Origin of the sequence: Actinacidiphila yeochonensis CN732, from assembly GCF_000745345.1 — a bacterium.
GTDB classification, from domain to species: Bacteria; Actinomycetota; Actinomycetes; order Streptomycetales; family Streptomycetaceae; genus Actinacidiphila; species Actinacidiphila yeochonensis.
On sequence record NZ_JQNR01000005.1, the window covers coordinates 572,973 to 688,315 of the forward strand.

Below are 115,343 nucleotides of genomic sequence, written 5' to 3' on the forward strand. Positions count from 1 at the left end.
CCGCCTCCCTCAACGGCGGTGACAACGGCGACCAACTCACCTACGACATCCGCCCCAGCACCATCCAGATCGAACCCGGCCGCGCCGCCTTCATCGCCACCACACTGAAGCCCCGCAAGATCATCTGGTTCGGAACCAAGGAGCAACGCCCCTACACCGTCTCCGTCGTCCGCTCCGGCAACCCACCCCTCCCCGTCGACGGCACCTACATCCAACGCGGCTTCCTCCCCCGATGGCTCGCCACCTCCCTCGGCCTGATCACCGCCCTCGCCATCACCTTCGTCGCCTTCTGGATCGGCCACAAACCAACCGTCTCCAGCCACGCCGGCGAGAAGACCGTCGCCGCCGGCGCCGTCCTCACCCCCACACCCACCCCCACCGCACCCCTCCCCACACCACCCCCACCACCGCGGCGGCCACCACACCCCCCGTCCAACCGACCCAGACCCAGACGCCGAACTCCGGTGGGTCAGGCGGCGGCAAGGTCACCACGGCCCCGAAGCCCAAGCCGGAAACCGCCGCGACCGTCGTGAACCGCCTCGCCGCCAACGACCCGACGGGACGGCACATCTGCTACCGCGCCTTCGTCAAGGGCGAGGGCTGGCAGCCCCCGGTCTGCGACGGCACCATGGCCGGCGACAGCCAGAGCGAGCCGATCACGTCGATCAACATCTCCGCGTACGGCGTCAGCGGCATGGACGCCAACGCCTTCGTCCACAACCCCGACTCCACCAACGGGCAGGGCAAGTGGGAACCGACATGGGCGGGCATCAAGGCCGACGGTGTGGACAACTACATCGGCAGCACCGCGCCGGACGCCCCGACCATGTCCGCCTTCGCCGTCAACGTCGGCAGCGGGCAGGTCTGCCAGAACATCCGCCTGAACGGTGCCGACTGGGGCACCCAGGGATGCGCGGGTCCGCGAAGGGACTACACCTTCGGCGGCTCACTGGACAACTCCCGCTGGCTTGAGGCCGTTCAGCTCACGGTGCCGGCCGCCGCGCAGTGAGCCGGCCCGCGCTGAGGGCGGAGGTGGCGGCCTCCGGGAGCAGCCCGACCGAGGCTGCCGGAGACCAGGGGCCCGAACGGTCAGGCAGGTCCACCCCGACGGGCAACTCCCGCTGCCCCTACGCTTCCTGAACTACCCCCTCCAGGGCCCTAACGTGTCCGAGTGAGCCTTTGGACTTCCCTGGAACCCACGTCGGCCACGGTCGATCCCGGCAGCAGCACAACCGTGCGGCTCCGCGTCCGCAACACCGGCGACGTGGTGGACGAGTACCGCTTCGAACCGGTCGGCGACATCGCCCCCTGGACCACCGTGGAACCACAGAGCCTGCGGCTCTTTCCCGGCACCACCGGCACCGTAGCGCTGACATTCACACCCCCGCGCACCCCGGACGCCACCGCCGGACCCAACCCCTACGCCGTGCGCATCACCCCCACCGAGCACCCCGAGGCGACGACCGTCCCCGAGGGCAACCTCACCATCACCCCCTTCACCGAACTCCGCGCCGAACTCGTCCCCCCCATCGTCAAAGGCCGCCTGCGCGGACGCCCCCGCCTCGCCGTCGACAACCTCGGCAACACCAAACTCACCGCCTCCCTCAACGGCACCGACAACGGCGACCAACTCACCTACGACATCCGCCCCAGCACCATCCAGATCGAACCCGGCCGCGCCGCCTTCATCGCCACCACCCTCAAACCCCGCAAGATCATCTGGTTCGGAACCAAAGAACAACGCCCCTACACCCTCACCGTCAGCCGCTCCGGCAACCCACCCCTCCCCGTCGACGGCACCTACATCCAACGCGGCTTCCTCCCCCGATGGCTCGCCACCTTCCTCGGTGTCGTCGCCGCCTTCGTGCTCGCGTTCTTCGCCTTCTGGATGAGCCACAAACCGACGGTCGTCAGCGGCGCAGGCGAGAAGACGGCCGCGGCCGGCGCCGTCCTCACCCCCATACCCACCCCCACCGCACCCCTTCCCACGCCACCGCCCACCACCGCGGCGGCCACCACACCCCCCGCCCAGCCGACCCAGACGCCGAACTCCGGTGGCTCAGGCGGCTCCGGCGGCACCAAGGCCAGCACGGCCCGAAGCCCAAGCCGGAAACCGCCGCGACCGCCGTGAACCGCCTCGCCGCCAACGACCCGTCAGGGCGGCACGTCTGCTACCGCGCCTTCGTCAAGGGCGAGGGCTGGCAGCCCCCGGTCTGCGACGGCACCATGGCCGGCGACAGCCAGAGCGAGCCGCTCACAGCCCTCAACGTCGCCGCGTACGGCGTCAGCGGCACCCAGATCAACGTCCTCGTCCACGACCCCGGCTCCGCCGACGGCCAGGGCAAGTGGGAGCCGAACTGGACGCCCGTCACCGCCGACGGCAAGGACCTCTACTCCGGCAGCACCACGGCGGACGCCCCGGCCATGTCCGCCTTCGGCATCAACGTCGGCAGCGGGCAGACCTGCCAGAACATCCGCTTCACCGGTGAGGACTGGGGTACCCAGGGGTGCCAGGGATCACGGCCCACCTCCTGGAACTTCGGCGGCACCGGCGACAACGCCAAGACCCTTGAGGCGATCTGGATCACGGTGCCGGCCGCCGCCCAGTGACCCGGCCCGCACCAGGAGGGCGGCGGGAAGCAGCCGTGGCGGAGGGGCGCCCCGGGGCCCTTCCGTGGCCCTCTCCGTGGGGGCGGCCCGGCGAGGCTGCTCCCGGATCGGGCGTCCGAACGGTCAGCACGTCCATCTCGGCGGGCAACCGCCCCTGCCCCAACGCTTCCTGAACAAACCCTTGCCGGGGCCCTAACGTGTCCGAGTGAGCCTTTGGACTTCCCTGGAACCCACGTCGGCCACGGTCGATCCCGGCAGCAGCACGACCGTGCGGCTCCGCGTCCGCAACACCGGCGACGTGGTGGACGAGTACCGCTTCGAACCGGTCGGCGACGTCGCCCCCTGGACCACCGTGGAACCACAGAGCCTGCGGCTCTTCCCCGGCACCACCGGCACCGTAGCGCTGACATTCGCACCCCCGCGCACCCCGGACGCCACCGCCGGACCCAACCCCTACGCCGTACGCATCACCCCCACCGAGCACCCCGAGGCGACGACCGTCCCCGAGGGCAACCTCACCATCACCCCCTTCACCGAACTCCGCGCCGAACTCGTCCCCCCCATCGTCAAAGGCCGCCTCCGCGGACGCCCCCGCCTCGCCGTCGACAACCTCGGCAACACCAAACTCACCGCCTCCCTCAACGGCACCGACAACGGCGACCAACTCACCTACGACATCCGCCCCAGCACCATCCAGATCGAACCCGGCCGCGCCGCCTTCATCGCGACCACACTGAAGCCCCGCAAGATCATCTGGTTCGGAACCAAAGAACAACGCCCCTACACCCTCACCGTCAGCCGGTCCGGCAACCCACCCGTCCCCGTCGACGGCACCTACATCCAACGCGGCTTCCTCCCCCGATGGCTCGCCACCTCCCTCGGCCTGATCACCGCCCTCGCCATCACCTTCGTCGCCTTCTGGGTCGGCCACAAACCAACCGTCTCCAGCCACGCCGGCGAGAAGACCATCGCCGCCGGCGCCGTCCTCACCCCCGTACCCACCCCCACCGCACCCCTCCCCACGCCACCGCCCGTCACCGCACAGGCCACCGCGCCTCCGGCTCCGTCGACCCAGACGTCGAGCTCCGGTGGGTCGGGCGGCGGCAAGGCCACCACGGCCTCGAAGCCCAAGCCGGAAACCGCCGCGACCGCCGTGAAGCGCTTCGCCGCCAACGACCCGACGGGACGGCACATCTGCTACCGCGCCTTCGTCAGAGGCACGGGCTGGCAGCCCCCGGTCTGCGACGGCACCATGGCCGGCGACAGCCAGAGCGAGCCGATCACGTCGATCAACATCTCCGTGGAGGGTGTCAACGGCCTGAAGATCAACGCCTACGTCCACGACCCCACCTCGACCGACAACAAGGGTGTGTGGCAGCCGCAGGGCTGGACGAACTGGCACGTCGACGGCTTCGACCTCTACATGGGCAGCACGGAGGAGACCGCCCCGGACATGTCGGGCTTCGGCATCAGCATCGGCAACGGCGAGCAGATCTGCTCCAACGTCCGCTACAGCGGCGCGGACTGGGGCAGCTCCCCGTACTGCCAGGCGACGAAGTCCGAGTTCGCCTTCGGCGGCACGGTCGACAACGACAAGACCCTTGAGGCGGTCGAGTTCACGCTGCCGGTACCCGCCGCCCAGTGACCTGAGCCGTTCCGGCGGGGCGCCGTTGCTACCAGGCGCCCTCGCCCGGCACCAGACGCCCGGCCTTGCGGTACTCGCGCCGGGCGCCCTCCAGCAGGTCGGCGGTCGCCACCGGCTCGGCGCGGCCGGCCGCGAGGTAGGCGGCGGTCACCACGGCGCTGCGGATCGCCCCGCCCGCCAGCTCGAAGTCCGCCGCCACCGGCCCGGGGTCGATGCCGGCCGCGCGGGGCACGTGGGAGAGGCTGTGCCACCACAGGGCGAGGCGCTGCTCGACGTCGGGGAACGGGAAGTCGACGACCAGGTCCAGGCGCCGGGTGAACGCCTCGTCGATGTTGGCGCGCAGGTTGGTGGTGAGCAGGGCGATGCCGTCGAAGGACTCCAGGCGCTGGAGCAGGTAGGAGCTCTCCATGTTGGCGTACCGGTCGTGCGCGTCCTTCACCTCGGACCGCTTGCCGAAGACGGCGTCGGCCTCGTCGAAGAGGAGCACGGCGTCGGTCCGGTCGGCCTCGGTGAAGATCCGTTCGAGGTTCTTCTCGGTCTCGCCGACGTACTTGTCGACCACGGAGGACAGCTGGACCATGTAGAGGTCGAGCCCGAGTTCGGCGGCGACGACCTCCGCGGCCAGCGTCTTTCCGGTGCCCGACCCGCCCGCGAACAGCCCGAGCACGCCCCGGCCGCGACCGCCGCCCGCGCTGAGCCGCCAGTCGCCGAGCACCCGGTCGCGGTGCCGGGCGCGCAGCGCGAGTTCGCGCAGCTCGGTCAGCGGCCCGGCGGGCAGCACCAGGTCGTTCCAGTCGACGGCGGGCCGGATGCGGCGGGCGTGCTGTTCCAGGCCCGAGGCGGACTGCTGACGGGCGGCGAGGCGCAGGTGCGCGGGGGTGAGCGGGGTCCCGTCGAACGCGGCGAGGCCGCGGGCGGCACGGGCGGCACGGGCGATGTGGTCGTCGGCCAGGTGGTAGGGCAGGACGGTGGCGGCGAGGTCGAATCCGGGCTGCCCGCCGAGCGCGTCCGACCAGGCGTGGACCGCTCCGCCGGTGCGCGGGGGCGCCTCCAGGACGAGCGGGTCGTCGTCGCACCACTGGGGGTCGTACGGGCGCGGCCCGCAGATCAGCACCGGCACGTCGGTGGCGGACACCAGCTCGCGGACCAGCGCGCCCGGGTTGTCGGACAGGCCGATGACGACCGCGCTGCCGGTGAGGCGGGCCTCGCGCAGCAGGTCGGGGACGCGTTCGCGGGGGCCGGAGAAGCGCAGGGCCGGGATGCCGGCGGCGCTCAGCGCGGCGCGTATCGCGGCCAGGCCGTCGCCCTCGCGGCGCTCGCGTACGTAGACCGAGACCGGCGGGCCCGCGGTGATCCGGGCGGCCAGGCGGTCGGCGAAGCGGGCGGGTTCGCCGTCCGGGACCGGCTCGTACCCGTCCCGCGGCTCCCGTCCGTCGTGCGGCTCCGGGGCCGCGGGCAGCGGGTGGAGGTGCCCGGTGAGCGCCGCGTCCGGGGAGTCGTCGCCGAGGAGATGGGCCACCAGCCGGTCGGGGACGCGCAGCGAACGGCTCAGGAAGGGGCGTTCGGGCTCCTCCACGGACAGCAGCCCGAGCGCGCACAGCGGCGCCGAGGGGTGCAGCCTGGCCCGTGCGGCCGCCAGGTGGACGGGGATGCCGCACAGGTCGAAGGCGAGCGCCACGGTGGCCCGGCGCCGGCTGACGTCGTCGTTGAGGTAGCCGTACAGCGGCTCGAAGCCGCGGTCGACGTCGGGGGCGAGCGCGATGAGCAGGAGGACGGCGTCGAGGTCGGTCAGGCCGAGACGGGCGGCGAGGACGGACAGCCGGTCCGCGGGCTCGCCGGCCGGGTAGGGGAAGGTGAGCCGCACGGGCTCCACGGGGCGCAGCAGATGCCGTACGGCCTCGTCCGACAGGTACAGGCCGCGCAGGGGGTCGCCGGCCGTGGGGTCGCCGGCCGAGCGGTAGTCGACCAGCAGCGCCACCTGTTCCCGCAGGTCGGCGAGGCGGGCGAGGATCGGCTCGGCGACCGTGGGCCCGGCGGGGTCCACGGGGCCGGGGTCTTCGGGCGCGGCGGAGCCGGGGGCTTCGGGCGCGGCGGCCGTCGGGGCTTCGGGCTCGGCGGCCGGTTCGGAGTCATCGCGTCCGCGCGGCGCGGTCCGCGTGGTCACGTCGTCCGGCCCGAGGCGCGGTTGCGCCGTGCCGCCTCGCGCGCCTCCCGGGCCGCCGCCACGTGCCGGGGCCGGTGCGCGCGCTCCCGCGGCTCGGGCGGGGTGCCGTCCACGGTGCGGACCCGGACCGCGGCGCCCTCGGTGACGGGCGGCCCGGCGTCGTACTCGGGGTACGCCGGGAAGGGCGCGGTGATCACCAGGTCGAGCGACGGTTTCAGCTCCCCGCCGAGCGCGGACCAGATCTCCGCCAGGGAGCGGGCCTCGGTCTGGATGCCGGCCACCGACAGCGGCACGGTCATGCCCAGCGAGCCGAGCGAGCCCGGGAGTTCGCTGGGTGCGAGGAGTTCGCGGGGGATGAGCGTGGCCAGCACGGCGGACAGCAGCCGGTGTTCGTCCAGCGGCTGCTTCGTCCAGGCCGTCACCAGGTACGACAGCCGGAACCAGCGCGGCGGTTGGCGGCGCTTGACGACGACGTCACGCTCGTCGTACACGGGCATGTGGCCCCGCTGGCGCCGGTTGACGTCCTCGCGGATGTCGTACAGGTACGCGTTGACGGTGGGCGCGTTCCGGCGGGCGGCCCAGTCCCGGGTGGGGGCGTCGAAGGCGACGTCGATGCCCGAGCCGCTCAACGCCCCGCCGCTGAGCAGCTTCTTGAGGACCTCGTCCACTTCGTGGATCACCGTCGTGCTCCCACCCTGCCGTGCCCGGCCCGCGTGTCGTCTCTGCCCGCTGTCCGGCCCCCGTGGCCGCCCCGGGCGCCGTTGCTCACTCGCACGCTCCCCGCGTGCTCTTCGCGTCCGCCCTGGCCGTCACCCGGGTGCCGTGGTCGTCCGGTCACCCTGGCCCTTCCGGCCACCGTACCGATCCTGCCCGCCGGGCCGCCTGTCCCGGCGGGCAGGCCGGGAGGACGACGGGGCGCGGCATGCCCGGAGGGGCGGTCCCGGTTGCCCTTTCGGTCAGATGTAGCCTTCCCTCAGGGCCTGGGCAACGGCGTGCGCCCGGTTGCGGAGATGCAGTCGTGTGGTCAGGCCGTGCATGACGTTCTTGACCGTGCGTTCGGAGTAGGAGAGCTTGCTGGCGATCTCTCCGGTGTCGAACCCCTCGGCGACCAGCCGCAGCACGTCGATCTCACGCGGCGTCAGCCCCGCGGCCGGGGCGCCGGACCGCCCGGTGGCACCCCGGTGCAGCGTGCCCACCTGGTTGATGAGCCGGCCGAGCAGGTCAGCGGGCAGGTCGCCGTCGCCGCGGGCGGCGGCAAGGACGGCCTGCGCCAGCCGGGTCGCGGTGGCCTCGTGGCGCCACACGATGGCGCCGACGCCGCACTCGATCACGTCGAGCAGTTCGGCCTCCCGCAGAGCCCTCACGACGAGCACCGCCCGGGCGCCCTCGCTGCGCACCAGCCGGCGCAGCCGGGTCAGCGCGGCCTGGTCGAGCACGTCCTCGACGAGCACCGCCACCATGCCGGGGCCGGAGTCCGCCACCTCGCGGAGGTCGATCTCCGGGCACCGGCGCAGCTGGCTGTGCGCCCCCTCGCGCGAGATCGGGTCCTGGGCGTGCACCGCCACGCGAATCCGGTCCGCGGGGTCCGCCAGGCCGGAGTGTGTGCTGTGCGCTGCGCTGAACAAGCTTGTCCCCTATATCCACGTGCGTGCCACCTTGGTGCTGTCGGCGGCAGAACCGCACTCTCCACACTCGTGGGGCGGGTGGGATTCACACAATCGTGGAGTACCACGAGCAGAACCACGAGATCAGCGACGCCGAAGACCACGATGGAGACGGCGTTCGCGGTTCCCGTCGCGGGCAGGACGGCCGGAAATGAGCGCAGGACGACGCCGAACCCGAGCCACGTGAAGCATGTGACGCACGCGAAGCGTGCGAAACGCGTGACACGACACGAAGCACGCGAACCACAGGAATCCCATCAGCCGTACGACCCATCCGAGCGAGCCGAGCAAGGAGGCCGGGATGTCCGGACCGCACGCTGAACAGCCGCGCCGACACCGCGTCGCCGCCGACCTCTTCGCGGCCGGCGCCGTCGCCGCCCGCGCCGGCGCCGGCGGTCTGGCGCTGCTGCGCGGGGCCACCGGCACCGGCCGCACCACCGTCCTGGAGGCCGCCGCCGAGGCCGCGGCGGCGCAGGGCATGCGGGTGCTGCGCGCCCGCTGCTCGCCGCGCGACACCGCGGCGCCTTTCGCAGCGGTCCTTCAACTACTGGGCGCGGCACCGGAGTTAGAGCTTCCCGGGAAAGGCGGCGATGAGCGGGAGCGGGGCGCCCGGCTGTGGCAGGCGCTGCTCGCGTACGCCGAGGTGGCGCCGCTGTTCGTGGCCGTGGACGACGTGCACCTCGCGGACGCCCCCTCGTACCGGTGGCTCGTGGAGACCGCCCGGCACGTGGGCCGGCTCGCGCTGCCGGTACTGCTGGCCGTCACCGAACGCCGCCAGTACGACATCGACCCGCCCGTGCCGGGCTTCACCCACAGCCTCTCCCCCGCCCTGGTCCGCACCCATACCCTCGCCCCGCTCACGGCCGGGTCGGCCGCCGACCTGGCGCGCGCCCAGCATCCCGAGGCCACCGAGGCGTGGGTCGAGGCGTGCGTGCGGGCCGGCGCGGGCAGCCCGCTGCTGCTGCGCGCCCTCCTCGACGACCTCAGCGCCTCCGGCGCCTCCGCCGCCGTGCCCGAGACTTCCGCGGCGCTGTACCCGGGGGCGTATCCGGCGGCCGTCTCGTGGTGGCTGGACAGCGCCGGAGCCGGCACCTCGGAGGTGGCGCGGGCCCTCGCGGCCCTGGACGACGGGCCGGACCGGGACGGGCGGGAGGCCGCGGAGCGACCGGCCGCAGGTCAGGAGGCGGCCGGTCAGGAGGCCGCGGGTCAGGAGGCCGCCGGGTCCGGGCCGGGGCGGGCCGCCGAGGACCTCGGCCGGCTGCTCGCCGAGCTGGCGGGCGCCGACCCCGCCCGGGTGGCGGGCTGGCTCACCGCGATGACCGGCCTGGGCGTCCTGCGCGCCGACGGCGCCGGCCGGCCCCGCTACGCCCACCCGCTGCTGCGGGACGCGGTGCTCAGCGGCGTGCCCGCGGCCCGGCGCCGCGCCGCGCACGGGGCGGCCGCCACGGCGACGCTGCGCTGGGGCGCCCCGGCCGAGACGGTCGCCGGGCACCTGCTGCGGTCCGACCCGGTGGGCGCGTCATGGGCTCCGGGCGTGCTGCACGACGCCGCCACGCTGGCGCTGCGCGACGGACGGCCCGGCGACGCCGTCGCGTACCTGCGCCGGGCCCTGGACGAGCCGCTCTCCGACCAGCCGCGGCAGCGGCTGCTGACGGAGCTGGGCTCCCTGGAGTACGCGGGCGGCGAGTCCTCGGCCGCGATCCCCCGGCTCACCAAGGCGACGCAGCTGTCCGGCACGCCGCGAGACCGGGTCCGCGCGGCCGTGGCCCTGGGCACCGCGCTCGCCGGACGCGGCAGGACGCGCGCCGCCGTCGAGGTGCTGCGCACGGCGGACGGCCAGCTCGCCGACCACCCCGACCACCCCGGCCTGGCCGGCGCCCTGCAGGGTGCCACCGCCCTGCTGTCCGACCACGACCAGTCCGTCCGCCGGGAGGTCTACCGGCGGCTGTGCGACACCGAGCGGCGCTCGCCGGAGCTGGTCGGCGCGGCCGCCCGGGCGCTGCTCGTACGGCACGCGGCCACCGCCGGGCTGGTCTCGGCGGACCACGCGATGCGGAAGGTGCGCCTGCTGCTCGCCGAGCCGGCCGACCCGCTGACCGAGCCGTACCTGCTGGGCGCCGCGGCCGCCGTCGCCCAGTGGGCCGACGAACTCGACGAGGCCGAGCAGCTGGTGGACCGCGGCCTGGCCGGCCAGCTCCCCCACCTGCTGCACCCCGTGCACGTGGCGCTGCTCAACGTACGGGCCGACATCGCCGCCGCGCGCGGCGCGTACGGGCCGCCGCCGGCCGGGCCCGCCGTCCTCCCGTCCGCGGGGCCCACCAACGCGCACGCCCACGCGCTGACCGCGCTCGTGGAGACCGGCCGCACCGCCGAGGCGCGGCGGCTGGCGAACGCCGTCGACCTGCGGCAGGCGCCCGACTCCTGGGAGCGGAACCGGTTCCTGTACGCGCGGGGCCTGCACCGCGCCGCGGCGGGCGATCCGGCCGGGGCACTGCACGACTTCCTGGAGTGCGGCCGCCGGCAGACCGAACGCGAGGTGCTCAGCCCGGTCGTCACCCCGTGGCGCGCCTCCGCCGCCGAGCTGTGCCTGGCCCTGGGCAGCCCCCGGCAGGCGCTCACGCTGGCCGAGGAGGAGCTGCGCCTGGCCCGCGCGTGGGGCACGCCGCGCCCGGTGGGCCGCGCGCTGCGGGTGCTCGGGACGGTCACCGGCGGGCGGCGCGGCCTGGAGCTGGCCGAGGAGGCCGTGCGGGTGCTGCGGGGAGCGCCGGCCGCCGTCCAACCGGAGCTGGTGACCGCGCTGATCGCGCAGGGCCGCCAGCTGACCGCCGTCGGGGACCGCACGCGCGCCCGCAGGGGCCTGCGCGAGGCGGCCGAACGTGCCGAGCAGCTCGGCGCGGCGCGGCTGCTCGGCCTCGCGGAGCAGGCCCTGCGCGAGGGCGGCGCCCGCCGCGCCGCCACCGCCCACACGGGGGCGGACTCCCTCACCGACAGCGAGCGCCGTATCGCCCAGCTCGCCGCCGGGGGACGGACGAACACCGAGATCGCCGACCTCCTGCACCTGGCCCGGCGCACCGTGGAGACCCATCTCACCAGCACCTACCGGAAGTTGGGGATTCGCCGGCGCGGCGAGCTGACCGCGTCCCTGGGCGCCGACTGACCACGGATGCCGAGGGTCCCGGCGCCCGGCGAGGAGCCGGGTGCCAGAGAGCACGGGCTCTGGGTGCCGGGGCGCCGGGGGCCAGCACGCCCATGGAGCGCGAACTGCTGACGGTGACGTCGAACCACTCCTTGCCCTTGCCGCCCCGAAGAAGGACTCCGGCCGGCCGGCCAGTTCGTCGGCGATCCGGCCGACGGCCCCGTCCCCGTCCCCGTACCCGACGGCCCGCTCCAGGGCGTGCCGCACGAACTCGTGCCCGGTCAGCCCGTACACCGTCGACAGCCCGGCCGCCTCCAGCCCCATCAGGTACGGCGGCAGGACCAGCCCCGCCTCGGCGCGCTCCTCGCTGCCCGGCGCCCGGTCGGCGGCTCGCCTCTTCTCACTCCGCGCCGTCCGCAGCGCCGCGGCGGTGGCCGCGTTCCCCGCCCTCCCCAGAGTGCCGAGCACGCTGTTCCCCGCGGCCCCGGAGCCGGCGGGCTGCCCACCCGTACGCACCTGGGGCGTCCGCTGTTCGGCCTCGGTCCTGCCGTCGCCTGACGGCCGCTGGGTCCGCACGCCATCACCTTAGTGACGCCCACCCCGCCCTGAGCAGGACCGACGACCGCGGGAACCACTCGACGTCCCCGCTCCACCGATACGCCACCCTCCCGTACCGCCACCCGCCACCGCCTCCCCTCGCCGGCCCCGGACGGGGCGATGAGGGACACCGGCGGCGGGGGCGGGGGCTCAGCCGCGTGTGAAGAGGGCGTCGGGGGTGGCGATCCCGGCGACCACGTCGAAGTAGGTCGAGACGAGTTCCGGATCGGACTGGATGGCCCGCAGCATGGCGAGCCGCCTCGTGTGGGGGGCGGACAGCCGGGCGACGTTGAGGGTGGACCGGTAGCCCGGGGCGAGTGCCTCGTCCCTCGCGTCGGCGAAACGGGCCAGGCTCGCGTCGAGCTGTCCGGGGTCGCCGCCGAGCGTGCCCGCCACCTCGTCCACCAGGAGCTCCACCTGCCGGAACGCGTCGGTGATGCCGCGTGCCGTGATGGAGTCCTTGTGGTGGCCGGCATCGCCCACGAGGACCCAACCGGGCCCGGTCGGCTGCCGGAAGAAGTTCTGCTGGTCGCCGCTGCCCCGCAGCCGCTCCACCGGCTTGGTGCGTCGCAGCCGCTCGTACAGCGCCGGCGCGGTGACACGTATCTGCTCCTCGTAGGCGTGCTGCGCGTCGGTCCTGACCTCCTTGAAGCGCGACTGCGGGAAGTACGCCTGGACGATGGTGGCCTCGTCGTGGGTGGGCACCGCGGCCACCCACCCGCCGGGGCGCTCGTGCAGCTCCATGTCGACCGGAACGTCCTGCCAATACGTGTAGTACGCGCAGGTCAGCGGCGGGTCCTGGACGACGTACGGCGCTGCCGCCAGCTGCGCGACGGTGGAGCGCATGCCGTCCGCCCCGACCACCAGCCGCGCCCGTTCGGTGAAGCCCCGCTCACCGTGCCGGCCCTCGACTCCGATGACGCGGCCCGCCTCGTCACGCAGCAGGCCGGTGACCCGGCAGTGGTCACGGAACTCGACACCTGCCGCCACGGCCGCGTCCACCAGCAGCGCGTCCAGCACCCGGCGCCGCGGGGCGAACCTCGCCCGCTGTCCCGCCACACCCCGGGCACACCCCTCGATGTGGATGTCCGCGACCGTGTAGACCGTCCGCTCCACGGGCGGGCAGCCGGAGGCACGGAGCCGCTCCAGCACGCCCCAGCGTGCGAGTGCCGCGATCCCGGGCTGCTGGACCAGGTGCGTGGAGACGGTGTCGGAGCCGTACGCCGACCGTTCGAGCAGGAGCACCCGGTACCCCGCGCGGGCCAGCAGCATGGCGGTCGGGGCACCGGCGCAGCGCGCCCCCACCACGATGGCGTCGTACATGCGGATGCCTCATAACGAAGGTCGGCGAACCGTCCGTGGTTCGCGGAGACGAGGTGGACGACGGTCACGACGGTCACGACGGTCACGACGGGGACGACGGGGACGACGGGGACGACAGTCACGACGGGGAGGAGAGAGACGGCTCACGGTGCCGGCCGCCGCGTCCGCCGTCAGGGCCTGCCGCGACGCGCGAAGGAGCCCGCGGGCCTGGCGGCGGCGGCGAGCCGGCGGCGGTCGACCTTGCCGTTGGCCGTCAGGGGCAGTTGGTCCACGACCGACCAGAGGGCGGGGACCATGTAGGACGGCAGCTTCTCCGCCAGCCGGCCCCTCAGGTCCACGGGCGTGACCTCCGTCCCCGGCGTCAGCCGGACCGCGGCGATCAGCCGCTTGTCCATGCTGCCGCCGTCGGTGACCGTGACCAGCGACTCCTCGACCCCCTCCAGGGCGTTCAACGCGTCGCTGATGGCGTGCAGTTCGATCCGGAAGCCGCGCAACTTGACCTGGTCGTCCACCCGGCCCAGGAAGTGGAGACGGCCCGCTCCGTCGAGGCGTACCAGGTCGCCCGTACGGTAGAGCCGCTCGGGGACGTCCGGCGAGAAGCGGCCGAACCACCGGTCGGTCTCCTCCTGGTCCTTCGCGTAGCCCGAGGCGAGACCCGATCCGGAGGCGTAGAGCTCTCCGACGGCTCCGGGCACGAGCAGCCGGGCCCGCTTGTCCAGTACGTGAATCCGGTTTCCCGGTATGGGCTTTCCGATGGGAACGGGGCCGAGGACGTCGCCCGGGTCGCGAACCGCGTGCACCGTCGTGATGACGGTGTTCTCGGTCGGGCCGTAGCAGTTGGTGACCACGAGACCGGGGTTGTCCGACAGGACCCGTCTGACCTGCTCGTAGGGGGCCACGTCGCCACCGGTCAGGATGTGCCTCAGACCGCCCAGCGACTTCGGCGCGAACTCCTGCATGAGCCCGAAGAGACCCGCCGTGAGGAACACCGACGTCAGCTGCCGTTCCTCGATGAAGGCACCGATCTCGTTCGGAGCCACCAGCTCCGGCGGGCACACCTCCAGCGTCGCGCCCGCGAGGAGGCTTCCCCACAGCTCGATGGTGGAGGCGTCGAACGCCAGCGGCGCCATCCGAAGGAAGCGGTCCCCCGGGCCCAGCCCCAGGTACGCGCTCTCGTGGACCAGCCGGATCACTCCGCGGTGCGGAATCCTCACCCCCTTCGGCTCGCCCGAGGAACCCGAGGTGAAGGCGATGTACGCCAGGCGATCCGGATCGGGCCGGGCGGGCGGCACGACCTCCCCGTCCACCGCGCGCCCAGGGTGCCAGGGACCGACCAGAGGCACGCCGTGCACGGCCAGCCGGGGGGCGGCGTCCTCGCTCGCGACCGCGGCGGTGGGCGACGCCTTGGCGATGATCCTGGCGACGTGGGCGCGGGGTTGGGCCGGATCGACGCCGATGTACGTGGCGCCGGCCCACAGCGTGCCCAGCACCGCCACCGCCTCCGCCACCGACCGGGGCACGCAGACCAGTACGGCGTCGCCCTCCCGCACACCGGCGGCCCGCAGCAGCCGGGCCTGTCCGGCCGCGGCGACGGCCAGTTCCGCGTAGGTCAGGGCCGTTTCCGCGTCGCGCACGGCCTCCGCGCCGGGCCATCGGGCCGCGGCGATCCGGAAGAGCTCGTCCACGGACGAGTCCGGGAAGGCGTGGTCGGTGGCGTTGACGCTGTCGAGCATCCGCCGCGCCTCGGCGGAGAGGCACCGGACATCCGCGAGGGTCGCGCCTGCGCCGTCCGCTGCCGTCGCCGTAGCCGTGGCCGTCTCAGCCGCGGACGTGTCCGTCGCGGTTTTCGTCGCCGTGGCGGTTTTCGTGACGGTGGCCGTGGCCGTCGCCGCGACCGCTTCCGTGAGTTGCTCGACGGCGGCCGCGTAGGTCCTGGCGAACCGCTCCGCCTCGTCCTCGTCCCACAGGCTTCTCGCGTAGTCGACGTGGCCCGCGAAGGAGCGCCCGCAACCCTCCAGTTCCACGGCGACGTCGAAGCACGGTCGGCCGGCGCCGGCCTCGTCGCCGCGGCGCGCCCCGGGGCCGCCGTCGCGCGTTCCCCGGCCGGTCCGGTCGATCGCCTCGAAGAAGACCTGGACGAGCGGGTGGAACCGGTCCGACCGCTCGACGCCCAGCCGCGCCACGAGCTCGCCGAACGGGACGTCCCCGGCCCGCAGGCTCCACTCCAGCGACGCGTGCACGGACTCGGCGAACGCCCGCGGCGAGAGGTCGTCGTCGATGTCGACCCGGACCGGAACGGGGTTGCCCCGGTCGCCGACTCCGACGAGCAGGCTGCTCGCCCCGCTCAGCCGTCCCAGCGCGAGCCCGAAGGCGGCGAGGAGGAGCGACGTGGACGGCACGTCCGGCACTCGGGACCGATCGGACGCGGACGACGACGCGGCCTCGGCGGGCAGGTTGGCGGGCAGGTCGACGGGCAGTCGGCCGCGGCTCGCCTCAGGGCGGCACGGGGAGGGGCCGTCCGACGGTATCTCCAGAATCGTCGGTATCCCGGCCAGCCTCTCCGTCCATAAACCGAGGGCGACCGCCTCGGTGGACAGGTCGCGGCCGTCAGGCTCTCCTGCCCCCACCGCCTCCACCGCCTCCACCGTCTCTCCCGTCTCCCCCGGCGCGGGTGCCATTCAGGACTCGCCCCCGTCCCTCTGCCGGATGAGCAGCGCGGCCTGGCTCCGGATGGTGGGGGATCGCAGGACGTCGACGGCCTTCATGGTCAGTCCCGAGGACTTCGAGATCCGCTCGATGAGCGAGACCAGCACGAACGAGTCCCCGCCGGCGTCGAAGAAGCTGGTGTCGTCGTCGAACGTGTCGTAGCCGAGCGCGTCACGCCAGGCCGAACGCACGAGGCCGATGAGGTCGGACGGGTCCTGCGCCGCCCGCTCTTCGACGGGCGGGGAGCTTGTCTCTTCCATGATCACCTATCTCCAGGACGGTTGAGGTCTCGCTGCGGTCGGGGCGGTCGTGCTCAGCGAGGGGAGATGCGAGATGCCGAGAGGCTGAGAGGCTGAGGAGCCGCGGGCACGTGGAGGGGCGTGCTCAGGAAGTGCTCGCCGCACCGGACGCCACGGCGTCGAGGACGTCGCTCAGCTCCGCGAGCAGGGCGGCCTCCTCGCCCTCGGGCTTGAGGTAGAAGTGCCCGCCGGACAGGACGCTGAGCCGGAAGGCGCCACGGGTCGTCTCCGCCCAGCCGCGCATCTGCTCGGGGGTCAGTTCGGGGTCCTCGTCGCCGGCGAACGCGTGGACCGGGCAGTCGAGCTCCGGGCGCCGGCCACCGGAGTAGCCGCCGACCATGAAGTAGTCGGCGCGGACGGCGGGGAGCGCGATCTCCCGCATGACGGGGTCCTCGAAGGCGGCGGCCCGGCTCGCGTCCAGGCCGACGGCGTGGGCGATGATGTCCTCGTCCGTACCGAAGTCGAGACTGCGGCCGACCAGGGCCTGTGGCGGCAGGGTCGCGGACACGCACAGGGCGGCCGGCGGGCAGCCCTGCTCCTGGAGGCGCAGCGCCACCTCGTGGGCCACCGAGGCACCCATGCAGTGACCGAAGAGCACCAGGCTGCGGCGCTGTGCCAACTCGCCGAGCGCGCCGGCGATGTCCTCGGCGAGGGCTTCCATCCCGGACGGGAACGGGTCGTCGAACCGCTCCTCCCGACCCGGGTACCGGACCGCCATGACGCCGATGCCGGCCGGCAGCCCCGTGGGCCACCCGCGGTAGAAGCTCGCCGTGGCGCCCGCGTGCGGGAAGCAGATCAACGTGGTGCCGTGCTCGTCGTCGTCGCGGAAGCGGCGCAACCACCGCTCCTCCACCGCGCTCCTCATGCGATGAATCCCCTTTCAACCTGCGTTCAGCGGATGTCGTCACCGGCCCCGGCGACGAGGGCGTGCACCGGCCGCGCGTCAGGTGGCACCCGCGCGCCGGCAGGGAAGGCGGTCCGTTCGACCCCCACCGCTTCGATCCGACCTCTTCGATCCCACCGGTTCGGCCGACCTCTTCGATCCGACCGTCTCGATCGGCTGGCTGGCTGGGGCCGAGTCAGCCACCGCGGTGGCCGGCTCAGCTGTGGTAGCCGTCCAGACGGGACAGGGAGTAGAGCATCACCTCGTCGGTCCCGCCACCGATCGACCACACGGGGCTGTCCCGGAAGTAACGGGCCGTCCACATCTCCTCCATGTATCCCATCCCGCCATGGAGTTGGAGACACGTCGCGGATATCTCCCGGGCCAGCCGTCCCGCCTCCAGTTTCCCGATCGTCGCGAATCGGATGGCTTCCTCACCGCGGATGTACGCCTCCGCAGCCGCGTAGTTGTAGTGCCGCAGAATATCGAGCCGGGCACTCAGTTCGGCCAGCCTGAACTGGATGTACTGCTTGTCGATCAACGGCGACCCGAAGGCGCGGCGCGTCTTCAGGTAGTCCGCGGTCCGGGTCAGCGCCGTTTCCATGCCGCCGACCGCCGCGTAGGAGAGCGCGAGGCGCTCGTTCTGGAATTGGCTCATCTGCTGGTAGAAGCCGAGGCCGATCTCGCCGATGGTGTTGCTGACCGGGACCCGCACGTCGGTGAACGTCAGCTCGGCGGTGTCCGAGGAACGCATGCCGAGTTTGTCGAAGGTCCGATGGACCTCGAAGCCCGGCGTGCCGGCCGGCACGATGATCTGCGAGAAGCCGCCCGAGCCGGTGGCGTCGGAGGTGCGGGCCAGCAGGCAGACCCAGTCGGCCTGGGCGCCGTTGGTGATGTAGGTCTTCGAGCCGTTGATCACCCAGTCGTCGCCGTCGCGCACCGCGCGGGTGCGCAGGGCGGAGACGTCGGAGCCGGTGTCGGACTCGGTCACCGCGACCGAGCAGACCGCCTCGCCCTTCAGCGCCGGGACCAGGTACTCCTGCTTGAGCTCCTCGCTGCCGAACTGGTGCAGCGCCGGGGTCGCCATGTCCGTCTGAATGCCGATACCCAGCGCCACGCCGGCGGGTCCGACCCGGCCGAGCTCCTCGTGCAGGATCACGGTGAACAGGTGGTCCGCGCCCTGGCCGCCGTACTTCTCGTCGTATTCCACACCGAGCAGGCCGAGTTCCGCCAGCCGCGGGAAAAGCTCATGGGCGGGAAACATCCCTTTCGCTTCCCACTCGTCCCCGTACGGTCCGATTTCTTTCTCTGCGAAGTCCCGGACCAGCCGACGAAACGAATTGTGCTCAGCAGTGAAAGCCACCATGATCGCCACTATGCCGTCACGCTCCGTCGCTGTCAAGTGGTCCAATTCTCACCAGACTTGACCTTAGGGCGTAATTCGGGGCCGTTGCCACACGAGTTGATCTTGACGGCGTATTGGCCGGGGATGCCGCACCGTGAAGTTTCCCGGCGAAGGCCGTCGAAAGAGTCCACTGCGGACGAGTGGGGTTCGAGTTATACCGCGCATACGGTTGGGGCTTATGAGCGGGAAGTGTTCGAGGGTGCGAAGCACAGTTCCCCGTCTCGCAGCGCACCGGTCGACCTCCGGGCGAATTTCACCCGCCATTCCCTTGACGCGGTGCGCGTCACCAGCGACCGTGTTCCCCGACGTTCCCCGACGTTCCCCGACCGGCCCGGCGGCGACCACCGGACCGGCCCGGGAAGACGGGAAGGAGCGGTCAGCGCACCGCGTAGGCCTGGTTGGAGTAGGTCTGGATGCTGTTGCCCGCCGCGTCCGTGACCTTCGCGCTGAGCGAGACCTTCGCCTCGGCCGGGTTTTGGACGTCGGTCGACCAGGTGGAACCGATGTGGTTGACGTGCAGGCCGTGCCAGTTCTTGCCGTTGTCGGTGGAGTACCAGGCCTGCACGGTCTTCGCGCTGTCGGCCTTGTACGGCACCCCGACGTGCGGGTCGGCGCGGTCCATGAACAGGGTCACCGGCGTGATGCTCTTCGGCTTCGCGCGGCTCCGGCTGTCGAGGCCGCCGACCAGGAACCGGCTGAGCACGCCCTGGGCCACCTGCTGGGTCCGCGGATCGGCGTAGAAGTGGAACACCGCCCGGGTGGAGGGCGACAGCATGCCCGACGGGTAGACGACCCCCGGCCGGTAGCGGATGGCGTACGCGTCCAGCGTGTACCACGCGGCGCTGTTCGCGTACGCCGTGAAGTCGTTCGGGCTGCCGTCCCAGGAGTCCCCGATCAGGGTGTCCTGGGCGATCACCTTGCTGCCCTGGCTCAGCTTCACGGAGACTTTGGACCCGTACTCGTAGCCGGTGGTGTAGGGGTCCTGGAACATGTTGTTCACGTCGAAACGGACCTGGCGCTCGTAGACGTACGGCAGAACTCGCGCCGGTCCCCAGCCGGCCCGGTAGAAGGTCTGGGAGTACGTCTGGCTCGCGGCGAGGTCGTGGACACCGTGGAACGTTCCGTTGCTGCCCAACTGGCTGAACTCGTCGGAACGGATGTCCCACTTGCCCGCCACCAGGTGAGCCGTGGCGCCGTACGGGAAATCGGAACCCGAGTTGCTGACGCTGTCGAGTTGCAGCCGGGCCTGACAGGGCGACCCCTGCGGTACGAAGGACAGGTCCTGTTCCGCGCCGCCGTTCGGGCCGGTGTTGGACTGGACGTGCTCGGTGGCCATCAGTTTCGAGTGGAAAAGACCGCCCGGAGCGGTGGGGACGCCGACCTGGCCGCCGGTGACCGCGTAGGTATCCTCGGCGCCGCCACCCCATTCGGCCAGGTAGCCGAAGCGCAGCGACGACGAGGAGTTCGGGACGACGTAGCTGGTTCCTCCGTCGGTGCCCCCCTCGAAGTCGCTGGCCGGGTTGGCGGCGACACCGCCCACGCAGATGGCGTCCAGCAGCCTCTGCTCCCCGAGGCCCGTCGCGTCGAGCGACACTTTCAGCTGCACGCCCTTCCGGGCGTCGATGGTGACGGAGGTGGCGCCGGAGACCTTCACAACGGCGGCACCGATCGTGTCCGCGGTGCCGTTGGGCTCCCGGATGTCGGTGATGACGGCGTACTGCCCGGCGGCCAGCGGGACGGTCCCGCCGCTGTGCTGCAGACCGCTCATCGCCTTCTGGGTGCCCAGGTTCACGATCTGGACTTCCGAGCCCGACACCGCGGCACCGGCCCGGTCGATCGTGGTGACCTTGAGCGAGGCGCCGGCCGCCGCGGCGGACCCGGCGGTGATGGTGGCGGTGGCGACCAGCGAGGCCAGGACGACACCCGCCGCCAACGCCGTTCTGAGATGGGGACGCATGAATTTCCCCCCGGAAATTCGGCCGCAGTTCACGAATCGGCCAATCATAATGAGAACGTCAACTTCAGCTTATCAACGCCTACTTGCTCTTCATCGCCGTGCCGCCGCTGCCCGCGGTTCCCCCCTCAGGTCACGCCGTCGGGCGCGAGGGCACCTTCGCGGGACGGATGGTGGCAGAGTGACGACGCACCGAGATTCCGGTCGTTCAGGGCGACTTCACAAGGCCGCCCCCTGAACCAGGGCCTCGTCGGCTGCCCGACGGCCGTCCGGCAGACCGTCATTCCGCCAAGGGCGGCGTTTCCCATCGTGAACGTGTCGGTGGATCACCGCCGCTGAATGCCGGGCTCTCGCCGCCCACGCGCAAGCCGTCCCTGGGCCGGTCATCGCCCCGTTCTCCCACCGTCCACCGGGTATCGCGCCGGCCGACCGGCACGACACCGGGTTGCACAACCCCCTGTTGCACGAAACCGGTTTGCACGACACCGGGTTGTCGGTGGCCTCACTCCGCACGGCTGCCGCCACCCGCGGCGGCGACATCCGGGCGACTACCCGCACCGTGCTACCGGGCCCTGCGGCCAGGACGCTCACCACTCTGAAGCCGCGACCGGCAGGGTCCGCCCGGCAGCGAGGTGTGCTGGCGCGGGTCATCGCCAGGCGGCCGGAGAGCCTCGTCGTGGGCCTACGCGGCTCTTCCGGCCAGCGCCGCGAGGGCCCGTGCCACGGCGGCCAGCGGGGTACACCCTGCCGGGCGAGGCACGAGCGTCCCTGGCTCGGGTGCCGTCAACCACCCGACTCCGTCGTCGTCATGGTCACCGTGCCACCTCCAGCACCAGCTTGCCGCGGGTACGGCCGGCCTCTCCCAGCCGGTGCGCCTCGGCGACCTGTTCCAAGGGGAACGTCCGCTCGACCTCGACCCGGACCGCGCCGGAGTCGACCAGACCGGCCACCAGGGTCAGGGCGGTCGCGTCCGGCTCGACCAGCAGGTCGCTGGTCCGCACCCGCGCCTGCGCGCCGGCGGCGGCGAGAGCGTCGGAGACCCCGCTCGGGATGGAGACCACCAGGCCGCCGGGCCGGGTCACCGCCACCGACCGCACGTCGGTGCCGTCCTGGGCGCCGACCAGGTCGATGACGACGTCGACCTTGCCCGTGACGTCCTCGAACCGCTGCCGCGTGTAGTCGATGGTCTCGTCCGCGCCCAGCTCCTTCAGCCAGGGGTGCCGGGACTCGCTGGCGGTCGCGATCACCTCGGCGCCCAGGTGCTTGGCGAACTGCACCGCCAGGTGCCCGACGCCGCCGGCCGCGGCGTGCACCAGCACCCGCTGTCCTTGGGTGACGCCCGCGGTGTCGACCAGGGCCTGCCACGCGGTGAGCGCCGCGAGGGGCAGAGCCGCACTCTCGACGTGCCCGATCGAGGCCGGCTTGCGGGCGAACTGGCGCGAGGGCGCGGTGACGAACTCCGCGTAGCCGCCCGCCGGGCGCGGGAACCACGGCATGCCGTAGACCTCGTCGCCCGGTGCGAGCGTGGTGACGCCGAAGCCGACCTCCTCCACGACACCGGAGACGTCCCAGCCCAGGATGAGCGGCAACCTCTGAAGGGCGGCCATGCCGTGGCCCTCCCGCGTCTTCCAGTCCACCGGGTTGATCCCGGCCGCGTGCACACGCACCAGTACCTCGGTCGGCAGCGGCACCGGGCGCTCGACCTGTCCCGTGGTCAGCACCTCCGGCCCGCCGAACTCCTGGATCGTGACGGCGCGCATCGTCCGCTCGCTCATGTTCTCCCTCGCTCCACCCGCGTCGCGGGTTCGTCGGCCACCTGGGCCACCTCGGCCACCTCGGCCTCATCAGCCGGGATCTTCGACCCCGTCGCGATCCAGACTCGCTGAGACGCGGGGCCGTCGGAGAGTGGCCGGAGAGACAGCTGTCGTACCATTCCGGCCATGACGCATCGTGTAGCGGTTCTCGCCCTGGACCAGGTCATGCCGATGGACCTCGGCATGACGGCCCGCGTCCTCAACGAGGCCCTCGACCCGACCGGGGCACGGCTGTACACGGTGACGACCTGCTCCCTCGGTGGCCGGCAGGTGCGGACGAACGAGGGCTTCCGCATCGTCGTCGACGCCGACGAGTCGCTCCTGGAGACCGCCGACACCGTGGTGATCGCCACCCAGGAACCCGACGCGCACCTCCTGGCCACCGGCGAGCTGCCCGCCCAGGTGGCCGCGGCCCTCGCCCGGATCAGGCCCGGCACCCGCGTGGTCAGCCTGTGCACCTCAGCCTTCCTGCTCGCCGCCGCCGGCCTGCTCGACGGACTGCGCGCCACCACCCACTGGGCCCTGTGCGACGCCTTCGCCCGGCTGTTCCCCGAGGTCCAGGTCGATCCCGACGTGCTCTTCGTCGACAACGGACGCGTCCTGACCGGCGCCGGCGGCGCGGCCGGCATCGACCTGCTCCTCCACCTGGTCCGCCTGGACCACGGCTCGAACGTGGCCAACGCGGCGGCACGACGCTGCGTGGCGGCCCCCTGGCGCGAAGGCGGCCAGGCGCAGTTCATCGAGCACCCCGTACCGAAGGACACCGACCACTCCACCGCACCCACCCGGAAGTGGGCACTGGACCAGCTCGCCGAACCCCTCACCCTCCAGGACCTGGCCCGCCACGCCCACATGAGCGAACGCACCTTCACCCGGCGCTTCCGCGCCGAGGTCGGCACCAGCCCCCTTCAGTGGCTCCTGCAGAGCCGCCTGGACCACGCCCGCCGTCTCCTGGAGTCCAGCGACCTGACCGTCACCCGCATCGCCACGGCCACCGGCTTCACCGACCCCACCGTGCTCCGCAAGCACTTCCACACCCGCCTCGGCCTCTCCCCCCTGGCCTACCGCCGCACCCACCGCCCCCCGACCCCCACCGGAATCAGGCACACCGTCGTTCGAGACGTGAAGAGTCCCTCAGCGCTCTGACGGCAAGTCACCGAATGGTCAGGGCGGCCGGCTGCCGTTGTCGGACATCGTCGGCGGCACCAGAGCCCGGCCGAAGTCGGCCCGCGCCTGGTCCGTGATCGAGGGGGCGGGTCCGTGATCGAGGGCGCGGGTCCGTGATCGAGAGCCCGGGTCCGTCGGGACGGAGCCACTCACGCTGGGCGGACGACGACCCGCCCACGGGAAGCGGGGACCACCACACCTCTCAACTGGAAGGTCCTACCGCCACGCGCTGGGAGTCTCGGCGAATCGTTTCTTGTACGCCTTGACGAAATGGCTGCTGTCGGCGAAGTGCCAGCGCGCGGCGATCTCGGCCACGGTCAGGCGGGTCGAGATCAACTCCGCCCTGGCGCGTACGAGACGGCGTTCGCGCACGTATCCCATGACCGACGGCACGGTCCCCTGGCCGAATGCCCGGTAGAGGGTGCGGACCGACACGTTCAGGGCCGCCGCGATCCCCCGGGGGTTGAGGTCGTGGTCGGCGAGCAGCCGGGTCTCGATGTGGTCCATCGCCGCCCTGAGGAGCGCGGGGGCGAACTCCGCGTCGTCGATGACCTGGTCGTTCATCAGTCCTCTGAACAGCTCCAGGGTCGCGTTGCGGGTGGCCCCGGCCGCGGCGGCACCGAGTCTGTCCGCCAGTTCCGCCCAGAGACGCAGCTGGGCGAGCAGAAGAGCCGCGGCGGGCGAAGACTGTTCCGCGGTGACCGCCCGCGTGTTCACCGGGAACCGTATCTCGCTCGCGGGAAGGACCAGGGTGATCGCCCGCGTACCACCGGCGACCTCGAAGTCCCACGGGTCCTCGTTCCTCCGCACGCACAGCGTTCCGGCCGCCGCCGTGGCTCGCTGCCCGGCGGTGGCGAAGCGCCACTCACCGCTGAGCGTCACGCTCGTCACGACCCGGTCCTCCAGGTGCCCGCCCGGGCCGCCGGTGCTTCCCGCGACGGCATCGCTGTACTGGTCCTCAAGGAAGAAGTCGAGCAGGTTCTGCTTCCAGATGCGAGCGCGGTACGTCCCCTCGCTGTGCCGCGGCAGCCGCATGGGCGGCGGCGGCACCTGCTCGCCGCCCTGCCGGCGCCACTCCCCGAGCAGCACGCCGTCCCGGTTCTCGTTCGCGTACGGCACGGTGATGTCGACCACGGGTGTCGAGGGGTTCCCGATCCGCCAAGACGACGCGCTGGCTTCGGTGCTCATCCGGATCAAGGTACCCGGCCCCCGGGCCACCGCCCGCAGCCAGGCTCACTGTGCGGCCCGGCCGTGGGTGGCACGGAAGTACAACGCATGGGGCAGTCCGGTACAAGCCGTCGGCGTCCGGGTCCGGTGAGCATGGGCGGGCGGCTTCCGCCCTCCTCGGAGACGAGCGGATTTCGCCGGATCTTCGGGTCCTTGTTCCAGCTGCCTGGGCGTTGGTCCGCCGGTCCAGGTTCGTTCCCCTCACCGACTGGAGTTTCCGGTGTCCGAATCTGTGGTGACTCTCTTCGAGAGTCTCGTCGGCGCTGAGCCGCCGCACGACGCACCCGTCCTGTTCGACACGGCGTGCGTGATGGGCGGGAGCATCGCGGGGCTCCTCGCGGCACGGGTGCTCTCCGACCGCGCGCGTGAGGTCGTCATCGTCGAGCCCGACGACCTGTCGGCGGAGGCCGGGCCGCGGTCCGGGGTGCCCCAGGACCAGCAGGTGCACACGCTGCTGCCGGCCGGCCGGCTGTGGATCGAACGGTGGCTTCCCGGCGTCTCGCAGGAGGCCCAGGACCGGGGCGCGTCGCTCGTCGGACCCGACAAGCAGTTCGTCGGCTACGACGCCGTCCGGCAGGTGCGGGACGGCGTGGACCACCGCTTCCTCGCGATCGGGCGTCCTCTGCTGGAAACCCTCGTCCGGGACCGGGTCACCGCCCTGCCCAACGTCTCGGTCCTGCGGGCGCAGGCGACCAGGTTGCGATACGACGACGGCGCCGTCACCGGCGTGCGCTACGCCGAGACCGGGACAGGCGGTCAGGGAGAGCGGGCGGAGGGGGTCCTCGCGGCGGACTTCGTCGTGGACGCGATGGGACGCTCCAGCAGGCTGTCGACCTGGCTCAAGCAGGACGGTTACGACCAGCCCCGGCTCGAACGACTGGAAGCACCGGTCAACTACGCGACCGCCCTGTTCGAGCGCCCGGCGAAGTTCGCGGAGCTGGAAGCAGCGACCGTACTGCAACTGTTCACACCACAGTACCCGTCGGGCGGAGTCTCCGTCGCGGCGGCGACCGCGATCGAAGGGCAGCAGTGGCTCGTCATGCTGATGGGCTACGGCGACAACCGGCCCGGCAGGACGATCGACGACTTCCGCGCGAACTGCGCCCTGCTGCCTCCGATCTTCAGCGACATCACCAGCGGCGACGTCACTCGCGACGTGGTGCCGTACCACCAGGCCGAGAGCCGGCGTCGCCACTTCACCGAGGCCCGCCGCATGCCCGCGCGCCTGGTCAGCACGGGCGACGCCGTGGCGTCGTTCAACCCGGTCTACGGCCAGGGCATGAGTTCCGCCGCTCTGCACGCCTCCTGCCTGGCCTCCTACCTCGACAGCGGCGCTGACCTCGACGAGGCGGCCACGGAGTTCTTCCGTCTGCAGCAGGTGGTCGTCGACGCGGCCTGGGCCGTGTCCGCGGGAGGAGACGCTGCCCGCATCGACGCCGAGAACGGGACCGAGGTACCGGAGGACGTGCGGCAGCAGCGCCGCGCCATGGAGCAGATCGTCCGTGCCGCCCTGGTCGACGCGGACGTGTCAGGAGCGTTCAACAACGTTTCGTACATGCTGCGTCACCCCGGCACGCTGTTCGATCCGGTGATCCTGGAGAAGGCGGCAGCCGCTGTCGAAGGGGCCACGGCCGAGTGACCGGCACCGCGATCGGCCGGTACACCGGTCTGTCGGACCGGGCGGCGCACGACGACTCGGCGGGATGCCCACGGTAGCCGCCGTCGACACGGGTCTCGCGGATGGCCTCCGCTCCCTGGGCTCCCCCGTCGACGCCCTGCCCGGGCAGATCCCGGCGTGGCCTTGCGCTGCCCGTGTCCCTGCTGGAGGCCGGCCGTGCTCCGTACCGTCCACGTTCCCGACGCCCGCCACGCACCGCCCCTCCGCGAACCCGACCGCTGCGCCCGGCTCCCGCTCGACCTCCTCGCAGCCCACGGCTGACGGCCGAAGAGGTCCGACCGGCCGCGTTGTCGGCGGACATGCGCGGAGCGAGAACTCCCCCGGGATCGAACCTGAACAACCCGTAGATGATCCGAACCCCCGATCACCCGTGCCTCGCCGACGGCAGGTGCGGTGGGCAGACCAAGGAGAGGTGCGAACACGTGAGTGCCAGGGACGTCGTCGGTGAGACCGGGACGGGAGGGGGCGCCCCCGGAGGGCCGTCGGCCCCCGCGCCGGACAGGATCGAGGGGGGCGTCTCGGGGGAGCGGTTGGTGCTGTTCACCGACGCGGTGACGGCGATCTCCATCACCCTGCTGATCCTGCCCCTGGTGGACCTCGTCCCCGAGGCCGCGTCCGCCCACGAGGGCGCCGGCGAGGTGATCACCGGTCACCTCGCCCAGGTCTGGAGCTTTCTGCTCAGCTTCGCGGTCGTCGCGAACATCTGGCGGGAGCACCACCGGGCCTTCTCGACGGTCGACAAGATCACCCGTTCCCTGACGGTGTGGAACATGGGGTGGCTGCTGTCGGTCGTCGTGCTCCCGCTCCCGACGGAGATGATCGGTGCCTTCGGCGGCCGCGACCGGTTCGTGGCGGCGTTCTACTACGCGGTGCTCCTGGTCGGCATGGTGTGCCGACTGGCCATGTTGAAGATCATCAAGGGCAACCCGGTCATGGTCGAGGGGGATGAGGAAGAGACCCGCCGGTGGATCGCGCGCCTGTACACCGACAACTACATCAACGTCATCGCCACGGTCGTCGCGTTCGCCGTCGCCCTCGCCGTACCGGTGCTGCAGTACTGGAGCCTCCTGCTCCTGCTCCTGCCGGGGCTGGGGCGCTTCACGGGCCGGCGCAGTTCGGGCTGACCCCTGGAACGGCCGCCGCCCGAGGCACACAGTGCGGCCGGGCAGCACCCCACCTGCCCGGCCCCACCAAAGACCGGCTGTTCGACGTTGACGGGCGTGGGCGAGCCGGAGGCGGTTCAGCCGCCGGCGGCCAGGGCCCGCAGTCGGTCCGGCGTCTCGGGCAAGACGTCTCGCACGACGTGGCCCTCGGTAGCGGTGCCCCATCGCGAGAAGGCGACGCGGAACACCCCGAGGCCGGCCTCGGCGGCCAAGCCGGCCTCGATGTCGCCGGTGCCTCGCGGGGAATGTTGATCTGCCGGCTGGGAACTGCTCCGTTCGCCCTCCTCATGCCGCTCACGACAGCGGGAGCCGGACTGGTCTTCTTCGCCATCGGGTCGTTGGCCCCGATGGTCGGGGTCGTGGCCGGCAACGCCTTCCTCAACAGCTTCCGGCAGCGTTTCTGTCCGCCGAACATCCTCGGCCGCGCGGTGGCCACCACCATGTTCCTGAGCTACAGCACGATTCCCCTCGGTGCCCTGCTCGGCGGTTTCCCCAGAAGCGTCATCGGTACCCGCCCACGATGTGGATCACGGCGGTCCTGCTCGTGCTGTTCGGACTGATCCTGCTGGCTGGGCCCCTTCGGCGAGTCCGGGACTTCCCGACAGAGCCGCGGCCCGACCTCGTCCCGGCCTGATCACGGGCGGCTGCGGCCGGCACTTGCCGGCCGCAGCCGCCGAGAGCGAAGGTCGCCGGCAGCAGCCGCCCATACTGGCCGACGAGCCAGCCGCGCAGGTCTCTGTCAGCGCAGTGCCGTTTACTCGCACCATGTGAAAACCGGCCAAGCGCCCTTCCGCCCGCCGGCGATGGATCCATCACGCACGGCATCCAGGCCTGCGTCCTCCAGGGAAGATCCTTGGCCCGCCCGCCAGTCACCGGTCTGCACGCTCGTTGCCCGCCTGCCCACCGGTTGTCCACCGGCGGCGGTCATGGTGCCCCGAGGTGGCCGCCCCACCCTCGCGGAGGGATCTTGGAAAAAGCAGAAGCCCCAAGTCACGGGCTACATGACCTGGGGCTGGATGGAGCCGCCTTCGGGATTCGAACCCGAGACCTACGCATTACGAGACCGTGAGCGATCATGCTGTCCGGTGCCGTGTGGTGCCGCCTCGTGACGTTTCGCCTGATCAGAAGCGGTGCACCCGGTTGAGCTGTGCCACCCCGTGCTGCACCGTCCAAAGGCGTCCGGCCACCAGCTTTCCACCGGCGGGGCCGCTTGGCCGGCAACCTCTCGCCGTCCCACCGCTTCTGACGAGACCCCTGGCAGGGGCGGAGCCTGACATGAGGACGACTGTCCATTTCTCACAAGGAGCGACCGGGCGGCGCTTCACCACGAACGCCGCAGTCTCCATCCACGACGAGACCTCCGGGCCAAAACGATATCTCTCATGGTCGATAGATGGTATCGTTTCACTCACGAGAGTATCTGCGAAGGGACCGTCCACATGGCCAGAACCGTCATCGACCTCGATGAAGACATGGTCACCGAGGCCATGCGCATCTTCGGGACTAAAACGAAGGCCAAAGCCGTCCGCCTCGCCATGGAAGACGCCGTCAAGCGACACCTGCGACAGGAGTTCTTCGACGCCATGGATGCCGGCGAGCTCGACTTCAGCGAGATCGTCGAGAGCACCGGCCCCCGCAACGCCGACGGCTCCCTCAAGCACGACGGTGACCACAACGGGGGCCAGGCCGCCTGATGCAAGACCGCTACCTGATCGACAAGTCCGCCCTCGCCCGCTGGACGAAACCGAGCGTCAAACAGGTGCTCAAGCCCCTGCACGAGCGTTACCTCCTCGCGGTATGCCAGCCCACCGAGTTCGAGATGATCCACTCCGCACGGGACAGCTCAGAAGCAACACGGATCAGCACCTGGCTCCATGCCTTCGACTACCTCCGCACCGACGAGGACACCTTCACCCGCGCTCTCGAGATCCAGCGCCATGCCCTCAACGCAGGCTTCCACCGCGCTCTGTCCCTCCCCGACCTGCTGATCGCCGCCACAGCGGAACTGAACCGGCGAACGGTCCTCCACTACGACGGAGACTTCGACATGATCGCCTGCCTCACCGGCCAACCCACCGAATGGGTCGTCCCGCCCGGCAGCGCCGACCGATGAGAATGCCGCCTTTCCCCCACCTCCGATGAGATGTCTGACGCGGTGTACTGGCGTGGACCAGTTGGGCTGTGGCCGAACAACGCGCGGCCCGACGCGCATGGCCATCCCTGCTCGGGAAGCGGCTACCGAACATGACTCCATCCACTCCGCTTAAGTTCCAGACCAGAGGGTCGCGATCATCTGCCAGCCTCGCTTTACTGCCCCCGCACCCGCGCAGCGCGCTCCTTGAGTTCTGCCTCCCGCAGCAGCTCCTCCTGCTGAGCCCGACCCGCTGTGGCGACGGAGGCGAGGGCGGGAACGCGTGTTGAGAGGGTGATGAAGTAGTCGATGAGGTGCTGATGTCTGGCGGAGTCTTCACCCCACCAGGAGTCGACCCAAGCGACGTTGGCCGCGATGCGAGCGGGGGGTACGCCGTGGTCGAGGAGCAGCGGGCCGAGGCGCTCCAGGGTCTCGTTGCGCTGTCCCACGAGGGTTTCGAGGAGGTTGTCGGGAGTAACGGCGCAGTCGTGGAGCAGACGCTCCGCCAAGTCGCGGTCTGAACCGACAAGCTGGATGAGTGGACTATGGCCGATGCGCGGGAGGCCGGCGCAGCGGACGGAAAGCCGGTAACGGTGCGCCTGTGGAAGGCGGTCCAGGTGGAGATCGCAGCCGTGGGGTTCAGGGGCAACGAAATACCCGCGGTTGGCCATTTCGCCGAGCCGTTCAGTGTACCACGCTTCGAGCAGATCAGGATCATGGTCGGCTAGATGACCGAGCAACTGCCCTACACGCCAGTGGTCGTGCTGGGACAGGTCCTCGGGGCGGAGGTGCTGCACAGCGTCGCGCCAAGCAGAGCGCCAGATTTCCGGCAGTGAGGGGCCGTGGGGTTGGCCAACGGCGAAGGTGACCGCCGCGCTGCTGGCGATTGTGGGAATCGGATGGAGCAGTAGACGGTGCAGCACCTCGTTCGGCTTGTCCTGGATGAATAGCGAGTCGAGCAGCCAGGCGTCCTCCGTGCGCATCGCCCCGATCACGAACTCGGCAGCCTCGTCATCTTCACCTCGTCCGAGGACGGTCGAGATGACGCCAGGCCTGAAGCGGGGATCATCCAGTGCAGCGGTGAGGACATCTGCCGACAACGTGCCGGGCGAGGTGGTGAGCCATCGGGTCAATGCGGCGCGAAGCATGAGTGGGCTACCAGCTGCGGTGGCGGCTGCGTGCCAGGAAGCGGGATCGGCGAGGTGAGGCACCATTCGGTCGGATACCCAGACGCCGCCCCCGTGGTCGCCGGCAAGCTCGGATTGGTCAACCAGTGCGTCGAATCTCACGACTCCGTCGAGCGGTCCGAGCGCAGCGATCTTCTGTGCGAGGGCTTCCACTGCGTGGGCCCGGCCTTGTGCGGCTTCATCGCGGGTATCCATGTGGCCCCAACGACTCCAGCCGGTGAAAGACTCCAAGTCAGGGTCGACGTCCAGCTCCCGGAGCCTGCGACCCCTGTCGCCGCCGCGGGCGTATGCAGCGTTGAGCATGCGCCGGGCACGGAGGGCCAGCCCAGGAAAGGTCTGGAGCAGGGGATGCAGTGCGGCCAGGATGCGAGCTCCTCCCTCCGCTCCCTGGCCCTTCTGCGCCTCGCTCGGTTCACCGTTGTGCGGCACGAACCCTTCTCCGAGTCGCACCCATGAGCCCGCCAAGTCCAATAGTGGAACCACCGCAGCCGGGGCGCTGCTCAGGTCATCCTGCCCTTCGGTATCTGCGAGAACGGGCACAACCTCCTCCCACAAGGAGATGAGTCGCGCCAGGTTTTCGGCGCTTTCGACACCCTGGGCGAGGGTGACCGTGTTCAGATCACCCGGGTCAGTCCAGTTCCCCGATGTTTCAATGGCGAAGACACTCGCCAGCACCTCGGTGGCCACGGCCCAGTGCGACGGGGCGCGGTGAGTACGCAGCCACTCCAGCACTGGCCGCAGCAAGAGCCCTCGAATCTCGAACGCGGTTCCGAAATCCGGGTCTATGGCATTGGCCACATCGCTGAGCACGCGCAGCGGGTGCTGAGGGGTGGAATGGCGCGGACGGTTGTCTCCCACTGCGAGGTCGAGCAGGCCCGTCACCGCCTCGGGCAGCAGATACTGAGCGGCCGACTGCGCAAGTTGACGGGCAGCGGCATCGCTCTGCGGATCGACGGTGATCCCATACATCTGCTCGGTCTCGCGCGGGCTGGCGAGGACCGTACGGGCCTGGGCGACAGCGAACTGAGCGGCTACCCGGTCCAGCCGGGCATATTCGGACACTACAGCGAAGGTTCCGGTGCCCCATTCGGTTGGCGTGGGCAGCATTCGGACCCAGGTATCGGCGGTCATCCGAGCGTCAGAGGAGGCCGAGACCCGGGCGGCGGACATCACGGCGGAGGCGAGGTCACGGTCCCGGTCTGGAAAGGCGTCGCAGAGGGTGGACCACGGCCTGCCTGCCGGCCGTGTGAAGAACCACCGGGCAATCAGCGGTGCGCGCAGTGCAGGTTGCAGGTGCCAGACACCGTTGACAGTCTCAACGAGGCCATTGCGCGCGAGGCGCTCCATGAGGCCGGACATGCTGGCCGGCGGCTCGCCGACAAGAGGCGCGAGCGCGTACAGCGTCTCGCTGGAAGCCCCTCCCAGTGCCGCTACACAGGCCAGAGCATCGACGGCCGTCTCGGACTCGGTAATACGGCGGAGGTGTCGTTCTACGTTCGCCAGGTGCGCTGCGCCGCTGGCCACCTGACTGCCCTCGCCTTTGGCGAACATCTCACACAAGGTGAGGGCCCAGCCCGGCCGTCCGGCCGCCTGGTCGAGGACAACCATCCGGGCCCGGTGACCGGTGACGCCCAGTGAGGTGACCAGTGTGTTCATGTCGGATCGCTCCAACAGGTCAACGTCGACGCGGACAGCTTTGGGAAGGGCCGCTGTTACCTCGTCTGCCCTGTCAGGCCAGGTAGTCGCGACGATGGCGAAGGCATGCTCCGCCCCGTGACGCGCCCGCCGCAGCACGCGCATCTCATCGAGGCGAATGTGGGCGTCGTCCACGACAACGGCAGCGGGCCGGGTTTCCAGCAGCTCATCCAGAATGCGGTCCGCTTGCGCCTGCTCAAGGTAAGCGACCTGGCCTTCCAATTCGGTGGTGAGCCTCGTCTTACCCACACCAGGCACGCCCACCAGCACGACATCCCGGCCCTGGGCGACAGTGTCGGCAAGCGTGGCGAGAGTGGCTTCCCGTCCGAGGAGGTCGGTTCGGTCATCCAGGTCCTCCGGCAGGTCCAGCGGCCGATCAAGCAGAGCACCCAGCTCTCCTCTGATGCCGAGGAGGCTGAACCGCCACACCGGCTCGGTGGCGAGGCGAGTAGCAAACCAGTCCTGGGCATAGATGTGCGGTGCTGGGAGGCCGCGTTCGGTACACAGCCGATCCATGTTCGCGCGCTTTGTTGCGTCCGCCGGTTGCGAACAGGCCATCACGATCAGATCGGCCTGCACATCCTCTTCGTGCATTCTGCGAAGGCCCCTGCGCAGGTTCGCCACCGGATCACCGGTGGTGACTAGCAGACGCCCACGAGCGTCCACGTCCTCAAATCCCCACGGAAAGTAGATATCGGCGTCGCGGCCGAAGTCATGCCCGCCTTCAACCGCGGATAGACCCGGGTACTGCGATTGCAGGAGTGCACAGGCACAGCGTTCGAACTCCGTTGGGTGGATAGCCTGTTCGCCCAACGCCCGGCGTACGCGTGCCACGAGATCCATGGCCATTAATGCTACGCGCACCTTGCACCGTACTGATACCGTTTGCCGCTCGTCGCCCGGCTGATGACAGGCCACGCACCCTGGGATCCGGGGATGACGAGAGCGCCGAACCTATAGTGCTGGTCTCGCTCTCGAATGGGCCGACGCTCCCGCATCCGCCGACGCAGCCGCTCCATCTGCGCCCGCAGATCAGCTACGGAGTGTTCTCACGGGCAATCTTCGCCAGGGCCCTAGCCGGACGTGAGATCTGTCAGGACCGGACAGTCTCGGCGACGCCGGTCGTTCCATCGGCGACCGGTGGATTTCACCCTCGCCCCGGGGCCCGCGAGAGGCCCTGATGGAGTGTCACGCACGACTGTCCACCGGGTGTCCACCGGGATACTTTCCGCCAGCATGATCCATCCTCTACGAGCAGAAAAAAGGCCAGGTCAGAGTGCTGGATCGTCGATCTCGTCACAGAAACCGAACCTCCGACCTACGCATTACGATGCACAGACGGACGGTGCCCGATTTACCCAGCTTCCAAGGCCAATAACACCAAGAAACCCCAGGTCAAAGGCTTGACCTGGGGTTCACCATGGAGCCGCCTTCGGGATTCGAACCCGAGACCTACGCATTACGAGTGCGTTGCTCTGGCCAACTGAGCTAAGGCGGCTTGGTACGGCCTTGTGGGTCGCACCGGTACTGCGGGGGCTGCCACCGAGGGTGGCAGGCGCAGCGGGGGAAAGTCTACAGGGTTCTGCGGGGTGCTCCGTACGAGCGCCCGACGTGGGGCCGAGGTGGGGCCGAGGAGCCCCGGCCTGGGGGGTGGACGCTGGTCAGGTGCAGGTCTTGTGGGCCGGGGGGACGGTGCCCTTGAGGAGGTAGGCGTTCACGGCGTCGTCGATGCAGGTGGAGCCGCGCGCGTAGGCGGTGTGGCCGTCGCCGTCGTAGGTCAGCAGGTGGCCGGAGGAGAGCTGCGAGGCCAGGGACTGGGCCTCGCCGTAGGGCGTGGCGGGGTCGCGGGTGGTGCCGACGACCAGGATGGGGGCCGCGCCCTTGGCGGTGATCTTCGCGGCTTGGCCGGTCGGGTGGACGGGCCAGTACGCGCAGCTCAGCGAGGACCAGGCCAGGGCCTTGCCGAAGGTCGGGGACGCCTTCTCGAAGGACGGGATCGCCTTCTCGACCGCGGCCGGGGACTTCGCCGCCGGGGGGAGGTCGAGGCAGTTCACAGCCGCGTTGGCGTACATCAGATTGCTGTACTTACCGTCCTCGTCGCGCTCGAAGTAGCTGTCGGAGAGCTTCAGCAGCTGCGCGCCGTCGCCCTTCTTCGCGGCGGTCAGCGCCTCACGCAGGGTGGGCCAGGTGGACTGGTCGTACATCGCGGTGAGCACGCCCGCGAAGCCCAGGGCCTCGGTGAGGGGGCGGCCCAGGGAGCCGGTCTTGAGCGGGTGCGCGTCCAGCGAGGCGAACATGGCGTCGAGGCGCTTGCCCGCGTCCGTCGCGGAGGTCGTGCCGAGCGGGCAGTCCGCGCGCCGCACGCAGTCCTTGGCGAACGCGTCGAACGCCACCTGGAAGCCGCCGGCCTGGGTGCGGCTGCTCTGGAGGGCGTCGATCGAGGGGTCCATCGCGCCGTCCAGCACCAGGTGGCCGACGTTCTTCGGGAACAGCCCGGCGTAGGTGGCGCCGAGGAAGGTGCCGTAGGACTTGCCGACGTAGGTGAGCTTCTTGTCGCCGAGGAGCGCGCGCAGGACGTCCATGTCGCGGGCGGAGTCGACGGTCGACACGTGGGGCAGCAGCTTGCCGGAGCGGCTTTCGCAGCCCTTGGCGAAGGAGCGGTCGGCGGTGGCGAGGGCGGAGATCTCGTGCGCGTTGTCGGGGGTGGTGTCGACGGCGGTGAAGGCGTCCATCTGCTTGTCGGACAGGCATTCCACCGGTGCGCTCCGGGCGACGCCGCGCGGGTCGACGGCGACCATGTCGTAGCGCGAGGTCACGGCGGTGGGGTACCCGAAGGCGGCGTAGCTGAGGTAGTCGATGGCCGAACCGCCTGGTCCGCCGGGGTTGACGAGGAGCGAGCCGAGCTTCTTGCCGGTGCCGGTGGCCTTCTTGCGGGAGACGGCGAGCTTGAGGTCGTCGGACGCGTCGGGGTGGGCGTAGTCGAGCGGCACCTTCATGGTGGCGCACTGGAAGCCGGCGCCGCCGCAGCCTTGCCAGTCGAGCTTCTGCTCGTAGTAGCGGGAGAGGTCCGGGGAGGGCGACGGGGTGCCGGACGCCTGCGCGGCGGTCGCGCCGCTGGCCGGGGGCGCCGAGGCCGCGGCCCGGTGGCCGCCCCCTCCCGAGCAGGCGGTCAGGAGCAGCGCCGCCACCGCGAGGGCGGTGGCGGGGGTGCGCAGCAGGCGTAGGGCGTTCGTGGCGGCGGGCATTGGCGGCTCGGTCCTCCCGTTGGATGTGCCCGAGCGTATCCGGAGGCGGGCTCCCAGGACCGGCTGCCGTGTCGCCTTTCGAGTGATTCAGATGCTTACAGCTGGTTTTTCGGTGTGACGGGGTGGAAGGTGGGAATTGAACGGATGAGCGAGCGGATCGCCGGGGTGTGGGCGCTCGCGAGGTCGGGTGCGGAGTGGGCCGCGGGGTTCGCGGAGCGGTGCGAGGAGTCGGCGGAGGAGTGCGTCGCTGAGTGGGTCGGGGAACGGGGCGCGGAATGGGCCGGGGAACGGGGCGCCGAGCGGTTCGGCGAGCGGTTGAGCGGGTGGGACGAGGAGGGTTTCGCGGTGGTGGGCGAGGGGTGGTTCGTGGTGTGGGAGTGGGATGGCGCCCGCGCGGGTGGACGGGCGGCGGCGGTAGGGGCGTGGGTGCGGGCTGGGGTGCGGGCTGGGGTGTGCGCGGCGGGTTGCCTGGCAGCGCGGGAGGGTGCGTGGGGTGAGGTGGCGGTGTGGGAGGCCGGGCCGCTGTGGGCTCCGCCGGTGACGGGGGCCGGGTGGGCGGAGGTGGCGGGGTGATCGGGCCGGATGTGGGCTGTCGGGGTGTGGCCGGCAGTTCCGGGTCGGTGGGGCGGGAGCGGGCTGGTCCGGGGCCGCATTGCCCGGGAAGGTGCGGAGGCCGGCGGCGTCCGGGGTGGGTGGGAGGTGCGGGACGGGCCGTCGAGCTTCTCGGTGAGGTAGGTGGCGACGTCCCGGAAGAGGGCGTCGTGGTCGGCCGCGCCGTCGAGCAGCCGGACGTGGTCGCCCCGCGGGTGCAGGGCGGTCCGGAGACGGTCGGCGGAGGCCCGCGCACCGGGCTGGTCGGCGCCGACGGCCAGGAGGAGCGCCGGGTACGGGCCGACGGGCGCGGCCAGGCCGGGGTAGGTGCCGGAGACTCCGGCGGCGGCACCGTAACGGCTGCGGTCCGCCAGCGCCTCCCGGATGGCGCAGAGTGCCAGCGGTCCGACGCCGACCAGGCCGCGGGCGGTACGCACGTTCAACGCCCGGTAGCGGGAGCCGACTTCGGCGAGCACCGCACCGGCATCGGAGGCACAGGTGGGAGGCGTGACGAGGAGAAAGGCATCGGCCTGGCCGCGGGCTACCTGAGCGGCGAAGGCGGCGTAGAGGCCGAGGTCGTCCGCGGCGGTGGCGTGGACGAGGGCGACGGGATAGGCGACACCGAGAGCGGAAGGAGAGGAGTAGTGGGGCGGCAGCCAGACGCGGGTGCCGTCGCGGAGGAGCTGGAGCGTGCCGTGGGCAGGATGGCCCAGCGTTCGGGCCTCGGACACCGGGGACGCGGAGGCGGACGGCGCGCGGACGGTCGGTGCCGGCGGCGGCGCCAGGTCATGGCGCGCGGCCACGGGCCGGGCGGACGCGGGTCCGGCCGCCGGTCCTGTTCCGAAGCCCGCGCGGAAGCCGGGCCCGTTCAGCAGCGGTACGGCCAGGCCGACGGCGGCCAGCGTGGCGGCTCCCGACACGCCGGCCCGCCACAGGGTGCCGCGGCGGTCGACGGGCAGCTCGTACGCCCGCCCGGCTCGCTCCCCGTGCCAGTGCCGCAGCGCCCGCAGCGCGAACAGCAAGGCCGCTCCGACGGCCATGACGAGGAGGAGGAACAGGACGGCACAGGCCACGGCGAGCCCCTTCGGACGGCTGCGGCCCCGCGGGGACACGGCGGACGGCGGGGTCGCTGCCTGCACCTTGCAACGGTGCGGGCCGCCGGTCGGGGAGCCGGAGCGTACGGAGTTCCCTGATCACCCGAAGGCAGCACATCGGGCCTGTCGGTTGACCCGCTGCGGGATGAGCCGGCCCGTTGGACGCAGTCAGCGCAGGAGCAGGGCGGGACGTCGGTTGACCCGCCGTGGGTGAGCCGGCCTCTCCCCGCTGCTTCGTCCGTACGCCGTCCGTACACGTCGGTTGACCCGCTGCGGGGTGAGCCGGCGCTCGACCCGAGCGGACTGCAGCGGGCTCCAGCGCCCTCCGCGGCTCAGCCGGCGCGGAGGGAGAGGGTCATGGCTTCGACGGCGAGGAGGGGTGCGACGTTGCGGTCGAGGGCGTCGCGGCAGGCGAGGATCGCCTCGATGCGGCGCAGGCTCTGCTCGGGGCGGGAGGAGGAGGCGACACGCTCGATGCCGTCGAGCGCCTCCGCGTTGGCGACGCGCTCGGCGGGGGCGCCGAGCTGGAGGTTGAGGACGTCGCGGTAGAAGCCCGCGAGGTCGGTCAGGGCCAGGTCGAGGGTGTCGCGCTGGGTGCGGGTGGAGCGGCGCTTCTGGCGGTCGGCGAGGTCCTTCATCGCTCCGGCCGTGCCGCGCGGCATCCGGCCGCCGGTGGCCGCGCCGAGAGCGGCGCGCAGGTCCTCGGTCTCCTTGGCGTCGAGCTCCTCGGCGACGGCCTTGGCGTCCTCGGCCGCGGCGTCCACCAGTTGCTGGGCGGCCCGCAGGCAGCCTCCGACGTCGCTGACACGCAGCGGGAGGCGCAGCACCTCGGCGCGGCGGGCGCGAGCGTCCTCGTCGGTGGCCAGACGCCGGGCCCGCCCGATGTGGCCCTGGGTGGCGCGGGCCACGCGGGCGGCCAGGTCAGGGTCGATCCCGTCGCGGCGGGTCAGCACCTCGGCGACGGCCTCGGGGGCGGGCGTGCGCAGCGTGAGCAGGCGGCACCGGGAGCGGATGGTGGGCAGCGTGTCCTCCACCGAGGGCGCGCACAGCAGCCACACGGTACGGGGGGCGGGCTCCTCGACGGCCTTGAGCAGGACGTTCGCGGCACCCTCGGTGAGCCGGCCGGCGTCCTCCAGGACGATCACCTGCCAGCGCCCGCCCGCCGGGGAGAGGGAGGCGCGGCGGACCAGGTCGCGGGTCTCCTTGACGCCGATGGTCAGCAGGTCGGTGCGGACCGTCTCCACGTCGGCGTGGGTGCCGATCAGCGCGGTGTGGCAGCCGTCGCAGAATCCACAGCCGGGGGGCGCGCCGAGCTTGCGGTCCGGGCTGGTGCACTGGAGGGCGGCGGCGAAGGCGCGTGCGGCGGTGGCGCCCCCCGAGCCGGGCGGGCCGGTGAAGAGCCAGGCGTGCGTCATCCGGGAGGCGGTGGGCCGCGCGCTCTCGGGACCGACGGCTCCGCCGGACCCTGCCGAAGCCGTCACCGCCGCGAGGCCGCCGGCGGCGTCCAGCCCGCCCGGGACGTCCTGGACGCCCGGGGACGCGGCGGCGGTGTGCTCGGCCTCGATCAGCGCGTCGGCCGACTGCGCCGCCGCTGTCAGTTCGGCGACCACGCGTGGCTGGCCCACCACGTCGTCCCACACGCTCATCCGTCCACGCTCCCGATCCACGTCCGCCGGCCGGTCAGCCGCGCCGTCCGCCACCCCATTCTGCGGGACCGCACGGACATCCCGCCGCCGACCGCCCCCCACGGCCACTCGACGCCCCGGCCACCCCATCGAAGGCACCACCCCGCCGATGAGCCGGAGCCCCACCCCGCCGATGACCCCGAGCCCCACCCCACCGAAGGCCCCGAGCCCCCGCCGAAGACGCCGAAGGCCCCGCGCCCCCCGCCGAAGACGCCGAGGCGGCCCCCGACGCCGCTACAGCGTCAGCCGCTGGACGCCGCGGGGGACGGCGCGCTGCTCGGGGGCGTCTGTGCCCGTCCAGCACGAGCCGCGGCGGGCCAGGAGGCGGCGCAGCCACAGCTCCGTGGCGACGAGTTCGCCCAGTCCCTCCAGGGTGGAGAGGTCGGGTGTGCCGTTGGCGGCCGTGTGGAGGGCGGAGCGGACGACCCGGGCGTCTATCAGGCCCGCGTCGGCGAGCAGCGGCGCGTCGAAGAGGTCGAGCACCGGGTCGAGCGCCGCCCGCAGGCCGACCCGGGTGGCCGCCTCGACGACCGCCGAGCCGCCCGAGCCGCCCCAGCCCGGTGGCAGCCGGTGCACCCCGGCCCCGGAGAGCGCGACCCGGAGCACGTCGGCGCGGGCGTCGGGGCGCACCCGCAGGGCGTCGGGCAGGGCCTGGCAGGCGCGGACGACCTGGTTGTCCAGGAAGGGCGCGTGCAGCCGCTGGCTGGGTACCGCCGCGGCCTGCTCCAGGACCCGGAAGTCGGCGGCGTTGCGGGCCAGTGCGGCGCGGGCGCGCCGCTCGCCGGGACGTTCCAGCGGCCAGGGGCGGCGGGTGGCCTCCTGGAGCCGCACCGAGACCTCGGCCAGTGCCTCGCTGGTGAGCCAGGCCGCAGCCGGGCCCGGCCGCACCCAGGCCATCGCGGCCAGCGAGGCGGTGAGCGCCCCCGGGCCACCCGGGGGGCCGAAGTCGTGGCGGAGGAGGGCCGCGGCGGCGTCCTCGACGCCCTGCCGGTACGGGGTGCGGGCCAGTCGCCGCGCCGCGCGGTAGACGGTGACGGGCACGGTGACGGCGGTCAGCGGCCCGCTGACGCTGCCGCCGTCGGCGCGGGTCAGCGCGGCGACCGGGCGCAGCAGGTGGCGGCGCCGGCGGTCCATGAGCAGGTCGGCGAGGCGGGCCGGGTGGGCGTCGAGGACCTGGCGGGCGCCCCAGCCGATGAAGTGGTCGGCGCCGCCCGCGGCCAGCCGGCGGCGGTGGCGCTCGGCGCTGACCAGGACGGCGCCGGGCTCGTCGGTGAGGATGCCGAGGCCCCCCGCCGCGCCTGCCCCGCCGCCCGTGAGGTCCGCGAACGGCAGTGCCTCGGGCCCGCCGGCCACCACCACGTGCCGCAGCCGCGGGTCGGCGGCCATCTCGCGGGCCCGTTCCAGTTCGGCGCCGCGACCGCCGCCGGGGCCGCCGGGCGCGCCGACGAGGTCGTTGAAGGTGACGGCGAGGAGGCGTTCGCCGGCCAGCGAGCCGGGGGCGCCGGGCAGCGTGCCGGGCATGCCGGGCAGCCCGGCGGCCAGCAGCGCGAGGGTGGCCGAGGCGCTGCCGCCGGAGAGGTCGGCGCCGATGCCGGGGGCGGCGGCGTCCTCCTCCGGGTCGGGTACGAACCGGGGCGTGGCCAGCCGCGCCCGTACCGCCTCGACGAGGGCGTCGCGGACCCCCTCCACGGCGGCCTCGGTGTCGGCGGCGGTGACGGGCTGGGTACCGACGGCCATCGGCGCGGTCGGCTCGTACCCGGTCACCTCGGGGGCTCCGTCGCGCAGGATCAGCGCGTGGCCCGGCGGCACCCGGCGGACCCCGAGGTAGGGGGTGCCGTCGAGCAGCGCCTCGGGCGCGTCGGGGCAGGCGAGGGTCGCGGCGAGGTGGGTGACGTCGAGGCCGGCCTCGATCAGGTCGGCCAGCGGCAGGGCGGCGGTGGCGTAGGCGGTACCGCCCGCCCAGCGGGTGTGGAAGACGGGACGGGCGCCGGCGAGGTCGCCCAGAACGGTGATGCGGCGGCCGAGTTGGAGCACCGCGGTGTAGCTGCCGGGCCAGGCGGTGACGTGCCGCAGCGCCCCGCCGCGCGCGGCGACCAGGCCGAGCCGCAACTGCGCGTCGCTCGCCCCGCACCGGCCGAGCACCGCCAGCCGGGCCACCCCGCCGTACGAACCGCCGTACGAACCGCCGTACGAACCGCCCGACGAGCCGCCGTACGAACTGCCGTGCCCGGCCCCGTACATGCCGTCCGAACCACCCCAGGAGTCGTACGGGGAAGCGGGCGCGGAGCCGTCGGGTCCCGGGCCCGCCGAGCCGTTCGCGGAGCCCCCGCCGTAGCCGTAGCCGCGGTCATGCGGGCCGTCGTGGCCGCCGTAGGAGCCCGCGCCGGCGCCGTAGGCGGTGGAGCCGTCGGAACTGCCGTACGCCGTACGGGCGCTGGAGGACGATCCGGCGTCAGCGTGGATGACGCGCAGCTCGTCGGGGCGCCAGTCGCCGACCGCCCACAGCGGATCGGGGCCGTTCCAGAGCAGGCGCGCGCCCACCGGTTGGAGACCGCGGCCGCGCGAGCCGGAAAGGGGACTCGCGGTGGCACTGCTCCACCCCACCAACCACCGCATCGCCGCCTCCACAGGCTGTGGACAGCCGGCGCGGCCGACGCCGCGCCACTCCGCCGTTGGGACCAGCCGGCCGCCACGCCTGGACGCCCGGAAGACCATGCTGCCATGCGGAAGCGCGCGACGAGGCGCACGGGGGCCGCATCGCGCGCCGGGTCGTGCGCCGACGGCCCTGCCGAAGGGGCCGGCGGCGGCAGTTCGGCCGTTCTCGACAGCCCGTCAGTTGGCGATCGGCCCGCGTCCGCGCGACAGGCGACGGCCAACCGGCCAGCCACTCGCGACCCGGACCGCCCGTCCCGCACCGTCGGATCGAGCCCGGAAGCGTCAACCACCCGCCGCAGGCGGCAGGACGGACCGCACGGACGGACGGTGTCGGCAACCCCGCCGAGCCGGAAGCGCTACGTCGGCCCGCGCGCGCCGACCTCTGTCCGACTCCGTCCGGAGCCGTACGACACCGTCCGGCACCACCGGCACCACCGGCACCACCGGCACCACCGGCACCACCGGCACCACCGACTCCGTCCGGCGCGACACCGGCGGACGACTCGCCGTCCTGACCGACCCCGCAGGCACACGCTCGCACCGTTGGCACCACCCGGCCACTCCAGACAGCTCCCGACAGCTCTCAACGGTTCCCGACCACCTACGGACCGATACAGATCAATCCGGAGCGATCCAGATCACCCACCGACCGTTCCTGACCGGCATCGACGCAGCGCAGCCACGTCGACGCACAACCCCCCGCCACCCGCCTACCGTTCGGCGGCGTCCGGAGGACCGGCCCGGAACCGCCCGGCAGGCGCCCGGCAGGCGGGCGGCCGCCGCCCTCGCACCAACGGGTTCGCGCCAAAGTCCGCGGCACATGCCGGAGGTGATATGCCCGCGCGGGGGGTCCAGGACGGTCCGCCGAACGGTCGGCGCGGCGGCCGGCGAGGCGGACGGCGCGGTATGCGGAGGCGGGGAATCGGGTCGCCGGCGCCGGAAGTCCGACCGCCGGACGGGCGCCCGCGGGCCGTCGGCGGGCGGTTCGGACGGCCGCAGGGAGCGGCCGGGAGCCTCGGCGGCGGTTACGGAGCGTCCGCGGGGGCCGGCCCCAGGGGGCGCGTCCCGTCACGGAGCGACACCGCGGGCATCGGCCCGGGAGACGCCAGTACGCCGCCCGGGCCGGTCCGCCGCCCGCGGGGATGGTGACGGCGGGGCCCGATGGCCCGCTCACCCCGCCATAGCCGCCTGGCAGGGCCCAGGGCCCACCCACGCAGTCCATGCAAACGCCACCCGCCCGCCGGGCACAGAGCGCACGGCCGGGCGCACGGCCGCATATACCGGGAGCACACGCCGCGCCGTGCGCTGCCCCGCCCGTGGTGCCCGCCGCCCCCTCCCCCGAGCGCCCGCCCGCGCCGCCCCGGACCGTCCGCCGAGCCGGGGCCCGGAGGGCGACCGGACGCCGGCCCGAACCCACCGGCGGGCCGGCGACCGCACCGCCCGACGCTCCCCCGGACGGCCGTACGGCACCTCGGCCGGCGAGCGGGCAACCGGCGGTTTCCGGCCATCCGACACAAGGCTCTTAACGGTCGGGATGCGGCGAACTACGCTGGGTGTACCCGGTTCGCACCCGTACGAGCGGCTCGGGTGTCCGGGAATCGCACCACGTCGACCGCACTCCGGCCGTCGCGGTGGCCGGATCGTACCCAAGGGGAGGGCGACGCCCGCGCCCCATGACATGACCCAGGCCGGCCGGCCTGCCCTCAGCGGCATCACGAGGTGAACCGCAGTGAACAGAGAACACCGCGGGCCGAACGAGAAGCTCGGCACCCTTCTCGCCATGGCGGGCATCAGCAACGCCGGACTCGCCCGCAGGGTCAACGACCTTGGCGCCCAACGCGGCCTGACGCTGCGCTATGACAAGACGTCCGTGGCCCGCTGGGTCACCAAGGGCATGGTGCCCCAGGGCGCCGCCCCGCATCTGATAGCGGCCGCCATCGGCAGCAAGCTGGGCCGTCCCGTGCCGCTGCACGAGATAGGGCTGGCCGACGCCGATCCCGCCCCGGAGGTCGGTCTGGCCTTCCCCCGGGACGTCGGGGAGGCGGTGAAATCGGCCACCGACCTGTGGCGGCTGGACCTCGCCGGACGGCGCGGTCCGTCCGGTGGGGGGATCTGGCAGAGCCTGGCCGGATCCTTCGCAGTGAGCGCCTACGTCACCCCCGCCTCACGCTGGCTGATCACCCCCGCCGACGCCACCGTGGCCCGGCACGCCCCCGCGCCCGGCACGGCGCACGTGGGCCACTCCGACGTGGCCAAGCTGCGCGAGGCGGCCGACGACGCGCGCCGCTGGGACTCCAAGTACGGTGGCGGCGACTGGCGTTCGGGCATGGTGCCGGAGTGCCTGCGGGTGGAGGCGGCGCCGCTGCTGCTCGGCTCCTACAGCGACGACGTGGGTCGCTCCCTGTTCGGCGCCACCGCCGAACTGACCCGGCTCGCCGGGTGGATGGCCTTCGACACCGGTCAGCAGGAGGCGGCCCAGCGGTACTACATCCAGGCGTTGCGGCTGGCCCGCGCCGCCGCCGACGTGCCGCTGGGCGGCTACGTGCTGGCGTCGATGTCGCTCCAGGCCACCTACCGCAACTTCGCCGACGAGGGCGTGGACCTCGCGCAGGCCGCCCTGGAGCGCAACCGGGGCCTGGCCACCTCCCGCACCATGAGCTTCTTCCACCTCGTGGAGGCCCGGGCGCACGCGAAGGCCGGGGACGCGGCCTCCTGCGGGGCGTCGATCGCCGCGGCCGAGGCGCTGCTGGAGCGCTCCCGGGAGGGCGACGCGGACCCGAGCTGGCTGGGCTTCTACTCCTACGACCGGCTGGCGGCCGACGCCGCCGAGTGCTACCGCGACCTGCGGCTGCCCCGCCAGGTGCGGCGGTTCACCGAGCAGGCGCTGGCCCGGCCGACGGAGGAGTTCGTCCGCTCGCACGGGCTGCGGCTGGTGGTGTCGGCGGTGGCCGAGCTGGAGTCGGGCAACCTCGACGCGTGCTGCGCGGCGGGCGTCAAGGCGGTCGAGGTGGCCGGGCGGATCTCCTCGGCCCGCACCACCGAGTACGTCCGCGACCTGCTGCACCGGCTGGAGCCCTACAGCGACGACCCGCAGGTGCTGGACCTGCGCGAGCGCGCCCGCCCGCTGCTCGCCGCCCCGGCGTAGGCACTGCCCCGGCGTCGGCGCCCGGCGCGGCCCCGGCACAGCTCCGGACCGCCCCCGCGTCCGCCCCGGCGCCGAGCCTCCCGGGCGCAGGCTCCCGAAGACCGTGTCCGCGCCCGGCACCGGCCCCCGTAGCGGGTGGGGGCAGGGCCGCGGGGTGTGATCAGCGTCGCGGGGTCCGCGGGCCGCGCCCCCGTAGAATCGGACCCATCGTGTCCACATCAGCCGCCACCCCCACGTCCGACGCCGTCACCCCCACCGGTACGGCCGCCGCCGCACGCCCGGCCACCGCCGGGGTGCCCGCACCGGCGGCGCCGGCCCGCGACGCCGCGCGGAGGTTCCCCGACGGGCCCTCCCCCGACCCGGCCGGCTCGCGCGAGGAGCACCGCATCCGCTCCTTCCACGCCCGCCGCGGCCGGATCACCGTCGCGCAGGCCGCCGCGATCGACCGGCACTGGCCGCGCTGGGGCGTGGAGCTGGACGGCACCCCGCTGGACCTGGCGGAGCTCTTCGGCGTCCCGGACCCCCGGGTCGTGGTGGAGATCGGCTTCGGCATGGGCGACGCCACCGCCGCGATGGCCGCGGCCGAGCCCGGCACCGGCATCCTCGCCGTCGACGTGCACACGCCCGGCCAGGGCAACCTGCTCTCGCTCGCCGACCGGCTGGGCCTGGGCAACCTGCGGGTGGCCAACGGCGACGCGATCGTGCTGCTGCGGGACATGCTGCCGCCCGCCTCGCTGGACGGCCTGCGGGTCTACTTCCCGGACCCCTGGCACAAGGCGCGCCACCACAAGCGGCGCCTGATCCAGCCGCACTTCCTGGCCCTGGTCACACCGCTGCTGCGGCCCGGCGCCACCGTCCACTGCGCCACCGACTGGGAGCCGTACGCCGAGCAGATGCTGGAGGTGCTGACGGCCGCTCCGGGCCTGGTGAACCGTTACGGCGACGGCTTCGCCCCGCGCCCCGACTTCCGCCCGGTCACCAAGTTCGAGCGGCAGGGCCTGGCCAAGGGCCACGTGGTGCGGGACCTCCTCTTCGACCGCGTCTGACGCCACCCGGCCTGGAAGGGCACCCGGCCTGGAACGGGACCCGGGTCGGGACTCCCGCCCCGGGCGGTCGGGATCGCCCGTACCCTCGCGGAACGTCGGTGCTCACCCGTACTGTCACAGGGTGACGTCGTACACGTATCCGCCGGCTCCGGACGGCCCCGGCGGGGGCCCCGACGCGGGCCCGGGGCCCGCGCCCGCGGCGGTGCACTACCGGCCGCGGCGCCCGTTCTGGGAGAGCCGGGCCGTTCGCACCGGCGGGCTCTTCACGGCGCTGGCCGTGTGCGGGGTGGTGATCCTCGCGGTGGTGCGGCACCACATCGGCACCGAGCCGTTCGTGGTCGGCCTGGCGCTGGCCGTGGTGCCGGTGCCGCTGATCCTGTGGGGCTACCTCTGGTTCGACCACGTGGCGCCGAGCCCGTGGCAGAACGTCGCCTTCGCGTTCTCGTGGGGCGCGTGCGCGGCCACGCTGGTGGCGATCTTCGCCAACGAGTACGGCGCCAAGCTGCTGGCCTCCACCCTCTCCGCCACCCCGACCCAGTCCGACCACTGGGGCGCCATGTTCGTCGCGCCGCTGGTGGAGGAGAGCGCGAAGGGCACCGCGCTGCTGCTGCTCTTCCTGGCCCGCCGCCGGTACTTCGAGTCGCTGCTCGACGGGATCGTGCTCGCCGGGCTGACCGCCACCGGGTTCGCGTTCACCGAGAACATCCTCTACCTCGGCAGCGCGTTCAACGAGGACAAGGCGGTCGGCGGCGACGGCGTCGGCACCACCGCGGCCACCTTCATCGTGCGCGTGGTGATGACGCCGTTCGCGCACCCGCTGTTCACGTCCATGACGGGCCTCGGGTTCGCCCTGGCCGCCACCGTCCGGCCGGGGCGCCGGTGGCGCTGGCGGTGGGCACCGCCGGTGGGCGGCTGGATGCTGGCGATGGTGCTGCACGGCACCTGGAACGGCACCTCGGAGCTGTCCCCGCTCAGCTTCCTCACCGTCTACGTGGCCGTGATGGTGCCGGTGTTCGGGCTCGTGCTGTCGCTGGCGTTCTGGTCCCGCTCCCGGGGGCTGCGCACCGTCCGGCGGGTGCTGCCCGCCTACGCGGCGGCCGGCTGGCTGCCGCCGGACCAGCCGGCCGTGCTCGGCTCCATGCGCGTGCGGGCCGAGGCGCGCCGCGAGGCCCGGCGGCTCCAGGGCGAGGAGGCCGGGCGGGCGGTGCGCGACTACGTCCAGTTCGCCACGCACCTCGCGTTCCTCCGGGACGCCGCCGAACGCGGGGCCCCCACAGCCGACTTCGCCGCGCGCGAGGCCGAACTCCTGGCCCACCTGTGGCACCGCAAGACCTGGGCCGGCCCGGCGCTCGCCTACGCCGCCCGGCTCACCGGCGACCGCCCCCTGTGGCCCACACAACTCCCGGGCCCCCACGGCTCCTGGGCCCCGTACCCGTCCTACCCCCCGGGCCCGCAGCAGGGCTTCCCGGCCCCGTACGCGCTCCACCCGGCCCCGTACGCGGGTTACGCCGCCCAGGGCCCGGCCCCGTACCCGCCGCCGCGCCAGGCGGCCCCCCAGTGGCCCCAGTGGCCCGCACAACCGCCGTCCATACCCCCGCAGCCCGTGGCGTCCGAACCCATACCCCCGCAACCCGTCGCGCCCGAACCCGGGCCGTCGCAACCCGCCGCGTCCGAACCCGGGCCATCGCAACCCGTGCCGTCGCAACCCGTGCCGTCGCAGTCCGCCGCGCCGAAGGACCCGTACCAGCCGCCGCCGTGGCCGGCCCCGCCCCGCGACTCCTGATCCCAGGGCCGGCGGACGGGAGCGGGTGGCGAACCGGGTGGTTCACACGGGAAGATGCCGTTATGGACTACGAGCGCCTGCACGCCATCGCTGAGGAACTGGCGAACCACGCTCCTGACACGGTGCGCGGCTACGAGATCGCCGACCAAGGCATCGTCATGATGGCGCCGCCGTCACGACCCCACGAGTTCAACGCCTTCGTGATTCGACAGCAGCTGGACCGCGCCATTGAGCCGGGCCTCGTCGCCCACACCGGCGGCGAGGTGGAAGAAGCCGCGATCGGCCGACTCAGGCGGCCGGACGTGATCGTGATTCCCTTCGAGGCATTCTCCGCCCGCATCATGTCCGCCTTCAGCCCGGCGGACGTCGCATGTGTCGTAGAGATCGTCTCTCCCACGAACCACACCACGGACTACATCGACAAGGTCCGTGACTATGCGGCCATGGGCATCGACCCCTACCTGGTGATCGACCCACGCACGAGCACGGTAACCGTCTTCACCGACCCGAGCTTTGGGGAGAGCGAGCCGACGTACCGCGGCCGTCACGACTACGCCTTCGGTGACAAGGTGGCTGTCGGTACGTGGACCCTCGACACCAGCGAGTTGCAGTCGTACCCCGTACCGACGGAGTAGACGGGTAGAGGCCGTAGCCGAAGTACGTAGTAGAGCCCCACATTTACCGGGGCCCTACTGCCTCCTCCTATCAGAGCACCGCGTCGTGCGCGTGCAGCCACTCCAGCGGGTCCACCGGGGCGCCGCCGGCCGGGCGGACTTCGAGGTGGAGGTGGGGAGCGGGGATATTGCCGGTGGCGCCGACGCGGCCGACGGTGTCGCCCGTGGTGACCCGGCCCTCCGTGGCGACCACGGTGGACAGGTGGCAGTACCACAGCTCGGTGCCGTCATCGAGGGTGACGACGACGCGGTAGCCGAAGCTGCCCGCCCATCCGGCGGAGCTGACCGTGCCGCCGTGGACGGCGTGGACGGGGGTGCCCGTCGCGGCGGTGAAGTCCTGGCCGGCGTGGAAGTTGCCCCACGGGTCGGACTCGCCGAAGCGGGCGCCCAGCGTGGCACCGGCGACCGGCTTGATGTAGGAGGCGGCGAACCGCTCCAGCCGCTCGGCCTCGGCGCGGGCGGCGGCCTCGGCCTCCTCGCGGACCTTCGCCTCGGCGGCGGCCTTCGCGGCGGCGGCCTGCTCGCGCACCCGGCGCTCGGCGGCCTCACGGGCGGCCTGCGCGGCGGCGACCCGCTCGGCCTCCTCGCGGACGGCGCGGGCGGCGGCCTCACGAGTGGCGGCGACCTGGCCGAGGATGCGTGCGCACAGCGCCGCGCCGGGGTCGGAGGACGCGTCGGCCTGCCGCCCCTCGGCGGCCTCGGCCTCGGCCTCGGCCTCAGGCTCAGACTCAGGCTCGGACACTGCCTCGGCCTCGGCCTCGACGACCGGAGCCGGCTGAGCGGCGACGGCGGTCGAGGGGGCGTAGGCCGGGGCGCCGACGAAACGGGTGCCGGGGCGGCATCCGGCAGCGGGATCGCGGTGCCGGGGGCCGCGGGGGCGGGGGCGGCAAGGCCGGCGGCGCCGAAGGTCGCCGCGCGGGCGGAGGCGGCGCCGGGGACGGTGCCGCGCGGCCGGGGGAGCCGGATGTCGTCGCGCTCCTGGACGGTGTCGCCCTCGGTGCGGACAGGGGCGTAGGCAAGCTGGTCGGACGCCACGGGGGCGCGCTCCTTCCCTCTCTCTCGCCTACCGGGTTAGCTGACGGGTTCGGAGGAAGAAGGTCTCCTACGGGCCTGGTTGCTGCCCGATTCACCCCATGTTCTCGGGTCCCCGGTTCCCGCGGACGGGATTCGGCAAGCGCACGGTCGGCCGCCTTGGCGGCGGCGTTGACGACCGCGCTGCGTTATCGAACGTTAATAGAGCCCGAAGGGTTTTCCAAGCCGAATCGGAGAGTTGGCGACGAGCACAATACGGCCATCGGGGGATGTCGGCCCCTAAAAGAGTCATCCCGCGTGGCCAGGCGGTGACATGAGCGTGCGCCAGTCGTTATCAGACACCCCTGCGAACCACTACCCACGGTGAGCGGACGACTGCGATCCACCCCGGCGCGCCGACCGGACGGCGCCGACCGTCAGCGGTATGGACCTCTGCCGATCGGAGAAGCGCTTGGCACGACCGGGGAGCGGGCCCCACGATGGGCTCGCGCGACGTTCTTGTCATGCACGCGCTCATATTACGCCACCTCAGGGAGCCTGCCATGGAACGCCCCGGCACCCCCGGAACCCCTCGAACCACCCTCCCCGTCGGCTCGCCCGGCCTCCCCGGCCTCCCCCTCGGCCCGGCCGAGGCCGTTCACGCCCCGGACCCCGACCCCGTCCGCGTTCCCGACCCCGGCCGGCGCTCGCTGCTGCGCGGCGGGCTCGCACTGGGCGCCTCGGCGGCCGCGGCGCTCGGCGGCGGCCTGTGGACCGGTGCGGGACCGGCCGCGGCCGCCACCGCGGTGGACTACCCGGGCGCCACCTGGGCCCCGGCCAGCACCGCCAACTACACCGTCTCCGACCGGCCGGCGACGTATCCGATCGACCTCGTCGTCATCCACGTCACCCAGGAGACCTTCGACGACACCATCACGCTCTTCCAGGACCCGGCGCACGCCGCCTGCGCGCACTACGTGGTGCGCTCGGCCGACGGACACATCGACCAGTGCGTGCGCGAGCAGGACATCGCCTGGCACGCCGGCAACTGGGACTACAACACCCGCAGCATCGGCATCGAGCACGAGGGCTACGTGGACGACCCGTCCTGGTTCACCACGGACATGTACCACGCGTCGGCGGCCCTGACCGCGGAGATCTGCGACAAGTACGGCATCCCCAAGGACCGCGAGCACATCATCGGCCACGTGCAGGTGCCCGGCACCGACCACACCGACCCCGGGCCCAACTGGGACTGGGTGCGCTACATCCGCGACGTCAACGGCGGCTGAGCCGTCGTCGTCCTGGCCGTCCTGGCCGTCCTCGCTCTCTTGGCCGTCCTCGCCGTCCCGCCGTCCCCGCCAAGCAACCGCGCACGGCGGCCGCCTGGTGGACACTGGTCGCGATGGACGAGACACGGGGGAACAGGGACGGGCAGCCGGGCCCCGGGGCTGACGACCCGGGCACGGACGCGGACGCGGGTACGGGTTCGGACACGAGTACGAGTTCGGACGCGGACGCGGCGGGCGGACCGGTGCGCGGCGGGGCGGGTGGCGGCCTAGCCGAGCGGTTCGAGGTCGAGCGGCCCCGGCTGCGGGCGGTGGCCTACCGCGTCCTCGGGTCGTCGGACGAGGCCGAGGACGCCGTCCAGGAGGCGTGGCTGCGGCTGGACCGCGCGGACGCCGCCGAGGTACGCGACCTCACGGCCTGGCTCACCACGGTGGTGGGCCGGATCTGCCTGAACCTGCTGCGCTCGCGCGCCACCCGGCGCGAGGAGTCGTGGGAGGCGGTGGCGACCCCCGAGGCGGACGCGGCGGCCGGCGGGCGGCCGCCGGCCGCCGCGGGCGACCCGGAGCAGCAGGCGGTGCTCGCCGACTCGGTGGGCCGGGCGCTGCTGGTGGTGCTGGACACCCTGGGGCCCGCCGAGCGGCTGGCGTTCGTGCTGCACGACCTCTTCGCGGTGCCGTTCGAGGCCATCGGGCCGATCGTGGAGCGCTCTCCGGCCGCCGCCCGGCAGTTGGCCAGCCGCGCGCGGCGGCGGGTGGCGGACGCCCCCGGCTCCCCGGAACCGGACATGCGGCGGCAGCGCGAGGTGGTCGAGGCGTTCCGGGCGGCCTCCCGGGACGGTGACTTCGAGGCGCTGGTCGGGCTGCTCGACCCGGACGCGCTGCTGCGGGTGGACGCGGTGGCCGCCGGGTACGGCACCGTCCCGGCCCGTGGCGGCACGGCCGTGGCGCGCGTGTTCAGCGGCCGGGCCAAAGCGGCGGTGCCGGTGTTGGCCAGCGGGGTCCCGGCGATGGCGTGGGCACCGGGCGGACGGCTGCGGGTGCTCGTGGCCTTCACCCTCCTCGGCGGCCGGATCACGGCCGTCGACGTCCTCTCCGACCCGGAGCAGCTCGCCCGGCTCGACGTGGTGTACCTGGAGCAGCCGCGCTGACCCCGGCCGCGGCCGTCCCGCCGGGTCGCTTGGGACGGCTGGGACGGCTGGGACGGCTGACGGGAGCTGAACGCCCGGGCGGCGAAAGAGGAGTTCGTCCCCGACGCCCGCGAGCGACTCACCCACTACTGCGCCCTGCGCCCGGCCGGATGACGGCGGGGCGCAGGGCGGTCGGGCACAGGGCGGTCGGGCGTCGAGCCGTCTCGCGTCGGAACGTCAGTCCTCGGCGAGGAGGGCGGGCGCGGTCGGGTGCCAGGGAGGTGCCACGGTGTTGACGGCCGGGGCGCCGCCGCCCTGGGCCACCTCCTCGTACCGTGGCGGCTGCCCGAAGCGGGCGGCCGGCTCGTACCGGGGAGCCGCCGGCTCCGTACGTGGTGCCCGCGCCGGGACCGGGACGGCCGGGAGGGCGTCGGTGAGCGCGACCTGCACCGCGGCAGGCACAGCCGCAGGCAGAGCGGCTGGCACAGCGGCAGGCGCGGCAGGCCCACCCGGCAAGGACGGCTCGACGGGCACGGGTTCCGCGATCGGTCCCTCCGGGTCGGTCCGCACGGTCGCCGCGTCCGCGCCGTCGGCGTCGACCGCGACGTCCGTCACCGCCACCCGGCCGCCCAGGCGCGGGGCCGGCAGCGGGCCGGTGTCGCCGTCGAGCAGCAGCCGGACCGCGGCCCAGGGCAGGTTCAGCCCGGTGAAGGCGGTCTGGAAGATCCCGGCGGAGGGGCGCGGGTTGGCCTCCAGCAGCACCGGTTCACCTGCCCGGTAGCGGAGTTGGACGTTGGTCAGGTAGGCGAGGCCGAAGTGGCCGACGAGCCTCCGGGCCACCGCCACCGGCGCCGGGTCGTCCAGCAGGTGCCGGTAGCGACCGTGTTTGGCCCGGGCGACGCCCACCAGCAGCGAACCCCCGGGCCGCGAGAGGCAGTCCACGCTCACCTCCGGCCCGTCCAGGTACGGCATCACCAGGAACTCCGGGACGGCCCGGCCCTGGTCCTCGGCGCGCCGCAAGGCGTCCACCACCGCCGCGGTGGAGACGACGGGCTCGGGCGCGGCCAGCAGGTCCCGCAGCGTCAGCGGCGCGTCGTCCAGCACGCGGAAGCCGAACGCGGAGAACTCGCCGGCCGGTTTGAAGCACAGCCGTTCACCGTCGGCGCCCAGCTCCTCCACGGCGGTGCGGAATCCGGCCGAGCCCGCCACCCGCCGCCACGGCGGGACCGGTACCCCGGCGGTCTCGGCGGCCTCGTAGGTACGCACCTTGCTGGTGAGCACCTCGACGGCCGCGGGCGGGGAGCACATCAGCGCCGTCCCGACGGCGGCGAAGGCGTCGGCGAGCCCGGCCAGCGCGGACAGCCGGCGCGGCGGGATCAGCACGTCGACGCCGTGCCGGCGGCAGAAGTCGAGTGCGAACTCCCCGTATACGGCGTCCCCGACGTACCGCGGCTCCACCCCGCCGACGTCGGCGGCCCGGAGCGCGGGCGCGTCCGGGTCGACGTTGGTCGCGTACACCCGGACGTCAGTACCGTCCGGGTTCTCCCGCAGCATCCGCATCACCTGCGCGGTGGCCACCCCCGCGCTGCTCAGCCAGACCCGAAGTGTGATCGCCGGCTCCCTTCCGTGCCGTCCGCCCCGCCCTGACCGGCCGCCGCTCCCTGCCGCTCCCCGCCGCACGGGGTCCCCGGTGGACGTCGGCGTACCGGCCTGCGGCACCCACCGGCGCCCGCAGCGCCGCACCGCACCGCACCGCCGATACGCAGCCGGAGGACCCCAACGCCTATTACGCGTAATGCCGTTCATCCGGTCACCCGAGGGCGGTGAAGGAACGCGCGTCGGAGTCGACGCACCGTTCCGCAGCGCGTTCCGATCAGGTTTGGGCGGATCGTAGCCCGCTCGCGTGTCCGGGAGGTTTCTCTTGAACAGAACGTGGGACCGTTTTCGGCCGAACGGAGCGCCCGTCCCTGCACCGGCCCCGCCCCGTAGCGCGGGACGGCAACCCCCGAGCCGCCAACTCACCCACGGAGAAGGGGCGTCAGGCGGTTCGGACACGGCGGGAACGAGTACGGTCGCCGTCCGCGGGCAGTCAATGCCCGGCAGCACTCCCCGCCACCGGGCGGACCCGGACCGGAACGACCAGCAGAAGCGGATCACCGTATGAAGACCATTTGGGGTAGGGAGCCCGCCCTCTGGCTCTCCCTCTTCGCCGTCGCCGTGAAGCTCGGCACGGCGTTCGGCCTCGACCTCAGCGACAAGCAGCAGGCCTCCGTCAACGCCGTGGCCGCGGCGCTGGTCGGCCTGCTCACCGCGATCAGCGTCCACGACGGCATAAGTGCGGCGGTCCTCGGCCTGCTGCAGGCGGGCCTCTCCCTCGCCGTGGGCTTCGGCCTGCACTGGTCGCCAGACCAGCAGTCCACCGTCATGTCGTTCGCCGCCGTGGTCGTCGCCATGTGGACGCGGACACAGGTGACCGCGAAGGTCCCGCCGCCCCCCGCTGCCGCGACGGCAACGGTCGCCACGGCCCCGACCGCGACGGCGCCCCCTGCCCCGGCCCCGGCCTCCTCCACCCCCACAACCACCGCCACCCCGGCCACCCCGACCGCCGCGACGCCCACGACGCCCACGACACCCTGAGCCGCCGCGCCTCCCGCCCCTCTTCGCACTGGCAGGGGGGCGGGACGGCCACAGGCCAGGACGATCGCAGCCGGGCGGTTACAGGCCAGGACGGTTACGGCCCGGGGCGGTTACAGACGGCCCGCCTCCGTGACGCGCCGCAGGAAGTCCCGGGTTCGCGGCTGCCGGGGCGCGCCGAAGACCTCCTCCGGGGTGCCGCGTTCCAGCACCACGCCGCCGTCCAGGAAGCACACCTGGTCGGCGACCTCGCGGGCGAACGCCATCTCGTGCGTGGCCACCACCATCGTCATGCCCTCGGCCTTCAGTTCGCGCACCACCGCCAGCACCTCGCCGACGAGTTCGGGGTCGAGCGCGGCGGTGATCTCGTCCAGGAGCAGCAGCCGCGGCCGGGTCGCCACCGCCCGCAGCAGGGCGACGCGCTGCTGCTGGCCGCCGCTGAGCCGGTCCGGGTAGGCGCCCGCGCGGTCGGCCAGGCCCAGCCGGTCGAGCAGTTCGAGCGCCCGCGCCTCGGCCTCCGCCCGGGCCCGCCGGTGCACCCGGCGCGGCGCGAGGGTGATGTTCTCCAGCACGGTCAGGTGCGGGAAGAGGTTGTACGCCTGGAAGACCACGCCGATCCGGCGCCGAACGGCGTCCTGGTCGGCGCGCGGGTCGGTGATCTCCTCCCCGTCGAGGTGGATCGCCCCGTCGTCCACCTCCTCCAGCAGGTTGGCGCACCGCAGCAGCGTGGACTTGCCCGAGCCGGAGGCGCCGATCAGCACGGTGACGGTGTGCGCGGGCACCTCCAGGTCCACGCCGCCGAGCACCACCGTGCCGCCGTACGTCTTGCGCACCGCCTCCAGCCGCAGCACCGGTTCGGCGGCAGGCTCCCCGAACGCCACGGCGCCCGGACCGCCGCCCCCCGTCCCGGCACCCGGTTCGCCGCCGCCTGCCTCGTCACCCGGCCTGCCGTCCCTGTCCCTGGCCCCGGTCTCGGCCTCGGCCTCGTCACCCGGCCGCCCGTCCCCGCTCCGGGCCCCGGCCCTCTCCGGTCCGCTCACACCGAGCCTCCCTGCGACTGGCGCCGGTTCATCCGCGCGGCCACCCAGTCGGTGAACCGCGTCATGGGGATGGTGATGGCCACGAAAAGCAGCCCGGCCACCACGTACGGCGTGTAGTTGAACTTCTCGCTGGCGGTGATCTGCGCCGCGTAGACCGCGTCGACCGCCCCGCCGACCGAGACCAGGCCGGTGTCCTTCTGGAGCGACACCAGGTCGTTGAGGAGCGCCGGGACGACCCGGCGGACCGCCTGCGGCAGCACCACGTACCGCATCGCCTGCGCGCTCGTCAGCCCGAGCGAGCGGGCGGCGGCCCGCTGCGCCGGGTGGACGCTCTCGATGCCCGCCCGGAACACCTCGGCCACGTACGCGGTGTACGTCAGGCACAGGGCCACGCCGCCGAGGGTGACGGGGTCGTGGGTGACGCCGTTCAGCCGCAGCGCCGGCAGGCCGAAGATGCACACCAGCAGGCAGATGATCAGCGGCAGGCCGCGGAAGAAGTCCACGTAGGCGATGGCCAGGGCGCGGACCGGGAAGAACACCGGGCCGCGCAGGGTGCGCAGCAGCGCCACCAGCAGCCCGGCCACCAGCACGACCGCCCCGCACACCAGCAGCAGCCGCACGTTGAGCCACAGCCCGTCCAGGATCGACGGGAAGGACACCCGGGCGTAGTGCGGGTCCAGGAAGGTCTGCCGGGTGCGCTGCCAGCCGGGCGAGTTGACGATCAGCGCGTACAGCGCGCCCGCCACCGCCAGGGTGCTCACGGTCGCGACGGTGAACGAACGCCGGGTGCGGGCGCGGCGGTAGCGCTCGCGGGCGATCCGCCGGGCGGACGGCACGTACGGCCCTGGCGGCCCTGACGGCCCTGGCGGCGCTGACGGCACGGGTGGAGCCGACGGTGCTGACAGCGCGGCCGGGCCCCCGGGGTCCGGGGGTTCGGTCTCCTTCTCCGGCAGGGCCGGGCCGACGGTCACTTCAGCACCGGTGCGTCGACGGCGTCGGACAGCCAGCGCTTCTCCAGGGCGGCGAGGGTGCCGTCGGCGCGCAGCGAGGTGACCGCCTGGGAGACGCACGCGGTGAGCGGGCTGCCCTTGTCGAGCACCAGGCCGAACTGCTCGGGCGCGCTCCCGGTGTCGGTGAACTGCCCGACGACCTTCGCGCCGGCGACCTCGCTGGTGATGTAGAAGGCGGTGGGGAGGTCGACCACGATCCCGTCGACCTGGCCGTTCTTGAGGGCGGCGACGGCCAGTTCGTTGCGCTGGAAGACGGCCGGCTGCCGGGCCGGCTTCACCACGTCGTCGACGAGGTCCAGGCTGGTGGTGCCCACCTGGGCGCCGAGCTTGGCGTTCCTCAGGTCCGCCAGCGAGCGGGCGCCGAAGATCTTCGAGCCCTTGGGGGCCACCACGGCCTGCCGCACGTCGTAGTAGCCGGGCGAGAAGTCCACCGCCTTCTTCCGGTCGGCGCTGATGGAGACCTGGTTGATGTCGAAGTCGAAGTCCTTGGCGCCCGGCGCGAAGGCGCTGTTGAACGGCACCTTCTGCCAGGCCACTTGGCCGGCCGGGTAGCCGAGCCGCTTGGCCACGGCGTAGGCGACCGCGGACTCGTAACCCTTGCCGTTGGAGGGGTTGTCGCCGGAGAACCACGGGTCGTAGGCGGGGTTGTCGGTCCCGACGGTGAGCTTGCCGGGGGTGCGGGTCGGCAGGCTGCCGGCCGCGCAGGCGACGGCGGTGGTCGCGGTGGCGGTGCCGCCGCTACCGCTGCTCGCCGACGGGGCGCCGGAAGTGGTCTCGGCGGACGGGGCGTTGGCGCCGTCGTCGTCCTGCGGAGAGCAGCCGGCCAGGGCGAGGACGAGGAGGACGGAGGCGGCCACGGCCGCACGGGACGGGGTCATCGGCGTGATGGCAGGACGCATGGCCGGACTCTGGCAGCGGGCGGCCGGGCCTGTCCACGCCATTCCGCCACTTGCCCGCATGGCGAAACCATTGTGTCGGCGGTGTTGCGGACCCGTCCGGGTGTCGGCGCCGCCCGGCGCGCGGGTGCCGTACGGGTCCTGGGTGCCATACCGGCGCGGCGCCGTACGAGGCGCGGGAGCCGTACGGGCAAGGGAGCCGTACGGGCGCGGGAGCCGTACGGGCAGGGGAGCCGTATGTGCAGGGGAGCCGTAGGGCCCCTGGGCGGGCGGAGCCGGACCCTGCCCAGGCTCCCCCACAACCGGACCGGCGCCACCGTCCTCGACGCGGCTCTCGCGGCACTCACCGCCGACGGTGTGTGACGGCACCCTCACACCGCCCGCGGCAACCCAGTCCCGCACCCGCAGCACCGCCACACCCGCCTCACCGCCGCCCCCGACGCACAGCCACACCCGCAGCACAGCCCGCCCGTCCGGGGGCCGCACGCATAAGAGCCCGCTGCGCGGACACCCGGCAGCCATGATGCGAACCCTCACGCGCGGCGCGCTGGCCGGTGCGGCCGGCACGACCGCCCTCAACGCGGCCTCCTACGCCGACATGGCCCTGCGCGGCAGGCCCACCAGCAGTACGCCCGAGCAGACCACGGCCCTCCTGGCCGAGAAGGCGGGCGTCGACATCCCCGGCGACGGCGCCGACCGCGAGTCCCGCCTGACCGGGCTGGCCGCGCTGAACGGCATCGGCGTCGGCGTGTGTGTCGGCGTCGGGGTCGGCCTCACGTCCGCGGTGCTGCGCCACGTCGGACTGCGGCTGCCGCGCTGGGCCGGGGCCGTCGCCACGGGGGCGCTGGCCATGGCGGCGGCCGACATCCCGATCGCCCGTCTGGGCGTGAGCGACCCCCACACCTGGTCCGCCACCGACTGGCTCTCCGACGCGGTGCCCCACCTGGTGTACGGCCTGGTCACCTACGGCGCGCTGACGACCGGGCGGGACCGCGCGTGACCGGGTGGACGCGACGTACGGCGGCCCTGGTCGGCGCGAGTCCCAGCGGCACGGGTGCCGGCGGGGCGGGGCCAGGCCGCGCGGGCCTCGGCCGGGTCGGCCTCCCGGTGAACGGTCCCGTCCGGGCGGCCCTCGTCGGCGCGGCGACCGGGCTGCGCAGCCAGCTGGGCCTCGCCGTCGTCTCCGCCACCACCTCGCCGTACCAGGCGGCCGACTCCGTGGCGGTGCTGGCCCGGCCGCGGGTGCGGGCCGTGGCGGCGGCGCTGGCGGCGGCCGAGCTCGTCGCGGACAAGTGGTCCGGCGTCCCCGACCGCCGTACGGCCCTCGGCCTCGGCGCGCGGACGGTGAACGGTGCGACGGCCGCCGCGGCACTCACCGCCCGCTCCGAGCCGACCCGCTCCAGGCCCGCCCGCCACGGGCCCACCCCCACCGACGCCACCCACGCCGATGCCGCCTCGCACGAGCCGGACCGCTCCTCGGCCGCTCTCGCCAGAGCGGCGCTGGTCGGCGCGGCGACCGCGGTGGGTGCCGCGTACCTGGGCGCCTCCTGGCGGGCCGCGGCGGCCCGCAACGGCCGTCCCGACTGGCCGGCGGCCCTGGCCGAGGACGCTGCGGCCCTCACGCTGGCCTGGACGGCGTGCGCACGCCCCCGGGCACAGACCGCCGACGGTTACGCCAGTGCCGCCTCGGCGTCCGGGTCCAGGTCGCTGTCGCCGCCCGCGGCCGACAGCTCCGGGAGGAGGTAGCCGGCGGTGGTGATCCGCTGGGCGGACTGGGCGTAGAACGTCTCCGGGTCCTCGGGCAGGCTGGTGGCCAGGGCGCTGACGTACCGGTTGTACATGCAGAAGGACGCCGCGATCAGGACGGTGTCGTGGATGTCCTCGTCCGTGGCGCCCGCCTCGCGCGCCGCGGCCACGGTCTCGTCCGGCAGCGCGCGGGCCGCCTCCTGCACCTTCGCGGCGACGCGCAGCAGCGCCCGCATCCGGTCGTCGATCGCGGCGGTGTCCGGGTCGTCGAGCACCGAGGCCACCAGCTCGTTGCCGCCGTCGAGTTGGGCTGCGGCGAAGGCGCCGTGCGAACCGGCGCAGAACGGGGTGCTGTTGCGCTGCGAGACGTAGGCGGCGATCAGTTCGCGCTGCCCCGGCTCCAGGGTGGAGCTGCCGGTGCGCAGCAGGACGTTGGCCAGATGCCCCAACGGGGCTGCCGTGTCGGGTCGGTGGGCCATCAGCCCGGCGATGCCCGGCAGGTTGTTGTCGAGGGCGATGTGCGTCATGGCGATCTCCTCGTGGCGTGACCGGTCGGTTCAGCTGGGTCGGAGAAAGTGCGGGATGCGGCGCGAACCCCAACGATATTGGCGCGCACGGCAGTTGTCAGCCGAACGAGTGGCAGACCAAGGGCGGAACGGACGCCGGACGGACGCGACGGGACGGGGACGGGACAGGACGGGAACGGGACGGGGACGGGGACGGGACGGGGACGGGGACGGGGACGGGGACGGGCCGCATCCCAGGAAGGGGAAGGGTCTCGGACCGGCGAAGCGCCCCGCCCCGGAGGTGGGCTTCCGAAAGCGGGGCGCCTTGGCCGATCGAGGCGTCGGGCGTCGGGCGTCGGGCGTCAGCAGGAGAGGTTGCTGCCCGCCGACACGCCCAGGATGGACACGAAGCTCTCGTAGTCGTTGACGCGGTCCTGCACCTCGGCGGGGTTGCCGCCGTTGCACTCGACGCTGCCGTTGATGCTGCGGATGGTCTCGCCGAACCCGGCGCTGTTGACCATGGCGTTGTGGGGGGTCATCGTGCCGGGGCCGGACTGGGTGTCCCAGTACCACAGGGCGGTCTTCCAGGCGACGGCCGGATCGGTCTGGACGAGGTTGGGGTTGTCCAGCAGGTCGATCCCCAACGCGTCTCCGGCCGCCTTGTAGTTGAAGTTCCAGCTGATCTGCAGCGGCCCGCGGCCGTAGTACGCCGACTGTCCGGCGGGGCAGCCGTAGGACTGGTTCGTGTCGCAGTAGTGCGAGTAGTTGGCGGTGTTCTGCTCCACGATGTAGACGAGGCCGCCGGTCTCGTGGCTGACGTTGGCGAGGAAGGCGGCGGCCTCCTGCTTCTTCACCGTGTCGCTGCCGGTGGTGGCGAAGCCCGGGTACGCGCCGAGCGCCGCGGTGAGGCCGCTGTAGGTGTAGAAGGAGTTCCGGCTCGGGAACATCTGGTCGAACTGCGCCTCGCTGACCACGAATCCGCCGGCCGGCGGCGTGGTACCGCCGGAGCCGGAGCCGGAGCAGGTGTACGGGCTCCAGTACCAGGTGCTGATGGTCGGGTCGTAGCCCGGGTTGTCGTGGGTGGCGACGTAGTCGAGGCCGTTGGTGTACTGCACGATGTCGCCGGCGACGTACGACCGGCCCGCGACCCAGGCCGGGTAGCTGCAACCGCTGCCGCCGGTCGACCCGCCCGTCGTTCCGCCACTGCCGCCCGAGCACCCGCCCTGGTCGGCCCAGACGTCGGCGACGCCGGGCGTCTCACCCTGCGTCCACCACTTCGCGGACCAGTTGTGGCTGTTGTACGAGGCGGTCATGCCGCCGGTGTAGACCGAGGACGCGTTCCAGGCGGCGGCGCAGTCCGCGGCCGAGGCGGGCGAGGACAGGGGGACCATGATCGCCAGGCCCACGACGGCCGCGAGTGAGGCCAGGAACGCGATGAGACGTTGTCTCGACACGTGACCACTCCTTATGGGGGTTCGAGTGGGGTCGAGCACACTCCAGCGCATTGGTATGAACCTGTCAAGAAAGAGGGCGCCCGCTCCCCCCGGACGGGTGTCGTGCTCGCGACCGGCCGGGCGAACAGCCGTCTCTTTCCAGCCACTTCGGCATCGCGGTGCAACCTCACCGGCCTGTCCGGGAGTGTGAGGAGGACGGAGAGGGCCCCTCCGTCAGAGACCGACTGACGCCGCGGAGCGCCGGACCCGGACCGGCGGCCCGCCGGTCCGACCGCCGAGCGCGCCACGCGCCACGCGTTACGCGCCCGCGTTACGCGTCACCACCGACCGAACCCGAGGAGCACGATGCGTCCGAGCAAGATCCTCACCACGGCCGCCCTGGCCGCGACGGCGGCGACGGCGGCGACGGCCGCGACCCTGGCCACCGCCGGCACCGCCGGCGCGGCCGACACCGCCACCCAGAGCCTGCCGGTGCAGGTCGTCCGAGCCGGCCAGGTGGTGGACACCGGACACGGCGTCGACCTCCAGCTCAACCAGACCGACCGCTGCCTCGGCACCCCGGAGGCGTGGAGCTGCAAGAGCGTCGTCGACGGCAACCAGGCCCCCGACTCCGTGAGCCTCCAGACCCAGGGCGACGCCTCCGGCACCCTCTACTCCCCGCTCTACATCGGCTCGGGCAAGGTCGCCCGGATGACCGTGACGGCCGACGGCGTCACCTACGACGTCCAGGTGGTCACCCTCGCCGGACACCCCGGCTACTCCACCGGCTGGGCCTGGGGCGCGCCGCAGGCCGACCTGAACGACATCCCCCAGGTCACCGTCTTCGACAAGGCGGGCGGAGTCCTCGCCCAGTTCTGACGCCACGCAGTCGGCGCAGTCGGCACCGTCGACCCGCCGACACCGCCGGCCCGGAGCCCCCGACGGCCCGGGCCGGCACTGGGCGGTGCGCCGCGTCGGGTCAGCGGCTCATCCAGGCGCCGAAGCCGTCCAGAAGGCCGGCGTAGAAGGTCTCGTCCGGTACGGCCCCGGGGTTCCTGCCCGCCTCGTAGAAGGCGACGTTGGTGAGCCTCGGGGAGGTCGAGGCGTTCAGGTTCTTGAAGAACGCGAGCCTGCCGTACCCGAAGCCCACGAACAGCCAGAACACGTCGAGGCTGGCGGTGGTCTGGAGCAGGGAACGGAACTCGCTCTTGTCCCAGGGCTCGCCCCCGACCTGGGTGACGACGAACGCGGGATCGACGGCGCCGGACTCCTGGTAGTGGTTGAGCACCGACTTCATGGCCGCGCTGACGTTGCCCCACCCCCAGGGCACCCCCGCGTGCAACTCCCCGATCCTGCCGCGGTAGTTGTCGAGCCGGACCTCGTCCATGACCGGGTCGTTGCCGCTGGAGAAGACGACGGGGACGATGCCGTCGTCGTCGAGGTTCACCGACAGGGCCAGGACGCGCTCGATGAACGCCTGCACCGTGAACGACTCGTACAGCTCCCGCATGGACCAGTCGTGGTCGAGAACGACGTACACCGCCGCCCGCCTGCCCGCGGCCTCCGTACGCGCGAGTGCGTGGCCGGCCTGGCGGGTGGCTTCGAGCAGCCCCGGCGCCTGCGCCTCGACCTTCGCCACACTGGGCCGTTCGGCGCTCACAGCGGCCGGCGACGTCCTGGGCGCGGGCGGACGCGCCGGCGGCCCGGACAGCGCGGGCTCGACGTCGACGCCGTAGTCGGTGGCGAGACCGGCCAGCCCCGAGGCGTAGCCCTGGCCGACGGCGCGGACCTTCCACCCTCCGTCCCGCCGGTATATCTCGGCCAGGACGACCACGGTCTCCCCCGCCTCGAAGTCCGGCGGGGTGAACGCCAACCCGGCTCCGTCCCCCTGGCCGGCGGTGAGCACCGGCGCCGTGGTGAACACCGCGCCCGGACGCGTCGCGTCGACGCTGGCGACGATCACCACGGTTCGGACCTCCGCGGGGATGCGCGGCAGGTCGGCGGTGACGGTGTCGCCCGCGAGGCTGACGCCGCTCTGCGTGGCGTGGTTGTAGAAGACGAGGTCGTCGTCGCTCCGGACCTTGCCGTTCGCGCCGAGCAGCAGCGCCGAGACGTCCACGGGCGTCTCCCCCGCCGCCACGCGTAACACCACCGCCCGCGCTTCCAGAACCGCGTTCTCGCCCTTGCCGAGAGTCAGTGCTTCCATACGCGTCGGACATCCCCTCACACACCCGCGCACAGCCCGCGGGCACAAAAAGTAGCGATGTGATCACAGAGTTCAGCGGGAGTGCTGGAAGCGGTATTCCCGGTCCGCCACCCTCCTGAACCCGCACGGGCAGCCCGCCTCCTACCTCCCGCCCCAGCCCGCGCCCCGCGTACCGCCTGCCGCGTCTCGCCCTCACCTTCCACGAGTTGGCCCCGCCTCGCCGGGCGACGAGGAAGGGCACATCGTCACGCCTGGCAGCGCTTTCGCGGCCGGCCAGATCACCTGGTCGCCGTCGAAGAAGCCGATGCTCCAGGTGCTGCCTTCGCTGACGGCACCGTCGGTGCCGGCTAAGAGGGCGTCGTCGTATCCGTTGAGCTGGGCGGTCCTGCGGTGGTGGAGGGTGCCGAAGAGGCCGGCGCTCTTCACCTCAACGGGGGCGCGAGCTCGCGGGACGCGGTGCATCGGACGGACTGCCGTACGGCGTCGATGGCTGGCGACGACGAGCCGCCAGTCCGGGCGGATCACGCCCCTGAGCCGGGCCCGGATGAACCGCAGCAGGAAGCCGGCACTGCGTAGCTGGACGGCCACTCGAATTCTGAAGCTGGAACGGCCTTGTTTCAGGGGCAGGCCGTCAGCGGCGTGCCCAAGGCCGCAGGGCGCCTGCGGCGAGAGCCAGGAGCGCAGCGGCGACCCACAGGGGAATCCGGAGAGTGGAACCTCCCGCGATGAGTCCGCCAGTGAGGGCGCCGAGCCCGGCGGCCCCGACGCCGAAGAGGCGGAAGGCGGAGGTGACCCGGCCGAGGAGGTGGTCCGGGGTGAGGGCTGGGCGGGCGGAGCTCGCGGCGACGCTGATGAGGGTGGAGGCGGCACCGATCAGGGCGAGGAAGGCCCCGGTGGCGTATGCGTTGGGAAAGGCCGCGATGCCTGTCCAGGCCAGGCTCTGGAGACCGCAGGCGATGGCCATCATCTGGCGGTAGGTGAGGCGGCGTGTCAGAGGTGCCGCGCGCCAGCCCGTGAGGATGCCGCCGACGGCTGCGACTGCCAGCAGGATCCCGTACCCGGCGTCGGCGACGTGCAGGGTGCTCGTCGCGTAAAGGACGAAGGTGGCCATGGAGACGTTGTAGGCGAAGTTGTACGTCGCCATCCCGGCTGCCAGCATCCGCAGTTCCGGTGTCGCGCGCAGGTGTGTGAGGCCGGCGCGGATGGCTGCGATGAGGGGTTGGTTGCTGCCGGGGGCAGGCATGGCGGGGAGTCGGCTGATGCACGCTGCGGACAGGACGAAGGAGGCGGCATCCCCTGCGAAGGGCAGCATCCGGCTGACGGCGAAGGTCGCCGAGCCGATGGGCGGTCCGGCCAGGGAGCGTCCGACGGTGTCGATGGCCCAGTAACGGCCGTTGGCCTTGGTCAGGGTCTCCTTGTCGCGGCCGACGAGGACGGGGATGACGGACTGGGAGGAGGCGTCGAAGAAGCACTGGGCGATCCCGACGATCAGGATCGCCCCCACCAGCGGGGCGAGAGCGGCATGCCCGGTTGCCGTGAGCGCGGCCAGTGCGATCAGGACGCCTGCGCGCAGCAGATCTGCTGTGATCATGACGAGGCGCCGTGGCCACCGGTCGACCAACGCCCCGGCGGGCAGCCCGACGAGGAGCCATGGAACGTAGAAGGCGGCGGTGACGGTGGAGACGGCCAGCGGGTCGCGTGTGAGGGAGGCCGCCAGCAGTGGGGCTGCGGCCAGGAAAGCACCGTCACCGGTCACGGATATGCCGGTGGCGGCCAGCAGCGGAACGACCCTTCCGGTGGCCAGCCGTTCCGCTGACCGCGGCGTCTGCTCGTCTTGTTCCGTGCTCAGTTGGGGATCCGATCTGGCGTGAAGTCACTGAATCGTTCCGGGTTTGGTAAAGAGTTGATTCCGTGAAGGGATTGAGTCATGGCACGCCCCTCCTTCCGTGAATACCGACGAACTGGAGCACGCGCTGTATGTGGCGGAGCAACGGGTCATGGCTGCTCCCGGCCAACCCGGACACGTCCGCCCGCGCCCTGACCGAAGCCACCGGGGCCGACGTGGCGGTGGTGATCGCCGACAGCGACGGTCGCGCGGACCGCCGCGGCGCCACCGTCATCTCCATCGCCGCCGCCGGCATCACGCCCCTGCAGTCCGACGCCCTGATCCTGGCAGTGATGGAACTGCAAGCCGCCGCGCGAGAGGGAAACGGCCAACGAGCCGTCACGAGAGCAACGTCGCCACGCCAAGCAAGCGGAGGCCGACCCGCTCTTCGGGCGAGCACGGAGCGAGCAACAGCCATGCAAATGACCAGAAACGTCGGGGAACCCTGGTCGAATGGACTCTGACCAGGGCTTCCAGGAGTAGGCCGTGTGGGACTCGAACCCACAACCAATGGATTAAAAGTCCACTGCTCTGCCCGTTCCTGGACGACCACGCGATCCCCCCTCACCGACTGAGACCAGTGCCTCGCCGACCCACCGCAACGGTCCGCGATCGACCGGACGCCCTCCTCACTCACTCGTGCGCAGTGATGCGCTCCCGCAACTCGTGCGCGGCCGGGCTCCCGGGGATGGCTGCCAAGCGTGCGGCGATGTCGGCGAGGCCGTTGTTGATCCGTACTGACTGCACGCCCTCGGCGCAGCGGAGGAACTCCGCCCATGTGGCCAGCGCCGTCTCGGTGTCGCCCCGTTTGAGCTGGACTTGGCCAAGGTCGGCGAGCACGATCGCCCGAGTCCGCTTGCGGTCCAAGCCGTGGATGTCGAGGGCGAGGTGAAGGTGTTCCTCCGCCGCCGCGTGGTCGCCGAGCCTGGCGTGGATCATGCCGGCATCGTGCGTCCACCGGCCGTGGCTGTAGTGGCTCGCCCACGACTGCCCAGGCGCTGCCGGGGCTCGCTCGATCGCGACCTGCGCGGAGTTGAGCATCCGCACCGCGGTGGCGTGGTCGCCGTCGACCGCTGCCGCGCGTGCGAGGGTGGTGCGGTAGTAGGCCAGCGCCTTGGGGTTGTCGAGCTTCCTGCCACGCTGCTCACACGCCTCGGCCACCCGCACAGCGGTGGGGATGTGGCCGAGGTCCACGGCCTGCTCCGCCAGGCCGCGTAGGGCCGTCGCGGCCAGCTCGTGGTCACCTGCTTCGGCGGCGAGAGCGTAGCTGTACTGGTGGTACCGCTGGCTCAGGCCCTGGTGTCCCTCGTCGCGCGCCATCCAGCCGATCAGATGCACCAGTTCGGCGGTGGCCGCGAACAACTCCCTGGCTGTCCGCTCGCTGTAGGTGCCGTCCAACCACCTGTTGACCTCCATGGTCAAGTAGCGCACGGCCAGGTGCCGGGCGTGACCGCCGCCCAGCTCTGATGCCGCGTTGCCGAGAGTTGCGGTCATCGTGCGCACGGCCGTCACTTCGCCCATTCCCACGGCCACGGGTCCGGACCTGTTCGCACGACGAATCACGGCCTCAGCGTCGGGGAGATCGAGGGCGGCCAGGCCGACAGCGGCGGACGCCCCCAGAAACGCTCGTCGGTCCACGTCGTCGCCTCCCAAGAGCATGACTGAGGCCACGGTATCGGCGGCCAAGGGCCGCTCGTCCGCAGAAAGATCGATCCCCAGGACCTGTTCGATGAAGGAGAGCCAGACCTGGGGGATCCGGCGGCCTGTTTCCCACCGGTACACCGCCTGCCGGTCGCAGAACCCCGTCTTCCCCCACCGCGCGATCGAGAGAGCATCCGCAAGGGCTGCCTGGCTCGTGCTGGGACGCCGTGCCAGCCCGCCCGCCTGACCATTTGCCTGGCAGCCTGTCAGGCAGTGGAGTCGCGCAAATACACGGGAGCAGATTCCTCCCTCGTCGCACGAGACGCTTGGAAGCGGTTGAGCAGGCGGTCACGCAGCATGCCAGCAGCTTCGTCTGGCGTCACCAGGCGGACGGCGGATAGCTCGCTGTCGTGGGGCCGCAGTCCCCTTACCTGACCCGCGGACAACGTCCCGCCGTCGAAGATGAAGGCGAGCTGGTCACCCCAAGGGCCGTGCGGGGGAACCCAGTCGATGACGAGGAGGCCGTGCAAGGTGACATCGAGGCCGATTTCTTCCTTCAATTCGCGGCGGGCCGCGTCGTCGGGGGCCTCGTTGGCTTCGGCCATGCCACTTGGGAGATCCCAACCGGGCTTGTATGTGGGCTTCACCAGGAGAACGCGGCCCTGCTCGTCGCGGAGGAGGACATCGGCGGAGACGCGTTTGCGGGCCTGGGTGGCGTTGTCCTCGGCGAGGTAGGCGTTCCAGGCTTCGGGGTCGGCGGGAGTGGGCCTCATGGGGTGGTGCCTTCGCTGAGCGGAGGACGAGGGCGGCGAGCAACAGCATCCTCGCCATGAGCTCGTCTCGGTAAATTCGACGTATGAGTGACTTCGTGCAGGTGTCGAGTGCTACTGAGACCCGAGAGCAGGCCGTGCGACTGGCTGAGTCCGTCGTGCGGGGGCGGCTCGCGGCTGGGGCGCAGGTGGTGGGGCCGGTGCTGTCGGTGTTCTGGCATCGCGGCGAGTTCGGGACTGGTGAGGAGTGGCAGTTGCTGCTCAAGACCACCGTGGAGCGGTACCCGGCGTTGGAGGCGCATCTGCTGGAGCGCCATCCGTGGGAGAAGCCCGAGGTGGTCGCGGTGCCGATCGTGGCCGGCTCTGAGGCGTACCTGCGGTGGGTTGCCGACAGCACGGAGCCGTCCGCGTAGGCGTCAGACCGCCACGGCCCTCTCCAGTACCGTGTCGACCGCAGGGAGACCTCGGTGCGCGTCGAGGCGTGTGAGGAGTGGGGTCAGGCGGGCGCGGGGGCGGACGGAGGCGACGCCTTCGGCGAGGTCGAGGGCGCGGTCGGCTGCGGTGGCGGCTTGTTCGACTTCGCCTGCGGTGAGGTAGGAGTCGCCGAGCCAGGAGAGGTAGAGGGCTTTGTCGCGGGCATTCGTGTCGTCATAGGCGGCCAGGGCGGTTTCCAGGACGGGGACCGCTCGCAGTGGGCGGCGTAGTTCGGTCCAGCAGCGGCCGGTCATGATCTGGAGTTCGGTTGTGTCGACCCACGAGACCCAGTCAGGCTGGGGCGCGTCGCCAACTGTGGCGAGGGCCGTTGCAGCGGCGGCAAGGGCTCGTTCGCATTCGGTGGCCAGGCCCGCGACGGCGCAGGCCCAGGCGAGTCGTTCGTGCAGCAGGGCGCGTACTCCGGCGGGTGCGTCGGGGCCGATCGTCGCGCAGGATCGGGCGGCGATGTCGACTCCGGCCTTCTGGTCGCCGCTGACGGCCTGGTAGGCGAGGAAGGCCAGCGCGTTGCCTGCGAGGGCGGTGTCGCCGGCTTCGGTGGCGGCACCGTGGCTCTCCTCGTAGAGCCCGCGTGCGTCGGCCGCCCGGCCGCCGTCGAACGCGGCCCATCCCGCCTGCTGTGCCTGCTCCGCCAGCACGGACAGCAGGTCGTGCCGGGTCCGCTCGGAGTACGTCGAGTCCCGCAGCAGCGCCTTGGTGGCTTGGTACTCGCCGAGGTAGACCCGGTACGTGTCGCCACCACCGAGTACCTGGTCCAGGCGGCGCAGCCTTGCGGTACGCCGACGAAGCCGTTCGGGCAGTTCCGGGCCGACGCGGCGGCCGGCTGCGGGCCGGGTCAGCTCGGGCAGAGTTGCCGCTAGACCGGCGCCTGTTCCTGCCCGGAGAAATCGCCTGCGCTCCACGGAGCTCTCGTCCTCCTCGCTCGTACGGTCAGGGGCAGGACGGGGCTCGCGTTTCTCCCATGGGCGGGAAGCGAGTCCGAGCATGTGGCCGGGGATACGTAGCGCATCGGCGACGCAGGTGACCTTCTCGAAGCTGGTCACGCTTCCCCTGCCACGGGCGAGCGCGCCGACCCGTTCGGGCTTGATGCCGCACTCGGCGGCGATCTTCGAGTAGCTGATGCCGGCCAGCTCGCGCGCCAGGCGGAACACCGTCCCGAAGTCGTGGGCGATGATCGCGGTCTGCATGTCCGCGCGTTCAACGATGGCGCGCGGCAACGCGGTCGCTGGTCGGTATCCGTTCATCGCGCCTTCCCTGCCTGCCCGTTCAACCGAGTGTGCGTGGCTCAGGCCGGAAAAAGCGTACCCACTATGGGTATACCCGCGCCGGGGAAGTCACCCCGCTTTCACCCCCGCACAGTTGGTGCTCACCTTACGTAGCGAAAGGAGCACCGATGCTGCGCACTCCCAGCAGCGCACCCCGCATCGTTCGGCCTGGACATGGCCCCGCGCAGACCGAGGGCTCCCGGTGACCCTCCAGGGCCTGGCGGCCCGTATCCACGGATTCCGCGTCGACAGCGAGGAGAGCTGTGTGCCAGAAGCGCGGCACAAGATCAGCGCCTTGGTCCACGGCTGGAACGTCCCCCTCTCTGAGGAGCAGGTCTCCGAGCTGGAATTGCTGTCCACAGAGGTGATCACCAACGCGGTACGGCACACCGGCGCGGCATGCGCGGTCGCGGTGCGGTGGACCGGTGCGCGGGTGCGTGTGGAGGTCACGGACGCCAGTCGCGTACATCCGAAAGCGCGGCACGGTTCGCTGGACACCGAGGGCGGACGGGGCCTGCTGCTCGTGGACGCGCTCGCCGCCGACTGGGGCAGCGCCGACGCCCCCGCCGGGAAAGTCGTCTGGTTCGAGGTCGGGCCCCGCGAGCAGCCGCCGCCCTGGAGCACGCCGGGGACGTGGACGATCACCACCACCGACCACACCATCAGCGAGGGCTACCTGCCCGACTGGGCCGAAGACGACCCGACCGAGGTCAACGTACCGCTGGCGGAACTGCCGCAACGACTCGCCCTCGTCAACCACCGCACCTTCTTCGAGGGACCGACCATGCCGGTGACCGCGCCCGACCTTTGGGACGGTCCTAAGGATGAGCCGGTCTTCGAGGGCAGCATCGACTGCAACCCCCACGACCCCGACCCCCGTAAGCGAGACCCCCTCGTCAACCTCCAACTCGCCGAAGGCCGCTGGGTCCTCGGACTCGACCCCCAGCAGCTCGCGGAGGTCGCCATCAAGCTGCGCGAGCACGCCGACCTGCTGGACAAGAAGATCCGACCCGCCCTCGTCGCCGCCCGCGACGACTGGGCCGCCCGCCACCAGGAGTGAGCGGGCGGGCGAGGGCGGTCCCGGGATACGGCCCCCGGTCGTGCGACGTCGCCCCCTGGCGAGGTCGCGAGCGTAGGACGGCCCGCAGGACCGTCCTACGCGACAGCTTGCTCCGCCGGGGGTAAGGACTCCTTACCCCACAACTTGCTCCGCCCGGGGTAAGCACGGCTTACCCCACAACTTGCTCGCCGCTCCCCTACTCCCGCCACCTCCGGTCCGGCCCGGCGTCCCGCATCGGCCGGGACAGTGCGCGACCTGTCCCACCCGTTGCGCCTCTGCTCACCGCAGGTACGAGTCACCTCGGTGTTGCGGGTCGACGCGTCACGGGCGCATCACCCGTCCCGCGCCGACCTGCGACGGGACGGGTGATGCGGGTCAAGGAGGGTCACCCGCCGCTGGCCGCGGGCTGCTCGGGCTGGGGGCAGTAGCGGGTCCAGGCGTCGGCGAACTGGTTCCGGGCGAACCCCCGGCGCTGGCTGCCGTCACGGAAGCGGCGGTTGGACGAGCTGATCCCGAAGTCCTTGAGCAGCAGTTGCAGAGCGCGCGCGGTCAGCCCGCTCGTCCCGTACTCGCCCCACGGGGCTCCTGGCTCCACCCCGAAACCGTCTCCCAGACCTTCCGCCGCATCTACGCGACCACCGACCTCCCGCCCATCACCTTCCGCGACCTCCGCCACGTCGCCGCGGCTCTCACCCACGCGGGCGGCGGCGACATTCACACGGTGAAGGAGGTGCTTCGCCACTCCACGATCACCCTGACCTCGGACACGTACACGAGCCTGTTGCCGGAGCTGGACCGGGAGGTCGCGGAGAAGGCCGCGGCCCTCGTTCCCCGTTGCGCCAGCCGCCCCGATCCCCTTAAGCATCCGCATTGAGCCATGAGCCACGAAGCCGTCGCGGCTACACCGTCACCGGGTTCCCCACCAGCCTGCGGACGTTCTCCAGCATGGCGTAGAGGAGGAACGGTGGGTCCGCCGCAGCAGTACGCGTCGCCTCCAGGTAGGTCGCCGCGTTCTTGCCGTCGGCCCCTTCACCTGAACTGACCAGTGCCCTCCTCTGCGCCTCCCAAGCCGGCCAGTATTGTCCAAGGTAGCTCTCCAGATTGTCCTCAAAAACGGTGTATCTAGCGGTGCTCTCATCCGGAGGCTGGCCCGCAGGTGTCTCGCCGAGATAGCGCAGCAGATCGGCGTTTTTCTGCCGGGTTCGCCTCGCGTCGCGCTCGTACTCCAACTCCTTCTCCTGCCGCTGTTCTGGGATCAAGTGGGCTGCGGACTGACTCCTACGCTCCTGCTTTCCCACATCGCCGTCAAACACCACGTAGCAAGGCACTCCCAGAGCAGTGAAGAGCACGTCGGAGATCATCAGGTTGTCCTTACCGGTCACCTCGATGATGCTGATGCCCTCAGCGCCGAGGTTGATTCCAGCACGCTCTGCGCAACCCATGATCACCGCCTCGTCGCCCTTACCTTCCACCAGGACCACTGCGTGAGCGAAGAAGCCTTCCGCGAAGGAGCTGGCCAGTCGGCCCACCGTCCTGCTCTTGACAGTGCTCGCATCAATCAGACCGTCCAATGCCTGGCACAGGTCGTCTTGGGACGCCTGACGAACCTCAGTGACAGGATGCGCTTCCCCTGCGGCACGGCAGAGACGACGAATCTGGTGATAGCCGGCCGGGTCGAGGAAGACAGGGCTGTGAGTGGCGTACATGACCTGGGTACGACCTGCGGGAGAGGTACTCACCAGTTCGCGCAGCACCGATGCGAAAGTACGGGCCTGCGGTGGGTGCTGAAACAACTCCGGCTCTTCAATCGCCAAACACAACGTGCGCGCGCCGCCATCTGGGCGACGACGATCGGCCAGATATTTCAGCGCAGCGATAATCAATGCTCGCTGGAACCCATGACCCTGACGATTGACTGAGGTCTCCGCAGCGCCATCGCGAATGCTCACCTGGAATGCGGTCCGGGCAAACTTCGGCAGATGGACCGTCGGAGTCACGACAACTTGGCGTCCAGTGGTGAACCTTGCGACCTCCGATGAAAGCGCAGCCGAGATGTCGTCCAGCGCCGGACCGTATACCTTCGCGTGTACCTCTTGCCGGGCCAGATGGGCACTCTCCTCGATCTCGCCGAGTTGCTCATTCGCCTCCGCCCGATCCACAGCATGATCCAAGATGCGGCCGAGAACTGTCGCCTTCTGGTCGTCAGCCTCCTCGTAGGCGCGCAAATCTGCTGAGACGAAAACGAAGTCGATCAACTGTGCTAGCTTGCCCTGTCCGGCGAATCCGAAGAAATGAGTGTCCTCAATTTTAGATTCGCTGAGCTGGTCGCGATGAGACAATTCCCAGGCCAACATCGCCTCTAGGGCCTTGTCCTTGCTGCCGACCTTGGGTAGCTCCAAGGCCGGAACGCCCTCCCTTATTGCATCGTATGCGCTGCGCAGGTCGGTCGCCTTGTCATTCCGACGTACCTCCTCGAACGGCCCGTAGGTGAGCGCTCGCCCAGTGATCTTGTCCTCACCGTTCTGCCACGTACGCCAGATGCTCACGGACTTGGCACCGTCGGGCGCGTAACGACCAAGAGTCTCTCGGTCGTGATCGCTGAGTGCGTCGAATTCCACCTCGACAGAAATCCGCCCGCCCACCGCAGCCGAGTGAACGTCGTCATCACTTAGCGACAACGACCTTTCACCGTTGAAGAACCACTCAAGTGCGCGCAACACGGTGGATTTGCCAACGCCAGTCGGCCCGATGAACGAGGTGATTTCATCGAAGGAGACGTCAACCATCTGCAGGCAGCAGAAGTTCTCGATGCGCACGCGCTTGATCTTCACGTTCATCCTGGACATACGGGTCGGACGGGACAAGTGTCCCCGGGTACCGGGACGGTAGCAGACAGCTCGTCATCCCCATGGGCGATTTTCCGGATTAACACCCGTACGTGAAGTCCATGGCCCAGCGCTCAACTGCAGGCGGATCCATAGGAAGTGGCTCCCAACCTTCGGGTCCCCAACTCGTAGATGCCGACATCCCCCGATCCGACCTCGTCGTTGGGAGAGCCTTGGTCGCCGCACGCTGGCTCCTGAGCACAGGTTCGCAGTCACTACTCGCCTCGCCGCTCACGCATCGCTCATGCACGGCCTCCGGCATGGCTGTGCCCCGGCCGTCCGAAGACGACCGGGGCACGATACCCGCAGGTCAGCGGCCTCCGGGGAGGCCCGACCTCGTAGGCCGTGTGGGACTCGAACCCACAACCAATGGATTAAAAGTCCACTGCTCTGCCAATTGAGCTAACGGCCCGCACCGACAGCATAACGGTGGACGGTACCGGGCTCAGCAGGGTTACCCCCGTCTCGGGGAGGACCGCGCTTCGGGGCAGGTCAGCGGCTCGCCCGGCTGCGGGTGGGGGCGGGAGGGCGCGAGGGTGGTCCTGGTCGGTCGGGGGTAGGCGGGGCGGGAGGAGGGCGCGCTGTGGCGGCTTCTCGGGCCGGAGGGGAACTGGTGCCGGGCTCGGGGAGGTTGGGGCCCGGGAGACGGCGTCGGGTGGCCCTGCGGGCCGCCAGAACGCAAAGACGGCCCGTTGCCTGCCGGTGGGGCAGGCAACGGGCCGTCTCAGAATGCGCGGCGGTGTGTGCCGCCGGGTCGGTGGACCCGGTCAGGCGTCCCGTCAGCCGTTGCGCTTCCAGCGGGGCTTGCGGTCGCCGTAGGAGGTCGAGCCGCCGCCGTCGCGGTTGAAGGACGGGCGCCGGTCGTCGCGGTCGCCGCCGAAGGACGGACGGCGGTCGCGGTCGCCGTACGACGGGCGCGAGTCACGACGGTCGCGGCTGCCCGGGCGGTCGTCGCGGCGGTCCGTCGACGGACGGCGGTCGCGGTCGCCGTAGGACGGGCGCGCGTCACGACGGTCACGGTCGCCGTACGACGGACGGGAGTCCCGGTCGCCGTGCGACGGACGGGAGTCCCGGTCGCCGTAGGACGGACGCGCGTCACGCGAGCCGTAGGACGGGCGGGAGTCACGCGCACCGTAGGACGGACGGGAGTCGCGGTCGCCGTAGGACGGACGCGCGTCACGACGGTCACGGTCGCCGTACGACGGACGGCGGTCGCGGTCGCCGTAGGACGGGCGCGCGTCACGACGGTCACGGTCGCCGTACGACGGACGGGAGTCCCGGTCGCCGTAGGACGGGCGGGAGTCGCGGTCACCGTACGACGGGCGCGCGTCACGACGGTCACGGCTGCCCGAGCGGTCGTCGCGACGGTCGTCGCGACGGTCGTCACGGCGGTCGTCGCGGCGGTCACGGTCGCGGTCGCCGTAGGAGTTGCGGTCGTCACGACGGCGCTCGTAGGAGCCCCGCTCGTCGCGGCGCGGGTGGCTGGGGCGCTCCTCGCGCGGCTCGGGCACCGAGGCGGCCTTGGCGGCTTCGGCGGCTTCGGCGGCAGCGGCCTCAGCGGCCAGCTCGGCGGCCTTCGCGGCCACCGCGGCCTCCGGGTCCTCGCCGCGCTCGCGGGCGGAACGGGCGGTGAGGCGGTCGGCCTCCTCGCGCAGCTCGGTGGCGCGGCGCTGGACCCGCTCCAGTTCGCGGGTGAGCTCGGCGACCTCGCGCTCGGCCTGCGCCGCGGCGTTCTGCACGGCGTCGGCCTGCACGTCGGTGAGGGAGCGGGCGCCGGTGATCCGGGCCACGTCCTCGTCGAACGCGCCGCTGCCGCCGATGACGTGGCGGGAGGCGTCCACGCCGGCGTCCTCCATCAGCCGGAAGATCTGCCGGCGCTGGTGCGGGAGCGCCAGCGAGACCACGGTGCCGGACTGGCCGGCGCGGGCGGTACGGCCCGAGCGGTGCAGGTAGTCCTTGTGGTCGGCGGCCGGGTCGACGTTGAGGACCAGGTCGATGCCGTCGACGTGGATGCCGCGGGCGGCGACGTCGGTGGCGACGAGGACGTTGACGTGCCCGCCCTTGAAGTCCTCAAGGGTGCGGGTGCGGGCGCCCTGGGTCATGCCGCCGTGCAGCGCGTCGGCCCGCACGCCGGCGTCCACCAGCTGCTCGGCGACGCGGTCGGCGCCCATCTGGGTGCGGACGAAGATGATGGTGCGGCCCTTGCGGGCGGCGATGGCCGCGGTGACCGGGGTCTTGTCCTTCGGCTTCACCACGAGCACGTGGTGGCTCATCGTGGTGACGGCGCCCTGGGCGGCGTCCACCTCGTGCGTGACGGGGTCGACGAGGTACCGCTTGACGAGGGTGTCGATCTCGTTCTCCAGGGTCGCGGAGAACAGCAGCCGCTGGCCGCCCGGCGGCACCTGGTCGAGGATCTCGGTGACCTCGGGCAGGAAGCCCATGTCGGCCATCTGGTCGGCCTCGTCGAGCACCGCGATCTGGACCTGGTCCAGGGAGGCGGCGCCGCGGTTGATCAGGTCGCGCAGCCGGCCGGGGGTGGCCACCAGGATGTCCACGCCGCGCTCCAGGGCGTAGATCTGGTTCTGCATCGACGTGCCGCCGCACACCACCTTCATCTTCAGCCCGAGCAGGTCGCCGTAGGGCTGGAGCGCGTCCGCGACCTGCATGGCCAGCTCGCGGGTGGGGGTGAGGATGACGCCGCGCGGGCGCTTGCGCTCGGTGTGGCCGCCGGAGAGCGAGGTCAGCAGCGGCAGGCCGAAGGAGAGCGTCTTGCCGGAGCCGGTGCGGCCGCGGCCGAGGATGTCCCGGCCGGCCAGCGCGTCCGGGATGGTCGCGGCCTGGATCGGGAACGGGGTGGTGACGCCGTTGTTCGCGAGCTTGCGGACGATGGCGTCGGGCAGCCCGAGGTCGCCGAAGGTCGGGCCCGCGGGCTCGGCGTCCTCGGCGTCCTCGATGTCGTCGGCGTCCTGAACGTCGTCGTCGGCGTCCTGAGCCTCGTCATCCGCGGCACCGTCGATGTCATCGGCGTCGTCGGCGTACGCGGCGGCGTCCTCGGCCTGCTCGGCCTCGGCGGGGGCCTCGACGGCGGTGTCGGCCGCGGTCTCAGAGGCGGTCTCGGCGACCGCGAGCACGGACTCGGCGGTCAGGACGGCCTCGGGGGCCTCGGGGGTGTCGATGGTGGTCACCGCGTCGCCCGCGTTCTCGGGCAGGACGGAACGGTCGGCACTGTCATGGGACATGCTGAAGCAAACCTCTCGGAGTCTTACGGCACGCGCCAGCTCCGCAGGATGCTTGCAACCGCCTCAATGCGGTCAGCCAGGGGAGATGAGGAACGCGCCACTGCGGCGCGTCGAATCAGGCGCCTATGAGGTGGGGCAGGACTGGGGTCAAACGATCTACCAGCATACGCATACGGACGCCCGGACGCCAATCACCTCCTACTCGGACACGTGGGACCGCCGTGGCCAGGAGGAACACCCGCCCCAATGCTCGTGCCCCGGCCCGCCCCGCGGCCCCTCGCCCGAGCGGCCCATCCGACCCCTCACCCGAGCCGGCGGGCGCCCGGACGGTGACGGCCGACCGGCGCCGCGCGACCCGGCCAGCCGACCCGGCACGCCAGACGATCAGCCGATCAGCCGGCCGAGCCGTCGCCGGGGGCGTCGGTGGTGGCCCCGCCGCCGGGGTCGGCGGTGTCGGTGGGGGCGGCCGGGGGGTGGTGGCGACGGGGTGTCCGGGGCGTGGTCTCGGTGGGCCGGTCGGTGGGGTCGGCGGGCGGCGGGGGACCTCGGTGGGCGTCCGCCCGGCGGTGGGGCGCGGGTCGCCCGGGTGCGGGGTGGCGGAGTGGCCGGGCGCGGGCGACGCGCTGCCGTGCGGGGCGGGTGAGGCGCTGCCGCTACGGGAGGGCTTCGGGGAGAGGGCGCCGCCACCGTGCCGGACGGTCCGCACGCCGGCGCCCGCAGCCCGCGCCCCGGCGCCGCCGCCGGAACCGGAACTGGTCGGTGGGCGGCTGGACGCCTTGGGATCCGGCGTCGAGCCGCCGCCCATGCTCACGCACGCCGCGGCCCCCGCGGCGACCACCGTGACCAGCGCGGCCGCGCGGAGCCCGGCGCGCACCGCCAGGCCGGTCGGGCGGGCGGGTCGTACGGAACGGGCGGCGGGGACGGCGGGGGGCGGCAACAGCACGTCGGCACCTCGGGTGGGGGTCGGGACGCGCGGACGTCGGCGGCGCGCGCCGGGTGGGTGCCCTGACCAACGCCGCCGCGACCCGCCAGGACACGCCCGGACCCGCACAGCGGGCGACAGTGCGGGTCCGGACGCGCACGGTGATCCCGCACGGGGGATTCCGCACGGATGATTCCGCACACTCGTGATCCCGCACGGTGATCCCGCACGGGTGATCCCGCACACTGATCCGCGCACCCCGCACCACCCCGACGTGAGACCCGTCACATCTCGCCGCGCCCCGCCGCCCCGCCGCACCTTGGCCCACCCGTCGTGCCCGCAGCTGGCGCGCACCCCGGCCCACCCGCCCGGCGCACCCCCTGCCCGCACCCCCTGCCCATCCTCCGGGCACCCCGCGTCGGCCCGCCCGGTACCGGGGCTCAGTCGTAGCCGAGCGCGTGCAGCCGTTCGTCGTCGATGCCGAAGTGGTGGGCGATCTCGTGCACGACGGTGACCTCGGTCTCGCGGACCACCTCCTCGCGGGAGGCGCACAGCCGCAGCGTCGGGCCGCGGTAGACGGTGATGCGGTCCGGCAGCACGCCGGCGTACCACTCCCCGCGCTCGGTCAGTGGCGTCCCCTCGTACAGCCCGAGCAGGTCGTCAGGGCCTGCGGGGTCCGGCTCGTCCTCGACGAAGACGGCGACGTTGTCCATCAAACGGGTCAGCTCGCTCGGGACCCGGTCCAGCGCCTCGCCGACCAGTTCCTCGAACTCCTCCCGGCTCATCTCCAGCACCCCCTCATTCTTCCGTGCGCCGGGCCGCCCGAACCCGCACGCGGGAATCGTTTTGCCGTCGCCCTCACAGATCGCCTATGCTGCGCGGGTCCCCGTGGTGTGCCGTGAGGCACACGCGGAAGGCCCTCGCCCTCATCGTCTAGTGGCCCAGGACGCCGCCCTTTCAAGGCGGTAGCACGGGTTCGAATCCCGTTGGGGGCACCACCGCTCCACCCGCGAACGCCGCCCCTCGGGGCGGCGTTCGCCGTTTCTCCGGTGTACGGGCCCTCGCGCCCGTCCCGTCCCGTCGCGCCCGTCCCGCCCGCGCCCCGCCGGTTCGGCCAACTCCCGACCTCCCCCGGCGGGTTGGATCAGGCGGCCCGGGCGGGTCCGGTCCGGCGGGCCAGTACGGCGGTCACGGCGAGGACGGCGAGCAGGATTCCGGAGAACCAGTACATGGCCGTGGTCAGGGAGACGTGGCTGACGGCGATCCCGATGCCGACCGCCGGCACGCTCATACCGGCGTAGCAGATGAGGAACAGGCCGGAGAGGGCCTCGCCTCGCTTCGCGGGCACGGCCATCGCCGCGACGTCACCGATGGCGGTCTTGAACAGCGTCCCGGAGCCGGCGCCGCCGACGATCCCCGCGAGCAGGTACACGCTCAGGCTCTGGGCCTGGATGCCGAGGGTGAGAAGGACGAAGCCGGCCGCGCCGGCCGCCAGGCCGAAGCCCAGCCGCGCGGAGCGGGAGAGGCGGCTGGTGGCGACCTGGGAGACGGTGGCCGCGGCGAGGAGCGTGAACCCGACGGTCCCCGCGAGCAGGTGGTTCGTACGGTGCAGCGTTCCGACGACGAACCCGGCCGACAGCGCGGTGTAGACGCCGTTGATCGCGAAGGCCGCGAAGCCGGTCAGGGCGGCGCTGACGTACCCGGCCCGGTCGCCGTGGTCCATGCTCACCCGCTGCGGGCGGTAGGCGGGGCGGACGGGGAGCTCCCCGACGGTCTCGGGGACGAGGGCGACCGCCGCGACGGCGGCCAGCACCAGCACCCCGAAGACGATGTACGGCACCCGCAGCGGGTGGCTCACGTACTGGGCCAGCGCTCCGGCGACCAGCGGTCCGGCCGCCAGCCCGCCGACGTTCGCACCGGTCGAGACGATCTCGAACAGGACCGGGTCGCCGTCGGGGCGGTGCGCCTTGCGCAGGTCGTGCAGGTACGCGGTGGCGGTGGAGGTGAGCGCTCCGGTGCCGAGTCCGCCGATGAACCGGCCCACCAGCAGCCCGGTCAGGCCGGGGAAGAAGAGGAAGACCGCGGCGCACAGCACCTCCAGCGCCAGCGCCGGGACGAGGACGCGCTTGCGGCCCATCCAGTCGGAGATGTGCCCGGCCAGCAGGAGGCTGACCGCCAGACCGCCTGCGTACACGCCGAAGACGACGGTCACCATGAGCGTGCTGAAGCCGTCCCGGGCCTGGTAGAGCGGGTACAGCGGCGTCGGGAGCGAGTTGAGCGCCATCGTGACCGTGTAGGCCGCGGCGACCAGCCAGAAGCCGGAGCTGAGCCCGACCACGGGCCGTCGGCGTTCCCGTCCCCGTCCCCGCTGCTGTTGCCCTTGCCCTCGCCGCCGCGAGGGCGACGCGGCATCCGACGTGGCGGCGGGCGGGGCGGCGAGCACGGCGGCGGCCTCGGGGACGCCGGGGATCGTTCGGTGGTCGGTCATATTTCGGGCTCCCGGATCAGGGAAAGAACGGACAACTCGATGCTCAACCCGCTGATCGATCATGTCGAACAATCAAAAGTGCTGGTAGCGATCACCTGTTGCTATAAATAGGCTCATGGAGCTGCGGCAACTCGAATGCTTCGTCGCGGTCGCGGAGGAGCTGAGCTTCACCCGCGCCGCGCGCCGCCTGCACGTCGTGCAGCCGGCTGTCTCCTCGACCATCGCGGCGCTGGAGCGGGAGCTGCGCACGGCGCTGCTGCAACGGACCTCCCGGCGCGTCGGCCTGACCGACGCCGGCCGTGCGCTGCTGCCCAAGGCCCGCGCCACCCTTGACGCGGCCCGCGAGGCGGCCGACACCGTCGACGCCGTCGTCGGCGGCATGCGCGGAACCCTGCGGCTCGGGACGATGAGCTGGCTCGGCGGCATCGACCTCGCGGCGCTGCTCGGCCGTTTCCACGCCCAGTACCCGGGAGTCGCCATCCGGCTCGCGACGGCGGCCTCCGACCACGGCTCCCCCGGCCTCATGGAGGCCATCGCCGACGGCAGGCTGGACGCCGCCTTCGTCTCCTCCCCCGGCCCGGCCCCCGCCGCCGTCCACCTCACCGACCTGCTCGCCGTGCCCGTGGACCTGGTGGTGTCGGAGCGCCATCCCCTCGCGGGCCGCGGCGAGGTCCCCATCACCGAGCTGGCCGACGAGGTGTTCGTCGACTTCCCCACGGGCTACGGCAACCGCACCGTCGCGGACCTCGCCTTCCGGGCCGCGGGCGTCAACCGGGACGTCAGCATCGAGCTCACCGCCATTCCCGCGAGCGCCGACTTCGTACGGCACGGGCTCGGCGTCGCGCTGCTGCCCAGGGGTACCGCCGACGCCTACGCCGACCTGCGCGCCCTGCGCGTCACCGGCGCCGACCTCACCTGGCCGATCCGCCTCGCCACCCCGGCCAACAGGGCCCCGAGCGCCGCGACCCGCGCCCTCGCGGCCCTCCTCGGCCCCACCCTTCCCGGCGCGTGAGCGCCCCGTACGCGGTCGGGCGCGTACGGGGCGCTCACCCCGCCGGACGCGGACACCGGTACCCCGTGACCGGTGTCCGCGCCCGGGAGCAGCCCGGGAGCTGCCGGGAGCACCCCGGGAGCGCCCCGAGCACCCCGGGAGCACCCCCGGGTCGGCCCGGGTCGCCCCGGGTCAGGCCGGCGGTCGGTCAGGACCTGGTCGAGGAAGGTGAGGGTGCCCGCGGTGGTGTCGAGGCGGGCGCTGACGCCGATGGGGTAGGTCTGCATCGCGGTGTTGTGGCCGATGTCGGCGCCCGCGAGGACCGGTACGCCGAGGTCGCCGAAGCGCTCGGCGAGGAGGCGGTCGATCTCGTCGGGGTCGCCGCACTCGGTGAAGGTGCCCAGGACGATGCCGGCGACACCGTCGAGCCAGCCGCGGGCCCGGCGGATCTGGGTGAAGACCCGGTCGAGCCGGAACGGCAGCTCGTCGACGTCCTCCAGGAAGAGGATGCCGCCGCGCGCCGGGTACGAGGTGTCCGTGCCGAGGCTCGCGGTGAGCAGCGTCGCCGTGCCGCCGAGGGTGACGCCCTCGGCGGTGCCGGGCACCAGGGCCCGGGAGCCGGGGAAGGTGAGCCGGGTGACGCTCTCGGGGGTGAGGAGGAGCTTCACCAGCTGCTGGAAGTCGTACTCCTGCGGGCCTTCCCAGAAGCCGCCGCAGGCGACCATCGGGCCGAAGAACGAGACCCAGCCGAGCTTGGCGGCCAGCGCCTCCAGCAGCGCCGTCACGTCGGAGTAGCCGATGACGGGCTTGGGCGCGGCCTTGTCGATCCGGTCCCAGTCCATCAGCTCCAGGGTGCGCTGCATGCCGTAGCCGCCCTGGGCGGTGAAGACGGCGGCGTAGCGGGGGTCGGTCAGCGCGCGGGTGAGGTCGGCGGCGCGCAGGGCGTCGTCGCCGGCCAGGTAGTCGTACACGCTGCCGCCGGCCCGGGCCGTGGCGAGGACCTCGGGCTTGAGGCCGACGGACGCCAGGGCGCGCAGGCCGGACTCCAGGTGGTCCTGGTTGGAGACCGGTGAGCTGCCGGCGAGGACGGCGACGGTGTCGCCCGGGCGGAGCGCGGGCGGGCGCAGCAGGGTCACGGCGTCTCCGTAGGGGTGGGGGCAGTAGGAACGGCTACGGCAGCAGCGGGTTCACGTCGCGTCACGGCGTCTCCGTAGGGGTGGTGGCGGGGGTGGGGAGGAGGTGGCAGGCCGCTCCGGAGCGGCCGGCGGGCAGGACGGGCAGGTCGCGGCTGGTGCAGGCGGCCTCGGCGCGTTCCTGTTCGGACGCGGCGGCCCAGCGGCCGCAGCGCGGGTGGAAGCGGCAGCCGGTCGGGATCGCGGTGGGGTCCGGCGGCTCGCCGGTGAGGAGGGTGGGGCGCCAGTCCTCGGCGCCGTTGGGGATCACCGACAGCAGCGCCTGGGTGTAGGGGTGGCGCGGGCGGAGCAGGACCTCCTCGACGGTGCCCTGCTCGACCACCCGGCCGAGGTACATGACGGCGACGCGGTCGGCGATGTTCCAGGCCAGGCCGAGGTCGTGGCTGACGACCAGGGCGGAGAGGCCGAGTTCGTCGCGCAGCTTCAGCACGAGCTTGAGGATCTCGCCGCGGACGGAGGCGTCCAGCGAGGCCACCGGCTCGTCGGCGACGATCACCCGGGGGTCGAGGGCGAGCACGCCGGCGATGACGACGCGCTGCTGCTGCCCGCCGGACAGCTCGTGCGGGTAGCGGCCGGCGAACTCCTCGGGCGGGCGCAGCCCGGCGCGGGCCAGGGCGTCGTGGACCCGTTCGGGCAGGCCCTCGGTGAGCTTGTGCAGGCGGGGGCCGAGGGCCACCGCGTCGTAGATGTTCTGCTTGGGGTTGAGGGAGCCGCCGGGGTCCTGGAGGACGAGCTGGGTGTGGCGGCGGTACCGCTTGAGCGCCTTGGCGGAGTACTCCAGCGGGGTGCCCTCGTACAGGACCTGGCCGCTGGTCGGCTTGACCAGGCCGACCAGGGCGCGGGCGAGTGTGGACTTGCCGCAGCCGGACTCGCCGATGAGGGCGACGATCTCGCCCTTGCCGACGCTCAGGTTGACGCCGTCGACCGCGCGGGCGGGGCCCCGGCCGCGGGCGGCCGGGTACACCACGGACAGGTCGCGGGCCTCAAGGGCGGTCTCCTGGACCACCGCTGCTTCCTGGGTGGGGGCGGTCACGAGGCACCTCCGTGCTCGGTGGGGGCGGTCACGAGGCACCTCCGTGCCGGGTCCGGGCGTGCAGGCAGGCCGAGGTGCGGCCGGGGGCGGCCGGCCACAGCAGCATCTCCCCGGTGCGGCAGGCGTCCTCGGCCTCCGGGCAGCGGGGGGCGAACGCGCAGCCGGCGGTGGTGTCCGAGGGGCGCGGCGGGTCGCCGGCCAGGCCGGTCGGGGCGCGCCGGGAGGCCGGGTCGCCGATGGTCGGGAAGGCCCGCGACAGGGCCCGGGTGTAGGGGTGCTGCGGGTCCTCCAGCACCTGCCGGGACGGGCCGAGTTCGACGATCCGCCCCGCGTACATCACGGCCAGCCGCTCGCAGGTGTGCGCGAGCAGCGACAGGTCGTGGGTGATCATGATGACCGCGATGCCGGACTCGCGGACGAGTTCGCCGAGGAGTTCCAGGATCTGCGCCTGGACCATGACGTCCAGGGCGGTGGTGGGCTCGTCGGCGATGATCAGCTCGGGCCGGCAGGCCAGGGCCATGGCGATCATGATGCGCTGCCGCTGCCCGCCGGAGAACTCGTGCGGGTAGGAGCGGGCGCGGCGGCGCGGGATGCCGACGCTGTCGAGGAGTTCGGCGGCGCGCCGCTCGGCCTCCTTGGGGGCGGTGCGGTCGTGCAGCACCATCGGCTCGGTGATCTGGTCCAGTACGGTGCGCACCGGGTTGAGGGCGCTCATGGCGCCCTGGAAGACCACGGACGCGCCGGCCCAGCGCACCGCGCGCAGCTTGACCCACCTGGTGGTGAGCAGGTTCTGGCCGTTGAAGAGCACCTCGCCGGTGACCTTCGCGTTGCCGCCGTGCAGCCGCAGCAGGCTGAGCGCCATGGTCGACTTGCCGCAGCCGGACTCCCCGGCGATGCCGAGGGTGCCGCCGCGCTCAAGGGTGAAGTCGACGCCGCGCACGGCCGGGACGTCCCGGCCGCCCTGCTGGTAGGTGACGTGGAGGTCGCGCACGTCCAGCAGCGGCGCCGGGGTCTCGGTGTCGTCGGCGTCCGCGCCGTCCGCGGGGTCCGATGTCGTCAGGGTCGTCACTTCTTCTCCATCCGCGGGTCGAGCACGTGCTCCACGGCCCGCCCGGTGAGCGTGAAGCCCAGGACGACGGCCAGGATCGCGAGGCCGGGCGGCAGCAGGTACCACCACGCGTCGGCGGTGAACGCCCCGCCGAAGAAGGCGTCGTGGAGCATCTCGCCCCAGGTGACCTCGGTCGGGCTGCCCAGGCCGAGGAAGGTCAGGGTGGCCTCGGACAGCAGTGCGCTGGCCACGGTCAGCGTGCTGGACACCAGGATCAGCGGCATCACGTTGGGCAGCACCTGCCGCAGCATGATCTGCCGGTTGCCGGCGCCCAGCGCCCTGGCCCGGTCGACGTAGGGGCGGGCCTCGACCGCGAGGGTCTGGGCGCGGACCAGGCGGGCGGTGGCCGTCCAGGAGGTGACGGCGATGGCGATGGTGATGGACCCCGAGCCCTGGCCGAGGACCGCCGCGAGGGAGATCGCCAGTGGCAGGCTGGGCAGGGCGATGAACCAGTCGGTGACGTGCATCAGGGCGCGGCCGACGAATCCGCCGTAGTGGCCGGCGAGGATGCCGACGGCGCTGCCTATGACGACGGTCAGCACGGTGGCGATGACGCCGATCTCCAGCGACTGGCGGGCGCCCCAGATCAGCATCAGCAGGACGCTGCGGCCGGCCTGGTCGGTGCCGAGCGGGTAGGAGCCGGTGGGCGAGTGCAGCAGCGGGCCGTCGACCTTGGTGACGTCCAGCTGGTCCGGCCCGATGAAGGCCGGGGCGACCAGCGCCAGCAGGACGAACAGGACCAGGACGCCGAGTCCGGCGATGCCGGCGGGGCGGTGGAGGAAGGCCCGGCAGAAGCGCCGCGCGCCGGCGAACCGGGGCGGGACGGACACGGCCGGGGGCTGCCGGTCGAGGACGGGTGCGGTGGTGGTCGGGTCGGCGGTCACTGGGCGCGCACCCTCGGGTCGAGGAGCCGGTAGACCAGGTCGGCCAGCAGATTCATGATGATCACACTCGCACTGAAGACGACGAAGGTGCCCTGGAGCACCGGCAGGTCGGGGACGGTCAGGGCCTGGTAGGTCAGGTCGCCGAGCCCTGGCCAGGAGAAGATGGCCTCCACGGTCACGGCGCCGCCGATCAGGCCGCCGAGGTGCATGAAGATCATCGTCACGGAGGGCAGCAGCGCGTTGGGCAGGGCGTGGCGGCGGCGTACGACGTCGTCCCGCAGGCCCTTGGCGCGGGCGGTCAGCAGGTAGGGGCTGCCCTTCTCCTCGATGATCGAGGACCGCATGATCGTCAGGTACTGGGCGTAGACGACCAGGACCATGGTGAGCGCGGGCAGCACCAGGTGGCGGGCGACGTCCTCGTAGTGGCGCAGGCCGGTCTGCGGGAGCGTCGGGTCGCTCATCCCGGCCGTCGGCAGGAAGCCGTGGATCGGGCCGACGCCGACGCTGAACAGGATCAGCAGGATCATGCCGAGCCAGAAGGTCGGCACCGACCACAGCGTCAGCGCGGTGGCGGAGGTGATCTTGTCGAAGAGGCTGCCGGCCCGCCATCCGCTGCGCATGCCGAGCCACAGGCCCAGCAGCACCGAGACGGCGAAGGCGGTGCCCATCAGCAGCAGCGTCGGGCCGAGCCGGTCGAGCACCAGCGAGCCCACCGACTGCTTGAACTCCCAGGAGTAGCCGAGGTTGCCGTGCAGCGTGTCGTTGACGTAGGTGAGGAAGCGCCGCCAGATCGGCTGGTCCAGGCCGAGCTGGACGCGGAGTTGGGCGAGCTGCGCCTCGCTGACCGGCCGGCCGCGGGTCATGGTGCGCACCGGGTCGGACGGCATCAGGTTGAACAGCACGAACCCGATGACGAGCGTGACGGCGAAGCTGACGACGGCGGCGACGAGCTTGTTGACGAGGTATCCGAGGCCCGGCATCCGGAACGTCCGGCGGGCGCCGGGCTCAACGGCCGGTGCGGGGGCGGCCGGCTCCGCCACGGCGGGGCTACTCACGGTCGTCCGCCCCGGCGCGGCGACGGCCGGCGGCGTAGCCGCCGCCACCGGACACCACGACCGCGACCAGGAGGGCGATCAGCCAGGCCAGGATCTTGCCGCCGCCGTCCGACGAGGCGGCCGCGGCGGTGCTGTTCGTGGCCGGCGCGGCCTTGAGGTAGCTCCAGAAGGCGGTCTGCGCCGGGTAGAACCCGTCCTTCTGCTCCCCGGTGACCAGGCCGGTGACCTTGGAGGAGGTGCCGATCCGGGTCGTGGAGTTGTAGAGCAGCTGGTCCACGTCGGCGTCGTAGAGGATCGACTGCATCTGGCCGACGACCTTGGCGCGCTGCGCCGGGTCGAAGACGGTCGCCTGCTGGGCGAACAGCTTGTCGTAGGCGGGGTCGCAGAAGAACGAGTCCGTGTTGCCGCCGGTGCCCGTGTCGTCCGGGAGCGTCGCGCAGCTCTGGATGCTGAGCAGGTAGGACGGGTCGGGGCCGGTGGTCCAGGAGTCCATCAGCATGTCCCAGTCGCCCTTGCCCAGGTCGCTGTTGAGGGCGGTCATGCTCATCGGCTGGATCGTGACCTTGACGCCGATCTCCTTCAGCCAGCCCGCGATGTACGTCGCGATGGACGCGTCGTTGGAGGAGTCGGAGTGGATGCCCAGGCGCAGGTTCAGCGGCTTGCCGGTCTTGGGGTCGACGCGGATGCCGCCGGACGCCTTCTTGTAGCCGGCCGCGTCCAGCATCTTGTTGGCGGCGGCCGGGTCGTAGGGCTGCTCCTCGCTCGCCGAGGGCGTCCAGTTCCACTGCGGCCAGGCCGGCGGGATGTATCCGACGGCGACCTGGCCCTGGCCGTCGGCGACCTTGGCCAGCAGCGTCTTCTTGTCGATGCCCTCGGCGATCGCCCGGCGCACCGTCGGGTCGGTCAGCGCGTGGTTGCCGGTGCCGATCGGCTTGCCGGAGCGGGACTTGGCGCCGGGGTTGACCTCCATGGCCTCCCAGCCGTTGCCGGCCGCCTGCGCGGTCGTCACGCCCCTGGTGTTCCGCAGCGAGGTGAACTGGGTGGCGTTGAGGTTGCCCTCGCCGACGTAGTCGAGCTGCCCGGCCTTGAGGGCGGCGACGGCCGCGTCGGACTCCTTGTAGATCTGCTCGATCAGGTGGTCGTACTTCGGGGCGCCGAGGATGAAGGACGTGTTGGCGTCGAGCTTGGCGTACTGGTCCGTCTTGTAGTCGGTGAGGGTCCAGGGGCCGTAGCCGACGACCGGGAAGGAGTCGTTCTTGTAGTCCTTCAGGTCCGCCACGTGCGACTGCCAGATGTGCCGCGGCACGATCGGGATGCCGGAGGTGGGGATGCTGACGTAGGTGAGGTCGGCCTGCGGCTGCTTCGTCTTGACGACCAGCGTCGTCGCGTCCGGCGCGGTGACGGAGGCGAAGTTGGAGACCAGCCCGCCGTTCGCGGTGCCGGCGACCTTGTTGGTCCGGATCAGGTTCAGCGTCCAGGCGGCGTCGTCGGCCGTCAGCGGCTGGCCGTCACTCCACTTGAGGCCGCTGCGGATGGTGAACGTCCAGGTGAGGTGGTCCGGCGACAGCTTCCAGGAGGAGGCGAGGTAGGGCTTCGCGACGCCGTTCTCGTCGATCTCCGTCAGGGACGGGTAGATGGCGCCGAAGATGTCGAGGGAGCCGTTGAAGTACGACGTGAACGGGTTGAGAGTGTCCACGCCTGAGGGGTTCATCGCGACCCGCAGCGTGCTGCCGGAGGCGCTGCCCGTCGACGAGTCGGCCTGGGCGGAGGTCGCCGTGGCGAGAGCCGCGGGGCCGGCGATGAGCAGGCCGCTCACACAGGCCGCGGCGAACGCCGTACGGATTCTTCTGCGGTCACGCAGAACCATGTCTGTCTCCGAGGGATGGGGTGGGTGACGTGCTCCAGGCGAACGTGCGGGGGTCGCCGTGGCGGACGGTGGCCGTACGGGGCGTGCGGGTGCGGGTACGGGTGGATCGGGGGCGTACGGGTGCGGGTGGACTGGGGGCTGGGGTCGTGCGGTTCTGGGGGTTCGGCGGGCGGGCCGCTGTCAGGGCCGGTGCAGGACGTGGGCGTACAGGTCGAGTTCGGCGCGCAGCGCGGCGGTGATCGTGGTGGCCCGCCGGAAGCCGTGGCCCTCGCCCGGGAACTCCAGGTACCGGAAGCACAGCCCGGGCCCGTGCGCCTCCTCCACGGCCTCGACGACCCGGCGTGCCTGGTCGGGGCGGCAGATGGTGTCGGCCAGGCCCTGGAGCATCACGAACGGGACGGTGATCCCCGCCGCGTTCCCCAGCGGCGACACCTCCCGGTAGCGGGCCTCGTCGGCCGGGAGTTCACCCACCAGCGACTCGATGTAGCGGCTCTCGAAGTCGTGGGTCTGGCCCCGGGACCAGGTCGCCGGGTCGCTGATCGGGTAGTAGACGGTGCCGCAGGCGAAGACGTCGCGGTTGGCGAGCGCCGCGATCGTCGTCCAGCCGCCCGCCGAGCCACCGCGGATCGCCGTACGGCCCGGGTCGGCGAGCCCTGCACCGGCCAGCGCGCGGGCCACGGCCACGCAGTCGTCCACGTCGACCGTGCCCCAGCTGTGCCGCAGCCGGTCCCGGTAGGCGCCGCCGTAGCCGATCGAGCCGCCGTAGTCGACCGAGGCGACGGCGTACCCGCGGCTGGTGAAGAGCGAGAGCTCCAGGCTGCGGGTGCCGCCGGTGCGGCTGGTCGGGCCGCCGTGGACGTCGATCAGCAGCGGCGGCGGCTCCTCGCCCGGACCGGCTGCCTGGTCCGGGTTGGTCGGCGGGTAGTAGAGGTAGTGCACCTCCCAACCGTCGGCAGAGGTGGCGGTACGGCGCTGGGGAACGGACTGCCAGCCCTCGAACGGGTCGCCGCCCGCCGGGGCGCAGCGGGAGACGACCGCCGTCGCCGCCCGGCCGGATCGGCGCGGGGCCAGGTCGATCCGCAGCGGCGTCGGGTCCTCGGTGGGGCTCGCCGCGACCACGGCGACGGCCGACCCGTCACCGGACAGGCCCACCGCGAAGTCGGTCCACTCCCCGGCCAGGTCGGCCAGGTCGCCGCTCGCCGGGTCCCACAGGGTGAGGCGCTGGTCGCCGCGGCTGCGCCGCAGCAGGACGCCCGCCTCCGTCACGGCGAACGAGGTCGCCCCCACCCGCCAGATCGCGTGCGAGCACTCGGTGTCGGTGCGCAGCACGCACGCGGCCTCGGCGCCGCCGTCCTCGGCCAGGTCGACGCGGTGCAGGTTCCACCAGCCGTCGCGGTCGGCCATCGCGTAGAGGCGGTCCGGGCGCTCCGGGCCCGCCCACTCCGCCTGGGGTACGGAGACCCCGCCGCCGCCCAGCACCCGCACCGGATCGACGGCCACGCCGTCCCGGAGCCGGGCCACCATCAGGTCGCTGGTGTCCCAGGGCATGTCGGGGTGGTCCCAGCCGATCCAGGCCAGGCGCGAGCCGTCCGGGCTGAGCCGGACGCCGGACAGGAAGTGGTGGGAGCGGGCCACGACGCGGAGCGCCGCCGGGTCGTCGGCCGCCGCGCCCGTCAGCGGCACGGCGACGATGTCGCGGCTGGTGCGCGGCGCCGGGTCGTCCAGCTCGCCGCCGGGCGCGGTGCGGGTGACCTCCCGGACGCACCAGACCTCGGTGCCGCCGGGGCCGGGGACCGGGTCGGCGTACGCGGTGCGCACGCCCTCCGGGTCGGCCGGGGTGAGCGGCACGGGCACCGGGGACGGCTCCCCTGCGCCACTGCCGGTGCCGGTGCCGGTGCCCTGGAGGGCGGGCACGTCGGCCGCGTACAGCCGCTGGTCGCCGGAGTGGGTGAAGACGAGCCGGTGCCGCCGCGCGCCGGGCAGCACCAGGAACGGGCGGCCGCCGTACCCGATGGCGCGGTTGCCCACCGACCAGGCGGAGTCCAGCACGTCCAGCACCGGCGCGCCGGGTTCGGCGCAGCGCCGCAGCCGCACGGTCGCGGTCTCCGTGTCCGGCGCGCACCACCACGTCTCGGCCCCGGCCACGGCCGGCCAGGTCGGCGCTCCGGACCGGACGGCGACGGCCTCGGGCGTGATCGGTGACGCCCAGACGCCGCACGGCTCCTCCGACACCGTTCCGCCGACTACCGTCGCCTCGGCCATTGGCCCACCCCTCGTCCGAATCCACGCAGGTCACGCCGGGAGCGTCGCCGCGATGATGGGCCATGGTGACGGTTGAGTGCCGTTCTTCCGACCACCCGGGGACGAAATGGTGACTGAGCGACGAGGTTTTCGATGCTCAGCGCGTACGGGGCGTCGGTGGTCCAGGCTGGGCGCTTGCGGCGGGCCGAGGCCGGTCGGCGCGGGACCGTGTCAGGGGCGTGGGCCCGTGGTCAGGGACGCGGGACCGTGGTCAGGGACGCGGGACCGTGGTCAGGGGCGTGGGCCCGTGGTCAGTGGCGCATGGACCGTGGTCAGTGGCGCGAGGGCGCGGACGGGCGGTGGGCCGCCACGACCAGGTTGGACGCGACGCTGCCCAGGTACGCGATGAACGTGTTGAGCAGCGGGTTCGGGTTGCCCGGCCGGGAGGCGGCGGTGACCCTGCGGTACAGCCCCGGCCCCGAGACCCGCGCGATCTGGAGGCCCGTGGTGTCGTTGATGCCCAGGCTGGGCACCAGCGCGATGCCCATACCGGCCCGCACCAGGCCGAGGATCACCTCGTACTGGTCGCTGCGGCAGCGGATGTTCGGGGCGAACCCCTCCAGCGCGCACACCCGTTCCAGCACCGACAGCACCGGCGAGCCGGTCCCGAACGAGGTGATCCACTGCTCACCCGCCAGCTCCTGGAGCCGGACGTGGGCCCGCCGCCCCACCGGGTGCCCGGCCGGCACCACCAGGTGCAGCGGCTCGTGCAGCAGCTCCCGGACCTGGACCCCCTCCGGCGGCTTCCACGGGTCGAGCGGGTACTCGAAGGCGATCAGTACGTCGATCGCCCCCTGCTGCACGCTCTCGGCCAGCCTGTGCGGCTCCCCCTCGACCAGGTCCAGCTCGACCGTCGGGTACCGCCCCGAGAACCGCGACAGCGCCTGCGGGAGCAGCCGGTACCCGGCCGACGCGAAGAACCCGATGCGCAAGTGCCCCGCGTCCGCCCGCGCCTGCGCCAGCAGGTCCTTCTCGGCGGCGTCCAGCAGCGCCAGCACCTCCTGCCCGCGCAGCGACAACCGCCGCCCCGCCGCCGTCAACCGCAGGCTCTGCGCCCCGCGTTCGACCAGCCCGACGCCCGCCTCCTTCTCCAACTGCGAGAGCTGGTGCGAGACGGCCGAGGCCGACAGGCCGAACTCCCGGGCGGCCCCGGCGATGCTCCCGGCTCGGTCGATCGCGGCCAGAACGCGCAGGCGGTACGTGTTGAGCATGCCCACACCATAATGTCCGGACTTGGGAGTGGTCAGGGCCGTTCCACCGCGTGAACCGACGAGTCACCCCAGGTCACGGGCGGTACGACCACCCGTGACGAGCCGGGGCGGACCCGTCAGGCCCGAGGCGTGAGCAGCGCCCGTGAGCAGCGCCTACGAGGTCGGAACGCGGAGCGCCCGCACCATGGCCGTGAGCACCGGGGAGTCCGGGGACGGCTGGCTGACACCCAGGTCCGTGTAGCCCCAGGTCTCGTACAGGCGGTGGACCTTCCCGTCCCCGGCCAGCGGGTTCACCATCAGGGTGACCTGCGTCTCGGGACGGCCGGACAGCAGGTCGTCGTGGATGGCGATCGACGCGCCCGTCTTGCGCCAGGGCTCGCGGACCATGATCTCCTTGAGCGCCAGCGTGGGCGTCCGGGTCAGCGACTCCGGCAACGGGCTGGTGATCCGCCCCCAGTAGCGGTCGCCGTACTCGATGCGGTTGCCGTACGCGTACCCGACGGGCACGTCGCCGTCGTACCCGACGACGGTCTCCCACCCGGGTTCGACGGCATGCCGCGCCAGGCGCTCCGCGTACCGCTCCACCGAGTAGTGCGGGTCGTGCAGGCGGTCGGCGCGGACCTCCGCGTAGACCTCGATCAGCGTGTCCCAGACCGGCTCCACGGTCCGGAAGCGGCGGAGTTCGATACGTACCGGCATCACGGTTCTTCCCTTCGCATCGCTGTGTCCGGGCCACCCGCCATAGTGGCCCGGACGGTTCCGCGAATCGAGACGGCGCCGGCTCCCCCAGCTTCAGGTCAGCGGGAGGCAGGCCCAGACCGTCTTGCCGGACGGCGGGTACGGGGTCGTGCCCCAGGCCGCCGACAGGGCCTCGACGAGGAGCAGGCCGCGACCGGACTCCGCGATGCCGCCCGAGTCGGCTCGGCCCGGTTGCGGCAGGCGCTCCCCTCGCGCATCGCTCACCTCGATACGGAGCGTGCCCTCGCCCCCGGCCGTGAGCGCCAAGCGGAACTTCCTGCCCCGGACCCGGCCGTGGCGCGCCGCGTTCGCGGCCAGTTCGGAGACCACCAGGGCCGCGGACTCACTGACCGGACTCGCGGACGGCCACCCCCACGCCCCCAGCGTGCGAACGGTCAACAGCCGGGCCTCGTGCGCGCCACGGGGCGTCGGGGCGAGGAGCCGGGTGAACTGGAGGGCGGAAGAACCGCCTTGTCCGGTGGAGATATCTGACTTCATGTCACCGAGCGTGCACGGCCTGTTCTACGCTGACCAGGGAAACCCTCGGTACTGAGGGTGCGTGTACCGGTACGTACGGCTCCCTGTGCGGGATGTCGGCCGTAACCGCGATTGGGGGCAAACATGTCGGACGGCCAGGACGCCTTCGACGAGGGCGAGCTGAGCGGCGACCTGATGCGTGCCATCGGCAAGCAGGTCAAGCTGCTCCGCGAGCGGGCCGGGCTCACCCAGAAGGAGTTGGGTGACCGCCTCGGGTACAGCGAGGACCTGGTCTCCTCACTGGAACGCGGCCGCCGCACCCCGCAGCGGGAGTTCCTGGAGGCGGCGGACGACCTGCTCAGCGCCGGCGGGCTGCTGAAGACGACCATCGAGGACGTCGAGAAGGCCCGGGCGAAGGCGCGGGTCCGGCACCCTGCGTGGTTCAAGGACTACGCGAGGCTGGAGCGCGAGGCGGTCGAGATCAACTTCTACAACAACCACGATGTGCCGGGGTTGTTGCAGACCGAGAGGCGAACCCGAGCGCTCTACCAGATGCGCAAGCCGCTCCTGGACGAGGAGACCATCGAGCAGCGAGTCGCCTCCCGGATGGACCGACAGGAGATCCTGACCCGTTGGCCTTCACCCCTGGTGACGGCGGTCATTGAGGAAGTGGCGCTCAGACGACCCATCGGGGGGTGGGAGACCCACAACGAGCAGTTGGAAGAGCTGATCAAGCTCGGACAGCTGCGCAACGTCGAACTGCAGGTGATGCCGACCGACCGCACTGAGCATGCTGGCATGGGTGGTCCGTTCGTGCTCCTCACGCCGAGGGGAAAGCCCCAGGTGGGATACATGGAGGCTCAAAACGGTAGTCGACTGATCACCGACTCCGAAGAAGTACGTATCATTGCCGCACGGTACGGCACCATCAGGGCACAAGCGCTCACCCCGAGTGAGTCTCTGCGCCTGATGGAGGACATGCTGGGAGAGCAATGAGCATCGCGGAACCCGCACGACTCGCCTGGTTCAAGAGCAGCTACAGCGGCAACGAAGGAGGCGAGTGCGTGGAGGTCGCAGTAGCGACCGCTTCCGTCCACGTACGCGACTCCAAGGACCGCAACGGGCCTCAACTCACCTTCACCGCAGCCGAGTGGGCCTCGTTCGTACAGTTCACCGCCGCAATCTGAACCGCCTCACGGGCAGCACCCTCCCCTGACCATCCAACCGTTGGGAGAGCAATGACGGTCGAGACCACCACGCACCCCGACGCACTCACCTGGCTCAAGAGCAGCCACAGCGGCGGGGAGGGCGGCGAGTGCGTAGAGGTCGCCCGCACCCCCGACACCGCCCACGTGCGGGATTCGCAAGAATCCCGCACGTGCGCAACTCACCTTCAGCACAGCCGAGTGGACCGCGTTCGTGCAGTTCGCGGCCTCACACCGACACGACTGACCTGTAGCGCCTTTCCCCCGACCACCACGTCCCTGGGAGAGCGATGACTGTCAAAACTGCCAGGCCCTCCGACGCACTCACCTGGCGCAAGAGCAGCCACAGCGGCAACGAGGGCGGTGCTTGCGTGGAGGTCGCCGCGACGAGCGGCGCCGTCTACGTACGGGACTCCAAGGATCGCCTTGGGGGCCAACTCGCCTTCTCCGCAACCGAGTGGACCGCCTTCGTACAGTTCGCCGCCCAGCACTGACCCACGCCCAGGGAGAGCAATGAGCACCGAAGCCACCGCGAAGCCCGACGCGCTCACCTGGCACAAGAGCAGCCACAGCGGCGCGGAGGGCGGCGAGTGCGTGGAGGTCGCCCGCGCGCCCGGCACCGTCCACGTGCGGGACTCCAAGAACCCCGACCTCGCCCGGCTCACGTTCAGCGCCGCCGAGTGGACCGCGTTCGTGCGGTTCGTACGGTCCGCCCGGTGAGGGGTGTCCTGGTGACGGGTGGCTCGCGCGGTATCGGGCGGGCCGTCGCGCTGGCCTTCGCGCGTGGCGGCGACCGGGTCGCGGTGCAGTACGTCGGTCGGCGGGCGGACGCCGAGGAGACGGTGCGGCAGCTGCCGGGTGAGGGGCACGCGCTGCTTCAGGCCGATCTGGGCGAGCCCGGGGCGGCCGAGCGGGTGGTGGCCGAGGCGGTGGGCGCGCTGGGCGCGGTGGACGTGCTGGTGAACAACGCCGCCGTGGCGCCGTCGGCGGAGACCCGGCACCCGGTCGCGGAGACGCCGCTGGCGGACTGGCAGCGGGTCTGGCGGCGCATGCTCGACGTCAACCTGCTCGGTGCGGCCGACCTGAGCTGGGCGGTGGCCCGGCACCTGGTGGAGCGCGGCGCGGGCGGCGCGATCGTGAACGTGGGCTCGCGCGGCGCGTTCCGTGGCGAGCCCGACTTCCCGGCCTACGCGGCGTCCAAGGCCGCGCTCCACGCGCTCGGCCAGTCGCTTGCGGTGGCGCTGGCTCCGCACGGCGTCGCGGTCACCTCCGTCGCGCCCGGGTTCGTCGGCACCGAGCGGCAGGCGGCGAAGCTGTCCGGCCCGGACGGCGAACGGCTGCGGGCGGAGAGCCCGTTCGGCAGGGTCGGCACCCCGGAGGAGGTCGCCGCCACCGTGCACTTCCTGGCGTCCCCGGCGGCGGTCTGGGCCTCCGGGACCGTCGTCGACCTCAACGGCGCCTCCCACCTGCGGATGTGATCCCGGGGCCGGGGCGGCGCTCACACCGCCGGGGTCCGCGAGAGCTGGCGGACGCCGGAGGTGACGGCCCAGGCGAAGACGGCGAGGGAGAAGACGGCGACGGTGACCGAGTCCCAGGGCTGGGGCAGGCGGCCGGAGCCCTTGAAGCCGCCGAGCCAGGACAGCAGGGTCAGCCCGGCGAGGTAGACGACGAGCCAGGCGCCGTCGCGCAGTTCGGCGCTCAGCGGCGCCGCCGCGCGGTCCCGGCGCAGCGCCAGGAAGAGCGGCAGCCCGACCAGGACGAGCGGCAGCGCCAGCCGCAGGTCGTGCCAGCCCGACCAGTAGACGAACTCGCCGGAGACGACGAAGGCCACCGGCGCGACCCAGCGCAGCCCCGGCACCCAGCCGGCCAGCCGGTCCGCGGAGGCCGAGCGGAAGACCGCAGCGGCCACCGTCGACGAGGCGTAGATCAGCAGGTACATGTCGCCCATGACGGCGACGATGGACTGCCAGCCGCCGAACGGCAGCAGGAACACCACGATGACGGCGAGGTTCAGCGCCAGCGCGCGGTGCGGGATGCCGAACCGGCCGTCCACCCGCATCACCGAGCGCGGCAGCAGCCCGTTCTTGGCGATGGCGTAGGTGTGCCGGGCGTCGATCGCCACCCCGACGTAGGCGGAGCCGCCGGGCGAGACGACCGCGTCGGCGTAGAGCAGGCCGGCCAGCCAGTGCAGGTTGAGCAGCAGCGCGAGCTGGCCGAACGGCGAGTCGAAGTCGACGCCCGCCCAGCCGTGGCCGAGCAGCCGTTCGGGGACGGCGAGCAGGAAGGCCAGTTGCAGGCCGAGGTAGAGCAGCACGGACACGGCGATGCCGCTGAGCACGGAGGACGGGATGGTGCGCCGCGGGTCGCGGGCCTCGCCGGAGAAGTCGAGCGGGGCCTGGAAGCCGTTGACGGAGTAGACGATGCCGCCGGCGGACAGCGCGCTCAGGCAGGCCGCCCAGCCGTACGGCGCGAACCCGCCGTGGTCGGTGAGGCGGCCGGTGCCGTGCGCGCCGGAGGCCAGCAGGGCGGCCACCGTGAGGACGGGCATGACCACCTTGAAGACCGACACCGCGTTGTTGACCCGGGAGAAGAGCCGCACCCCGAACCAGTTGAGCGCCGTGAGCAGCACGCTCAGCGCGAGCGCCAGGCCCAGCCCGGCGGCGGTGAGGGTGCTGCCGTTGTACACGCCCGGCAGGTAGTGCGCGGCGTACTGCATGATCGCGGTGATCTCGGCGGCGGTCCCGCCCACCGACAGCAGCACCGACCAGCCCACCATCGTGCCCACCAGCCGCCCGCTGGCGTACAGCGGCCAGCGGACCGTGCCGCCGCCCTCCGGCCGGTTCGCGCCCAGCTCCACCATGACCAGCGCCACCAGCGCGCTGAGCAGGCCGGCCGCCACCCAGGACAGCAGCGACGCCGGGCCGGCCGTCTGCGCCGCGTACATCGCGGCGAAGAGCCAGCCCGAGCCGAGGATGTTGGAGAAGCCGATCGCGGTCAGGGCCCAGTACCCGAGCCCTCGGCGCAGCTTGCGCTCCTGCGCGGCGGCCGCGTCGGCGCCGGCCGCCGAAAGGGCCGCGGCCGGGTCGTCCGGCACTCCGTCCTGCGCCATCACGACTCCTCGCCTCCGCCCGCGCCCGGCCCGGACCGCCCGCGGTGCCCTCCGCCCGGGGCCGCGCGCGGCCCGGGCCGGCGCCGCGGTCGGACGTCCACCCGGGAACGAAACCACGAAGCGCCGCCGCGTCACGGGGAGCGCGCCGAGGGGACCGCGACCCGAACCCGTCGGTGGGGTCGCGGGCACCGGCGCGACGGCCGGCCGGGGGCGGGGCTCACCGGCAGCCGGCCGGGGGCGGGGGCTCACGGACACCGGCGCGGCAGCCGACCGTCGGCGGGGATCGCGGCCGGGTCCGGAGCAGCGAGGAGGCGGGTCCGCGCGGCCAGCGGCCTCAGGCGCCGTCGGCGTCCCGCGCGGCCAGCCGGCGCGCCCACTCCACGCGCCACGCGAGCGAGTCGCGGATGCCGTCCTCGACGCTCCTGGCCGCCTTCCAGCCCAGCAGCCGCGCGGCGGTCGCGTTCGCCGTGTAGGAGCCGTTGACGTCGCCGGGGCGCGGGGCGGCCTCCACCACGTCCAGCCGCTCCCCGACGACCTCCTCGAACGCCCGCACCAGCTCGCGGACGGTGGTGCCGGTGCCGGTGCCGATGTTCACCACCTGGTACCCGGCGCCGCCGCCGGCCGGGAGGATCGCCGGGAAGCGCCGCAGCGCGGCGACGTGCGCCTGCGCCAGGTCCCAGACGTGGATGTAGTCGCGGATGCCGCTGCCGTCGCGGGTGGGCCAGTCGACGCCGGTGACCACGAACGGCTCCTTGGCCGCGTACGCCTCGGTCAGCTTGCCCAGCGCGTGCGAGGGGGCCGGATTCTGCAGGCCGGTGCGGAGCGCGGGGTCGGCGCCGATCGGGTTGAAGTAGCGCAGCGAGATCACCCGCAGCGGCGAGGCGGCGGCGGTGTCCTGGAGGATCTGCTCCATCATCGCCTTGGTCCGCGCGTACGGGCTGGACGGCGCCACCTCCGACGTCTCGTCCACGACGACGTCGCCGGGCTCGGGCGCGTAGATCGCGGCCGAGGAGCTGAACAGCACCTGCTCGCAGCCGTTGCGCAGCAGGTGCTCCAGCAGGTCGACGGTCTTCGCCACGTTCTCGCGGTAGTAGCGCAGCGGTTCGGCCACCGACTCGGGGACGACGATCAGCGCGGCGCAGTGGATCACCGCCCCGATGTCCGGGTGGTCGGCGAAGACGCGGTCGAGGAGGTCGCCGTCGGCGATGTCGCCCTCGTAGAACGCCCGCCCTTCGGTGAACTCGCGCCGCCCGGTGGAGAGGTTGTCGAGGATGACGGGCGTGATGCCCTCGTCGAGGCAGGCCGAGGCCACCGTGCTGCCGATGAAGCCGGCGCCGCCGGTGATCAGGACTTTCATGCGCGGACCTCGCTTCGTGGCAGGTGCAGGCGCACGGTGCGGCGCCGCTCCCCATCCTGCCAGGGCCCGCCCCGGGCCCCGGGCGCCGCCGCCCGCCTCACCCGGGCGGGAGGGCCGGGGCGGCGAACCGGGACCGTCACCGGCGGGCGGCCGGCCGCTCGTGCACGGCCGACCGCTCGTGCACGGCCGACCGCTCGTGCACGGCCGACCGCTCGTGCACGGCCGACCGGGCCGGTCAGTCCGAGCCGGGGGCCCGGCCGCCGTCCGTCCCGAGGACCGTGTCCGCGATGTGCTCGGCGATGGCCATGGACGAGGTGGCGGCCGGGGAGGGCGCGTTGCGTACGGCGGTGACGGCGCCGGACCGGTGGATGACGAAGTCGTCCACCAGCGAGCCGTCCGCGCCGAGCGCCTGCGCGCGCACCCCGGCGCCGCCGCGCACCACGTCCGCCGGGCCGATGCCGGGCACGTAGGCCGCCGCGTCCCGCATGTACGCGCGCACCGACAGCGAGCCGCGCACCTCCTTCAGCCCGGTGCGCCAGTGCCGCCGGGCCAGCCGCCGCGTGCCGGGGAACGCGGCGATCCGCAGCAGCTCGCGCGGGTCCACGTCGGTGCGCCGGTAGCCCTCGCGGGCCAGCGCCAGGACGGCGTTGGGGCCGACCTCCACCGAGCCGTCGACGCGGCGGGTGAAGTGCACGCCGAGGAACGGGTAGCGGGGGTCGGGCACCGGGTAGACCAGGCCGCGCACCAGGTGCGCCTTGGCCGGCACCACCGTCATGTACTCGCCGCGGAAGGGGACGATCCGCAGTTCGTCAGCGTCAGCAGCGTCGGCGTCGTCCGTGGCGGCGTCGGTGGTGGCGTCGGTGGCGAGCCGGGCGACGCGGTCGCTGTGCAGGCCCGCGCAGAGCACCAGCCGGTCGACGGTGAGGACGTCGCCCGCGCCGGACGCCACCTCGACCCGCCCGCCGCCGGTCCGGGTGACGCGGGTGACGGGGAAGCCCAGCCGCACCTCGCCGCCGGACGCCTCGACGTCGCGGGCGAAGGCGCGGGCGACGGCGGTGTAGTCGGTGATCGCGGTGCGCGGGGAGTGCACGGCCGCGAGGCCCGCCGCGTACGGCTCGATCCCGGCGATCCCCGCCCGGTCGACCCGCCGCACGCCCGGCACCCCGTTGCGCACCGCGTTGGCGTGCAGCGCCGCCAGCCGCGGCAGCTCCTCGTCCCGCACGGCCACGACGAGCTTGCCGCACTCCTCGTACGGCAGCCCGCGCTCCTGGCAGAACTCGCGGAGCAGCGCCATGCCCCGGGTGCAGAGCCGGGCTTTGAGGCTGCCCGGCGGGTAGTAGATCCCGGCGTGCACCACACCGGAGTTGTGGCCGGTCTGGTGGACGGCGACGTCCGCCTCCTTCTCCAGCACCACCACGCGGGTACCGGGACGGCGCAGCGCGATCTCCCGCGCCGCGGCCAGCCCGACGATGCCGGCGCCGACGACGCCGACCGTCTCGTCCGCCATCGCGGACCTCCTCGCTGCTGTGCCGGCTCGTGCGCGGTGCGGGCTGTTGTTCCAGCTCTCCCAGTGTGGCGCTGCGGGGTCCCGTCCTGGTTGCCGTCGGGGCGGGTTCAGGGGTCGGGCACGGGAAGCCGGGACGCGACCGTCCCCCGACCGGCCGTACGGGGCCTGTCGGGGGTCGGCGGTCCGGGGTCCCCGCGGGGGCCGGGGCGGGTGCGCTCAGGCGGCCTCCGGCGGGGTCCTGCTCATGCGCCAGCCGTCGCAGCGCGGGCCGACGAGGTCCGCGGGCCAGTCGGCGAGGGCCACGGCGGCGTCCTGGACCGCGTCGCCGAAGGCGACGACGGCCGCGTGCGGGTCGGGCGCCTTCCGCAGCTCGGACCAGGGCAGCAGGACGAGCCCGGCGTCCGGGTTCCAGGCCGCGCCGGGCACGCCCCAGGACCGGTCGCCGAGGCCGTCCGGCTGCGGCCAGATGTAGGCGTACATCCCCGGCACCGGCGCCTGGTCGCTGCCGAAGGAGAACCCGACGGCCAGGTAGTGCCGGCGCTGGGCGTTGCGCAGGAAGACGGGGCCCTGCGAGGGCGGCGGGGCCGGGCGCGGCAGGTGGCGGGTGGCGGAGAGGTCGAAGCCGCCCCACATCAGTCCCACCGGCGGGTTGTGGCCGAGGAAGGGTGCCTGCCACTCCTCCAGGGCGCCGGCCGCGAGGTCCAGCGCGGTCCACATCAGCCGGGCGCTCGCGGGGTCCCAGACGCGTTCGGCGCGGTCGTCGTGGATCTTCTCCGGGGCGTCCGGGATCTCGCACAGCGCCGGGCTGCCGGGCCCGCGGATGCCGAGCTCCGCCGCCGCCGCGCAGAAGGAGTCGTAGAACGCGGACGCGGTGCCCGTGGCGAGCGGCAGCGTCCGGGTGCCGGTGTCCGCCTCGATGAGCACGTCGCCGTCGAGCAGGCGGTAGTGGACGGTGAAGGTCGCCCCGGGCTGCCGCAGCACCGGCGTCCTGAGGCCGCGCGGGGTGACGCCGAGGACGATGTTGCCCCAGCCGACCTCGAACGGCTCGTCCAGCGTGTACTTGCCGGCGACCTGCACCAGCCGGTTCAGGTAGGCGGCCGTGGGGGCGATGGCCTGGTACTCCAGCGCGGGCCACGCGCGGGTCGGTGCGTTCACGGGGGGCCTCCCGTCGGACGGGGAACGGCGGACCAGCGCCGGCGCGCATCGCTTCCAGTCTCGTACGGCTGCCCGCGTCGCGCCCGGCGGGCGACCGCCGCGAACACGCCGACCGCGGCGCGTGCCCGCCGGGTGACCGTACGGGGTCACTCGCCGGCGACGACCAGCCGGTAGCCGTAGTCGACGCTCTCCCGCTCCAGCAGGTCGGCGTGGCGGCGGTGCCAGGCCCCGGAGGCGAGGTCGGCGCGCAGCCGCTCTACGGCCGGCTCGACGACGGAGGGCGGCAGCTGCGCGAAGGTGGAGTTGGCCTGCCGTACGGCGGGGTCGAGGAAGTGCTCGGGGCGCCGCCAGAAGGCGGTCTGGAAGCCGTCGGTGAGGTCGTGCGGGATCGGGAAGGGCAGCACGGTGTGCGCGCCGAGCCCGTCCACGACCTGCTCCAGCGGTGCGAAGCGGGCCTCGTCCATGGCGCTGATCTCCGGCAGGTACTCCTCCAGCCACAGCCGCGGCCGGTGCGCCGGGTCCCAGGTGAACACGGCCTGCCGCCGGGCCACTCGGCGCAGCTCCGCCAACCCGGCGCGCGGGTCGGGCCAGTGATGGACCGTCATCACGGCCATAGCCGCGTCGAACGCGCCGTCCGAGAAGGGCAGTTCCCCGGCGGTGGCCCGCACCTTCAGCCTCCCCGGGTGCTGGTCGAGCATCACCCGCGAAGGGTCGACGGCCGTCACCTCGGCGTCCTCCGGCTCGTAGGAGCCCGTCCCGGCGCCGACGTTGACAACCGTGCGGGCGCCGGCCAGCGCCCGGCCGATCAGGGCGTGCAGCCGGGGGTCGGGGCGGCGGACGCCGTGGTAGCCGACGCCGATCCGGTCGTAGGTGGCCGACGGTCCGCCGGCCGTGGTGGTGTCCATGGCCCGAGTCCACCAGACCGGCGGTGCTGGAGCCAGAGCCGGGACGGCCGGAACCAGGCCCGGAGCCCCGCGAACGCGGCGCGCCTCCCGCCCGGGCCCCGGGCGGGGCTCTGGGCGGGAGGCGCGCGGTCGTACGGCGTCGAGCCGGGGCGGTGCCGGGGCAGGGCCGGTGCCGGGGCGGGGCCCCGGGCGGCTCAGGTGTAGTAGCCGAACAGGTCGGCGATCACGTCCGTGGAGCCCTGGTTGATCCGGAAGTCGACCTTGCCGTCGACGACCGGGACGGTCACCAGGTTCGCGATCGTCTGGTTCGCGGACCAGTTGAGGTTGGACGAGGTGGGCCGGGCGGTGCCGTCGGGGTAGACGGTCATGTATCCGCCGGTGGACTCGCGGGTCGCGGTGACGTTGAGGACCACCGCCTTGGCCGTCGCCAGCCGGCCGCCGTCCGCCAGGCTCAGCGAGAGCGTGCCGGTGGAGACGAGCTGGGCCGCCGACGGGACGCCGGTGCCGTAACGGGTGTCGAGCAGCCGTACCGGGCCCGCCGGGTGGAAGACCGCCCCGCCGCCGCCGGCCCGGTAGTAGCCGAAGACGTCGGCGACGAGGTGCGCGGAGCCGGTGCCGGCGTTGTAGAGGTCCACGGTGCCGTTCTTGCCGATCGGCACGACCACCATGTTGGGTACCGCCTTGTTCGCGACCCAGTTGAGGTTGGACGTCTTGGGCCGGGTGGTGCCGCCCGGGTAGGCGGTCAGGTACCCGCCGGTGGACTCGGCGGCGGCGGTGACGTTGAGCACCACGGCGGTGGCTCCGGTGGCCGGTACCCCGCCGGCGCCGGCGACCTTGAGCGCCAGCGTGCCGCCGCCCTTGACCGGGGTGGTGGTGCCGACGCCGATCCTCGCGCGGGTGTCGAGCACCCGGGTCGGGCCGGTGGGGTAGTAGGTGGCGCCGGCCGTGCCGGCGGAGAAGTAGCCGAAGACGTCGGCCACGAAGTGCGTCGTGCCGGAGCTGGAGTTGACCAGGTCGACCTTGCCGTTCGCGCCGACCGGCACGATCACCAGGTTCGGCACGCTGTGCCCGGCGGTCCAGTTGAGGTTGGAGCCGGTGGGCCGTGCGGTGCCGTCGGGGTAGGCGATCAGGTACCCGCCGGCGGACTCACCGGTGGCGGTGAGGTTGAGCACCACGGCGGTGACGCCGCTGGAGGGCACCGCGCCGCCCGCGCTGCCCGTCACCTTCAGGACCAGCTTGCCGTTGGCCGCGACCGGGGTGGTGGTGCTGACGCCGGTCTTCGCGCGGGTGTCGAGCACCCGGGTCGGGGTGACCGGGGTGAAGGTGCCGCTCGCGGGGGCGGGAACGGCCGCGCACAGGCCGGCGACGGTGGCCCGCGCGTTCTGCGGGGTGCCGAGGCCGGTGGTGAGGTCGTAGCCGGCGGCGGCGGTGTAGCGGCCGGCCGGCTGGATGCCGTACTCGGGGATGACGTTGTCGCCGTCGGTGATGTCGTGGAAGTCGGCCGCCGGCAGCTTGTAGAGGGCGGGGTTGACGAAGCCGACCGGTCCGTCGGCCGCGCAGCCGAGGTCGAGGTCGGCCTGCGCGGCGATGGCCGCCCACGTCGGGGAGGCGCCGCTGGTACCGCCGATGATGTACCAGTCGGCATCCTTCGTCCCCTCACCCCAGACGACGAGGTAGCCGGTCGCCGGGTCCGCCAGCGCGGCGACGTCCGGCACCTGCCGGCAGGTGTGCCCGGCGGGCGCGGAGCAGGCGTCGACGTAGCCGGGGCCCCGCTGTCCGGCCTGGTAGCCGGTGGCGGAGTCGAGGCTGAAGTGCGAGGAGACGCCGCCGCCGGTGGCGCCGGGGACCAGCTCCGGGTCGTTCCTGTTGTTCCACACCGTCTGGTCGGCGCCGGACCCCTTCATGGAGGTGCCGCCGACGCCCAGCACGTAGGGCTGCCCGGCCGGGTCGTCCACCGACACCTGGGTGCCCTTGGGGTCGTCCGTGGAGGCGTTGAAGAAGCAGTCGCCGGAACCCTCGTCGCCCGAGGCGGCGGTGACCGTCTGGCCCTGGGCGGCGGCCTCGGCGAAGATCTTGTTCTCGGCGTCGAGGAAGGCGCTGCCCGCCTCGTCCGTGCAGGCTCCCCAACTGGTGGAGATCACCTTGACCTTGTTGTCCGTCACCATCTTCTGGTAGACGTCCAGCACCTGCTGCTGGGTGGCGTTGTCGGCGTCGGGGCCCTCGTAGACGGTCAGGGACGCCTGCGGGACCAGGCCGATCAGGTCCTCGATGTCCAGGGCCGACTCGATGCCGACGTCCGTGAACGGGTTGTTCGGGTCCGGTTGGTCGGCCGCGTACTTCGGCCCGCCGTCCACCTTCACGGTACTGACGGAGACGTCGGTGCCCAGGCACGCCTGATAGGCGGCGATGTCCTGGGCGCCGAAGTTCTCCAGCTCGAAGAGGCCGACGGAGACGCCGGTGCCGACGTCCGGCTGGTCGGCCATGCCGTAGGCGTCGGCCAGCGACCGGGGGCTCCAGTAGTCCTGGGTGTCGGTGTGCCCGTTCTCGGTGAGCTCGGACGTCGCGTCGGCGCACAGGCCGGGCGTCTGCCCGGTGACGTGCGGCGCCGTGGCACGGGCTCCGCTGCCCCCGGCTCCGCTGACCCCGGCAGCGGTGCTCCCGGCGGCCGTGGTGCTCCCGGCAGCGGTGCTCCCGGCGGTGGTGCTCCCGGCAGCGGTGCTCCCGGCGGTGGTGCTCCCGGCGGCGTGGGGCAGCGGGGCGGCCTTCCGGATCTGCGCGGACAGGTGCGGCGTGAGGTTCGCGAGCGTGTCCAGGCCGGTGACGCCGGTGACGGCGGGCGCGGCGTCGGCGGCCAGCGCGGGCGCGGCCGTGTTGAGGATGCCGTGCCGGCCGTCGGAGGCGCGGTAGCCGGTGAATCCGGTGTGCAGGGCCTTGGACGCGGCGGCGACGGTGGTCCGCACCGGCAGCGTCAGGCCGTCGGCGGAGAGCGTGCCGGCGGTGAGGCCCTGGTGCTTCAGCGCCGCCCGGACGCGGGCCACGGTCGCGGTGGTCGGGCCGAACTCCGGGCCGAACTGCCCCGTTTTGAGGTAGTGATGGTACAGCGGCGAGCCGGGCGTGGACACGTCCGCGATGAACGTCCGCAGTGCGGCCGGGTCGCGCGGGGCCAGTTGGACGCCCAACTCGATCGGGGTGTCCCCGGCCGGCGCCGCGGTCCGCACCGCGCCGTGCGGCAGGTGCGGCGTGGCGCCGACCCGCAGCGGGGCGGCCGCGGCGCTCCCGCCGTCCGCCACGGCGGCGGGCGCGCCCGCCGCCACCACCGCCAGGGCGGCCACGGCCACCACCGGTCCGGGCACCCCCCGGCGCCAACTGCCGTGTCTGGCGCGGTCGGCCGCCCGGCCGTCCGTGCCCGTACCTGTCCCCAACCCCATATGCCGTACTCCTTCATGTGCGCTGCGGCCGGCCGCGCGGGCGCGCTGGTGCCCCGGACGGGAAAGCCGGGCTCGGTGCGGGCACCGGCCGCACGGTTTTCCCCGTCGCTGCCCGCCCCCGTCCGTCACCACCCGTCACCGCCGGTCGCGGACCTCGCGGACCGTCACCGCCGGTCGCCGCCGGTCGCCGACTCGCGGATCTCGTGGACCTCGCGGACCTCGCGGACCTCGCGGACCTCGCGGACCTCGCGGACCGGACCGGGTACGGAAGCCCCCTCCGTGGCGGCGTCACCACGGTGCGGACGTGTCACCCGCGCGCGGTAGCCGACCTTGTTTTGTACCAGCTATGCCGGGGCGAACGCTCGTTCAGGCGTACGGATTTACCCGCTCGTGATCTCCGGGCGACGGCCGGTCGGACCGGCGGCGGGTTGCGCGGGCCGAGGCCGGGCAGGCGCGGGGAGGGCGTCCGGGCCGTCGGCCGAGGGGTGCTGACCAGGGCGGAAGGCAGACGTCGACAGGCCGGCACGGGAACCGGGAGCAGATGGGAGACGTCTTCCTGGTGATCAAGGTTGAGGAGTGGGCGCGGTGCGGATCTACATCAGTGCGGACATGGAGGGTGTGACGGGGCTCGTCGACGCCGACGACGTCCAGCCCGGCGGCCGCGACTACGAGCGCGGCCGGCTGATGATGGCGGAGGACGTCAACGCCGCCGTCGAGGCGGCCTTCGCGGCCGGCGCCACCGAGGTCACCGTCAACGACGCCCACGGCCCCATGCGCAACCTCCTCCCGGAGGCCCTGCACCCGGAGGTCCGCCTGGTGCGCGGCAGGCCCAAGCAGATGGGCATGCTCGCGGGGCTGACCCCGGAACACGCCGCCATGGTCTGCGTCGGGTACCACTCCAGGGCCGGCGAACTCGGGGTGCTGAGCCACAGCTTCATGGGCCACGAGATCGAGGACATGTGGCTGGACGGCCGGCCGGTGGGCGAGATCGGCCTGGCCCACGCCACCGCGGCGGCCATCGGTGTGCCGGTGGTGGCCCTCACCGGGGACGACCGCGCCTGCGCGGAGATGGCGGACTGGGACGCCTCCGTCGCGACCGCGCCCGTCAAGTACGCGCGGGACCGGTTCGCGGCCGAGCTGCGCCCGGCCGGAGAGGCGCGCGCGGAGATCAGGAGGGCGGTCGCCGCCGGCCTCGCCGGACCACGGGGAGCCGCTCCGCGGGCAGCCGCCCCGCAGGCAGCCGCGGCACCGTCCGTGCTCAGCGTCCGGTGGCAGTCGGCCTCGGTGGCCTCGACCCTGCTGGGCATCCCCGGCGTCACCGCGACGGACCCCCGCACCGTCCAGGCCCGGGGCGCCCTGCCCGGCCTCTACCGGCAGTTCGGCGTGTGGATGCGGGTGGCGTCCTCCCTGACCAACCAGCCGCCGTACTGCTGAGGCCGTCCACGCGAAGCCGCCGAGACCGCCCGCGCAGGGCCGCTGACGTCGCACCCGTCGAGCCGCCGGCTCGCCGCGGAGAGTGCCATGAGTGCAAGGAGGAGATGTGGAACCGGGCGAAGTCTGGTGGGTCGAACTCGACGAACGGCGGCCGGTCGTCCTCCTGCGGGACGACGGCCCCTCCGGGTTCCGCGCGATGTGGGTGACCGACCCCGCCGACCCCGCCGGGCCCGTCGGCTTCGGCCTCGGCCTCGGCCTCGGCGGACGGGACCTGGACGTCGAAGTGGCCCTGGGCGCCGAGGCGGGCCTGCCCTTCGAGGGGGTCCTGCGGTTCGCGTCCCCGCGCCCGGGCTTCACCCCCTGCACGTGGCTGACCACTCTGGACCGGGAGGACCTCGCGGAGCGGGCGGGAGCGCTGCCGCCCGCGAAGCTCGACGAGGTCGAGGACGCGCTGCACTCCGCAGACCGGCCGCGGGAGTGGGACGCGGCGGTGGCCACGACGCTCAGCGCGATGCGGGACGCCCTCCGCCGCGACGGTTCGCGGTAGTACCGGACCGCCGGCGCCGGGCCGCCGGCGGTCCGGGGCTGTCGCGGCAGCGCGTCCGGGGTCGGCGAGTCCGCCGCGCACCTGTTCGCCCGGGAAGGCGCGAACGTCGTCATCACCGCGCGGCGCAGGATCGAGCCGGTGCCCCCGAACCGGACGCCGAGGCAGGGCGGCCGCTGGCGGGACCATCGCGAGGTGGTCGACGCGGCGAGGTGATCGACGCGCGCAAGGTGATCGACGCGATCGCCCGCATGTCGCGCGCATGTCGCGCGCGATCGACGCGATCGCCCGCACGTCGCGGCCGGGGCCCGGAGAAGAGGCCCCGGCCGACGAACCCGGTGGCCCGTCGCGGTGGTCAGCCGCCGATGCTGTCCAGTTCGGCGACATCCGCGTCCGAGAGGGCGAGACCAGCACCTGTGACGTTCTCGCGCAGGTGGGCGGTGGACGACGTACCGGGGATGAGCAGGATGTTCGGCGAGCGCTGCATCAGCCAGGCCAGCGCGACCGACATCGGCGTCGCCCCCAGCCGGTTCGCGACCTGCGAGAGGGCCTCGGACTGGAGCGGCGTGAAACCTCCCAGCGGGAAGAACGGCACGTAGGCGATGCCCTCGGCGGCCAGGTGGTCCACCAGGTCGTCGTCGTGGCGGAAGGCGAGGTTGTACATGTTCTGCACGCACACGATCGGGGCGATGCCACGTGCCTCGGCGACCTGCTCGACGGTGACGTTGCTGACGCCGAGGTGGCGGATCAGGCCCTCGCGCTGAAGCTCGACGAGCGTCCCGAACGCTTCGGCGATCGAGCCGGGCTGGGAGCCCTGGGCGTCGCCCATGCGCATGTTGACCAGGTCGAGGGTCTCGACGCCGAGGGATTCGAGGTTCTCGTGGACCTGCTTGCGCAGGTCCTCGGGGCGCCGGGCCGTGGGCCAGCCGCCCTGCGCGTCACGGGTCGCACCCACCTTGGTGGCGATGAACAGCGGCTCCGGGTAGGGGTGCAGCGCTTCGCGGATGAGCTCGTTCGTGACGCGCGGACCGTAGGCGTCGCTGGTGTCGATGTGGGTGATCCCGAGGCCGACCGCCTCACGCAGCACCGCCAGGGCGCCGTCGTGGTCGGCGGGCGGCCCCATGACCCACGGCCCGGCGAGCTGCATGGCGCCGTACCCGAACCGGGTGACGGAGGTGTCACCCAGCGTCCAAGTCCCGCCGGGAAGAGGTGTGGTGGAGGGCGTGTCCATCGTGGTGCCTTTCACTTCGTGCAAGGGTGGCGTCTCCAGCCCCTTTGCCTCAGCATTGGAGAGGAACTTCCTTTCGGGAAGTAGGCACTCTGAAGTGCGTAACCACCAGAAGGTGAGTGACGAGGTCAGTGGCGACGAAGGCCGACAAGAAGACGCAGGCAAAAGCGGAGTTCAACGCGTTCCTGGCAGTGTGCCCCAGCCGTCAGCTCCTCGACCGGATATCGGACAAGTGGGTCGTCCTGATCCTGTGCGCACTGGGCGGTGACACCCCCGACCAGCCCGGTGCGTCGCACGCCCCCAAGGCGATGCGCTACTCCGAACTGGCCCGGCTGCTGGCCGGCGTCAGCCAGAAGATGCTGACCCAGACCCTACGGGCTCTCGAACGCGACGGCCTGCTCATCCGCACCGTGACACCCACGGTCCCTGTCACCGTCACCTACGAGCTGACCGACCTCGGCCTCTCACTCCACCACCTCACACGCGGGCTCAGGCACTGGGCCCAGACCCACATGGAACAGGTCCTCGCCCATCGCGAGGGCCACGACGCACGGGTTTCCTAGGCCAGCGCCCGCAAGGCTTCGAACGGGGCGAGGCAACCACCTCGACGGCCGGAGACCGCCGGCGGCGCGTCGGCGTCGAGCCCAGACCGGGGCCGAACCCGGACCGGGGTAGGGCCCCGACCGGGGTAGAGCTCAACCCGGTGCCGAGCTCAGACCAGTGCGTCCGGGCCGAGCGAGGCCGTGCTCGTCATTCGGCGGCCTGCCGTGCCGGTTCTTCGTGGATCCCGACGCGCAGGACGTGCTCGATGCCGCCGTCGAGCTTGTCGCGCGCCGCGGTCAGTTCGGTGATGCGCTGCTCGATGGCGCCGCGCTCGTACCGGCCGGGTGTCAGGCTCTTGCGGCGGGCGGCGGTGTGCCGCGAAGGGTGCCGCGAAGGGTGCCGTGGAGGGTGGCGCGGACGAGGGCCCGGCCGCGGGCGGCGGTGCGGGTGCGTTCACCGAGGGTGTCGGGTGGGGCGGCGTCCAGGCCGGCACAGGTGCGGCAGATGCCCGGGGCGGGGGTGGGGCGTGCGCAGGTGGCGCACTCGTGCCGGCGCGGTGCGGCGAAGGCAGCGGGGGAGGTGGGTGCGGTGGGGCCGAGAGGGCGGTGGCGGGTTCGTCGGGTGGGGGGAGTTTGCGGGTGAGGCGGTCGCGGAGGAGGGCCGAGGCGCTGTGGACGCGTTCCGGCAGGCCGTTGAGGAGGGCGTGGGAGAGGTCGCGGGGGCCGTGGCCGCGTTCCAGCCAGCGGGTGACCAGGGGTGCGAGTGCGGCGGCCTCGGCCGCGCCGAGGCGCAGGCGCGGTTCCGGTGCCGTCAGGCGGTGCAGCAGTGCCGCCGCCTCGCCCGCGGCGGCGTCCGGCGGCCCGGCGGGGGTGGGCGCGACGGGTGGGGTCTCCCTCCATGCCTCGCTCCGCCCGCCCGTTCGGGCCTCGGGTGCCGTCCGTTGCGTGGGGAGGGAGGTTCTTTCCCTCCGGTCCTTTACGGGGTGGGCGCCACGGCTGCCGTCGGCCAGTGGACCGGTGCCCGGGAACGCGGCACTCGGCGCCATCTGCGGAGCGCCGTACGGAACGCCGTACGGAACGCCGTACGGGACGTCGTACACGTGGGATTCGCTGACGAAGGTGCCGTCCGGGCGGCGTACCCGCTCGACGCGGTAGTAGCCGAAGGAGATCAGCTCGCGCAGAGCCTTGCCCACCAACTGGCGGCCCTCGATGCTGCTGTCGGCCATGTGGCGGCCGTCCTCGCGCCAGTCGTCGGGCCGGGAGAGGAGGTCGGCCAGCAGGCCGCGCGCGATGTAGGACATACGTCGGTCCTGCAACACGACGTTGGGCAGGACGGTGAAACCGCTCGTATGGCGGCTACGATGGATCTGCATCGGGAGTTGTTGCTCCTTGTGCCTGACCCCGGAGCGTTGCTGCGCTGCCGGGGTCACTCTATTGAGTTCGCTGGTGACAGAACGTACCACGCGATTCGGCCACGATCGACCGCTCCTGGGCGCTTCGGACCCCTCCTCGCCTGGCGGAACGTTCCTCCCGCGAGGGGTCGGTCCGGATCGGTCGTCCCCGGCCCCTGGCCGTAGGAGCTACGCGGCCGTAGGAGCTACGCGGCCGTAGGAGCTACGCGGACCCGCGCCCGCCCGCCCACAGCTCGATGCGCGCGGTCACGTCGGCGAAGTGCCCGGCGATGCTGGCCGCCGCCGCGTCCGGGTCGCGGTCCTCCAACGCCTGGAGCACCTGGCGGTGTTGGCCCACCACGTGGTCGTGGTCGGTGCGCGGCTTGGCGACGTCCGCCTCCAACTGGCGGTAGACGTCCCAGAAGAGGGCGATCAGCTGCAGGGCGAGGGCGTTGCCGAGCGGTTCGTAGAGCAGCTCGTGGAAGCGCCGGTCGTGGCCGGACCGCCCGGCGTCGCCGTCGGCGGCCAGCCCGTCGAGCTCGGCCCGCAGCCGCTCCAGGTGCTCCGGCGCCAGCTCCACGGCGGAGCGTCGGATCAGCCCGCTCTCCAGCAGCGCCCGCACCTCCACGATGTCCAGCAGCGCCCGGGGGTTGTCGCGCCGCACGGCCAGCCGGGAGTGGAAGAGCAGGCCGGGGGCGAGCGAGGGCAGCGCGGCGGTGCCGACGTACGTGCCGTAACCGTGCCGGACGTCCACGATGCCCAGCGCCTGGAGCCCCTTGAGCGCCTCGCGGACCGAGTTGCGGCTCACCCCGAGGGTGCGCATCAGCTCCGGTTCGGCCGGCAGCGGGTCGCCCGGGTCGAGGTCCATGTCGACGATCAGGTCCACGATCAGGTCCTGCACCGAGGGGCGCCGCACCCGTTCCGGCACGCGCGGTGCGGCGGGGGGCTTGCGCTGGGCTGGCATGGCGCCTACGTTACCCGTCCAGTAGGACGTCGGACATCCTACGTCCTACCTTTCGATCTCCCGCCCGCCGGACCGTCCCCCCGAGCTCCCGAGGATGCGAGCCCATGACCAACTCCCCCGCTCCGCCGCTGCGCTGGCGCGCCACCCTGGCCGCCCAGGACTGGAAGGCGTTCACCGCCGCCTGGCTGGGCTACGGCATGGACGGCTTCGACTTCGTCCTGATCACCCTGGTCCTGACCGATATCAGCCACGACTTCCACCTTTCCACGATCCGCGCCGCGACCCTGGTCTCGGCGGCGTTCGTGTCGCGCTGGTTCGGCGGCCTGGCCATCGGCGCCATCGGCGACCGGATCGGACGCCGCCCGGCGATGGTGCTGAGCATCGCGCTGTACGCGGTCGGCTCGGTGCTGTGCGGCTTCGCCTGGGGCTACTGGTCGCTGTTCGCCTTCCGGATGGTGGTCGGCCTCGGCATGGCCGGCGAGTACAGCGCCAGCACCACGTACATCATCGAGAGCTGGCCGCGGCGGATACGGAACACCGCGAGCGGCATGCTGCTCTCCGGCTACCCGCTCGGCAGCGTGCTCGCCGCGAAGGCGTACGCGTGGGTGGTGCCGCACAGCAGCTGGCGGGTGCTGTTCTGGATCGGCATCCTGCCCGTGGTGCTCGCGATCTACCTGCGCCGACGGCTCCCCGAGGCAGCCGAATGGCAGCAGGCGTCCCAGGCCGGCCGGACCCGGTTCAGCGCCACGCGGCGGCTGTTCGACGCCCGCACCCGGTGGTGGAGCGTGCCCGTCAGCCTGGTGGCGGCGGTGGCGCTGGTGGTGGTGCTGCGCGGGGAGCCGATGCCCGCCACACTGGCCCTGGTCGCCGTCATCACCGCGTGCTTCGTGGCGCTGACCGTCCGGTTCGCCGGGCGGCTGTGGCCGGTGGTGGTAGCGCTGATGGTCACCGTCTTCTGCGCGTTCCTCTACTCCTGGCCGCTCCAGTCGCTGCTGCCCACCTACCTCAAGACCGACCTGCACTACGACCCGGCGCAGGTCTCCGACGCCCTGCTGTACGCCGGCTTCGGCTACGCCGTCGGCAGCGTGCTCGTCGGCTACCTCGGCGACCGGTTCAGCACCCGGGCCGCGTACGTGACGATGCTGGTCGCGTCGCTGGTCTTCGTCTACCCGGTCTTCGCGCTCGGCGAGGGCCACACCGTGGCCCTGTGGGTGCTGCTCTTCCTGCTGGTCGGCACCAGCTCGGGCGCCTCGGGCGTGCTGCCCAAGTACGTCAGCGACCACTACCCGATCGAGATGCGCGCCGCCGCCCTCGGCTTCAGCTACAACGTCGGCGCGCTCGGCGGGGCCGCCGCCCCCGTCCTGGGCGCCCGGCTCGCCAAGCCGCTCAGCCTCGGCACGGCCATCACCGTGCTCTCCCTCGGCGTCACCGCCCTCCTCGTCCTGCTGATCGTCTTCGACGTGCCCGCCCGCGTGCAGCGCTACGCGGACGCGCGGTACGGCGACCGGCCGTCCCCGGCCTCCAACCCCACCATTGAGAAGGTCTGATGTTCCACGGAGTCGTTCCTCCCCTGTGCACCCCGCTGACCGAGGACGGGGAGGTGGACACCGCCTCGCTGGAGCGCCTCACCGCCTTCCAGCTCGACGCGGGCGTGCACGGCCTGTTCGTCGGCGGCTCCACCGGGGAGGTCGCCCAACTGACCGACGCGCAGCGGGACACCGCCCTGCGCACGGTCACCGCCACCGTCGCCGGGCAGGTCCCGGTGCTGGCCGGCGTGATCGACACCGGCACCCTGCGGGTCATCGAACACGCCCGTCGGGCCCACCGGTTGGGCGCGGACGCGGTGGTCGCCACCGCCCCCTTCTACGTCGGGGCCGGCGAGGGCGAGCTGCGTGCCCACTTCCTCGCCCTGCACGCGGCCGTCGACCTGCCCCTGGTGGCCTACGACATCCCGTCCAACACGCACGTCAAGCTGCCGCCGGCGCTGCTGGGCGAGCTGGCGCAGGAGAAGGCGATCGCGGCCGTCAAGGACTCCTCGGGCGACCTGGAGTCCTTCCAGAAGGTGATGGACGGCGCCGCCGGCAGCGGCGTCGCCTGCCTGACCGGCTCGGAGACGCTCGCCGACCTGGCGCTGGCCCGCGGCGCCGACGGCGTCGTACCGGGCCTCGGCAACGTCGACCCGCACGGCTACGTCCGCCTGTACGAGGCCGCACGGACCGGCGACCTCGCGGCCGCGCGGGCCGAACAGCGGCGACTGGTCGAGCTGTTCGCGATCATCGACGTCGCCGACCGCGGCAGGGTGGGCCGGATGTCGGGCGCGCTGGGCGCGTTCAAGGCGGCGCTGGTCGCACGCGGCGTGATCGCCCGCCCGGCCACGCTGCCGCCGCTGCTGCCGATCACGGCGGACGAGGCCCGGCGGGTGGCGGAGCTGACCCGGGCAGCGGGACTGGGACCGGTCGGCACGCACCTTTCCCCCCCGGTCGGTTGATCCCCGGGTAGGGACTCGGCACCCCGTAGTCTCAGGACTCCGTAGTGTCAGCACTCCCCGCAGTCGCGTCTCCCCCCAGACGTATCTCCGTCCAGTCGCATCTCCCCGCAGTCGCATCTCCCCGCAGTCGCGTCTCCCCGCAGTCGCGTCTCCCCCACCTCGCAGACGACTTCAGGAGGCACCCATGTCCTTCGACCGACGCCGGCTCCTCGCCCTCCCGCTCGCGGCGGGCGGGGCCCTGTTGGCCGGACGGCCCGCCTGGGCGGGCACCGCGTCCGCCGACGGTTCCGGCACCGCCACCGCCGAAGGGTCGGAGACCACCGCCCCGGCCACGGGCACCGCCACCGCCACCGCCACCGATTCGTCAACGCCCGCCGCGTTCGAGCAGTCGGTGCCGTTCACCGCCGGCGAGGACGGTTACGCGACCTACCGCATCCCGGCCGTCGTCCGCACCGGCGCCGGCACGCTGGTGGCGTTCGCGGAGGCGCGGGCGAGCGGTTCGGACACCGGCGCGATCGTGGTGGCGGCCAAGCGCTCCACGGACGGCGGGCGGAGCTGGGGCCCGCTCGCCGTCGTGGCCGGGGACGGCACCAACACCCAGGGCAACCCGTGCCCCGTCGTGGACCCCCACAGCGGCGACATCATTCTGTTGACCTGCACCAACGCCGCCGACGCCACCGAGAGCTCGATCACGTCCGGGCAGGTGCCGCCCGCCGACGGCCGCCGGGTGTGGGTGCAACGGGGCACGCACGACGGCCGGGTGTTCAGCGCCCCGCAGGAGATCACCGCCCAGGCCAAGCAGCCGGACTGGCGCTGGTACGCCACCGGCCCCGGCCACGCGGTCGCCCTCACCTCCGGACCGTTCCGCGGCCGGCTCGTCGTCCCCGCCAACCACTCCGTACCGCCGTCGGCCGGCTCCTCCGACACCGGTAGCGAGGCGAAGTACTACGGCGGCCACTGCCTGCTCAGCGACGACGCCGGCCACACCTGGCGGATCGGCTTCACCGACGACACCCCGGACGGCGTGGTCAACGCCAACGAGTCCACTGCCGCCCAACTCCCCGACGGCACCCTCTACTTCAACGCCCGCGACCAGGGCGGCAGCGCCCCCGGCACCCGAGCGGACGCCCGTAGCACGGACGGCGGCGCGCACCTGCTGCACCCGTACGCGTCGCAGCCGCAGCTGGCCGGCCCGGCCGTCGAGGGCAGCGTCCTGCAACCCTCCGCCGGCCCGCTGCTCTTCTCCGGCCCGAGCGCCCCGACGACCCGCGCGTCCATGGCCGTACGCGCCAGCAACGACGGCGGCCACACCTGGCG

At 72.8% G+C, this 115,343-nt stretch carries 88 protein-coding genes, 4 tRNA genes, 3 pseudogenes and 1 riboswitch (2 of these 96 cut by a window edge); of the genes and pseudogenes, 39 read left to right on the top strand and 56 right to left on the bottom strand.

Going from position 1 to position 115,343, the window contains the following annotated elements:
- From BS72_RS39905 to BS72_RS14395, 4 genes and pseudogenes are all read left to right on the top strand, one after another.
- Positions 1 to 1,009: pseudogene (locus BS72_RS39905) on the top strand (COG1470 family protein) (it extends 424 nt beyond the left edge of the window).
- A gap of 162 nt (positions 1,010 to 1,171) precedes the next feature.
- The gene (locus tag BS72_RS34110) at positions 1,172 to 2,131 is read left to right on the top strand and encodes a COG1470 family protein (RefSeq protein ID WP_037915820.1); all 960 of its coding nucleotides are present in this window, start codon (positions 1,172 to 1,174) and stop codon (positions 2,129 to 2,131) included.
- Complete coding sequence (locus tag BS72_RS39910; RefSeq protein WP_051951111.1) at positions 2,128 to 2,610, top strand: hypothetical protein; 483 nt, start codon at positions 2,128 to 2,130, stop codon at positions 2,608 to 2,610. Before BS72_RS34110 ends, BS72_RS39910 begins: the two co-directional genes overlap by 4 nt.
- A gap of 205 nt (positions 2,611 to 2,815) precedes the next feature.
- Complete coding sequence (locus BS72_RS14395; protein WP_037910889.1) at positions 2,816 to 4,255, top strand: hydrolase; 1,440 nt, start codon at positions 2,816 to 2,818, stop codon at positions 4,253 to 4,255.
- Positions 4,256 to 4,283: 28 nt separating this feature from the next.
- On the opposite strand, the gene BS72_RS14400 is transcribed toward BS72_RS14395, so the two are convergent.
- The 3 genes from BS72_RS14400 to BS72_RS14410 all read right to left on the bottom strand — a co-directional run bounded on the left by BS72_RS14400 (position 4,284) and on the right by BS72_RS14410 (position 8,044).
- Positions 4,284 to 6,299: an ATP-binding protein gene (locus tag BS72_RS14400; RefSeq protein WP_037915827.1), complete on the bottom strand. Its 2,016-nt coding sequence runs from the start codon at positions 6,297 to 6,299 to the stop codon at positions 4,284 to 4,286.
- Between the two features lie 116 nt (positions 6,300 to 6,415).
- Complete coding sequence (locus tag BS72_RS14405) at positions 6,416 to 7,099, bottom strand: DUF4255 domain-containing protein (RefSeq protein ID WP_037910890.1); 684 nt, start codon at positions 7,097 to 7,099, stop codon at positions 6,416 to 6,418.
- A 276-nt stretch (positions 7,100 to 7,375) separates the two neighbouring features.
- Positions 7,376 to 8,044, bottom strand: a complete 669-nt coding sequence (locus BS72_RS14410; protein ID WP_037910892.1) for a helix-turn-helix transcriptional regulator — start codon at positions 8,042 to 8,044, stop codon at positions 7,376 to 7,378.
- Between the two features lie 340 nt (positions 8,045 to 8,384).
- Between BS72_RS14410 and BS72_RS14415 the strand changes: the two genes are divergently transcribed.
- Positions 8,385 to 11,240 carry a helix-turn-helix transcriptional regulator gene (locus BS72_RS14415; protein WP_037910894.1) on the top strand — a complete coding sequence of 952 codons (2,856 nt, stop codon included), beginning with the start codon at positions 8,385 to 8,387 and terminating at the stop codon, positions 11,238 to 11,240.
- Positions 11,241 to 11,966: 726 nt separating this feature from the next.
- Here the strand turns inward: BS72_RS14415 and BS72_RS14420 are convergent.
- The 7 genes from BS72_RS14420 to BS72_RS14450 form a co-directional block, all read right to left on the bottom strand.
- Positions 11,967 to 13,139, bottom strand: coding sequence for an FAD-dependent oxidoreductase (locus BS72_RS14420; RefSeq protein WP_037910897.1), 1,173 nt, complete (start codon positions 13,137 to 13,139; stop codon positions 11,967 to 11,969).
- A gap of 170 nt (positions 13,140 to 13,309) precedes the next feature.
- A complete protein-coding gene (locus BS72_RS14425) occupies positions 13,310 to 15,817 on the bottom strand; it encodes an amino acid adenylation domain-containing protein (RefSeq protein WP_078901364.1) in 2,508 nt (835 codons plus the stop codon).
- Positions 15,818 to 16,105, bottom strand: coding sequence for an acyl carrier protein (locus BS72_RS14430; RefSeq protein ID WP_037915834.1), 288 nt, complete (start codon positions 16,103 to 16,105; stop codon positions 15,818 to 15,820).
- Positions 16,106 to 16,229: 124 nt separating this feature from the next.
- Positions 16,230 to 17,009 (bottom strand): thioesterase II family protein, encoded by a 780-nt coding sequence (locus BS72_RS14435; RefSeq protein WP_037910899.1) that lies wholly within the window; start codon positions 17,007 to 17,009, stop codon positions 16,230 to 16,232.
- 235 nt (positions 17,010 to 17,244) lie between these two features.
- Positions 17,245 to 18,393 carry an acyl-CoA dehydrogenase family protein gene (locus tag BS72_RS14440; RefSeq protein ID WP_037915837.1) on the bottom strand — a complete coding sequence of 383 codons (1,149 nt, stop codon included), beginning with the start codon at positions 18,391 to 18,393 and terminating at the stop codon, positions 17,245 to 17,247.
- Between the two features lie 415 nt (positions 18,394 to 18,808).
- Complete coding sequence (locus tag BS72_RS14445) at positions 18,809 to 20,389, bottom strand: hypothetical protein (RefSeq protein WP_157856231.1); 1,581 nt, start codon at positions 20,387 to 20,389, stop codon at positions 18,809 to 18,811.
- A gap of 809 nt (positions 20,390 to 21,198) precedes the next feature.
- Positions 21,199 to 22,161, bottom strand: coding sequence for an NADP-dependent oxidoreductase (locus BS72_RS14450; protein ID WP_037910906.1), 963 nt, complete (start codon positions 22,159 to 22,161; stop codon positions 21,199 to 21,201).
- 165 nt (positions 22,162 to 22,326) lie between these two features.
- Here BS72_RS14450 and BS72_RS14455 point away from each other — a divergent pair, with 165 nt between their 5' ends.
- Positions 22,327 to 23,346: a GlxA family transcriptional regulator gene (locus BS72_RS14455; RefSeq protein WP_051951112.1), complete on the top strand. Its 1,020-nt coding sequence runs from the start codon at positions 22,327 to 22,329 to the stop codon at positions 23,344 to 23,346.
- A gap of 237 nt (positions 23,347 to 23,583) precedes the next feature.
- On the opposite strand, the gene BS72_RS14460 is transcribed toward BS72_RS14455, so the two are convergent.
- On the bottom strand, positions 23,584 to 24,555 hold the full coding sequence (locus BS72_RS14460) for an AraC family transcriptional regulator (RefSeq protein ID WP_037910908.1): 972 nt from the start codon (positions 24,553 to 24,555) through the stop codon (positions 23,584 to 23,586).
- A 259-nt stretch (positions 24,556 to 24,814) separates the two neighbouring features.
- Between BS72_RS14460 and BS72_RS14465 the strand changes: the two genes are divergently transcribed.
- The 5 genes from BS72_RS14465 (at position 24,815) to BS72_RS14485 (ending at position 29,548) form a co-directional block, all read left to right on the top strand.
- Positions 24,815 to 26,233, top strand: a complete 1,419-nt coding sequence (locus BS72_RS14465; RefSeq protein ID WP_037910910.1) for an FAD-dependent monooxygenase — start codon at positions 24,815 to 24,817, stop codon at positions 26,231 to 26,233.
- Between the two features lie 461 nt (positions 26,234 to 26,694).
- The gene (locus tag BS72_RS14470) at positions 26,695 to 27,396 is read left to right on the top strand and encodes a TMEM175 family protein (protein WP_232792407.1); all 702 of its coding nucleotides are present in this window, start codon (positions 26,695 to 26,697) and stop codon (positions 27,394 to 27,396) included.
- 326 nt (positions 27,397 to 27,722) lie between these two features.
- The gene (locus tag BS72_RS14475) at positions 27,723 to 27,995 is read left to right on the top strand and encodes a hypothetical protein (RefSeq protein WP_157856232.1); all 273 of its coding nucleotides are present in this window, start codon (positions 27,723 to 27,725) and stop codon (positions 27,993 to 27,995) included.
- Positions 27,996 to 28,874: 879 nt separating this feature from the next.
- Positions 28,875 to 29,129 (top strand): type II toxin-antitoxin system VapB family antitoxin, encoded by a 255-nt coding sequence (locus BS72_RS14480; RefSeq protein WP_037915845.1) that lies wholly within the window; start codon positions 28,875 to 28,877, stop codon positions 29,127 to 29,129.
- Complete coding sequence (locus BS72_RS14485; protein WP_037910915.1) at positions 29,129 to 29,548, top strand: PIN domain nuclease; 420 nt, start codon at positions 29,129 to 29,131, stop codon at positions 29,546 to 29,548. The genes BS72_RS14480 and BS72_RS14485 overlap by 1 nt, the downstream gene beginning before the upstream one ends.
- A 194-nt stretch (positions 29,549 to 29,742) precedes the next feature.
- Here the strand turns inward: BS72_RS14485 and BS72_RS14490 are convergent, their stop codons facing one another.
- The 6 genes from BS72_RS14490 to BS72_RS14515 all read right to left on the bottom strand — a co-directional run bounded on the left by BS72_RS14490 (position 29,743) and on the right by BS72_RS14515 (position 41,679).
- Positions 29,743 to 33,291, bottom strand: a complete 3,549-nt coding sequence (locus BS72_RS14490; protein WP_157856233.1) for a hypothetical protein — start codon at positions 33,289 to 33,291, stop codon at positions 29,743 to 29,745.
- Positions 33,292 to 33,869: 578 nt separating this feature from the next.
- Positions 33,870 to 33,946: transfer RNA gene (locus BS72_RS14495), tRNA-Thr, on the bottom strand.
- 163 nt (positions 33,947 to 34,109) lie between these two features.
- Complete coding sequence (locus BS72_RS14500; RefSeq protein WP_037910920.1) at positions 34,110 to 35,693, bottom strand: alpha/beta hydrolase; 1,584 nt, start codon at positions 35,691 to 35,693, stop codon at positions 34,110 to 34,112.
- Positions 35,694 to 35,788: 95 nt separating this feature from the next.
- Complete coding sequence (locus BS72_RS14505; protein WP_157856234.1) at positions 35,789 to 37,357, bottom strand: hypothetical protein; 1,569 nt, start codon at positions 37,355 to 37,357, stop codon at positions 35,789 to 35,791.
- Between the two features lie 353 nt (positions 37,358 to 37,710).
- Positions 37,711 to 39,024, bottom strand: coding sequence for a DNA polymerase III subunit delta' (locus BS72_RS14510; protein WP_037910922.1), 1,314 nt, complete (start codon positions 39,022 to 39,024; stop codon positions 37,711 to 37,713).
- A gap of 273 nt (positions 39,025 to 39,297) precedes the next feature.
- Positions 39,298 to 41,679 carry a hypothetical protein gene (locus BS72_RS14515; protein WP_037910924.1) on the bottom strand — a complete coding sequence of 794 codons (2,382 nt, stop codon included), beginning with the start codon at positions 41,677 to 41,679 and terminating at the stop codon, positions 39,298 to 39,300.
- Positions 41,680 to 43,447: 1,768 nt separating this feature from the next.
- Between BS72_RS14515 and BS72_RS14520 the strand changes: the two genes are divergently transcribed.
- From BS72_RS14520 to BS72_RS14535, 4 genes are all read left to right on the top strand, one after another.
- Positions 43,448 to 44,863 (top strand): hypothetical protein, encoded by a 1,416-nt coding sequence (locus tag BS72_RS14520; protein WP_037910926.1) that lies wholly within the window; start codon positions 43,448 to 43,450, stop codon positions 44,861 to 44,863.
- Between the two features lie 209 nt (positions 44,864 to 45,072).
- Positions 45,073 to 45,909: a tRNA (guanosine(46)-N7)-methyltransferase TrmB gene (trmB, locus tag BS72_RS14525; protein WP_037910929.1), complete on the top strand. Its 837-nt coding sequence runs from the start codon at positions 45,073 to 45,075 to the stop codon at positions 45,907 to 45,909.
- 121 nt (positions 45,910 to 46,030) lie between these two features.
- Positions 46,031 to 47,692, top strand: coding sequence for a PrsW family glutamic-type intramembrane protease (locus BS72_RS14530; RefSeq protein WP_063836072.1), 1,662 nt, complete (start codon positions 46,031 to 46,033; stop codon positions 47,690 to 47,692).
- A gap of 62 nt (positions 47,693 to 47,754) precedes the next feature.
- On the top strand, positions 47,755 to 48,327 hold the full coding sequence (locus BS72_RS14535; protein ID WP_037915851.1) for a Uma2 family endonuclease: 573 nt from the start codon (positions 47,755 to 47,757) through the stop codon (positions 48,325 to 48,327).
- 70 nt (positions 48,328 to 48,397) lie between these two features.
- Here the strand turns inward: BS72_RS14535 and BS72_RS14540 are convergent, their stop codons facing one another.
- Positions 48,398 to 49,108, bottom strand: a complete 711-nt coding sequence (locus BS72_RS14540) for a M23 family metallopeptidase (protein ID WP_051951116.1) — start codon at positions 49,106 to 49,108, stop codon at positions 48,398 to 48,400.
- Positions 49,109 to 49,411: 303 nt separating this feature from the next.
- Positions 49,412 to 49,549: riboswitch (cyclic di-AMP (ydaO/yuaA leader) on the bottom strand.
- A gap of 391 nt (positions 49,550 to 49,940) precedes the next feature.
- Here BS72_RS14540 and BS72_RS14545 point away from each other — a divergent pair.
- Together BS72_RS14545 and BS72_RS14550 are read left to right on the top strand one after the other, a co-directional pair.
- Positions 49,941 to 50,669 (top strand): N-acetylmuramoyl-L-alanine amidase, encoded by a 729-nt coding sequence (locus tag BS72_RS14545; RefSeq protein WP_078901366.1) that lies wholly within the window; start codon positions 49,941 to 49,943, stop codon positions 50,667 to 50,669.
- Positions 50,670 to 50,782: 113 nt separating this feature from the next.
- Complete coding sequence (locus BS72_RS14550; RefSeq protein WP_078901367.1) at positions 50,783 to 51,814, top strand: sigma-70 family RNA polymerase sigma factor; 1,032 nt, start codon at positions 50,783 to 50,785, stop codon at positions 51,812 to 51,814.
- Positions 51,815 to 52,030: 216 nt separating this feature from the next.
- On the opposite strand, the gene BS72_RS14555 is transcribed toward BS72_RS14550, so the two are convergent.
- Positions 52,031 to 53,371: an ATP-grasp domain-containing protein gene (locus tag BS72_RS14555; RefSeq protein ID WP_063836073.1), complete on the bottom strand. Its 1,341-nt coding sequence runs from the start codon at positions 53,369 to 53,371 to the stop codon at positions 52,031 to 52,033.
- Between the two features lie 582 nt (positions 53,372 to 53,953).
- On the opposite strand from BS72_RS14555, the gene BS72_RS14560 reads away from it, so the two are divergent.
- Positions 53,954 to 54,430 (top strand): hypothetical protein, encoded by a 477-nt coding sequence (locus BS72_RS14560; protein WP_051951117.1) that lies wholly within the window; start codon positions 53,954 to 53,956, stop codon positions 54,428 to 54,430.
- Positions 54,431 to 54,540: 110 nt separating this feature from the next.
- On the opposite strand, the gene BS72_RS14565 is transcribed toward BS72_RS14560, so the two are convergent.
- The 3 genes from BS72_RS14565 to BS72_RS14575 all read right to left on the bottom strand — a co-directional run bounded on the left by BS72_RS14565 (position 54,541) and on the right by BS72_RS14575 (position 57,376).
- Positions 54,541 to 55,308 (bottom strand): amino acid ABC transporter ATP-binding protein, encoded by a 768-nt coding sequence (locus BS72_RS14565; RefSeq protein ID WP_232792613.1) that lies wholly within the window; start codon positions 55,306 to 55,308, stop codon positions 54,541 to 54,543.
- Between the two features lie 155 nt (positions 55,309 to 55,463).
- Complete coding sequence (locus BS72_RS14570) at positions 55,464 to 56,348, bottom strand: amino acid ABC transporter permease (RefSeq protein WP_051951926.1); 885 nt, start codon at positions 56,346 to 56,348, stop codon at positions 55,464 to 55,466.
- An 86-nt stretch (positions 56,349 to 56,434) separates the two neighbouring features.
- Entirely contained in the window at positions 56,435 to 57,376 is a 942-nt protein-coding gene (locus BS72_RS14575; RefSeq protein ID WP_037910934.1) for an ABC transporter substrate-binding protein, read from the bottom strand.
- 517 nt (positions 57,377 to 57,893) lie between these two features.
- On the opposite strand from BS72_RS14575, the gene BS72_RS14580 reads away from it, so the two are divergent.
- Together BS72_RS14580 and BS72_RS36505 are read left to right on the top strand one after the other, a co-directional pair.
- Positions 57,894 to 58,373 carry a hypothetical protein gene (locus BS72_RS14580; protein WP_037910936.1) on the top strand — a complete coding sequence of 160 codons (480 nt, stop codon included), beginning with the start codon at positions 57,894 to 57,896 and terminating at the stop codon, positions 58,371 to 58,373.
- Between the two features lie 107 nt (positions 58,374 to 58,480).
- Positions 58,481 to 59,119 (top strand): DUF4126 family protein, encoded by a 639-nt coding sequence (locus BS72_RS36505; protein WP_157856235.1) that lies wholly within the window; start codon positions 58,481 to 58,483, stop codon positions 59,117 to 59,119.
- Here BS72_RS36505 and BS72_RS14590 read toward each other — a convergent pair.
- Together BS72_RS14590 and BS72_RS14595 are read right to left on the bottom strand one after the other, a co-directional pair.
- On the bottom strand, positions 59,044 to 59,646 hold the full coding sequence (locus BS72_RS14590; protein WP_051951118.1) for a carboxymuconolactone decarboxylase family protein: 603 nt from the start codon (positions 59,644 to 59,646) through the stop codon (positions 59,044 to 59,046). The genes BS72_RS36505 and BS72_RS14590 overlap by 76 nt on opposite strands.
- A gap of 341 nt (positions 59,647 to 59,987) precedes the next feature.
- The gene (locus tag BS72_RS14595; RefSeq protein ID WP_037910941.1) at positions 59,988 to 61,079 is read right to left on the bottom strand and encodes a glycoside hydrolase family 19 protein; all 1,092 of its coding nucleotides are present in this window, start codon (positions 61,077 to 61,079) and stop codon (positions 59,988 to 59,990) included.
- Between the two features lie 345 nt (positions 61,080 to 61,424).
- Between BS72_RS14595 and BS72_RS14600 the strand changes: the two genes are divergently transcribed.
- On the top strand, positions 61,425 to 61,937 hold the full coding sequence (locus BS72_RS14600; RefSeq protein ID WP_051951119.1) for a hypothetical protein: 513 nt from the start codon (positions 61,425 to 61,427) through the stop codon (positions 61,935 to 61,937).
- 100 nt (positions 61,938 to 62,037) lie between these two features.
- On the opposite strand, the gene BS72_RS14605 is transcribed toward BS72_RS14600, so the two are convergent.
- The 3 genes from BS72_RS14605 to BS72_RS14615 form a co-directional block, all read right to left on the bottom strand.
- Positions 62,038 to 63,264: a VWA domain-containing protein gene (locus tag BS72_RS14605; RefSeq protein ID WP_037910942.1), complete on the bottom strand. Its 1,227-nt coding sequence runs from the start codon at positions 63,262 to 63,264 to the stop codon at positions 62,038 to 62,040.
- Between the two features lie 192 nt (positions 63,265 to 63,456).
- Positions 63,457 to 63,852 (bottom strand): aminotransferase class IV, encoded by a 396-nt coding sequence (locus BS72_RS14610; protein WP_037910946.1) that lies wholly within the window; start codon positions 63,850 to 63,852, stop codon positions 63,457 to 63,459.
- A gap of 43 nt (positions 63,853 to 63,895) precedes the next feature.
- Positions 63,896 to 65,113, bottom strand: a complete 1,218-nt coding sequence (locus tag BS72_RS14615; protein WP_078901371.1) for an MFS transporter — start codon at positions 65,111 to 65,113, stop codon at positions 63,896 to 63,898.
- A gap of 128 nt (positions 65,114 to 65,241) precedes the next feature.
- Here BS72_RS14615 and BS72_RS37245 point away from each other — a divergent pair, with 128 nt between their 5' ends.
- Positions 65,242 to 65,613: a coenzyme F420-0:L-glutamate ligase gene (locus BS72_RS37245; RefSeq protein ID WP_198545895.1), complete on the top strand. Its 372-nt coding sequence runs from the start codon at positions 65,242 to 65,244 to the stop codon at positions 65,611 to 65,613.
- A 16-nt stretch (positions 65,614 to 65,629) separates the two neighbouring features.
- Here the strand turns inward: BS72_RS37245 and BS72_RS14625 are convergent.
- From BS72_RS14625 to BS72_RS14635, 3 genes are all read right to left on the bottom strand, one after another.
- Positions 65,630 to 65,692 (bottom strand) — tRNA-Ser (locus tag BS72_RS14625).
- Positions 65,693 to 65,782: 90 nt separating this feature from the next.
- Positions 65,783 to 66,787, bottom strand: coding sequence for a tetratricopeptide repeat protein (locus tag BS72_RS14630; RefSeq protein WP_407639039.1), 1,005 nt, complete (start codon positions 66,785 to 66,787; stop codon positions 65,783 to 65,785).
- Between the two features lie 269 nt (positions 66,788 to 67,056).
- Positions 67,057 to 67,563 carry an NUDIX domain-containing protein gene (locus BS72_RS14635; protein WP_037910951.1) on the bottom strand — a complete coding sequence of 169 codons (507 nt, stop codon included), beginning with the start codon at positions 67,561 to 67,563 and terminating at the stop codon, positions 67,057 to 67,059.
- Positions 67,564 to 67,646: 83 nt separating this feature from the next.
- On the opposite strand from BS72_RS14635, the gene cutA reads away from it, so the two are divergent.
- Positions 67,647 to 67,973: a divalent-cation tolerance protein CutA gene (gene cutA, locus BS72_RS14640; protein ID WP_078901372.1), complete on the top strand. Its 327-nt coding sequence runs from the start codon at positions 67,647 to 67,649 to the stop codon at positions 67,971 to 67,973.
- 3 nt (positions 67,974 to 67,976) lie between these two features.
- Here the strand turns inward: cutA and BS72_RS14645 are convergent, their stop codons facing one another.
- Entirely contained in the window at positions 67,977 to 69,296 is a 1,320-nt protein-coding gene (locus tag BS72_RS14645) for a helix-turn-helix domain-containing protein (RefSeq protein ID WP_037910954.1), read from the bottom strand.
- Positions 69,297 to 69,519: 223 nt separating this feature from the next.
- Between BS72_RS14645 and BS72_RS32350 the strand changes: the two genes are divergently transcribed.
- Entirely contained in the window at positions 69,520 to 70,377 is an 858-nt protein-coding gene (locus tag BS72_RS32350; protein WP_051951122.1) for an ATP-binding protein, read from the top strand.
- Between the two features lie 385 nt (positions 70,378 to 70,762).
- On the opposite strand, the gene BS72_RS39915 is transcribed toward BS72_RS32350, so the two are convergent.
- Positions 70,763 to 71,074: a DUF3631 domain-containing protein gene (locus BS72_RS39915; RefSeq protein WP_407639040.1), complete on the bottom strand. Its 312-nt coding sequence runs from the start codon at positions 71,072 to 71,074 to the stop codon at positions 70,763 to 70,765.
- Here BS72_RS39915 and BS72_RS38285 point away from each other — a divergent pair.
- Positions 70,958 to 71,251, top strand: a pseudogene (locus tag BS72_RS38285) (site-specific integrase); the annotation flags it as partial. The gene BS72_RS39915 and the pseudogene BS72_RS38285 sit on opposite strands and share 117 nt — an antisense overlap.
- Before the next feature lie 25 nt (positions 71,252 to 71,276).
- Here BS72_RS38285 and BS72_RS14660 read toward each other — a convergent pair.
- The 4 genes from BS72_RS14660 to BS72_RS14675 form a co-directional block, all read right to left on the bottom strand.
- On the bottom strand, positions 71,277 to 73,208 hold the full coding sequence (locus tag BS72_RS14660) for an ATP-dependent nuclease (RefSeq protein ID WP_037915886.1): 1,932 nt from the start codon (positions 73,206 to 73,208) through the stop codon (positions 71,277 to 71,279).
- A gap of 393 nt (positions 73,209 to 73,601) precedes the next feature.
- A tRNA-Lys gene (locus tag BS72_RS14665) sits at positions 73,602 to 73,674 on the bottom strand.
- 367 nt (positions 73,675 to 74,041) lie between these two features.
- Complete coding sequence (locus BS72_RS14670; RefSeq protein ID WP_037910958.1) at positions 74,042 to 76,501, bottom strand: DEAD/DEAH box helicase; 2,460 nt, start codon at positions 76,499 to 76,501, stop codon at positions 74,042 to 74,044.
- Positions 76,502 to 77,863: 1,362 nt separating this feature from the next.
- Positions 77,864 to 78,217 (bottom strand): metallopeptidase family protein, encoded by a 354-nt coding sequence (locus tag BS72_RS14675; RefSeq protein ID WP_037910960.1) that lies wholly within the window; start codon positions 78,215 to 78,217, stop codon positions 77,864 to 77,866.
- Between the two features lie 128 nt (positions 78,218 to 78,345).
- On the opposite strand from BS72_RS14675, the gene BS72_RS14680 reads away from it, so the two are divergent.
- A tRNA-Glu gene (locus BS72_RS14680) sits at positions 78,346 to 78,421 on the top strand.
- A 146-nt stretch (positions 78,422 to 78,567) separates the two neighbouring features.
- Here the strand turns inward: BS72_RS14680 and BS72_RS14685 are convergent.
- Positions 78,568 to 79,911 carry an MFS transporter gene (locus BS72_RS14685; protein ID WP_078901374.1) on the bottom strand — a complete coding sequence of 448 codons (1,344 nt, stop codon included), beginning with the start codon at positions 79,909 to 79,911 and terminating at the stop codon, positions 78,568 to 78,570.
- 115 nt (positions 79,912 to 80,026) lie between these two features.
- On the opposite strand from BS72_RS14685, the gene BS72_RS38290 reads away from it, so the two are divergent.
- Positions 80,027 to 80,923, top strand: coding sequence for a LysR family transcriptional regulator (locus BS72_RS38290; protein ID WP_037910962.1), 897 nt, complete (start codon positions 80,027 to 80,029; stop codon positions 80,921 to 80,923).
- Between the two features lie 242 nt (positions 80,924 to 81,165).
- On the opposite strand, the pseudogene BS72_RS14695 reads toward BS72_RS38290, so the two are convergent.
- The 10 genes and pseudogenes from BS72_RS14695 to BS72_RS14740 all read right to left on the bottom strand — a co-directional run.
- Positions 81,166 to 82,038 (bottom strand): annotated as a pseudogene (locus tag BS72_RS14695) (S66 peptidase family protein); the annotation flags it as partial.
- 61 nt (positions 82,039 to 82,099) lie between these two features.
- The gene (locus tag BS72_RS14700) at positions 82,100 to 83,128 is read right to left on the bottom strand and encodes an ABC transporter ATP-binding protein (RefSeq protein WP_078901375.1); all 1,029 of its coding nucleotides are present in this window, start codon (positions 83,126 to 83,128) and stop codon (positions 82,100 to 82,102) included.
- 28 nt (positions 83,129 to 83,156) lie between these two features.
- Entirely contained in the window at positions 83,157 to 84,188 is a 1,032-nt protein-coding gene (locus tag BS72_RS14705) for an ABC transporter ATP-binding protein (RefSeq protein ID WP_232792615.1), read from the bottom strand.
- Positions 84,189 to 84,193: 5 nt separating this feature from the next.
- Complete coding sequence (locus BS72_RS14710; RefSeq protein WP_037910965.1) at positions 84,194 to 85,120, bottom strand: ABC transporter permease; 927 nt, start codon at positions 85,118 to 85,120, stop codon at positions 84,194 to 84,196.
- The gene (locus tag BS72_RS14715) at positions 85,117 to 86,175 is read right to left on the bottom strand and encodes an ABC transporter permease (protein ID WP_037915899.1); all 1,059 of its coding nucleotides are present in this window, start codon (positions 86,173 to 86,175) and stop codon (positions 85,117 to 85,119) included. Before BS72_RS14715 ends, BS72_RS14710 begins: the two co-directional genes overlap by 4 nt.
- Complete coding sequence (locus BS72_RS14720) at positions 86,168 to 88,042, bottom strand: ABC transporter substrate-binding protein (RefSeq protein WP_037910967.1); 1,875 nt, start codon at positions 88,040 to 88,042, stop codon at positions 86,168 to 86,170. The genes BS72_RS14715 and BS72_RS14720 overlap by 8 nt, the downstream gene beginning before the upstream one ends.
- 180 nt (positions 88,043 to 88,222) lie before the next feature.
- A complete protein-coding gene (locus BS72_RS14725) occupies positions 88,223 to 90,304 on the bottom strand; it encodes an alpha/beta hydrolase family protein (protein ID WP_051951123.1) in 2,082 nt (693 codons plus the stop codon).
- Positions 90,305 to 90,615: 311 nt separating this feature from the next.
- Positions 90,616 to 91,554, bottom strand: a complete 939-nt coding sequence (locus BS72_RS14730; protein WP_037915906.1) for a LysR family transcriptional regulator — start codon at positions 91,552 to 91,554, stop codon at positions 90,616 to 90,618.
- A 153-nt stretch (positions 91,555 to 91,707) separates the two neighbouring features.
- The gene (locus BS72_RS14735; RefSeq protein ID WP_037910970.1) at positions 91,708 to 92,253 is read right to left on the bottom strand and encodes an acetyltransferase; all 546 of its coding nucleotides are present in this window, start codon (positions 92,251 to 92,253) and stop codon (positions 91,708 to 91,710) included.
- A gap of 93 nt (positions 92,254 to 92,346) precedes the next feature.
- A complete protein-coding gene (locus BS72_RS14740; RefSeq protein ID WP_037910972.1) occupies positions 92,347 to 92,790 on the bottom strand; it encodes an ATP-binding protein in 444 nt (147 codons plus the stop codon).
- A 123-nt stretch (positions 92,791 to 92,913) separates the two neighbouring features.
- Between BS72_RS14740 and BS72_RS14745 the strand changes: the two genes are divergently transcribed.
- Genes BS72_RS14745 through BS72_RS14765 form a run of 6 tightly spaced genes read left to right on the top strand, consistent with a single transcriptional unit; the run spans position 92,914 to position 95,452 of the window.
- A complete protein-coding gene (locus tag BS72_RS14745) occupies positions 92,914 to 93,765 on the top strand; it encodes a helix-turn-helix domain-containing protein (RefSeq protein WP_037910975.1) in 852 nt (283 codons plus the stop codon).
- Positions 93,762 to 93,956 carry a DUF397 domain-containing protein gene (locus BS72_RS14750; RefSeq protein WP_037910978.1) on the top strand — a complete coding sequence of 65 codons (195 nt, stop codon included), beginning with the start codon at positions 93,762 to 93,764 and terminating at the stop codon, positions 93,954 to 93,956. The genes BS72_RS14745 and BS72_RS14750 overlap by 4 nt, the downstream gene beginning before the upstream one ends.
- A gap of 51 nt (positions 93,957 to 94,007) precedes the next feature.
- On the top strand, positions 94,008 to 94,268 hold the full coding sequence (locus tag BS72_RS34130; protein WP_107498792.1) for a DUF397 domain-containing protein: 261 nt from the start codon (positions 94,008 to 94,010) through the stop codon (positions 94,266 to 94,268).
- Entirely contained in the window at positions 94,265 to 94,468 is a 204-nt protein-coding gene (locus BS72_RS14755; RefSeq protein ID WP_037910980.1) for a DUF397 domain-containing protein, read from the top strand. Before BS72_RS34130 ends, BS72_RS14755 begins: the two co-directional genes overlap by 4 nt.
- A gap of 19 nt (positions 94,469 to 94,487) precedes the next feature.
- Positions 94,488 to 94,694, top strand: a complete 207-nt coding sequence (locus tag BS72_RS14760; RefSeq protein ID WP_037910982.1) for a DUF397 domain-containing protein — start codon at positions 94,488 to 94,490, stop codon at positions 94,692 to 94,694.
- Entirely contained in the window at positions 94,691 to 95,452 is a 762-nt protein-coding gene (locus BS72_RS14765) for an SDR family NAD(P)-dependent oxidoreductase (protein ID WP_037910983.1), read from the top strand. The genes BS72_RS14760 and BS72_RS14765 overlap by 4 nt, the downstream gene beginning before the upstream one ends.
- A 20-nt stretch (positions 95,453 to 95,472) precedes the next feature.
- Here BS72_RS14765 and BS72_RS14770 read toward each other — a convergent pair whose 3' ends face one another.
- The 7 genes from BS72_RS14770 to BS72_RS36515 form a co-directional block, all read right to left on the bottom strand.
- Entirely contained in the window at positions 95,473 to 97,083 is a 1,611-nt protein-coding gene (locus BS72_RS14770) for an APC family permease (protein WP_051951124.1), read from the bottom strand.
- Between the two features lie 334 nt (positions 97,084 to 97,417).
- Positions 97,418 to 98,440 (bottom strand): UDP-glucose 4-epimerase GalE, encoded by a 1,023-nt coding sequence (galE, locus tag BS72_RS14775; RefSeq protein ID WP_037910987.1) that lies wholly within the window; start codon positions 98,438 to 98,440, stop codon positions 97,418 to 97,420.
- 235 nt (positions 98,441 to 98,675) lie between these two features.
- The gene (gene lhgO, locus BS72_RS14780; protein WP_037910991.1) at positions 98,676 to 99,947 is read right to left on the bottom strand and encodes an L-2-hydroxyglutarate oxidase; all 1,272 of its coding nucleotides are present in this window, start codon (positions 99,945 to 99,947) and stop codon (positions 98,676 to 98,678) included.
- Positions 99,948 to 100,163: 216 nt separating this feature from the next.
- The gene (locus tag BS72_RS14785; RefSeq protein WP_037910993.1) at positions 100,164 to 101,102 is read right to left on the bottom strand and encodes a DUF5996 family protein; all 939 of its coding nucleotides are present in this window, start codon (positions 101,100 to 101,102) and stop codon (positions 100,164 to 100,166) included.
- Between the two features lie 146 nt (positions 101,103 to 101,248).
- The gene (locus BS72_RS14790; protein ID WP_037910994.1) at positions 101,249 to 102,007 is read right to left on the bottom strand and encodes a class I SAM-dependent methyltransferase; all 759 of its coding nucleotides are present in this window, start codon (positions 102,005 to 102,007) and stop codon (positions 101,249 to 101,251) included.
- Between the two features lie 194 nt (positions 102,008 to 102,201).
- Positions 102,202 to 105,435 carry a S53 family peptidase gene (locus BS72_RS39225; RefSeq protein ID WP_157856236.1) on the bottom strand — a complete coding sequence of 1,078 codons (3,234 nt, stop codon included), beginning with the start codon at positions 105,433 to 105,435 and terminating at the stop codon, positions 102,202 to 102,204.
- 164 nt (positions 105,436 to 105,599) lie between these two features.
- A complete protein-coding gene (locus BS72_RS36515; protein WP_157856237.1) occupies positions 105,600 to 105,746 on the bottom strand; it encodes a hypothetical protein in 147 nt (48 codons plus the stop codon).
- A gap of 274 nt (positions 105,747 to 106,020) precedes the next feature.
- Here BS72_RS36515 and BS72_RS14805 point away from each other — a divergent pair, with 274 nt between their 5' ends.
- Both BS72_RS14805 and BS72_RS14810 read left to right on the top strand, forming a co-directional pair.
- Positions 106,021 to 106,869: a M55 family metallopeptidase gene (locus BS72_RS14805; RefSeq protein WP_037915919.1), complete on the top strand. Its 849-nt coding sequence runs from the start codon at positions 106,021 to 106,023 to the stop codon at positions 106,867 to 106,869.
- Between the two features lie 106 nt (positions 106,870 to 106,975).
- Positions 106,976 to 107,416, top strand: a complete 441-nt coding sequence (locus BS72_RS14810) for a hypothetical protein (protein ID WP_037910995.1) — start codon at positions 106,976 to 106,978, stop codon at positions 107,414 to 107,416.
- 352 nt (positions 107,417 to 107,768) lie between these two features.
- On the opposite strand, the gene BS72_RS14815 is transcribed toward BS72_RS14810, so the two are convergent.
- Positions 107,769 to 108,644, bottom strand: coding sequence for an aldo/keto reductase family oxidoreductase (locus BS72_RS14815; protein WP_037910997.1), 876 nt, complete (start codon positions 108,642 to 108,644; stop codon positions 107,769 to 107,771).
- 128 nt (positions 108,645 to 108,772) lie between these two features.
- Here BS72_RS14815 and BS72_RS14820 point away from each other — a divergent pair, with 128 nt between their 5' ends.
- The gene (locus tag BS72_RS14820; protein WP_037910999.1) at positions 108,773 to 109,204 is read left to right on the top strand and encodes a winged helix-turn-helix transcriptional regulator; all 432 of its coding nucleotides are present in this window, start codon (positions 108,773 to 108,775) and stop codon (positions 109,202 to 109,204) included.
- 1,593 nt (positions 109,205 to 110,797) lie between these two features.
- Here BS72_RS14820 and BS72_RS14825 read toward each other — a convergent pair.
- A complete protein-coding gene (locus BS72_RS14825) occupies positions 110,798 to 111,538 on the bottom strand; it encodes a FadR/GntR family transcriptional regulator (protein ID WP_063836075.1) in 741 nt (246 codons plus the stop codon).
- A 104-nt stretch (positions 111,539 to 111,642) separates the two neighbouring features.
- Here BS72_RS14825 and BS72_RS14830 point away from each other — a divergent pair, with 104 nt between their 5' ends.
- The 3 genes from BS72_RS14830 to BS72_RS14840 all read left to right on the top strand — a co-directional run.
- Entirely contained in the window at positions 111,643 to 113,085 is a 1,443-nt protein-coding gene (locus BS72_RS14830; protein WP_037911003.1) for a sialate:H+ symport family MFS transporter, read from the top strand.
- Positions 113,085 to 114,026, top strand: a complete 942-nt coding sequence (locus BS72_RS14835; protein WP_037911004.1) for a dihydrodipicolinate synthase family protein — start codon at positions 113,085 to 113,087, stop codon at positions 114,024 to 114,026. Before BS72_RS14830 ends, BS72_RS14835 begins: the two co-directional genes overlap by 1 nt.
- Before the next feature lie 184 nt (positions 114,027 to 114,210).
- Positions 114,211 to 115,343 carry the 5' portion of a sialidase family protein gene (locus BS72_RS14840; protein ID WP_051951126.1) on the top strand. Its footprint extends 154 nt past the window's final position, so 1,133 of the gene's 1,287 nt are visible here — the first part of the coding sequence; its start codon is at positions 114,211 to 114,213; the stop codon falls past the right edge of the window.

What these genes read in the sequence shown, in the direction of transcription:
- BS72_RS14415 (WP_037910894.1), top strand. Translation starts at nt 8,385, where the DNA reads ATGTCCGGACCGCACGCTGAACAGCCGCGCCGACACCGCGTCGCCGCC.
- BS72_RS14420 (WP_037910897.1), bottom strand. Translation starts at nt 13,139, where the DNA reads ATGTACGACGCCATCGTGGTGGGGGCGCGCTGCGCCGGTGCCCCGACC.
- BS72_RS14425 (WP_078901364.1), bottom strand. Translation starts at nt 15,817, where the DNA reads ATGGCACCCGCGCCGGGGGAGACGGGAGAGACGGTGGAGGCGGTGGAG.
- BS72_RS14430 (WP_037915834.1), bottom strand. Translation starts at nt 16,105, where the DNA reads ATGGAAGAGACAAGCTCCCCGCCCGTCGAAGAGCGGGCGGCGCAGGAC.
- BS72_RS14435 (WP_037910899.1), bottom strand. Translation starts at nt 17,009, where the DNA reads ATGAGGAGCGCGGTGGAGGAGCGGTGGTTGCGCCGCTTCCGCGACGAC.
- BS72_RS14440 (WP_037915837.1), bottom strand. Translation starts at nt 18,393, where the DNA reads ATGGTGGCTTTCACTGCTGAGCACAATTCGTTTCGTCGGCTGGTCCGG.
- BS72_RS14445 (WP_157856231.1), bottom strand. Translation starts at nt 20,389, where the DNA reads ATGCGTCCCCATCTCAGAACGGCGTTGGCGGCGGGTGTCGTCCTGGCC.
- BS72_RS14450 (WP_037910906.1), bottom strand. Translation starts at nt 22,161, where the DNA reads ATGAGCGAGCGGACGATGCGCGCCGTCACGATCCAGGAGTTCGGCGGG.
- BS72_RS14455 (WP_051951112.1), top strand. Translation starts at nt 22,327, where the DNA reads ATGACGCATCGTGTAGCGGTTCTCGCCCTGGACCAGGTCATGCCGATG.
- BS72_RS14460 (WP_037910908.1), bottom strand. Translation starts at nt 24,555, where the DNA reads ATGAGCACCGAAGCCAGCGCGTCGTCTTGGCGGATCGGGAACCCCTCG.
- BS72_RS14475 (WP_157856232.1), top strand. Translation starts at nt 27,723, where the DNA reads ATGCCGCTCACGACAGCGGGAGCCGGACTGGTCTTCTTCGCCATCGGG.
- BS72_RS14480 (WP_037915845.1), top strand. Translation starts at nt 28,875, where the DNA reads ATGGCCAGAACCGTCATCGACCTCGATGAAGACATGGTCACCGAGGCC.
- BS72_RS14485 (WP_037910915.1), top strand. Translation starts at nt 29,129, where the DNA reads ATGCAAGACCGCTACCTGATCGACAAGTCCGCCCTCGCCCGCTGGACG.
- BS72_RS14490 (WP_157856233.1), bottom strand. Translation starts at nt 33,291, where the DNA reads ATGGATCTCGTGGCACGCGTACGCCGGGCGTTGGGCGAACAGGCTATC.
- BS72_RS14500 (WP_037910920.1), bottom strand. Translation starts at nt 35,693, where the DNA reads ATGCCCGCCGCCACGAACGCCCTACGCCTGCTGCGCACCCCCGCCACC.
- BS72_RS14510 (WP_037910922.1), bottom strand. Translation starts at nt 39,024, where the DNA reads ATGAGCGTGTGGGACGACGTGGTGGGCCAGCCACGCGTGGTCGCCGAA.
- BS72_RS14515 (WP_037910924.1), bottom strand. Translation starts at nt 41,679, where the DNA reads ATGCGGTGGTTGGTGGGGTGGAGCAGTGCCACCGCGAGTCCCCTTTCC.
- BS72_RS14535 (WP_037915851.1), top strand. Translation starts at nt 47,755, where the DNA reads ATGGACTACGAGCGCCTGCACGCCATCGCTGAGGAACTGGCGAACCAC.
- BS72_RS14545 (WP_078901366.1), top strand. Translation starts at nt 49,941, where the DNA reads ATGGAACGCCCCGGCACCCCCGGAACCCCTCGAACCACCCTCCCCGTC.
- BS72_RS14550 (WP_078901367.1), top strand. Translation starts at nt 50,783, where the DNA reads ATGGACGAGACACGGGGGAACAGGGACGGGCAGCCGGGCCCCGGGGCT.
- BS72_RS14560 (WP_051951117.1), top strand. Translation starts at nt 53,954, where the DNA reads ATGAAGACCATTTGGGGTAGGGAGCCCGCCCTCTGGCTCTCCCTCTTC.
- BS72_RS14575 (WP_037910934.1), bottom strand. Translation starts at nt 57,376, where the DNA reads ATGCGTCCTGCCATCACGCCGATGACCCCGTCCCGTGCGGCCGTGGCC.
- BS72_RS14580 (WP_037910936.1), top strand. Translation starts at nt 57,894, where the DNA reads ATGATGCGAACCCTCACGCGCGGCGCGCTGGCCGGTGCGGCCGGCACG.
- BS72_RS14590 (WP_051951118.1), bottom strand. Translation starts at nt 59,646, where the DNA reads ATGACGCACATCGCCCTCGACAACAACCTGCCGGGCATCGCCGGGCTG.
- BS72_RS14600 (WP_051951119.1), top strand. Translation starts at nt 61,425, where the DNA reads ATGCGTCCGAGCAAGATCCTCACCACGGCCGCCCTGGCCGCGACGGCG.
- BS72_RS14605 (WP_037910942.1), bottom strand. Translation starts at nt 63,264, where the DNA reads ATGGAAGCACTGACTCTCGGCAAGGGCGAGAACGCGGTTCTGGAAGCG.
- BS72_RS37245 (WP_198545895.1), top strand. Translation starts at nt 65,242, where the DNA reads ATGTGGCGGAGCAACGGGTCATGGCTGCTCCCGGCCAACCCGGACACG.
- BS72_RS14635 (WP_037910951.1), bottom strand. Translation starts at nt 67,563, where the DNA reads ATGAGGCCCACTCCCGCCGACCCCGAAGCCTGGAACGCCTACCTCGCC.
- cutA (WP_078901372.1), top strand. Translation starts at nt 67,647, where the DNA reads ATGAGTGACTTCGTGCAGGTGTCGAGTGCTACTGAGACCCGAGAGCAG.
- BS72_RS14645 (WP_037910954.1), bottom strand. Translation starts at nt 69,296, where the DNA reads ATGAACGGATACCGACCAGCGACCGCGTTGCCGCGCGCCATCGTTGAA.
- BS72_RS14670 (WP_037910958.1), bottom strand. Translation starts at nt 76,501, where the DNA reads ATGTCCCATGACAGTGCCGACCGTTCCGTCCTGCCCGAGAACGCGGGC.
- BS72_RS14685 (WP_078901374.1), bottom strand. Translation starts at nt 79,911, where the DNA reads ATGACCGACCACCGAACGATCCCCGGCGTCCCCGAGGCCGCCGCCGTG.
- BS72_RS38290 (WP_037910962.1), top strand. Translation starts at nt 80,027, where the DNA reads ATGGAGCTGCGGCAACTCGAATGCTTCGTCGCGGTCGCGGAGGAGCTG.
- BS72_RS14720 (WP_037910967.1), bottom strand. Translation starts at nt 88,042, where the DNA reads ATGGTTCTGCGTGACCGCAGAAGAATCCGTACGGCGTTCGCCGCGGCC.
- BS72_RS14725 (WP_051951123.1), bottom strand. Translation starts at nt 90,304, where the DNA reads ATGGCCGAGGCGACGGTAGTCGGCGGAACGGTGTCGGAGGAGCCGTGC.
- BS72_RS14730 (WP_037915906.1), bottom strand. Translation starts at nt 91,554, where the DNA reads ATGCTCAACACGTACCGCCTGCGCGTTCTGGCCGCGATCGACCGAGCC.
- BS72_RS14735 (WP_037910970.1), bottom strand. Translation starts at nt 92,253, where the DNA reads ATGCCGGTACGTATCGAACTCCGCCGCTTCCGGACCGTGGAGCCGGTC.
- BS72_RS14740 (WP_037910972.1), bottom strand. Translation starts at nt 92,790, where the DNA reads ATGAAGTCAGATATCTCCACCGGACAAGGCGGTTCTTCCGCCCTCCAG.
- BS72_RS14745 (WP_037910975.1), top strand. Translation starts at nt 92,914, where the DNA reads ATGTCGGACGGCCAGGACGCCTTCGACGAGGGCGAGCTGAGCGGCGAC.
- BS72_RS14750 (WP_037910978.1), top strand. Translation starts at nt 93,762, where the DNA reads ATGAGCATCGCGGAACCCGCACGACTCGCCTGGTTCAAGAGCAGCTAC.
- BS72_RS34130 (WP_107498792.1), top strand. Translation starts at nt 94,008, where the DNA reads ATGACGGTCGAGACCACCACGCACCCCGACGCACTCACCTGGCTCAAG.
- BS72_RS14755 (WP_037910980.1), top strand. Translation starts at nt 94,265, where the DNA reads ATGACTGTCAAAACTGCCAGGCCCTCCGACGCACTCACCTGGCGCAAG.
- BS72_RS14760 (WP_037910982.1), top strand. Translation starts at nt 94,488, where the DNA reads ATGAGCACCGAAGCCACCGCGAAGCCCGACGCGCTCACCTGGCACAAG.
- BS72_RS14770 (WP_051951124.1), bottom strand. Translation starts at nt 97,083, where the DNA reads ATGGCGCAGGACGGAGTGCCGGACGACCCGGCCGCGGCCCTTTCGGCG.
- galE (WP_037910987.1), bottom strand. Translation starts at nt 98,440, where the DNA reads ATGAAAGTCCTGATCACCGGCGGCGCCGGCTTCATCGGCAGCACGGTG.
- lhgO (WP_037910991.1), bottom strand. Translation starts at nt 99,947, where the DNA reads ATGGCGGACGAGACGGTCGGCGTCGTCGGCGCCGGCATCGTCGGGCTG.
- BS72_RS14790 (WP_037910994.1), bottom strand. Translation starts at nt 102,007, where the DNA reads ATGGACACCACCACGGCCGGCGGACCGTCGGCCACCTACGACCGGATC.
- BS72_RS39225 (WP_157856236.1), bottom strand. Translation starts at nt 105,435, where the DNA reads ATGGGGTTGGGGACAGGTACGGGCACGGACGGCCGGGCGGCCGACCGC.
- BS72_RS14815 (WP_037910997.1), bottom strand. Translation starts at nt 108,644, where the DNA reads ATGGACACGCCCTCCACCACACCTCTTCCCGGCGGGACTTGGACGCTG.
- BS72_RS14825 (WP_063836075.1), bottom strand. Translation starts at nt 111,538, where the DNA reads ATGCCAGCCCAGCGCAAGCCCCCCGCCGCACCGCGCGTGCCGGAACGG.
- BS72_RS14830 (WP_037911003.1), top strand. Translation starts at nt 111,643, where the DNA reads ATGACCAACTCCCCCGCTCCGCCGCTGCGCTGGCGCGCCACCCTGGCC.
- BS72_RS14835 (WP_037911004.1), top strand. Translation starts at nt 113,085, where the DNA reads ATGTTCCACGGAGTCGTTCCTCCCCTGTGCACCCCGCTGACCGAGGAC.